Here is a 110,420-nt window from a genome sequence, read left to right as displayed (position 1 = left end):
AGGAAGGTCACTTCCCACCCCCGGGCGGCGAGCAGGCGTGCGGGCGCAAGGACGGCGGAGTGCTCGGTGCGGGTGGTAACGAGGTGGCCGGGCCGACCGTGGGCCTCCGCCCACGCCTGGGCCACCCCGAGGAGCACGTGGTTGTCCCCCTCGGTTCCTCCGCCGTTGGCGACCAGGGTGCGGGCGTCCACCCCCAGGGCGGCGGCGACGCGGGCGCGGCCCTCCTCCAGCCGCTCGCGGGCGGCCTGCCCCGCCGTGTGGACCGAGGCCGGATTGCCGGGCAGCGCGGCGGCCTGGGCAAAGGCGGTCAGGGCCTCCAGCGTCATGGGGTGGGTGGCGGCATAGTCGAGGTAGATCATGGTCGTGGGGTGTGGGTGGGGGCAAAGCACCCGGTCCGGGGGCCCACCCGTCAAGGTAGCGGGGGGTGGGCCGCCCGGACGTGGAGGAGACACGTTTCATGCCCCGCACCGTCTCGGCCGTCCTCAAGCGGACGAGCCCCGGCAGCGCGGGGCGTTCTCCTGCCGAATGAGGCTAACCTCCGAGTTCACCCTGGAGGAGCAGGGGTTCCGGAGGCTGAGATGATCCTTAGATCAGGTTGACTGAGAAAGCGTTGCGTTCCACACCCCACAGTCCCGGAACCCGACTCCCCGAGCTCTCAAAGCGTCTGGACCAGAATTGGCGTCGTGGTGGGTTGCGGGCTGCCGCCGGGGGGCTCGACGCTGACGGCGACCGTCGCGCCGGTGGCCAGGCCCGTCAACAGGAAGCCCTGACCCTCGAACAGGCCGAGGGAGACGGGGACGCCGCCCTGAATCTGCCACATCTGGTATATCCGCCCCGCCTCGGCGGGTTGCGCCAGGTACACGTACGCGCGGCCGTCCGGCAGGCGCACGAGTTGCCCGAGACGGTTGCCGTTCGCCTCCAGGGGCTGGGTCGTCGCGCCCGGCGTGCTCGCGTAGCGGCGCAGCGGATCGCCCTCGGGCCGCAGAACGAGCACGAGGGCGAGCGCCGCCGCGAGCCCCAGGGCGGCCAGGGGCAGCCAGGTTCGGTTCGGCCTGCGCCGGGTGACGGGGGGCGCTGCGGAGACGACCGGGGCAGCGGGTTCCGGCCGTTCCCGGACGAGGCGGGCCATCAGCCGCTCCTCGGCGCCGCCGGGCACGGGCTCCTGCGGCAGCGCCTCGGCCAGGGCGACGAGCGCTTCCTGGTCGGCGTCCACCTGGGCGCGCAGGGCGGGGTCAGCGTCCAGCGCGGCGCGGACGCGGGCCTCTTCCTCCGGGGGCAGGATTCCCAGGGCGTAGGCGGTGAGTTGGTCACGGTCGGGGCTCGTCACGGATGCTCACCTCCTTCCAGGGCGTCCGATGAGGGCGAAGGGTCGGGTTGGGCCGCGCCTCCCAGGTGCCTGCGCATTCGGTCCAGGGCGGCGCGCAGGCGGGATTTGACCGTTCCCACGGGCAGCCCGGTCAGGGTAGCGAGTTCCGAGTGAGAATGGCCCCGGAAGTACGCGAGTTCGACCAGTTCCCGCTGGGAGGGCTCCAGCACCTGCACGGCGCGACTTGCCAGGATGCGGTCGGTGGGGTCGGGCGCCGCCACGGGCGCGTCCCAGTCTTCGAGTTCGAGCGCCACGTCGGGCCGATCACGCAGTTCCTGGAGAAAGCGGTGGTGCGCAATGCTCACGAGCCAGGTCTTGACGCTCGCCCGGGTGGGATCGAAGCGGGCTGCGTGCCGCCAGGCGTTCATAAAGGCGTCTTGCACGCAGGATTCCACGTCGTCGCGTTGGCGCAGCATCCGGTGGCCGAGGGCGTAGAGCAGCCGTGCGTGGCGTCGGTGCAGTTCCCGCAGGGCGTCCTCGTGTCCACCCGCCATCGCCTGGATAAGGGCCTCGTCGGAGGCGTCGTCGGCAGGTGGGAAGACTAGGGTCATGGGGCCAGCCCAGCCTAACAGGGACGGAGGCAGGAGGTGTCCCCCCGGGACGGACGCCGGCTCGACTCAGGACCGGGGCGTGGGCCCGGACACGGGAACGGCGGCGTCCACCGTGACGGGGTTCCTGACCTCGGCGCTCGCGGCAGGCAGGGTGGGAGCGGGAGCGGGCACATCCGGCGTGGTGTCCAGACCCCGGCGCAACTCGTCGGTCACCGCGCCCGTGGACTTGCGGAACTCGCGCAGGCCCTGACCGATACTCTTGCCGAGTTCCGGCAGCTTGCGCGGTCCGAAGACGATCAGGGCCACCACGAGGATGATCAGCAGTTCAGGCGCACCGATATTGGGCATAGGTTTCTCCCTGGGGGCAACCGGCAGCGCCGGAGGAGGAGGGCGGAGGGAACGGGGGAGCGGGTGGACCACCGAGGCCCGTTCCCTTCTTCACCCGGCTATATGCGACTTCCCTCCGGTTCGGATTGCCGGGTCGCCTTTCTGAAGATTCGCTGAGCCCGGCGCTACACTGCCCGCCGTGACCGACCCGCCGCCCCTCCACCTCACCGCCACGCCAGGCCGTCTCGACGCCGTGCTCGCGGAGCTGACGGGTCAGAGCCGCTCGCAGGTCGCCGGGTGGATCGAAGGCGGGCATGTGCAGGTGCGCGGCGACGTGGCGCGCAAGGCCAGTCTCAAGTTGCGCGGGGGTGAGGCGCTGACGGTCCACCTCCCCCCTCCCCCGGACGCCACCGTGTCGCCCGAGGACGTGCCCCTCGACGTGCTGTACGAGGACGAGGCCATGATCGCCGTGAACAAGCCGCCCGGCATGGTGACCCACCCGGCGCCCGGCGTCTCAGGCGGCACCCTCGTCAATGCCCTGCTGGGCCGCATGAGCCTCCCCGAGCAGGAGGGCGCCCTGGGACCGGACGGCTACCGCCCCGGCATCGTCCACCGCCTCGACAAAGACACCAGCGGCGTGATCGTGGTCGCCAAGACCGTGCAGGCGCACGCGCGGCTGGCCGCCGCCTTCAAGGACCGCGACACCCACAAGACATACCTCGCCATCGCGGCGGGGACGTGGCGGGCCGAGGACCCCGTGCGGGTGGACGCGCCGATTGGCCGCCATCCCACCGCACGGCAGCGCATGGCGGTCGGCGGCGTGAGCCCCCGCGAGGCGCAGACCCTCTTCACCCCACTCGCCGCCCACGGGGACGGGCATGGGCGCACCCTCGCCCTCGTTCGGGCCCAGCCGCGCACGGGCCGTACCCACCAGATTCGCGTCCACCTCGCGCACCTGGGCAGTCCCATTCTGGGCGATCCGGTGTACGGGCGGGAAAGTCAGGCTATAGGGCGACACGCGCTGCACGCGCACTTCCTGACCCTTCCCCACCCTGTCACGGGCGAGGCGCTGAATCTGCATGCGCCTGTGCCCGACGACATGCTGAACGCCTGGGTGGCACTGGGGGGGACGGTTCCGGCGGACTTGGAGACGCCGCCCTCGTGAAACCTATATTCCTAACGCCTCCCGAAGGACAGCAGCGATAGGGAATTCTGTTCCTCCCCCAACCAATCCAGAGCGATCAAGCTTGATCCAAGAGTTGATCAGGAACCGAGTGGCCTCGTGCTCGCGCCGTGCGGCGATCAGGGACACAGCCCCTTCAATCAGGGAACGAGTTTGGACGCCGTCATGTAACGCGTCGTTCGCAGATTGCAGAAGTAGCTCGCCCGGGTAGTATTCCTGAGCCCACCCACTCGTCAAACCCGGCCTGGTGCTCGCGGTAGTTACGCGACGAATTCCGGCAGGTGGTCCGGGTCGGTGACCTCGATGCCCCAGTCCTGATGGAGCGCAGAGTAAGGCAAGCCGAGATCGGCGGCGGCCTGGCTCATGCGGGGGTTGAGCTTGGAAGGCATAGCTCGACGTTAGCACCGGCCTGCCAGGGTTGGTTTTCCCCGTGAAGCACGCCGCCTCCCCACTTGATTTTTCCAAGCGTACCGTGTACACTTTCTCTTCGTGCGCCGTCCGGGATGTGCCCGGCGGTTGGAAAGTGCCCCCACTTTCAGGACATGCTGGATGCCGAAGGCTTGGCGTTTGCTGGTCACTGGGGCTGTGCTTTCCCGAAAGGACCACAAATGAACTTTGATCAACTGATCGCGCCCGAACTCGCGGCGCGTCTCGCCGAGCGCGGCATCACCGAAGCCACCCCTATTCAGGTCGAGAGCCTGCCCCACGCGCTGGCGGGGAAAGACCTGATCGGTCGCGCCCGCACGGGCACGGGCAAGACGCTCGCCTACGCGCTTCCCATCATCCAGAACCTCGAACCCAGCCGCGAGCGGGGCCGCGCGCCGCGTGCCCTGGTGCTCGCGCCCACCCGCGAACTCGCCAAGCAGGTCGCCGAGGAGTTCGCCAAGAGCGGCGGTGACCTCGTGACCGCGACCGTGTACGGCGGCGCCGCCTACGGCCCGCAGGAGGGCGCGCTGCGCCGGGGCGTGGACGTGATCGTGGGCACCCCCGGGCGCCTGATCGACCACTTGGAGCGCGGCAACATCGACCTGAGCAAGGTCGAGTACGTTGTGCTCGACGAGGCCGACGAGATGTTGAGCGTGGGCTTCGCGGACGCCATCGAGACGATCCTTCAGGCGACTCCCGAGACCCGGCAGACCATGCTCTTCAGCGCCACGCTGAACGACGACATCCGCCGCATCTCGCGCAAGTACCTCAAAGACCCTGTCGTGGTGGACCTGGTGGGCGAGGGCAAGAGCCAGGCCGCCCAGAGCGTCGAGCACCTCAAGGTGAAGGTGGGCCGCACCCGCACCCGCGTGCTGGCCGACCTGCTCACCGTCTACAACCCCGAGAAGGCCATCGTCTTCACCCGCACCAAGCGCGAGGCGGACGAGCTGGCGAACGAGCTGATCCACCGAGGCATCGAGTCCGAGGCGCTGCACGGCGACCTGGCGCAGAGCCAGCGTGAGCGTGCGCTGGGTGCTTTCCGCGCGGGCCGGGTGGGCGTGCTCGTCGCCACTGACGTTGCCGCGCGTGGCCTCGACATCCCGGAAGTGGACCTCGTGGTGCAGTACCACCTGCCGCAGGACCACGAGAGCTACATCCACCGCTCGGGCCGCACCGGGCGCGCGGGCCGCACCGGCACCGCCATCGTGATGTACGGCGACCGCGACAGCCGCGAGATGCGGGGCCTGGAGTACCGCACGGGCGTGCAGTTCATCGAGCGTCCGCTGCCCACCCCCAGGGAAGTGCAGGCCGCCAGCGCCAAATCCGCCGCCGACCTCATCCGCAAGGTGGACCCCACGGTCGCCACGAGCTTCCAGGCGGAGGCCGAGCGCCTCTTCAGCGAACTCGGCCTGGAGGCGCTGACCCGGGCGCTGGCCAAGGTCAGCGGCGTGAGCGAGCCCGTCAAGGCCGCCAGCCTGCTGAGCGGTGAGGAGGGCCTGACCACCCTGATCCTGCACGGCGAGCGCCTGAGCGTGGCCCGCGCGGTGGCCCTGCTCGCGCGAAACAGCGACGTGGACACCCGCCGCCTGGGCCGGGTGCGCCAGTGGCGCGGCGGCGCGGTGGCCGACGTGCCCAGCGAGTACGTCGAGAAGCTTCTGGCCGCCTCCCCCCTGGAGGGCGAGATCGGCGTGGAAGTCGCCGAGGAACTTCCCGAGCTGTTCGAGGCCCCGACCCGCGAGGGCCGTCAGGGCGGCAACGGCGGCGGACGCGGCTACCGCGACGAGGGTGGCTACCGTGGCGGACGCCAGGGCGGCGGCTACGGCAACCGTGACGGCGGCCAGGGTGGCTACCAGGGCAACCGTGGCGGTCAGGGCCGCTGGAGCCGCGAGCGCGACGGCGGCAGTCAGGGCGGCGAGCGCCGCCGCGAGGACTTCGCCGACCGCGAGTTCGTGCCCGCCGGACGCTGAACGCGCTGAACCGAACCCATCATGAGCGCCCCTGCCCAAGTGGTGGGGGCGCTCCTCTTTGGGCGTGCAGCTTTTCAAGAGCTCGCCTTGACTTTCACCCCCCGTATCCTCCACACTTGTTACCGTAACGACTGAGGAGCATATGGGGCGACCGCCGAATCCACAGGCCAAAACCGATCTTTTGGGGCGAGCCGCCGCCTACGTGCTGGAGCACGGCCTCACGGACCTCAGCCTGCGGCCCCTCGCGGACGCCCTCGGGGTGAGTGCCCGCCTGCTGCTCTACCACTTCTGCTCGAAGGAACAGCTCGTCGTGGAGGTGCTGGGGGCCATCGCCGCACAGCAGCAGGTGGTCTTGGCCCAGGTGGACCCCGCCGCCGACCCGGATGAGCGGTTCGACGTGCTGTGGGCGCGGCTGACCTCGCCCGAACTCACGCCCTTCCTGCGCTCGCTCTTCGAGGTGGAACTTCACGCCATCGACGAAGACGGCCTGTATCGGCAGTTCGCGCAGGGTGCCCTCCACGCCTGGCTCGGGGTGGTGACCGCGCACTTGAAAGAGGAGGTCCCAGCGTCCAGCGCCAACTGGGTCCTCGCGGCGCTGACGGGGCTACTGATCGACCGCTTCTCGACCGGGGAGGAGAGGCGCACCGATGAGGCGTTTTGCGCGCTGAAGGGCGCGCTGCACGCAGGAGGTTTGTTATGACGACTGCCACCGTTTCACCGTCCCGTCCAGCCCTGCGCCTGCCCCTCCTCGTCGCCCTCGGGGTCGCGCTGTGGTTCCTGGCCGCGATGATGTTCCGCGTGCTGGGACCCTTCGTGCTCGTGCCGGGAAATGCGGCGCTTCCCCTCGTCTTCGCGCTATTCATTCCCGTCGCCTGGGCGTTCCTCCGGGTGGGTGTCACCCTCGGCGGCGCCGGGGGAAGCGCCATTCTGCCCGCTGCGGTGGTCATGTCCCTCACCGCCATGCTGCTCGACAGCCTCGCCCTGACGTTCTTTCCAGCCATCTACGGGCTGCCGCCCGCCCAGCTCTTCCTGGTCGCCACGTCGCTCCTGTGGGGTGTGGCCTGGATTTTGCTCATCGCCTTCGTGCAGGCCCGACGCGCTGGCTGAAAATCCACCTCCGCCCTGTTCCGAACGCCCGTTTGTTCCCTCTCCCGTACCGCTCGCCTCATCTAGACGCGCCTTGATCATCCGCCTGCTCACGCCGTAGGGTGAAGCCCATGAGCCGCATTCTCGTGGTGGTACTTCTTGGCGCCGGGGGTTGATGGCTGCTGAGCGCGAGCGCGTGCCACCCCCCGCCCCACGACCGGGCGGGGGTTTTCGTTGAGGAGAGGGTGCTGAACGGGCAAAGGAGACACCGGATATGGGGAACGGGGAACAACGCCGACACAGAGAGACCGCCCGGGGAGGGTCGTCATTTCGCGCCGCGCCGCCGAGAGGTCAGCGTGGCGCGCGTCTTCTGGAAGCACGATGGGCGGGAATCCCGAAGGGGACCGTAAGGAGGAACGCATGACGCAGACGGAATTGACGGGCGCCAAGGCCCTCTGGGCCACTCTCTCCGCCCACGGCATCACGACCGTGTTCGGCTACCCCGGCGGGGCGATCATGCCCGTTTACGACGCGCTGACCTTTTATCCCGAGGTGCGCCACGTCCTCGCGCGGCACGAGCAGGGCGCCATCCACGCGGCGGAGGGCTGGGCCAAGGCGACGGGCGAGATCGGCGTGTGCCTCGCCACCTCGGGACCCGGGGCGACCAACCTCGTCACCGGGCTCGCCGACGCGATGCTCGACTCGGTGCCCATCCTGGCGATCACGGGCAACGTCGCGCGGCACCTGATGGGCACGGACGCCTTTCAGGAGGCGGACATCACCGGGATCACCCTGCCCATCACCAAGCACAACTACGTGGTGCGGGACGTGGAGGAATTGCCGCGCGTGATCGCCGAGGCCATCCGCATCGCGCGCAGCGGTCGGCCCGGCCCGGTCCTCGTGGACATTCCCAAGGACATTCAGCTTGCCCCCTACCACGGTGAGATCACTGCGCCCCACGCCCGGCCCGAGATTCCAGCGCCGAAGCCGGAGGCCATCGAAAAGGCCCGCGAACTCCTCCAAGATGCGAAAAAGCCCGTCATCATGGTTGGCGGCGGCTCGCTCGACGCGGCGGCGGAGATCACCGCCCTCGCCCGCGCGTGGGACATTCCCGTCATCACGACCTTGATGGGGCTGGGCTCGTTCCCGTCGAGCGACCCCCTTTGGCTGGGGATGCCAGGGATGCACGGCTCGGTCGCGGCTAACCGCGCGATCAGTGAGGCGGACGTGCTGCTGGGCATCGGCCTGCGGTTCGACGACCGGGTGACGGGCCGGGTGAACGGCTTCGCGCCGAACGCCTCGATCATCCATGTGGACCTCGACGCCGCCGAGATCGGCAAGATCGTGCGGACGCATGTGCCGGTGCGCGGAGATGCGCGGGTGGCTGCCCAGATGCTTGCCGAGGGCGCCCAGAAGCTCGACCTTCCCGAGTGGCGGGAAAAGATCGCCGAGTGGAAGACCCGCACCCAGGAGCCCGACCACTGGGGCGCCGGGTACGCGGTGAAGGCCGTGGTGGACCGCCTGCGCCCCGACGACATCCTCTCCTCGGACGTGGGCCAGCACCAGATGCTCGCCGCACAGCTCGCCCGCTTCGAGCGGCCCCGGCGCTGGATCAACTCGGGCGGCCTGGGGACGATGGGCTTCGGCTTCCCGGCAGCGATTGGGGCGGGCATGGCCGAACCCGGCGTGCGCAGCATCGTCATCGCGGGGGACGGCGGCTTCCAGATGACGGCGCAGGAACTCGCCACGCTCAAGAAGTACGACGTGCGGAACGTCAAAATCTGCATCATCAACAACTCGTTCCTGGGGATGGTCCGCCAGTGGCAGGAACTCTTCCACGAGAAGCGGTACTCCGAGGTCTACCTGGGGGATTCCAACCCCGACTTCCTCAAACTGGCCGACGCCTACGGGGTGCCCGCCTACCGCGCCGACTGCGCCGAGGAGCTGCCCGAGGCCATCGACGCCTGGCTGAACGACCCCAAGAGTTCGCTGCTGGAGATCGTGGTGCCCAACGAGCACGGCGTCTTCCCGATGGTGCCCAGCGGGGCCAGCCTGAGCGAGATGATCGAGACCGAGCCGCCCCGCCCCACCCCCGGCATCGAGAAGAACACCGCCGCCGAGGAGGCCAAGAACGCATGACGGGCAATTTCGACCCCGGCCAGAAGGACCACCTCGTCTCCGCCCTCGTGCGCGACGAGCCGCGCGTGCTGACCCGCATCACGTCCCTCTTCGGGCGGCGCGGGTACAACATCAGGAGCCTCAGCGTGGGCTCCACCGAACACCCCGGCCTCAGCCGCATGACCTTCGTGGTGACGGGCGACCGGGGCGTGGTCGAGCAGGCGATGCGCCAGCTTGAGAAGCTGCACGACGTGGTGAAGATCATCGACCACAGCCTCGAAAAGTTCGTGGACCGCGAACTCGTGCTCGTGAAGGTCGCCATCACGCCCGAGAGCCGGGTGGAGGTCCGCCAGATCGCCGAGGACTTCCGCGCCCGCATCGTGGACGTGGGCCGCCACGCCCTGACCTTCGAGGTGACCGGCGACGAGGGCAAGATCACCGCCTTCATCGAGCAGATGCGCTCCTTCGGCATCATCGAGACGATGCGGACGGGGCGGGTGGCCCTCACGCGCGGCTCGAACGCGGACATTCCCAGCCACGTCTACCACGAGGGGGAGACGGAGACGCTGAGGCCCGTAGTGGAGGCCGCCGAGCCGCGGGAGACGAAGGCGGGAGGGGTGCCGAATCTGTTCTGAGTCGAAGGCGACCCCTCAGTCAGCTTCGCTGACGGCTCCCCTGGGAAGGGAGCCAAAAAGCACGGCTTGAAGAGCACTTCACAGCCTCCCTTTCAAGGGGAGGTGCCCCCGTAGGGGGCGGAGGGGTTGCACGCCGCCCACCCTCCCCTAGCCCACATTCCCCTCCACCTCACACTCTGTAGGAGAATCCCCCAATGGCTGCGAAAATGTACTAACCGCGAATAGGGATTGACTCGGAGCGCCAAGTGTGATTAGGCGGGGAGGTCAAAGAACTTGAGGTTGTGGGCGAGGACGAGGAGGGCGACCTTGAGCCGCAAGCTCGCCATCGTCTTGACCTGCCCCCACCGCAAGCCGGAACCCACCAGCACCGAGAACGCCGACTCGATGATCTTGCGGGCAGCCGCATATTCGTCTTTCCAACGAGGGTCAGGACGCTTGGCATTGCTTTTGGGTGGCGTCAGGTACGTGCCGGACTGATAGCCTTTGTCCCCAATCTGCTTCGGCCCACCGAAGGTGGGCCAGTCGCGGTTCATCACGCACCCGACGGTGAAGTCATGCTCGTTGGCGGGCCGGAGCACGTACTGGGCGATTTTGCCATTCAGGGTCGTCCAGGCATGCAGCTTGAACCCATACACCGGGCCGGAGGTACTGAAGCCGTGTCGTGCCCCCTTGAACTTGCAACGGGGAGCGCGCTTGAAGGTGCAGACTGGGAGGGGTTCGGAGTCCACGGCCACGAAGTCCAGTGCCTGGACTTCGACACTCGCGCCCTCGATCACAGGGGTCAAGCGTTCCAGCCGGGTACGGGCCTGGACCTCCGAAGGGTAATGGGGACAGTGGTTGAGTTTGAGCATCCTCCACCAGCCCCTGAAGTAGGGTGCTTTGTGAATCCGCTGCAATAGGGCCACCGCCACCAATTCGGCGTCACTGATCTTCTCGTGGGGGTGGACCAGCTTGGATGGCATCTGGGGGGTCAGCCAGACCGTCAGGCGTCGCAGGGCGTCGGGAATGGGGAGTAGACTGAGGTCGGGACGGCACATGAGCACCGTCCCTTTGCCATTTCTCCCCCCACCCTGTCAACCCCTATTCGCGGTTACTACGACCGCGACGTCTCCCTCTCCCCCATCGAGGACAAGCTGATCGCCATCATCGGCTACGGCTCGCAGGCGCACGCGCACGCGCAGAACCTGCGGGACAGCGGCCTGAAGGTGGTGGTCGGGCTGCGGGAAGGGTCGAGCAGCCGGGTCAAGGCCGAGCAGGCGGGCCTGCGCGTGACCAGCATCGAGGACGCGACGCGGGAGGCGGACGTGGTGATGCTGCTCATCCCCGACGAGACGCAACCGAAGGTCTACGAGGAGAGCATTGCCCCGAACCTCACGGACGGCAAGGCGCTCGCCTTCGGGCACGGCTTCAACATCCACTTCGGGCGCATCAAGCCGCCGCAGGGCGTGGACGTGTTCCTGGTCGCGCCCAAGGGACCCGGGCACATGCTGCGCCGCGTGTACGTGGACGGGGCGGGGATGCCCAGCATCTTCGCGGTGGGGCAGGACGCGAGCGGGGGGGCCCGTGAGGTCGCGCTGGCCTACGCCCGTGGCATCGGCGGCACCCGGGCGGGCGTGCTGGAGACGACCTTCAAGGAGGAGACGGAGACGGACCTCTTCGGGGAGCAGTCGGTGCTGTGCGGCGGCGTCACGCACTTGATCCAGGCGGGCTTCGAGACGCTGGTGGAGGCGGGCTATCAGCCAGAGATCGCCTACTTCGAGACATTGCACGAGGTCAAGCTGATCGTGGACCTGATCTACGAGAAGGGCTTCGAGGGGATGCGCCACTCCATCTCCAACACGGCCGAGTTCGGCGACTACGTGACCGGCCCGCGCATCATCACGGATCAGACGAAGGCCGAGATGAAAAACGTGCTGGGGGACATCCAGAGCGGCAAGTTCGCCGGGCAGTTCATTCAGGACGCCGAGAGCGGTTTCCCCTACATGAACGAGCAGCGCCGCAAGATGCGCGATCACCTGCTGGAGACGGTGGGCAAGGAGTTGCGGGGCAAGATGCCCTTCATCAACAAGCAGGCGCTGGAGGTGTAAGGAGCGGTCAGCTCTCAGCCGTCAGCGGTCAGCCTTTTCGGGGGGCTGGCCGCTTTCCCTTGCTCATTCCAACCGCCTTAGCATGTCCCCATGACCACGTTCACCCTGCGTCGGCAGGACGCCCTCGCCTGGAGCGGCGAGCACGAGTGGAGGAAAGGGCAGTCCTACGTGCGTGACCTCACCGGCCTGAGCGCGCGGCCGGAGGGGGCGGCGACCGTGCTGCGCGGGACGGCTTACGGGCAGGAGCCGTATGGGGTGCGGGCCACCGTGGAGGGCGGCGAGGTGGTTTCGGCCCGCTGTTCCTGCCCGGTAGGCGGCGGAGGACACTGCAAACACGTCGCGGCCCTGCTGGCGAGGGCAGTGGAGGACCGGGCGGCCTTCACCGCTCTCCCCGAACTCTCCGAGGTGCTGGAGGGCCTGAGCGTGCCCGAACTCCACCGCCTCATCCACCGGATGCTCGACCGCGCGCCGGAACTGGAGGCCCTCCTTCATGCCAGTTCCGCCCGCAGTGCCCGCACCGGCAGCGCCCGCGAGCGGATCGAGGCGGCCTTCGACGCGATTCGCCGCACCTACAACCCCGAGTGGGACCACGAGGGCGAGGGGCCGGACACCGAGGCAATTGACCTCGTGCTGGAGGGGGCGGACGCCCTGCTGGAGAACCTGGAGGCGCTGGACTCGGCGTGGGCGGCGCAGGTGCTCGACACCTACCTCGCCGTGCTGGACGAGGTGGAGGACACCTACGACGACGATTTCGACTGGGGGCTGGACGAGCTTCAGCGGCGGGCGCTGGTTGCCGTGGAACACCTGCTGGCGAGCGGCAAACTGGACGAGGAGGCCCGGGCCGAGGCGATAGAGGCGGTGCAGGCCGAGGTGGCGTCCGGGCGGGGCAACCTGGAGGACGAGGCGTTCGCGGAGTTCGTGGCGGCGCTGCGGGAGGAGGAGTGGCCGGGCTTTCTGGAGTTGCTGCGGGGCCTGATGAAGGGGGCGCGGTATGAGCACGAGCGGCAACAGTACGCGGGCATCCTCTACGGGCTGACCGCCGACAGCCTGAACGACGAGGAGGCCGAGGCCCTGCTGCGCGCGAGCGGCGACCTGGGCGAGTTGCTGGAGTTCCTGCTGGAACGCGGCCGGGCGGAGGACGCGCGGCGGGCCGTGCGGGAGGCGGGGCAGCGCGCCCATTTCCCCGAACTGGAACCCGTCTTCGCGGCCCGGGGTCAGCTTCCCCTCCTCGAAGACCTGGCGCGCGAGGCGCTGGCCCGCCCCGATGTTCGCCGCTGGCTCTTCGAGCGGTATGCGGCGACTGGACGAAAGAGGGAGGCACACGCCCTGGCCCGCGAGGAGGTGCTGGCGCGGCCCGGCGAGGCGTGGCTGACGGCGCAGAGGGAGGTCAGCCCGAACTGGGAGGCGGAGCGCGAGGGGATCGTCGGGCGCCTCTGGAAGCAGGAGGCGCACACCCTCACCCTGATGGGGCTGCTCCTGCGCGAGGGGCTGGCGGAAGACGCCCTGCGCCTCGCCGGGGAGCGGAAGAACGTCCCCGCCGCCCACCTCCTGACCCTCGCCGGGCAGCTCGACCCGGGGCGGGCCGTGCCCCTGATCGTGCGCGCCGCCCAGCTGCACATCGACGGGCGCAGCCGGGGCTCGTACCGCGAGGCCGCGCGAATTCTGGCCCGCCTGCCCGGGCTGGTCGGGCGCGAGGAGACGGCCGCCCAGGTTCGCGCCGTGGTGGCCCGGCAACCCCAGCTCCCGGCCCTGCGGGACGAGTTGCGGCAGGCGGGGCTGCTCTGAGCCTCCCCTCCGCCTGTGCCCGTGGGGACGGCTAGACTCTCAACCATGAGCGCAGCATGGGTGACGGCGGGTGAGTGACTCGGTGATCGCGGCCCTGCGGGCGGCGCTGGAGGCGAGTCCCGAGGACGCGGCCCTGCGCGAGCATCTGGTGCGGGTGCTGCTCGATGCCGGGCGGGGGCCCGAGGCGCTGCCGCTCGTGCGGGTGTGGCTGGCGTCGGACCCGACCCACCAGGGGGCCCTTGCCCTGGCAGTGCGAGCGGCGGACCTGGCGGGAGACAGCCAGGCGGCGGGGCAGTACCAGCTTCTCCTCAACGCACTCTACCAGTACGGGCAGGGGCAGGACGCTCCACCCCGGCGGCAGACCGCCTCCGCCGACGGCTGGAACGACGGCTCCGGCCAGCCCGAGGACGAGGACCTGACGGGAGCGCCCGCGCCCTCCCCCCAGGCCGGGCCGGGGCTGACGGACTTCGAGTCGCGCTGGCAGCCGGTGGCGGGTGACGTGACCCTGAAGGACGTGGTGGGCATGACGGCCCTCAAGGAGCGGCTGGACCGCTCGCTGCTGGGCCCGCTGCGTCACCCCCAACTCGCCGCTGTGTACGGGGGGCGGCGCGGCGGGGGGCTGCTGCTGTACGGCCCGCCGGGCTGCGGCAAGACCTTCGTGGCGCGGGCGGTGGCGGGCGAACTCGGGGCGCGCTTCCTGGAGGTCACCGTCGCGGACGTGCTCGACATGTGGCTGGGCAACGCCGAGCGCAACGTGCAGGGGGTGTTCGCGTCGGCGCGGCGGCACGCCCCCTGCGTCCTCTTCTTCGACGAGGTGGACGCCCTGGGGCGCGGGCGGCATGTGGACCGGGGCCGCTCGCACCACGTCACCCAGGTGCTGCTGCGCGAACTCGACGGCCTGGGCGAGCGTGACGGCGTGTTCGTCCTGGCGGCCACGAACGCCCCCTGGGACGTGGACATGGCGTTGCGGCGCCCGGGCCGCCTGGGGACGGCGGTGCTCGTGCCTCCGCCCGACACGGCGGCGCGGGCGGCGATGTTCGGGAGCTTCATGGCCGGGCGTCCGGTCGAGGGGCTGGACGCGGGGTGGCTGGCCCGGCAGACCGAGGGCTTTTCCGGGGCGGACGTGCGGGCGGTGTGCGAGGCGGCGACCGAGCGGGCGCTGGGCGAGGCGTACCGGACGGGCAGGGCGCGACCCGTCCGCATGGCCGACTTCCGCGAGGCGTTGCGGGAGGCGCGGCCCTCCACGGCCGAGTGGCTGGAGCACGCCCGCAACTATGTGGCCTACGCGAACGCGGGGGGGCAGTACGACGACCTGGCCGCCCTGCTGCGGGAACGGCGGCGGCTCTAGGTGCCCGCCAGGTGACCTCCGCAGAGTCCGCCTCCCCCCTGACGCGCTCTTCGGCCCTGCTGGAGCTGGGCCGCCCCCGCGAGGCGCTCGCCGTGTTGCGGGAGGCGCTGCTGCGGGACCCGGACGACCCCGCGCTCCTCGTGCGCGTGGTGGACCTGCTCGTGGACCTGAACGAGGGGCCGGAGGCGCTGCGGATGGCGCGGCGGGCAGTCGCCGCCGATCCCGGGTGGGCCTGGACGCAGGTCGTGCTGGCGCGGGCCTACCGCCGTCTGGGACAGCACGGCGAGGCGCTGGCGGCGGCGCGGGAGGCCCTGCGGCTGGAGCCCGACCTCCCCGCCGCCCACTTCGAGCGGGGGCTGAGCGCCCTGCTGCTGGCGGACACCACCCCGCCCCGGCGGCGCGACCCGGCGTGGCTGCCAGGAGCGCGGGAGAGCGCGGGCCAGTTGGAGGCCCTCTCGCCCGGCGACGGCGACGGCGCGGCCCTGCACGCCTACGCGAGCCTGCTGGGCGCCCGGCGGGACTGGGGGCAGTTCGACGCGGAGATCGCGCGGGCCCTCGCCCAGAATCCCGGGCACGCGCTGGCGCACAACCTGCGGCTGCTCGGCCTGGGGCGGCGGCGCGGCACGGCCGCCATCCCCGAGCTGCACGCCCGCCTCCGGGCCCACCCGGCGGACCCCTTCGCCCGCCGCTGGCTGCGGCAGCTCCTCACCGGGCGCGGGACCCCGTGGTCCAGGCTGGGAGGTCTGGCCTTCGCGGTGGCGCTCGGGTGGCTGACCCTCCGGGCGGGGGTGCGGCTGGGAGGTGTGGGCGCCCTCGGGACCCTGCTCGCCGGGCTGGGCCTGGGGTGGGGCTGGCGCTCGCTGCCCGTCCGGCTGCGTTACCGGGAGGCCTACCGCGCCGCGTACACCCTCCCCGAGCGGCAGGCCCGGGCCCGGGCCGCCCTGGTCGCGGGGCTGGTGGGGCTGGGCGGGCTGCTCCTCCTCGGGCTCTCCGCCTTCCCGCTCGCCTTCACGCCGGGGACGCTGGTCGGCCTCCCGCTGCTGGCGCTGGTGTCGGCGGCCGTCCTCGTGAGGTCCGTGCCCGCCTTCCTGAGCGGGGAGGGGGGGTTCTTCGGGCGGCGGGGAGAGGCCCCGCCCCGCCCCGGTGCCCTGCCGCGCGTGTGGGAGAAGGTAATTGTGTGGTTGAACCTCGCGGCGCTCGTCGTGTGCGCCCAGGTGCTCCTCCCCATCCTGGCGTCGGTCCTCTCTGACCTGTTCGCCCGCCCGGAGCCGGGGACCGGGATCACGGCGGCCCTCCTGCTCGCCTTGGTGGCGGTGCTGGCGGTGTTCGGCGCACGGTTCGTCCACGAGGCGATTCACGGCGAGAAGCCCCGCTGGCGGCGCTCGCCGCTCGACGGCCTCGCGGCGGGCGTGGCGGGGGCGGTGCTGCTGGGCGTCCTCGCGCAGGTGCCGGGCCTGCCCCGGGCGTGGCGGGAGGCGCATCCGACCGTGGCCTCCCCCGCCGGGCCGCTGCGGGCCTGGACGTACGGCGGCGCCCTCGCCTTCGCCGTGGGCTTCGCCCCGAACGAACCGCCCGGCGTGGCGCACCCCTGCGACCTCCCCGAGAACGCCCGCCTCGTCGTCGTCCGGGTTCCCGGGGGGAATGGGCGGTGGGCGCTGTCCAGCCCGGCGCGGCCCGCCCCCCACCCGGAAGTCACCCGGCTGAGCGCCTGCGTGCATCGGGTGGGCCTCCACCCCGACCCCCGGCTGCGGGTGTTTCCCCGGCTGCCGGGGCCACTGCGCCTGACGCCTTCGTAAAGCGGTTTAGACGTGGCCCCTTGCCCTGGGCGCCTGACTGTGAGTAGAGTGCCCTCCATGAACGTGTTCGGCCTGCTTCTTCTTGGCGTTCCTCCGGTGGAGTGAGCGGCGAGGAACCGTTGAACCCCCCGGAGGAACCGCCCTCCGGGGCTTTTTCTTTGTCCGCCCCTCTCATCCTTCAGGAGCCTGCCATGACCCAGCAACCCACCGACCTGCGGCGCATCCACATCTTCGACACCACCCTGCGTGACGGGGAGCAGTCACCGGGCGTGGCGCTGAACCACGCGCAGAAGCTGGAAATCGCGCACCAACTCGCCCGGCTGGGGGTGGACGTGATCGAGGCGGGGTTTCCCATCACCAGCGACGGGGACTTCGAGTGCGTCTCCCGGATCTCGCGCGAGGTGCGCGGCCCGGTGATCTGCGGGCTGGCGCGCACGGCGCGGGCGGACATCGAGCGGGCGGCGCGGGCGCTGGAGGCGGCGGCCCGGTCCCGCATCCACGTCTTCACCTCGGCCAGCACCATTCAGATCGAGCACATGCTGCGCAAGACGCCCGAGCAGGTCATCGAGTCGAGCGTGGGGGCCGTTCGCCTGGCACGGCAGTTCACCGACGACGTGGAGTTCAGCGGCCAGGACGTGATGCGGGCGGACTTCGATTTCGTGGTCCGGCTGTACCGCGCGGCCATCGAGGCGGGCGCGACCGTCATCAACATTCCCGACACCGTGGGGTACGGCACGCCGCAGGAGTACGGCGCCCTGATCGCGCGCGTACGCGACGAGATCGTGGGGGGACGGCCGGTGGAGATCAGCACGCACTGCCACGACGACCTGGGCATGGCGACCGCGAACGCGCTGGCGGCGGTCGAGAACGGGGCTACCCAGATCGAATGTACCGTCAACGGGATCGGGGAGCGCGCCGGGAACACCTCGCTGGAAGAGGTCGTGATGGCGATTCACACCCGCCGCGACCACTACCAGGCGCAGACCGGAATTCATACCCGCGAGATCAACCGGGTGTCGCGCCTGGTCTCGCGCCTGACCGGGATGCCCGTGCAGCCCAACAAGGCCATCGTGGGGGAAAATGCCTTCGCGCACGAGAGCGGGATTCATCAAGACGGCGTGCTCAAGCACAAGGAAACGTACGAGATCATGAACGCCGAACTCGTGGGGCGCGAGGCGGCGGTCATGGTCATGGGCAAGCACAGCGGGCGCGCTGCCTTCCGCAAGGCGCTGGCGGACCTGGGATACCTCACCGATGGGACGAACGACTTCGGCCTGAACGACGAGGCGCTGGGCGTGCTGTTCACCCGTTTCAAGGAACTCGCCGACCGCAAGGGCCAGATCTACGCCGACGACCTGCGTGCCCTGGTGGAGGCCGGGGCCGAGGTCGCGCAGACCTTCCACCTCGCCAGCCTGCAAGTCCTGAGCGGCACCCACGTCACGCCGACCGCGACCGTGCGGCTGGAAACCCCGGACGGCCTGCGCGAGGCGGCCTCGACCGGGGACGGCCCGGTGGCCGCCGCCATGAACGCGATCTCCCAGGCCACCGGCATCACGCCGGAGCTGGAGACGTACCGCCTGCAAAGCGTCACGCGCGGCAACGAGGCGCTGGGCGAGGTCAGCGCGGGCGTGCGCTTCGGCGGCCTCACCGTTATGGGCATCGGCCTGGCGACCGACGTGGTGGAGGCGAGTGCGCGGGCCTGGCTGCACGCCATCAATCAGATCGTCGCAGGCGTGGGCAAGAGCCGACTGGAGAGCGAGACGACGGTGTGAATGGTGGGGGAAACTCCGCCTTTTGCCCTTTTCAAGGGGCAGATATACCGGCCGGAACGGGATTCGACTCGGGTCTCCAGCCCGGAGCTTCGGGAGGAAGCGTGACCGTCTACATCATCGGCCTGATCGACGTGCAGGACCCCGAGGGTTACCCCACCTACTCGCGCCAAGTATCCGTGACCCTCGAACCTCACGGCGGCCAGTTCCTCGTGCGGGGCGGTCAGCCTGAGGCGCTGGAGGGCACGGCGCCGGAGCGGGTGGTGGTCCTCGCCTTTCCCTCCGCCGAGCACGCCCGCGCCTGGTACGAGTCCGAAGGGTACAGCCGCATCCGTCCCCTGCGGCAGGAGATGGCGACCGGCCAGCTCATCCTGGCCCACGGGGTAGACGCGCCTTCCTAAAGCCGCCAGACGAGCCGGCCGCTGGCGCGCATGAGGCAGAGCGCAAATGCTGGGGGAAACCCCCCCTTTTGTCTTTACAGTGTAAGGGTGTGGCGTTGGTTCAAGATAGGGCTGTTTCTGTTTTTCGCGGCGGCGCTCCTGTGGGATGGAATTTCGTTAGCGGGTCGGATTACAGCCTTACCGTCGTGGTACTTCGGCGCGTCTCTCGCTACGGCGTTCACGGCCTCCCTGGGACTCCAACTCGTGGAGCGAGTCCCCCCTCAACGACAACGGTGGAGACGTGTACTGCTGAGATGGGGCGGATTTGCCTTGGTGCTCATGTTTCTCAATGTCCCACACAAAGCATTGCAGCTCGACGAATATCCAGGCTTGGAGTTCGTAGGGCGCCTCGTCGCCTCCATATTCATTCCAACACTGATTTTGCTGGTCCTAATCGGCGTTGCGGCCCTGATGGGCGGGACAAGAGAATGACCCCTCTCCTTGAAATCGCCCTCCTCAACATCCGCCCCGGTCAGACCGAGGAGTTCGAGGCCGCCTTCGCTCAAGCCCAGCCCCTCATCTCCGGCATGAAGGGGTACGTTCGCCACGAGTTGCGGCGGTGTCTCGAAGACGACCACAGGTACGCCCTGCTCGTGTGGTGGGAGACGCTGGAGGACCACACGGTCGGCTTTCGGGGAAGTGCCCAGTACCAGGAGTGGCGCGCGCTGCTGCACCACTTCTACGACCCCTTCCCGACGGTGGAGCATTTCGTGGGGGTGCTGCCGTGAAGCTGCTCGGTCTGCTGGGGGGCATGAGCTGGACCTCGACGGCGGAGTATTACCGCCTGCTGAACGAGGAGGTGGCGCGGCGGTGCGACGGGCTGCACTCGGCGCGGGTGCTGCTGCACAGCGTCGATTTTGCCGAGATCGCCGCCCTGCAACGCGAGGGCCGCTGGGACGAGGCGGGCGAACTGCTGGCCCGGGCGGCGTGGGGGCTGGAGACGGCGGGCGCCGAGGCCGTCGTCCTGGCGACGAACACCATGCACAAGGTCGCGCCGCAGATCGAGGCGGCCCTGAACGTTCCCTTCCTGCATATCGTGGACGCCGTGGGGAGCGCCGTCCAGGCGGCGGGGCTGGGACGGGTCGGCCTCCTCGCCACCGCCTTCACGATGGAGCAGAGGTTCTACCACGACAGGCTGGCGGAGCGGCACGGGCTGGAGGTCATCGTCCCCGAGGCGGCCGAACGTGCCGAGGTCCACCGCATCATCTTCGACGAACTGTGCCGGAACGTGATCCGGGAGGAGTCGTGCGAGACCTATCGCCGGGTGATGGCCGGACTCGTGGGGCGCGGAGGGCCTGATCCTGGGCTGCACGGAGATCACGCTGCTTGTAGGGCCGGGCGACACGAGCGTGCCGGTGTTCGACACGACCGCGCTGCATGTGCAGGAGGCCGTGGCGTTCGTGCTGGACGGGTCGGCGTAGGACGGGGGCGGGCCACATCCCCCAGCGTGGGGCTTTCCTCCGCCCGGGTCTTTATTCAAACTTAATCATGGCTGAGACGACCCGCCTGGAACTCCTCGCGCCCGGAGAGAAGTACACGCTGCCCCTGCCCCCCTACAGCACACCTTGGCTGCTGGGCGAGACGCTGGGCGGCCATACCCGCATGGGCTTTCGTCACGGCACCCTGTACCTCTCCATGAAGACCGGCAAGACCTTCCCGGAGGACCTGACTCAGTACGACCACGACCGCGCGGCCGCGCTGGGGGTCCTGTTCGAGGGCGAGCCCGTGGCCGACTTCGGGCTGGAGTGAGCTTCGGGGAAGATGACTACCCGACGTCAGTGCAACTTCTGGAGCAGGACGACGGGAACCGTGTTCGTCTGCCACAGCGAGGCCAGGTAACCGTACCCGCCCGGCAACTCCCCCGGGTTCACCCCTTGTTCAGCGACAGCTGGCTCGATCAGGTGCGGCTGGACTTCCTCTTTCCAGAATGCGTAACAGGTCTGGAGCGGCACTCATTGCAAAGGCCTGCCTGCATCGGCGACCGCAAACCGCACCTGCCCCCGCCTCAGCAAGTCTTTGATGCTCCCGGCGCCCAGATCGTCCTGCCGGGAGTTGCTTAGGCCGCGCTCGTCCCACAACTCCTTAAGGGGAAAGCGCACAGGCTGTGGCCGCCACATCTCACGCACCCTGCCTGGGTCCGACCGACGCCCTGTCCTCTTCCCTGTCCCGGCTTCTGCCCCTCACTCCCACTCGATGGTGGCGGGCGGCTTGCCGGTGATGTCGTAAACCACGCGGTTGACCTCGTGGACCTGATTGACGATGCGGTTGCTCATCGTCGCCAGGAAGTCGTACGGGAGCCGCGCCCACTCGGCGGTCATGAAGTCGTCGGTGGTCACGGCACGCAGGGCGGCGGTGTACGAGTACGTGCGCCCGTCGCCCATCACCCCGACCGACTGGATCGGCGTCAGGATGGCGAGGGCCTGCGAGCAGCCGTCGTACAGGCCGAACTCGCGCAGCCCGGAGATGAAGATGTCGTCCACCCGCTTGAGGATATCCAGTTTCTCCTCAGTGATGGCGCCCAGGCAGCGGATCGCCAGGCCGGGCCCGGGGAAGGGGTGGCGCATCCGGATCTGGTCGGGAAGGCCGAGCAATTTGGCGATCTCCCGCACCTCGTCCTTGAAGAGGGTTCGGAAGGGCTCGACGAGCCTGAATTGAAGGTCATCGGGCAGGCCGCCGACGTTGTGGTGGCTCTTGATGTTCGCCGCGCCGGACTTGTCGGCCGACAGCCCCCCCGCCGACTCGATCACGTCCGGGTAGAGGGTGCCCTGGGCGAGGAAGTCGAAGGGGCCGTGCTCCCGCGCCTCGCGCTCGAAGGCCCGGATGAACTCGCGCCCGATGATCTTGCGCTTCTGCTCGGGGTCGGAGACGCCCTCCAGGTGGCCCAGAAACTCCTTTCGCGCGTCCACCGTGATCAGGTTGACGCCCAGGGGCTTCAAGGCCGCCTCCACCTGCTCCCGCTCGCCCAGGCGCAGCAGGCCGTGGTCGATGAAGACGGCGGTGAGGCGGTCGCCGATGGCCCGCGCGAGGAGAAGGCCGAGGGTGCTGGAGTCCACCCCCCCGCTGATGGCGAGGAGGACCCGCCCGCCCCCCACCTGCGCCCGGACCTCCTCCACGAGTTCGTCGACGATGTGCTGGGCGTTCCAGTCACGGTTCACGCCACAGATTTCGAGGAAGTTGGCGAGCAGTTGCCCGCCCTTGGGCGTGTGGACGACCTCGGGATGGAACTGCACCCCGTAACGCCGGGTGACCGGGTTCTCGATGGCGGCGACCGGCGTGTCCTCCGTCTCGGCGACGACCTCGTAGCCCTGGGGGAGCCGCGTCACCGAGTCGCTGTGGCTCATCCAGGCGATGAACTCGCCCTGAATTCCGGCAAAGAGTTGGCCGCCGTACCGGGTCAGGTCGGCCTTGCCGTACTCGCGCTTGCCGACCCGCCGCACGTCGCCGCCCGCCTCGTGGGCGAGGAACTGCATCCCGTAGCACACGCCCAGGATGGGGACGGGCAGGTCGAGGACCCCGGGGGCGGGGCGGGGCGACTGGGGGTCATACACGCTGTTCGGGCCGCCGGAGAGGACGATACCCCGGGGATCTTCCTGTGCGATGCGCTCCAGGCTTGAGCCGCCCGGAAGGATCACGCTGTACGCGCCGAGTTCCCGGAAGCGCCGGGTGATCAGGCGCGTGAACTGGCTGCCGAAGTCGAGGATGACGACGCTCACGGGCCCAATTCTCTCACGGGGGCGCCGGGGAGCGGAGACCGGGCTAGAAGGACCGCCTCAGAGGCCCCAGGTTACAGGCCGAGGTCGATGGCGATGGGCTGCGCGGTCGGGGCGGTGATGGTGACGGTGCTGGGGCTGTACCCCTCGGCGGCGACGCGCAGGGTGTAGGTGCCGGGGCCGGGGAGACGCACGGGGCCGGGCACGGTGCCGACCGCCGCTCCCGGGGACACGCCGGACCCCTCGGGGGCGGAGACGACGCTCAGCCGCACGGGCACACCTGCCCCGCCGCGCACGGTGAAGCGCACGTCGCAGCACGCCCCGGCCACCCGCGCCTGGGGGGAGCGGACGTCGGCGCGCGGGCCCCGGGCGGCGAGGAGCACCCACACGAGCGCCACGAGCAGGAGCAGGGCCGCGAGGGCGAGGGCGGGCCCCAGCCAGCGGGGCACGCTCCGGGAGCGGGGAGGCGCGCTCTGCCCGGTCCGGACCACCCGCCAGGAGTGGTCGTCCTCCCAGCCGATGCGGACGGGTTTGTCCACCACGCGCCGGGGGGTGGTCCCCCCGCTCGCGGCCGGGCGGGGGCGCCCCTCGGCCTGGTGGCGGATCGCGGCGGCGATGAGCGAGTCGGGCTCGGGGGGAAGGCCCGCCGTCTCGCGCAGGCTCTCGCGCAGGGACGCCAGGTCCTGCTGGTCGGCGGCCAGCGCCTCCAGGTCGGCCTCCCCCAGGTTGATGTCCACCAGGGGCGGCGGGGCCGCGACGACCTCACGGGCGGGAGAGGCGGTCAGGGCCGGGCGCTCGCCCCGCGCCGCCCCCTCCCGGGCGGGCCCCTCGCCGCCGGAGCCGAGCCGGACGACCCGGGGCACCTCGGGCGCCACGGGCTCGACCACGGGCGGGACGGCGGGCACCTGAACGGTGACCGGCTGGTCCACGGGCCCGGGTTCCGGTGAGGCGGGCGGCGGCCCGGTCTCGGGGCCAGCCCCCACCCCGGACGAGCGGCCGAGGTTCGGCAACCTCCAACTCCCCCGGCCCTTGCCCCCCTTGCGGCCGGGTGACCTGGGCTCGGGGGGCGACCCCTCGCCCGAGTCCGCCTCCCCCAGCACGATGGGGGTGCCGTCGTAGCCGGGATGATGGTCGGTGGAGGCGGGAGCCTCGGCGGGGGGGGTGGGCGGGGGCGCGGCGGACGGGCTCAGGCGGGCCAGGAGTTCGCGGGCGGAGAGGCTCTCGGAAGCGTCTTGCAGGGACCTCGGGATGCCGCCGAGCCGTTCCAGGGTCGCGGCGAGGTCGCGCAGGTCGTCCTGCGGCGTGTTGCCCCGGCCCCACGGCAGCCCAGCCCCGGCCAGCGCCACCCGGCCGTCCACGCTCCACAATTGGGCGGGCCCCACCCCGCCGTGGGTGAGGCCTGAGTCGTGCAGGGCGGCGAGTCCGGCGAGCGCCCCGCGCGCCGCGAGGAGGGGGTCGGAGGCGGGGACGGCATGGGGGGCCAGTTCGGTGGCGAGGTAGACGGTTTCGCCGTCCACGCCCGAGTCGGTGAAGGGAAGCAGGGCCGGGTCGTGGGGCAGTTCCGGAAGGATCACCACCCGGCTGAGCACGTGGAGCAGCACCGGCATTCCGGTGAGGCGGTCGGTGGCGCGGAAGGTCCGCACCTCACCCCCGGGCAGCTCGCCCGTCAGGTCACGTGCGGCGACGTAGGGGCCGATGGGCTTCACGCGGTCAAGTATACGGGCCGGGCCCCGGCTGCCCTCGCCGCCGCGCCCGCACGGTGAGGTGCTCCACCCCGCCCCCGCCCCGCCCGGGCGTATCGTGCCGGGTATGACGGACGACGCCCCGCACCCGCCGCCCACCGCGCACCACGAGGCCGCGCCGCGTTCCGTGCGGGTCGCGGTCCTCACCGTGAGCGACACGCGCACCCCGGAGACCGACACGAGCGGCGCCTACCTGCTTGATGAACTGCGCGCCGGGGGCCACGAGGTCACCGGCTACCGGATCGTGAGGGACGAGGCCGCCGACATCCACCTTGCCCTGGGAGAACTGATGCGGCAGGCCGTCGTCGTGATCTCCAGCGGCGGCACGGGCATCACCGGGAGGGACGTGACGATCCCGGTCGTGGAGTCCCTGCTCACCAAACCCATGCCGGGCTTCGGGGAACTCTTCCGGATGCTCTCCTACCGCGAGGTGGGCGGCGCGGCGATGCTCTCGCGGGCGGTGGGGGGCCTGGCGGGGGGCACCCTGCTCTTCGCCCTGCCCGGCAGCCTCAACGCGGTGAGGACCGCCTGGGAGGGCCTGCTGCGGGACGAACTCGGGCACCTCGCCTTCGAGGTCGCGCGGCACGGGCAGCCGGGAGGGGGCTGAGGCCGTGGGCGAGTGGCTGACCCTCGCGCCCATCTCGCGCCTGACGCTGCCCTACGCGCTGGCGCTGGGCCTGATCGCCGCCTACTGGCTGGGACGGGTGGCGGGCGAGACGCGGCGGCGGCGGGTCCCGCGCGCGGCGTGGTGGGGAGTGCCCGGCCTCGCCCTGCTGTGGCTGACCCCCCTCCTGGAGGTGCCCGCACTCTTCAGCCTGGGCGCGGCCCTGCTCCTGTTCGCTGAGTTCTGGCCGGGGGCCTTCCGGTACACCCGCGCCCGGCCCGGCCCGTCGTGGCCCCTCGCCCTGCTGCTGTCCGGCCTGACCCTGCTCGGATTGATCGCCGCGCGCGGGGGCACCGGGGTCTCGGTCGCCGCCGCGCTCGCCCTCCTGCTCGGGGGGGTGGGCGGGCTGCTCGCGGCCGGGCTCTTCCCGGCCGGGAGCCCCGCCCCGCGCCTCCCGGGCCTGGAGGTCCGCTTCGGGCGGGTGCGGCAGCCCGAGTGGCCCGATCTCAGCGTCACCCTGACGGGGGAGGGCGCGCGGCTGGTGAACGTGTCGAGCGGCCCGGTGCACCTGGCGGGCTGGTCCCCCTCGGGCGTCAACGCCTGGCTGCGCGTGCGCGACGAGGGCGGAGCGCCGCTCAACCGCCTCGCCGCCGGGCAGAGCGCCCTCCTGCCCCTCGGCGAGCGGGCGGGCGGCGTGCGCGTGTGGTACGTCCCCGAGGGCCGGGGTGGGCGGGCCGAGCCCCGGCTCTTCCGGGCCGACTGGACGCCGCCCGCCTACGCGGACTCGCGGGTGCTGAATTGAAGGGTGTAGAGGTGGGGAGAGAACCCAGCGCCTTTCCCTCCCCCTTGAGGGGGGAGGTGTAGGAGGGGGTGAGTAGCCGCCTCGTCCCCGGGCCAGCGGGAAGATGGGGCGGCCATCTTCCAAATTACGCCCGGGGGCGCTTGCGTTCACCCCCCGACTGACCTCCCGAGACTGGACCCCCTCCCCCGCCCCGGCGTATGGTGGAGCTTATCGTGAACCTCGCTTTCGACTGGGCGGCGCTCGCCGCGTTGACGGACACGCCCGGCACCGGGGGACGGCTGCGGCTCACGCCCGAGGACTTCCGCGTCGAGGAAGTACCCGCCTACGGGCTCTCGGGCGAGGGCGAGCACCTCTACCTCCACCTGGAGAAGACCGGGCACACGACCGCCCATGTGGTGCGCGAACTCTCGGCCCAGCTCGGCGTGCGCGACCGCGACGTGGGGGTGGCAGGGCTCAAGGACCGCCACGCCGTCACGACCCAGTGGGTCAGCGTGCCCGCACGGTTCGAGGAGCGGCTGAGCACCTTTGCGATGGACGGGGTGCGGGTGCTGGCGACGGGGCGGCACACGAACAAGCTGGGACTGGGCCACCTGCGGGGCAACCGCTTCGTGGTGCGGGTGCGGGAGGCGCCGGGCACGGCGGGAACGGCGGCGGCCACGCTCGCCCTCCTCGCCGCGCGGGGGGTGCCGAACTACTTCGGGCCGCAACGCTTCGGTTTGAAAGGCCTGAACGCGGAGGAGGGCCTGCGGGTGCTGCGCGGCGAGTCGAGGCTGCGCGACCCCCGCGTGCGGCGCTTCCTCACGACGAGCGTGCAGAGCCTGGTGTTCAACCGCTTCCTGAGCCTGCGCCTCGCGCGCGGCCTCTTCGACCGCCTCATTGCGGGCGACATGGCGAAGAAGCACGACACGGGCGGCGTCTTCCTCGTCGAGGACCCCGCCGCCGAGTCCCCCCGCGCCGAGCGGAGCGAGGTGAGCGCCACGGGCACCCTCTTCGGCAAGAAGGCGAAACCGCTGACGCTGGACGCAGGCGAGCTGGAACGCGAGGCGCTGTCCGCCTTCGGCCTGACCCCCGAGGTCTTCGCCTCGCGCCGGGGGGACCGCCGCCTGACCCGGGTGTTTCTGGAGGCGGCGGAGGTCCGGCCCGAGGAGGACGGCTTCGTGGTGGCCTTTACCCTCCCGAGGGGCAGCTTCGCCACGAGCGTCCTGCGCGAACTCATGAAGACCGACGTGGACGCGGCGGGCGGCGAGCCGGAGGACGGGGACGGGGAAACCGGGGAGGAGGGAGAGTGAGACGTGCGGGTCTCCTCGCCCTGCTCGCCGCCCTGGGGGTGGGGCTGGCGGCACGGGCGCACACGGCGGAGCTGGCGCTGCGCCCGGCCTTCGCGGGGGCGGTGCTGGAGGGCCGGATCACGGCGGCGGGGGCGGACGAACTGACCGGGGTGTGGAGCCCCCAGGGCCGCGCCCGGCTCCTGAGGTGCGCTCCGCGTTGCATGACCGTTTCCGCCATCCCCCTCCAGGGCACGCTGCTCGTCAACGGGGACACGCCGTACCGGGTGGCCCTGGGGGGCGACTTCCGGGCGGGCGGGCGCGTGAAGCTCACCCTGCAATTCAGGAGTACGGAGCTGTTGAACGTGGACGCCCCCGTCCGCCGCCCGTGAGCGGCGGGGAGGAGCGGGCGGCCTTCCTCGCCGCGAGCTACGGCACCCCGGGCGAGCGGTTCCGCCTGTCGGGAGAACGCGGCTCGGCTCCCTCCTGGGCGCGTGGGCGCTGGGCCGTCGTCACGGCCTGGAATCCGGGCGGGCGGAGGGCGGAGGATGAGGACAACGCGCGGGCGGGGGCGGACCTCCACGCCCGGGTCGTGACGGCGGGCCTCTCCCCCCTCCCGGCCATGAACGGCGAGGGCGAGTGGGAGGAGGAGGCGTTGATTCTCCCCGGCGCGACGCTGCGGCAAGCCGCCGGATGGGGCAGTGCCTTCGGGCAGGCCGCCGTGCTGTGGGGAGTGGGGGCGCGGGTCGCCCTGGTGTGGCTGGGGCCGCAGGGTCGGGTTGCCGGGGCCGAGCGGTTCTGGGCGCGGCGGCTCGCGTCCTCAGCGGGCGATCAGGGCGACCGCTGAGCCTCCACCTGCGGCTCCCGGGCCGTCTCGTGCTCCTCGGGCAGGGGGGGCAGGGGGACGGCGCGGGCATGGACCTCCAGCGGGGCCCCGGCGGGCAGGGCCGAGTCGTCCATGGCGGGGAGGTGGCGGGTGCTCAGTTCCGCGAAGGCGTGGGCGAGGGCGCGGTACTGGGTGACGAACTGCAGGTACTCGCCCCGGGCGGCGGCGAGGCGGGCCGTGAGGTCGGCGTGGCGCTCGCTGTAGGCGCGCTCCAGGTAGACGGTACGCTCGGCGTGGGCGCGGTCGCGCTCCAGGGTGAGGAGGTGGTGCTCGCGCTCCAGTTCGGCCCGCCTGTGCCGGAACTCGTCTTCCAGCTCGCTCAGTCGGGCGCGGTGGAGGGCCGTCAGCTCGGCGGCGCGGGCCTCCCCCTCGCGGTCGATGGCCTCGCGGCGGGCCTGGGCCTGCTCGATCAGGGACTCGCACTCGCGCCGGGCCCCCTCGCGCAGGTCGCGGCTCATGTTCTCGGCGGCGACGACCGCGCGGCGAATGGCGTCCTCGGCCTCGCGGCGGCTTTGCAGCTCGTCCTCCAGCGCGGCGAGGCGGTCATGGAGGGCCTGACGTTCCTTGAGGAGGCTTTCCAACCCGTCGGCCACCCGGCCCAGGAAGGCGCGGACGCTGGCCCGGTCGAGGCCCTGGAGGCGGCTGGGAAACTCCTGGTAGCGGACGTCGCGGGGACTCAGGCCGGGGTCGGCGGGGGCCGGGGGCGTCTTCGGGGCGGAGGCGTTCATGAACGGGGTCATGATGGACTCGCGGGTCATGAGAAGAGCCGGGTCCCCACCCGCACCAGCGTCGCCCCCGCCCGCACGGCCAGGGGATAGTCGCCACTCATTCCCATGCTGAGTTCACCCAGCCCGAGATCATGCGCCCGGCGGGCCGTGTCGGCGAAGACGCGCGTGACCGCCGCCTCGTCCCCCGTGTCGGGAGCCATCACCATCAGGCCGCGCACGGTCAGGCCGGTTGCCGCCACCCCCTCGTACACCGCGCGCAGGTTCTCCGGGGGGACCCCGTGCTTCTGCGGCTCGCCGTTGTGGAGTTGCAGCAGCACGTCGGGGGCGCGTCCCCACTTCGCGGCGGCGTCGGCGAGGGCCTGGGCCTGCCGCACGTCCTCCAGGGCGTGAATCAGGGTCACGGCCCGCATGTACTTGACCTTGTTGAGTTGCAACGGCCCGATGTAGTGCCACTCGATACCGGGCCACTCGATCTCGGGCCACTCGGTCCCCGTGAAGCCCACCGCCGCGAACTCGGCCACCTTGTCGCGCAACTCCTGGGCGCGGCCCTCGCCGAGCGGGAAGCCCCCGGGCTGAAGCCCCGCGTGGGCGAGCACGTGTTCCCGGATCGCCGCCAGCCCCTGCCCCTTCGTCACGGCGACGAGGCGCACGCTGCCGGGGGGGCGGTTTGATTCGGCCTCGGCCTCGCGCAGTCCGGCCAGGACCTCGGGCAGGCTCATCGGGGAGGGCTCGGGGGAGAATGGGGGGCGGGAGGCACGCCCGACATTGTGGGCTGGGGAGGGCTCGGGCTCAAGTCGGGCGTGCGGACCCGGCCAGGACGGCCCGGAGGTGGAGGGCGCGTCAAGTCCCCTTCACCTTTCTCAGCGCCCATGCGGGAAAGTTGAGGTTCCGTGTCCATCGGCGGCACTTTCGCGGGGGGAGCGCCACCACCCCGTGCCACACTAGGAGAAGCATGCGACACCCCCACACCCTCGCCCTCACCATTGTCCTCGCCGCTCCGGTCGCCGGGGCGCAGACCGCCGCCACCGTGCAGGACGTGGTGGTCAACGGCACCAACGATCTGCTCTCGAACTACGTCAAGGCGACCCTGAGCGTGCAGCCGGGGGCGGCGCTGTCCAGCGTGAACCTGCGCCTCGTCGAGCAGGACGTGCTCGCCACCGGGTACTTCAAGACCGCCACCGCCGACCTGCGGACGGTCGGCGGGCGCGACACGCTGGTGATCACCGTCACGCCCAACGCCACCATCGGAAAGGTGGACGTCTCGGGGCTGACGTTCCTGCCCGCCGAGGGCTTCAAGTCGAGCATCGCCGAACTGCTCAACATCGCGCCCGGCGCCACCCTGAACACCGGGCGGCTCGACCAGGCCAAAGAAGCCCTGGCGCAGAACTACCGCTCGGAGGGCTTTCCCTTCGTGCCGAGCATCAGCGCCCGCACGGAGACACAGCGCGACGGCACGGTGAACGTGACCTTCGTGGTGGACGAGACGGCGCCCGTGACCCGGGTCGAGGTCGAGGGCGTGACCCTGCTCCCCCGCGAGACGGTCACCAACCTCTTCCGCCCGATCTACGACGCCAAGCGGTTCACCGTGCCCGCGTACTACGCCGCCGTCGAGGGCCTGCAACGGGCCTATAGCGAGGCCGGGTACCTCCAGAGCGGCGTGAACACGGCGGCGACCAGCCTGGAAAACGGCGTCCTGCGGGTGCGCGTGGTCGAGGGCAAGGCGAGCGCCGTGAACCTCGACGCGCTGGGGCTGCCCGCCGGAACGGTCACGCCGACCCTCCAGACGCGGGCAGGGCAGCCGCTCCTGCTCTCGCGCCTCCAGGCGGACGTGCGAACGCTGTCCAATGCCACGGGCAAGCCGGTGGGCTTCGCGCTGCAACCCGACCCCCAGAACCCCGGGCAGGCCGCCGTGTACTTCGGGGCCGCCGAGGTGGCGACCGGGCCGGTGCGGACGGTCGCCTTCCGGGGCAACACCCGGGTGCCCACCGCCACCCTCGCCGCCGCCGTGAAGACGAAGGTGGGGGACGTGTACTCGCCCCAGCTCGCCCAGGAGGACTTCCTGGCGATCCGCGACGCCTACCGCAAGGCCGGGTACGAGGTCAGCACCCGGGACGCGATCACCTTCGAGAACGGCACCCTGACCTTCAACCTCCGCGAGGTGCGCCTCGCCGGGTATGAGTTGCAGTGGCAGGGCAACCACCGCACCCAGGACCGGGTGGTCCTGCGCGAGCTGCCCAAGCCGGGGGGCCTCTTCAACCTCAACGAGCTGCGCGCCGGGCTCGCCAACGTGAGCCGCCTGGGCTACGTGCAGGTCGTGGGCGAGAACGTCCGCAACGATCCCCAGAACCCCGAGAACGTGACCTACGTGCTCACGGTGGCGGAGGCCAACCAGGGCATCCCGGTGAGCCTGGCCCTGTCCTACGACAGCCTGACGGGTTTCGGCGGCGAGGCGTCCTACAGCAACCCGAACGTCTTCGGGCTGGGGCACAACGTCAGCGTGACGGCGGGCGCCCAGCAGAACGACGCGGGGCAGAACCTCGTCGGCAACGTCTCGTACACGATTCCCTGGCTGGATCTCAACTTCCTCGACTTCCGCCAGAACCGCACCAGCCTGACCACCTCGGTGGGCAGCTCGGTGGCGGGCAACAACCCGCTGTACGACACCTCGACCGGCACCAACGTCGATACCGGCCGTCAGTACACCGTGCGCACGAGCGGCTTCAGCGTGAGCGTGGGGCGCAACCTCACTCGCAACCTGGCCGGCTCGGTGGGCGTGGGCACGGCCTACCGCACCTACTTCCTCGAACCCCTCCAGAGCGGGGAGATGAGCGCCACCACCGACGAGCAGGCGCAGGCCCTCCTGACCCCTGCCACGCGCACGACCAGCCTGCGCACGGGACTGAACTACGACACGACCGACAACCCCGAGTTCCCCAGCCGGGGCGTGCGCGCGAGCACCGACCTGTCGTACAACTTCGGCGTCTCGGGGAACCGCTCGGTGGGCTGGACGGACATCGAGGCGGGCGTGAGCACCTACTTCGGGCTGGGCCGCACCCTCGACAAGGGCTTCGGCGTGCAGACCCGCCAGCAGACGATTGCCGTTCGGGCCAACGCGGGCACGATCAACGGCACCACCCCCAGCGGCACGGGCTACTACGTGGGCGGCGGCAGCACTCCGGTGGCGGCGCGGCAACTGCGCGGCCTGGAGAACAACCAGCTTTTCGGCACGAACTACGTCACCGCCAGCGCCGAGTACCGCTACGACTTCAACGTCACCAACTCCTTCACCCAGGGTGTCTACGGCGTTCTCTTCGCCGACGCGGGCGACGCCTGGAACGACAACGAGAGCCTCAGCCTGAACTACGGCTTCGGCGCGGGCGTGCAGCTCAACCTGGGATTCGGCGGGGCGCGGCTGCCCAGCCTGCGCTTCGACTACGGCTACAGCCCCCAGAACACCAGCAGCAAGTTCTACTTCCGCATCGGCAACTTCTGGTAAGTGGGAGCGGGAAAAGGGGGAGGCGGGCCTCGCGGGGCCTGTCTCTCTTTTTGGCTGACAAGCAGGCCACTTCTTCCGTTGGAGCGAAGTGCGGAACCCGACATCTCGCCCGGCACCCTGTCCATCTCTCTGCCCCACTGTGCCAAGCTTGAAGGGAGGAACCCGGATGACAACGGCCCCGATGATGCAAGGCGTTCAGAATCCCAAGATCATGTACCGGAGTGACCCGTTGCCCGACGCCATGCGAGAGCGCCTGCGCGCCCCGGGGTACGCCCCGCACGCGACCGACCTTCTGATGAAAAGGTTGCCCGTCGTGTATTCGGAGGGAGGCCTGATCGTCGAGTACCCGAATGGCAGGCGCATCAAGGTCAAGCGCCACAAGGAGTACGACGAGGCCGGGACGTTCCGACGTTACCGTTACGAGGTCGTCGAGGAACTCCCGCCCGCCGCTAGCTGATGCCCGTTCTCACCGTGGTCGCGGTGCCCAACGGCTCCGGCAACAGCACGTTCGTTCAGGCGATGAGGTTCAGGTCGATTGATCCCGACCGGCTGACCGCCGGGTACGGCGAGGGCTTTACGCCCGAGGCTAACCTGAGGGCCTCTCGTGAGACGCTGCGGCTCATGCAGGAACACCTCGAAGGGCAGCACAACTTCGTCGTCGAAACGACGCTGGCTGGGCGCCAGCCCCTCCGACTGTCTTCCTCCTCCACCCGCTACCATGCCCCGATGACCCACCACCGACTGATTCCCCGCGAGGGCTCCACATGGAAGGGCTGATGCTCGCGCGGGTGCTGCGGGACCTGTCAAAGCACCTCCCCGCCCGCACGCTGGGCTGGGCCTTCCCCGACGAGACGACCGCCGCGCTGCTGCTCGACGGCCTTGGAAACCTCGTGCTCTCGTACCGACCGCCGCAGCCCGTCGTCTTCCTGTCGCGCGAGCGGCTACGGGGCGAGCCGCACAACGGGTTCCAGCGGTACCTGGCGAACCGGGTGCGCGGGGACCTGTTGAAAGCCGAGCAGCTCAAGCTCGACCGGGTGTTCGCGCTGCACTTCGCGGGTGAGACGGGCTTCGTGGACCAGCCGCCCAACCGGCTCCTCTTCGAGGTCACGGGCCGCAACGCCAACCTCCTCGTGCTGGAGGCGGGCGGGGGTTTCGAGGGCCGGATCGTCCTCGCCGCCCGCGAGATCACCGGGAGCCGCAACCGCTTCCGCACCGTGCGGACGGGCGGGATTTACACGCCGCCGCCCCCCTACGAGAAGCTCGACCCGCGCACGGTGACCGAGGAGGACGCCCGCTCTCTCGCCTCCCTCCCCATCGGCAGGTGGCGGGATCGGGTGGACGGGCTGGGGCTGCTGCTCGGCGCCGAACTCGTCCGCCGCGCCGGACTCTCAGCGGACGAGGCGCCGGGGGACCACTGGCGGGAGGCGCTGGCGGCCCTGCGTTCCCTGGTGGAGGACCCCACCGTCAGCGAGGGGACGATGCGGGAGGGGGCGCGCGAGGCGGCGCGGGCGGAGAAGGCGGCCCAGCTTCGCAAAGCCCTGCGCGAGCCCCTGGAAAAGCGGCTCACCCTCGTCACCAACCAGCTCGCCGACGTGGCCCGCGCGGAGGCGGGGCTGGACAGCGCGGCACAGGACCGCACGGAGGCCGACCTGCTGATGGCCTACGCGCACACGGTGGAAGGCGGCGCCCCTTCCGCCCTGCTGCCCGCCTTCGACGGGAGCGGCGAGGTGCCCGTCTCGCTCGACCCGCAGCTTTCCGCCGTGCAGAACGCCGAGAAACGCTACGCCCGCGCCCGCCGCCGCGAGGAGGTGTACGAGCGGTTGGCGGGGCGCGAGCCTACCCTGCTCGCGGAGCTGGAGGAGGCCCGCGAACGCCTCGCGCAACTCGACGCGGCGAGCCTGGAGGAGTTGGAGGCGCTCTCGCAGACCCTTCAGGCCGAGCGGCCCGAGAAGAGCCCGTACGGCCTCCGCTTCACCACACCGGGCGGCTTCGAGGCGCTGGTGGGGCGCAACAACAAGGAGAACGCGACCCTGACGCACCGCGTCGGGCGCAGCCTCGACTACTGGTTCCACGCACAGGGCTACCCCGGCAGCCACGTCCTCGTGCGGACGGGGGGCAAGGACCTCGCCCTGCCCGACATCCTGTACGCCGCGCGCCTGGCTGCCACCCACTCCAAGGCGCGGGGGAGCAGCAACGTCCCGGTGGACTACACCCGGGTCAAGTTCGTGTGGCGGCCCAGGGGAGCCCCCGCCGGGCAGGTCCACTACACCGACCAGAAGACGGTCTTCGTGGACGGCACGCTGCCCGAGGAGAGCGCGGCGGCGGGGTGACCCGCCACATCAAGGCTCTGGTCACGACGAAGACGTGGCGGGCACGGAGACTCCCCGCCCGTGGAGCACATCATGTTCAGGGGCAGGGTTCACCGCGCGAACGTCACCCAGGCGGACCCCGACGATGTGGGGAGCGTGATCATCGCCGCCCACGGCAACTCCAGCGAGGAGGCCCGTACCCTGGAACCCCGCGTCGTCCTCGTGGACACGAAAAACCGGGGGCTCAACCTCTGACCCGCTTGAGCGAACGAAGCCGACACGGGAAACCCGCGCTCGTCAGGCTTCCCGTTGTCCTGTTCCCGGCAAGTGAGCACGACAGGGCCGGGCCCATGCTCTACCGCGCGGGCGTGACTCTCGACGTGATGCGGCGCGACGGACACACCGCTTTCCGAAACGGCCTGCACGGCGACGGCTGGCTGGAGAAGGGGGAGGTGACCCGCGACCCGGCCAGGCTGGACACGCTGGCGGCGACGCAGGCGGGGCAGATCGCGCGGGCCTTTCCGGGAGCGACCCTCGTCGTCGGGGCGAGCCAGTGCGGCGCGGTGCTCGCGGCCTTCGTCGCCCGGCACCTGGGATTGCCCGTCGCCTTTCTCAACGTGGAGGGGGAGGGGGCCTTCTTCCACCGGATGCACGTCCCGGAGCCGGGCGAGAGGGTGGTTCTCGCAGAAGACCTGATCTGCACGTGCCAGGACGCCCGCGTCCTCGTCCGCTCGCTGCGGGAGCGGGGGCACGAGGTCCTGGGGCTGAGCGCCTGGGCGGTGCGTGATGGGGCTGCCCTGCCGGAGGTGCCCGTGACTACCCTCGCCGCACATCCCTACCGAACTTTCGCGGCAGAAGCGTGCCGGTTGTGTGCGGGCGGAGAGGGATTGGCGTGGGGAGGCGTCCGGGAGTAGCCTCCCCTCATTCCTGCCCGATCAACAGCCCCAGCGGTTCGGCGAGACGACCGGCCAGCGCCGCATCTTCCTGGGCGAGTTCCCGAAGGAACAGGGCGGTGGTGGCCTCGAAGGCACGTTCCAGCTCGGCCTTCTCCAGTGAACGGACGAGGGTGGCGGCGAAAGGCCCGGTGACCTCCGGGGGCAGGTCGTCCAGGCCCCGGCCCTGGTGGGCGGGCAGTCCATGCTGCAGGCAGGCGAGCGACAGCACCTGAGCGCGCATCCCGCTTACCATGAGTTCGGCCTGCCACACCCGGCCGCGTTTCAGGCACGACCGGACGTGCCGGGCGTAGAGCCAGGCCCAGCCGATGAGGTCGCTGGCCGCCAGCGCGGGACCCGGGGGCCGCTCGACCGCCGTGCCGAACAGCAGGCGAAAGGCGGGGCCGGTCGCGCCGAACTCCCCCGGCGGCCAGAAGCTCAGGTCCACCTGCAAGGTGTCCGCGAGCAGGAAGACCCGGTAGCGGACCCGGCCCTGCCACACGGCGCCGTGCTCCCGGTACAGCCGCCCGGTCCACCGGGCGACGACCTCGCCCTCGTCGGCGTTCAGGGCGAGGCCGAGGGCGAGGTCGATGTCCGACCAGCGGTCCTCGCGCCCCAGGGCGGCCGAACCTGTCAGGGCGAGTCCGGTCACGTCGAGGTCGGCACGCGCTGCCCGGATCAGCGTTTCGCGCAGTTCGGCCCGCTCTTCGGGGGTAAAGACCAGCATGGTGAACTGTACCCGCCTCACACCCGGTCGTGTCTACCCCTCTCCCCCGCCGAAACGCGGCAGACTGGCCCCCATGCCCGCCGGACCCGCCGCCGACCCGCCGCACCCCCTCGCCGCGCCCCTCCTCGCCGGGGAGCGCCGCGCCCTCGCCAAAGCGATCACCCTCGCCGAGTCCACCCGGCCCGACCACGAGCGGGAGGCGCAGACGCTCCTCTCGCAGGTCCTGCCCCACGCGGGGCGCAGCGTCCGGGTGGGGCTGACGGGCGTGCCGGGCGTGGGCAAGTCCACATTCATCGAGGCGCTGGGCGTGCGGCTGGCGGACGCGGGGCACCGGGTCGCCGTGCTGGCGGTCGATCCCAGCAGCGTGCGGACGGGCGGCTCGATCATGGGAGACAAGACGCGGATGCCCGCCCTCACGGTGCACGAGGGCGCCTTCATCCGCCCGAGTCCCAGCGGCGGCACGCTGGGCGGGGTGGCGCGGCGCACGCGCGAGGCGATCACCCTCTGCGAGGCGGCGGGCTTCGACGTCCTGTTGGTGGAGACGGTGGGAGTCGGCCAGAGCGAGACGCAGGTGGCAGCGATGACGGACCTCTTCGTGCTGCTGACCCTGCCCAACGCGGGCGACGAACTCCAGGGCATCAAGCGCGGGATCATGGAACTCGCCGACCTGTGCGTGGTGAACAAGGCGGACACGAATCCGGCGGCGGCGAACCGTGCACAGCGGGAACTCTCGGCGGCGCTGCGGCTGCTGACTCCCCACGACGCGCCCTGGCGTCCCCGCGCCCTGCAAGCCTCCGCCCTGACCGGGGCCGGGTTGGACGAGGTGTGGGCGGCGGTGGAGGAGTACCGCTCGGACCCGGGGCGGGTGGAACGCCGCCGCCGGGAGCAGACGGGGGCGTGGTTCGAGGAGTTGCTGCGGGAGGCGGCGTGGCGCAAGTTTCGGGCCGGGGTGGACGCCGAGCGGCTGCGGGCGCTGCGGGCGGAGGTGCTGGCGGCCAGGCTGACCCCGGTGCAGGGGGTGCGGGAGTTGATGGGCGACAGGAAGGGATGAACTCGGTGCTGGTCGTCCTGATGGTCGGGCTGGGCGCCCTCGCCCAGGGGTCCACGGGGATGGGGTTCGGCCTCCTGTGCGCCCCGTTCCTGATCGGCAGCTATGGCCCGGCGGAAGGGGTGCGGCAGGTCGTCCTCCTGTCCCTGGTGCTCAACGCCGTCTTTCTGGGGAGCGAGGCCCGCTCTGCCCGGGGCCGTGACGCCCTGGGGTTGTTGCTGCCCGCTCTTCTCGTGGCGCCGCTCCTCACCCTCTGGCTGCGGCCACTCGACCCACGGGTCCTGCTGGTCGTCGCCGGTTCGCTGACGACCGGGAGTGCCGCCGTCCTCGCGCTGGGGTGGCAGCCATCCTGGCTGCGGGGTTGGGTGGGGGCCGTGGGAGCAGGCATCGTGAGCGCGGCTATGAACGTGGCCGGGGGGCTGGCCGGGCCCGCCGCCGCCCTGTACGCGGTGGGGGCGGGTTGGCCGACGGCGAGCGTGCGCCCCACCCTCCAGCTCTACGGCCTCGGGCTCAACATCGTCACGCTGCTGAGCCTGGGTCTGCCGCCCCTGTGCCCACCACTGCTGGCGGGGCTTGTCGGCGGCGTCCTCGCCGGTCTCCTGCTGGCCCGCCGCCTTCCGCAGAGATTGGTCAGACAGGCCATCCTGGCCCTCGCCGCGCTGGGAGGGGTGCTCGTCGTGCTGCGGGGCGTGGGGTGAACCCTGGCCCGGGAACGGAGGAGGGGCGCCCACCCCACGGCGGACGCCCCTCCTCCCCCTCCGGCCTTACTTGATGCTGCCGTTGAGCCCGTTGGGGTAGAAGCCGCCCTTGTGGGCCCCCGGGGCGAGGTAGACGATGTTGAGCACCTCGCGCGTGTTGCGGGCGTAGGCGATCCCGTTCGCGTCGGTGGGGGCGATGACGGCGCCCTGGTTGTTGCTCAGGCCCGCATCCTTGCCGCCGCCGACCTTGCCGCGCAGGTTGCTGATGGCCTGGACGACCTGCCCGACGTACAGGCCCGCCGCCGCGAGTTCCTGGCGCCTCATGTAAAGCGCCCCACGGATGGCGCCCGCGTGGTACGCCTCGGTGGCGAGGATGCCCGCCGCCGCCTGGAGGTACGCGGGGTTGGTGATCAGGGTGGCCGCCCCGTTGTACGCGGTCACGCCCACGTCCTCGAAGATGAAGGCCCCGTGCAGGAAGAACAGGTCGTTCGCGTAGGGGTTGAAGCCCTTGATCTTGCCCCCGCTGGCCGCCTGACCCGCCGCGTCGAAGGCCCCGGCGAGGTCGAGGACGGGGCGCGGCGCGGCGGCCTTGCCCAGGGCGCCGGACAGGAACTTGACGTGCTGAAGCTCGTCCTCGGCGATGTCGCGCACGAAGGCCTGGGTGTTGGAGTCCTTGAACTGCATCCCCATCATGGGGTCGAGCCCGGCGGGCAGGCGAATCTCGGCGCCTCCGCCGATGCGGCGCAGCTCCTGAAGGCGGCCCACGGCGGCGAGGTAGAAAGCCGCCTCCAGGTATTCGAGGTTCAGGGCGAAGTTCAGCACGTCCGCGTCGATGTTCTTCGCGGGGGCGGCGAGGGCGCCGGGGGCGCTCAGGCCGAAGGCGGCGGCCCCCAGGCCGAACTTGCCCAGGGTGCCCAGGGCGGAACGGCGGCTGACGGTGAGGTCGGTGGCGGGCTGGTCGGTGTGGTCGTGGCTCATACTTCCTCCGGTGAATGTCCGCTCGTGCGGGCAGGTTCACCGAGTTCTATGCGGGTCCGTGAGCCTTGGACTACCCGTCCCCCCGAAGATGACCGCCAACCCAACGCCAGATGAGAACGTGGTGGTCCTCGTGAAAGCGGCGCGGGCGGACGAGGGCCTGGGCAAGGGTGACCGGCCGCGCAGGCAGGAAGTCGGGGACGGGCCGCAGGTAGACGTGCGCGGTCGTTGGCGCGACGAGGGCGCGGGCGGGGTGGTCGATCACGACATCGGCGGGATATTCGGGCCGCTCGCCGGGTGGGAGGACACGCCCCGGCAGTTCCCACAGCCCGCGCCCGATAGGTCCGGTCCGGGTGTGGAGCCACACCTGCTCCCCCCGGACGTACAGCCAGCGTTCCTCGTGGAGCCCGGCGCCGGGGGGAAGGGACGCGCGGGCCGCCTCCACCGCCTCCCACTCGACCTGCAACCGTTTGAAGGCAGGGGTGAGGGCGAAGCGGGCGAGGAAGGCGCGCACGGGCTCGGGCACGCCCTCCGGCAGAGGCCGCCCGGTCAGGAACGTCGCGCGCAGGTCGGTCGCGTTGAGGCCGGGGACGGACGGGGTGAGAAGGCGCTCCCAGCCGGGGAACCAACGCAGGTAGGCCGTGCTCGCGTCCTTCTCGAAGCCGACGAGGGCGGGGGCCGGGTCACCCAGCACCTCGCGCGCCGCCTCCCGCACGTCCGCCGCCCAGGCGTCCGCGTTGAAGCGGTCGGCGAGGGGGCGGAGGAGGACGCGGCCCCGTTCCACTCCGGCCTCCCGCAGGGCGGCGCGGAACATCCCGGCCCGCTCCTCCGCCGTGAAGGGGTTGCGGACGGAGCGGGCGAGGTTCGCGCTGCCCAGCAGGACGAGTACGCGCGGGAACGCCTCCAGAGCGCCCAGCACCGTTCCCAGGTGCGCCCGGTGCGGCGGCTGGAAGCGGCCCACGTAGACCGCCGAGCGGGCGTAGCCCTCTTCCCCGCTCATCCCGCGTGGGCGCGCAGCGAGTCGGCCACCCGGTCGCGCAGGGCGGCCACGTCCCCGCCCAGGCTCACCCGATAGACGTGGGGGTTGAGCGGGCGGAGGGTCCCGGCAGGAAGGCGGCCCAGTTCCTCACGCGCCCGCGCCTGCACCTCGGGCAATGTCTCCGGGACCCCGGTGCGCCGCCCGCCCTCCATCACGACCTCGCGGGCGTCCTGCCAGGTCAGATCGTCCGGCAAACGGATGGAGCGCAGCGGGTTGGTGGGGTCGCTCACCCGCTCGCCCGCCCTCGGCTCGTCTCCCATGGTCAGCACGTCGAGGGCGAAGTGGCCGTCCTCGTCGGCGGCACGCCACACCCGTTTCGCTCCCGGCAGGCTCGACTTGGCGGGTTCGCCCGTGAGCTTCATCTTGGGCACGCCGTTCAGCGCCGCGAGCTTGTACACCCCGCCGAGCGCCCCGCCCCCCTCGCCGCCCGCCGTGACGAGCTGGGTCCCGACCCCGTACACGTCCACCCGCCCGCCCTCCGCGATGATGGAGGCGATGACGGATTCGGAGAGGTCGTTGCTCGCCACGATCCGCACGTCCCCGAAGCCCGCCGCGTCGAAGGCCGCCCGCACACTCCGCGACAGGTACGCGAGGTCGCCGCTGTCAAGTCGCACGCCCTTCAGTTCGTGTCCGGCGGCGCGCAGTTCGCGGGCGACGGTCAGGGCGTTCGGTAAACCGCTCCGCAGCGTGTCCACCGTGTCGAGAAGCAGGGTGGTGGCGTCCGGGTACAGCTCGGCATAGGCGCGGAAGGCCGCGAGTTCGTCGGGAAAGCTCTCCACCCAGGCGTGGGCGTGGGTGCCGGTGACGGGGATGCCGTAAAGCCGCCCCGCCTCCACGTTGCTCGTGCCGACCGCCCCTCCGACAAAGGCCGCGCGGGTGGCGCTGAGTGCCCCGTCCGGTCCCTGCGCGCGGCGGGCGCCGAACTCGACGACCTGGCCTCCATGCGGGCTCACTGACGCGGCGAGGACGCAGCGGGCCGCCTTCGTCGCCACGAGGGTCTGGAAGTTGAGGGTGTTCAGCAGCGCCGTCTCGACGAGTTGCGCCTCCCACAGCGGCGCGGTCACGGTCAGCAGCGGCTCGTGCGGGAAGACGGCCCGGCCCTCGCGGAAGGCGGTCACCCGGCCCGTGAAGCGCCAACCGCGCAGCGCCTCCAGAAAGTCGGGCGTGAAGAGCCCCAGCGACTCCAGGTAGGCGAGGTCGTCCCCCGAGAAGCACAGCCCCTCCAGTAGATCGAGGGCGGGTTCCAGCCCGGCCCACACCGCGTAGCCGCCGTGGAAAGGCAGTCTGCGGAAGTACAGGTCGAAGACCGCCTCCTGCGCGTGCACGCCGTGTGCGAAGTACCCCTGCATCATCGTGAGCTGGTAGAGGTCGGTGAACAGGGGCGAGGCGGTCATCCCACGGCCTCCGGGAGACGTTGCCCGCGCGTCTCGACCCCGATGGCCCACCCGCAGACGGCGGCGACGGCGAAGCACGCGGCGAAGAGGGTGAGCGCGACCGCGAGCTGCCCGGTCAGCAGAAGCGCCCCGACGCTGGGCGACAGGACGCCGGCGAGGCGGGCCATGCCGCTCACGAAGCCCATGCCCGTCGTTCTGAGCGGCGTCGGGAAGAGTTCAGGTGTGTACGCGTACAACGCCCCCCACGCGCCGAGCAGCGCGAAGGACAGCCCGGCGGAGGTCAGCAGCACGCCGTTCGCCGTGTCTGCCAGCAGGAAGAGGTACGCCCCCAGCGCACTCGCGGCGAGGTAGCCGACCAGGGTGGCGCGGCGGCCGACCTTTTCCACGAGGTAGGCGGCGAGGACGTAGCCCGGGATCTGCGCGAGGGCGAGGAGCAGGGAGGTGCGGTACACCGCCCCCAGGTCGAGCCCCTGCGCCCGCAGGTAGGAGGGCAGCCACGAGAAGATGCCATAGTAGCCCAGGCTCAGCCCGAACCAGATCAGGGCGAGCAAGGCGGTGCGGCGGCTCACCGCCCCACGAAACAGCGCGGCGGGCGTCACCCGGGGGGCGGGGGGAGGCACGGCCAGGGGCGCGTCGGGCAGGGCGGTCCGGTTCGACCTCGCCACCCGCTCCAGGGCCGCCCGCGCCGCCCCCTGCCGTCCCCGCGCGAGGAGAGAGCGGGGCGAGTCGGGGATGCCCAGCCGCGCGACGAGTCCCACCACCCCCGGCAGCGCGGCGAGGGCGAGGAGCCAGCGCCACGCCACGGCGGGCTCGAAGGCGGTGCTCAGCCCCCACGCGAGGGCGGCGACCGCGACCGTCCCCAGCGCCCAGAAGCTCTCCAGGTACACCAGAAAGCGGCCCCGCCACGCGGTCGGCACGAACTCCGCCATCATCGCGTAGTCCACCGGGAGCGTGCCCCCGATGGCGAAACCCGTGAGGAAGCGGGCGACGACGAGCCACGTCACCCCCGGGGCGAAGGCGCCCGCCAGGCCGAACACCACCCCCAGCGTCACGGTCGTCAGGAAGACGGTGCGGCGCCCCACGCGGTCGGCAAGCCAGCCCCAGAACACGGCGCCCACGAGCATCCCCGCGAAGGTGGCGGTCAGAAGGAGCGTCGCGGGGGCCGAGCCACGCCCCAGCCCAAACGCGGCGCTGATGCCGGGGAGGGCGAAGCTCATCAGCAAGACCTCCATCGCGTCCGCCGCCCAGGTCAGGCCGCAGATGGCGAGGAGGCGCCACTGGAAGGGGCCCAGGCCCAGCCGGTCGATGGCGTCGTCCACGGGCAGGGCGGCGGGCGGGGAAACGGTCTGAGTCATCGCCGGAAAGTCTAATACGGGGCCCCTTCCGGCCCGGGGAGGCATGAACTGCGGATGTAGAGTGGGAAACACGACCTCTGCGGCAGGCCGTCGGCGTCCGTTCACCACCCGACCCGTCCGGGGTGTCCTGCCCGGCAAGGAGACGACCATGCCGCTGCTTCGCGGCCCTGACGTACCGGGTTTCGTCCTCCCTCGAACGTTTCCCGGGGAGACCCGGCCCACCCGGGTGCTCGGACTCACCGGCCCGGTGCTGTACCACCGCATCCAGAACCGGGCGGTGCGCTCCTTCAGCTCGTTCTTCGACGGCGTGTGGTCGAGCCCGGTCGCCGGGGACCTGACGGACGGGGGCTTCGCCGGACTGTCCGTGGTGGGGTGGTTTCCCCTCGCCGGGTTCCCGTACTCCTGCGACATCCTGCGGGCCGAGCGCCCGGTGAACGTGCTGTACGAGTTCCGGGACGCGGGCGCCAAGAGTGGTTGGCTGGACACCTCCAACGAGCGTGTCGGCGAGGGGAAGGAGGACGTCCGGTAGGTCCGGCACGGCGCCTTCCGTGAAGGTTTTCGGTCTCACATTCCCCTCTCTGGCGCCCCCCGCTTTCTGTCACACTCCGGGGACGCGGCGCTCCTCCTTTCGGGGCGCACCCGGAGGCGAAACCATGAATTCACCCCTGCCCCTCGTGTCCCCGTCCCTCCTGCCCGGGAGGGGGCAGTCATGACGACCCTGGCCCTGCTCGGCGGCACGGGCCGCACGGGGAGACTCCTGATCGACCAGGCGCTCGTGCGCGGTCACCGCCTGCGGGTGCTCGCCCGGCGCCCGGAGGCCGTTCACCGCCAGGACGACCTCGTGACCGTCGTGCCCGGGGACGCCCGTGACCGCGAGGCCGTGGCCCGGCTCGTCCAGGGGGCGGACGTGGTGCTCAGCGCCCTGGGGCCGGTGCGGGGCGGGCCGCCCGACGTGATGACGCTCGCGGCGCGGCATCTGATCGAGGTGCTGCCCGAGCAGGGCATCCGCCGCCTGATCACGCTGACGGGGGCGGGCGTGCCCTTCGCCGGGGACCAGCCCAAGCCCGTCGATCACATCTTTCGCGTCGCGCTGCGGCTCCTCCAGCCCGACGTGCTGCAAGACTCCGTGGCGCACGCGACCCTGATCCGCGAGAGCGACCTCGACTGGACGGTCGTGCGGGTGCCGCGCCTCGGCGACGGGCCGGAAAAGCCGCTGCGGGTCGGGATGGTCGGGCAGATCGGCACCCAGATCACCCGCGCGAGCGTGTCCCGCTTCATGCTCGATCAGGTGGAGGGGCGCGAGTTCGTGCGGCAGGCGCCCGCCATCAGCAACTGACGTGCGGGCTGCCCGGCTCCACACCTTCGGCCCACCCGAGGTGCTGAGGACCGAGGAGGTGCCCTGGCCCTTCCCCGAGGGGGACGAGGTGCTGATCCGGGTGCGCGCGTCGAGTGTCAATGGCACCGACCTGCGGCTGCGCGGGGGCGGGCTGGGCCCCCTCGGGAGGCTGCAACTGCCGCTCACGCCGGGCTTCGACGTGGCGGGCGAGGTCGCCGCGTGCGGCCCGGCGGTTACCGCCTTTCGCCCCGGCGAGCGGGTCTACGCCGTCGTCGGCCACGGGGGCGGCGGGGCGGCGGAGTACGTGACGGTCCGGCAGTCCCGGGTGGCCGTCGCCCCCCAGAGCGTGCCGCTGGCCCAGGCGGCGGCGGTGCCCCTCGCCGGGCTCACCGCCTTGCAGGCGCTGCGGGGGGTAGGGAGGCTGCGCGCCGGGGAGCGGGTCCTGGTGTACGGGGCGGCGGGGGGCATCGGCTCCTTCGCGGTGCGTCTCGCGCGGCTCTTCGGCGCCCACGTCACGGGGGTGGCCCGCGCCGCCAAGCTCGACTTCGTGCGGAACCTCGGGGCCCACGAGGCCCTCGCCACCGGGGAGGCCGACCTGGGCGGGCGGAGCGGGCGGTGGGACCTCATCCTCGACACGCCGCCCGCCCTGACCTTCACGCGGGTGGAGGCGGCCCTGACGCCGGGGGGGAGGCTGGTAAGCACCAAGCCCTTTCCCGGTTCCCCCGCCGAGGTGCGTGCCTTCCTGCGCCGCCCCGGGCCCCGCTTCGCCCCGGTGCGGACGGCGGAACGCGGGCTCGACCTCGCCCTGCTCACCCGGCTGATCGACTCCGGCGAGCTGCGGGTGCCCCTCGACCGCACCTTCCTATTGGAGGAGATTCGCGCGGCCCACGCTTACGCCGAGGGACCCGAGGTGCGCGGCAAGGTGGTCGTGACGGTGGATTAAAGCCCGCCTGGGACCGGGCAGTTTACACTCCCGCCATGCCCGCCGACCCTGCCCTCCGCGACCACATCATCCGCGAACTGCACGTTCAGCCCGACATCGACCCCGCCGCCGAGGTCGAGCGCCGGGTGAGCTTTCTGGTGAACTACCTGGGGCAGACTCCGGCCAGGGGCTTCGTGCTGGGGATCAGCGGCGGCCAGGACAGCACCCTGGCGGGGCGGCTGTGTCAACTCGCCGCCGAGCGGGTGCGGGACCAGGGCGGCGACTGCACCTTCATCGCCATGCGGCTGCCGTACGGGGTGCAGGCGGACGAGGTGGACGCCCAGACCGCCCTGGCCTTCATCGGCCCCGACCGGAGCCTCTCCGTGAACATCAAGGGGGCGGCGGACGCGAGCGCGCAGGCGGCCCACGACGCGCTGGGAGAGCCCCTGCGCGACTTCGTGCGGGGGAACATCAAGGCGCGCGAGCGGATGATCGCCCAGTACGCGGTCGCCGGGCAGGAGAACCTTCTTGTCGTGGGCACCGACCACGCCGCCGAGGCGGTGACGGGCTTTTTCACCAAGTACGGCGACGGCGGGGTGGACCTCATGCCCCTGACTGGACTCACGAAGCGGCAGGGGGCGAGGCTCCTCGAACACCTCGGCGCCCCGGAGAGCACCTGGCGCAAGGTGCCCACCGCCGACCTGGAGGACGACCGCCCCGGCCTCCCCGACGAGGTGGCGCTGGGCCTGACCTACCGCCGGATCGACGACTACCTGGAGGGCCGCGACGTGCCGGGCGAGGTGGCCGAGCGGGTAGAAAAGCTGTTCCTGGCGACGCGGCACAAGCGGTTGCTACCCGTCTCGCCCTTCGACGAGGTGCCCGGGAACGCGGGGCTGCCGCGCCCGCCCAGGTAGCGGGGGCTCAGGACGGCCCTTCCCTCCCGGGGGTGACGCTGCCCCCCTCGTTGAACTCCGCCTCCGCCGCCTGCTTGATGGGGTTTTTCTGGGTAAGGGGCGTTTCGACACTCGCCCCCGGAACCGCCCGGTCCCCGGTGCTGGGTCCCGGCAGGAAGCGGTTACTCAGGGCGAGCAGGTCGGCGGTGAGTTGGGGAGCGAGGGCCTGGGCGTAACGCATCAGCAGGGCGGGGCCGCCGATCATCGCCTCGGCGTCGCCGCGCACGAGGGCGTTCACGATACGGCGGGCGGCGACAGTGGTGTCCAGGGACAGGACGGGCAGGTTGTCGAGGGTGGCGAAGAGGGTGTATTCCTTCTTCACCTGGCCCTTGACGAGGGCGTGGCGGGGGCTTCCGGTTTGCATCAGCCAGGGGTGAACGGTGGTCACCCCCACACCCTCGCGGGCGAGTTCGGCGCGCAGGGCCTGCCCGAGCCCGGTGACGGCGAATTTGCTGAAGGAGTACGGGGCGAGGTGCGGCACAGCCACCTTTCCGCCGATGGACGACACGATGAGCACCCGCCCCCGCGAGGCGCGCAGCAGGGGCAGGGCGGCCCGCGTGAGGCGCAGGGGCGCGAAGGCGTTGATCTCCATGATCTCGCGGAAGTCCTCTTCCGTCATGTTCTCCAGCGGGCCCACCTGAATCAACCCCGCCACGTTCGCCAGCACGTCGAGGCCGCCGTACACCCGGGCGGTCTCCTCGACGGCGCGCTCGATGTCGGCCGCCACCGTCAGGTCACCCGTCACGGTGTGGACGGTGGCGCCCCGGTCCCGCAGATCGGCGGCGGCGCGCCCCAGCTCGGCGGCGCTGCGGGCCATCAGGACCACCCGGGCGCCGTGCGCCGTGAACTCGCGGGCAAGCGCCAGCCCCAGACCGCGCGACCCGCCGGAAATCAGCACGCGCTTGCCGCTGAGGTTGTAGGGCGTCGCCAGCGCCCGGCGGGCGGCGAGCAGCCCCAGCCCGGCGGCGAGCAGCAGACGTTTGGGAGGTCGCAGGGGGGAACGTCGGCTCATGTCCCTGAGTCTGCCGTTCCCGGGGCGACCGTCCCCTTAGAGTGAAGGCATGACCAACGCCGAGCCTGCCCCCGAGTCCACCCAGGGCCGCACTCTCTTCGAGCGCATCATCGCCCGCGAGATTCCCAGCGACGTGGTGTACGAGGACGACCATTACATCGCTATCCGCGACATCGCCCCCAAGGCGCCCATCCACCTCCTCGTGATTCCCAAGAAGGTCACGGCCCGGGTGGACGAAATCACCGGTCCCGCCGAGATGGGCGAGTTGTGGCTCACGGCGGTCAAGGTCGCCCGCCAGCACGCGCCCGACTACCGCCTCGTCGTGAACTGCGGGCCCGGCGGCGGGCAGGTTGTTTTCCACACCCACGTCCACATCCTCGCCGGGTGGGAAAGCGGGCCGGAGGGCGACGTTCTGTGAGCGGTGGGAAGTTCGATGCGGTTCTATTCGACCTCGACGGCGTGCTGGTGGACAGCGAGGCGCTGGCGAACGCGGTCTGGACCCAGGCGCTGGCCGAACACGGGCTGCGGCTCGACCCGGAGGCCCTTCTGGCGCGGGCGGTGGGCGGCACCCACGAGGCGCTGTTCGACTGGCTGCGCGCCGAGCACGGCTGGGAGCGTCCGGGCACCTTCATCCCGCTCCTGGACGAGCGCCTCGCCGCCGCCTTCCAGACCACCCCCGCCATCGAGGGTGCGGCGGATACCCTGCGGGCGCTGGGGGCGTCGGGCCTCCCCTTCGCGGTGGCGAGCAACAGCCAGCGGGGCCGCCTGCACCTCAAGCTCGCGGCGGCGGGCCTGGCCGAGCTGGTGGGCGAGCACGCCTACGATCCGGCGCACGTCGGCGGGCGCGGCAAACCCCTCCCCGACCTGTACCTGCACGCGGCGTCGGCCCTGGGTGTTGATCCCACCCGCTGCCTCGTCGTCGAGGACAGCGTGACGGGCCTGCGGGCGGGCGTGGCGGCGGGGGCGACCGTGTGGGGCCTGCTCGCGGGCGGACACGCGCACCCCGACGGGGCGAGGGCGCTGCTGGACGCGGGCGCCGCGCGGGTGCTGTTCACCCACGCCGAGTTGCGGGAGGCGCTGGGCCTGACGACACCCCCCTGAACCGAGGGGAAGCAGCCCTTCCCCTTGACTTCAAACTCTATATATGTAGAAATAAGACATGGCCCGCTCCCCCAACTCCAGCCCGCACACGCGTGCCGTCCTTGCCGCCCTGCTCTCCGCGCACCCCGGCCCCAGCTACGGCTACGACCTGAGCCGGGCGACGGGGCTGAAAAGCGGGACGCTCTACCCGATCCTCCAGCGGCTGCACGCGCAGGGCTATCTGGAGGCGGAGTGGGAGGACTCGCCGCATTCGGGCAAACCGCCCCGGCACGTCTACACGCTGACCCAGGAGGGACTGAGGCTGGCGCGGGAGAAATCGGAGCGGGCACCAGCCGCACCCCGGAAAGGAGCCCTGCTATGAGGCCCGAGGACTGGAGGAAGGGGATGGAGAACGAGGCGGCGAGCGTGGAGGATGCGGGGTGGGCGTCGGATATCCGGCGGACCCTGCGCCGGGCCAGAGTAACCTCCCTGCTCTCGCAGGGCCTCCTCTCCCTGACCGCCGCACTGGCCCTGGCCGCCTGCTGGCTGGCCGTGCTGGTCCTGATCTCCCGGGCGGCCTGGCACATCGACACCAACCCGCTGGGCACCTGGAGTCTGGTGAATCCGGTTCGCTTCGACCTGCTGTTCCTGGGCCTCCTGACTGGCACCGGACTCGCGCTGGGGTGGTTGCGTGTGAGGCTCTGGCTGGGGACAGTCATCCTGACGCTCACTCCGCTCTGGATTTGGGTGCTGAGTGTTCTCGTGCGTTCGGAGGGGGTCTGGCATGAACCCGACGGTACGTTGACGAACAGCCCCAGCTACGACTTCGCGACCTACGCCTTCACCACCGGTAGCCTGATCTTCTCGCTGGGGTGTCTCGTGGTGGGGCTGCTCAGCATCACGGCAGGGACCCGTCTCCGCCACCGTAAAATAACCCCATGACGGACGCCGCCCCCCAGGCCATGAGCGAGGCCGAGTACCTGCGTTCCGAGCGCGAGAGTCCCTACAAGCGGGAGTACGTGGGGGGCTTTGTGTACCCGCTGCACGCCCAGGCGGGGGCGAGCGGGGAGCACGGTTTGATCAGCACCCGCATCATCGGTCACCTCTTCCCAGACGCCGACCGACTGGGCTGCCGCCTCTACCAGTCCGATATGAAGCTCTATATCCACGCCACGGCGAGCTACTTCTACCCCGACGTGATGCTGGTATGCGGCCAGGAGAAGCCTGATCGTTACTTCGAAACGTCCCCCTGCCTGCTGGTCGAAGTCCTCTCGGGCAGCACGGCGCACAACGACCGCCGCCACAAGCACGCCGTCTACACGGCCATTCCCACCCTCCAGACCTACCTCATCGTGTCGCAGGACGAGCGGTACGTCGTGGAGTACCAGCGCGGTGAGGAAGGTTGGCCCATGCGCGAGCACCGGGGGGAGGGGCGGGTGGACGTGCCCTGCCTGGGCCGCTCGCTGAGCCTGGACGAGATGTACCGGGGCGTGCTGTAAATTGCACGGATGGTCGCGCCCGTGCACTTCAGGCACGGCCGCCGTGCTTGTAGACGCTCCACAGAAGGTAGGTCTTGATGCCGGTCATCCTGGTACTGATGTTCCTGGCCTGCGTGGTTGCGGCGTTCTACGGAGCGCTCAAAATTTGGGGGGCGACGATGGGCTCGGGGGAGGATGGTTTCTGGTGGTTTATCCTCATTCCCGTCGCCCTCCTCTTAGGGCTGCTATGCCTCATCGCGGCCATCGTCATGCTCAGGCGCGCGTCAAGGGGCGAATGAGGCGGAGGAAACAAGAGCTAAAGGAGCCGTCGTGCTGAGGATTTAGGATTGCACGGGAATAAGCCTGCCCCATTTTGTAATCCAGACTGAACCTCTCACAGCAGCCTCCCTCGGCCCGCCGAAGGGGGGGCACACTCTTGCGGCACCAGATCGTCCGGTGGGCTGCGGCCCGACGCCGTTGTCTGTCATCCTGGGGCCACACGTTCACGCCCCGTGCTGGTCCAGGCACTCGTCCCGGAAGCGCCCGCTCAGCGGTTCGGTATATGCGTTCTAGCTGGGTCTTCCTGAGTCGGTAAGGTGCCGCTCAATGCCATGCTGATGTGCGGAGGCGTTCAGGGCGCGACTGGTAAATCCCCGGTTTCCTCACACCACCGGCAGTTCGATCATCCCGCCCGGGAGTTCGCCCTCGACCCGGCCCTCCATGTGCGCGGTCACGGCCAGTCCAGTCGGGGTCTGCGCCAGTCCCCCCTCCGCCGTCTCCCGCAGTTCGGCGGGCATCAGGCGGCCCACCGAGGCCATCGCCATGACCACCTCGTCGGGCGGGATGAAGGATTCGAGCTGCGCCAGCGCCAGTTGCGCCGCGCTGACGGCGTGGACGGCGAAAAAGGCGTTGCGGCTGACACAGGGAACCTCGACGTAGCCGCCCACGGGGTCGCACACGAGGCCGATGGTGTTCATCAGGGCGAGGGACGCGGCGTGGACGCAGGCGCGGGGGCTGCCGCCGAGGAGTTCGGTGACGGCGGCGGCGGCCATCGCGGCGCTCGACCCGATCTCGGCCTGACAGCCGCCTGCCGCGCCCGAGATGAACATGCGCTTGCTGATCGCCTTCCCCACCCCCGCCGCCAGGATCAGCGGGTCCACCAGCCGCTCGTCGGGAAGGCCGAGGTGGTCGGCCACGCCGAGGAGCGCCCCCGGGATGGTGCCCGCGCTTCCCGCCGTGGGCGCGGCGACGATGCGGCCCATGCGGGCGTTCTCCTCGTTCACGGCCATCGCGTAGGCCTGCACCCGCTTGAGAAGGGACGCCCCCAGCACGTCGGGCGCGTCCCACAGCCCCTTCGCGTTCCAGCCCACCATCCCCGTGATGCTCTTCGCGTCGGTTTTGAGGCCGCGTTCAATGGAGGCGCGCATCTCGCCGATGCGGCGGGCCATCTCGGCGCAGACGGCCCCCGGGTCCAGCCCGGTCTCCGCACAGTCCTGGGCCAGCACCCAGGCGGAGGCGGGGGCGGGGGCGTTCATCAGGTCTTCGAGGGTGGTCATGGGTGGGGCTCCTGGCGGCTTGGGGAGGAGGTCGAGGAGTCTGGAAGTCGAGGGGCCGAGGAAGGGGACGGAGTTTCGGGTTCTTGACGCCTGGACCCCTCGACTCCCCGACCGCTCGCGCCTCAGCCGTCCATCAACTTGGGCAGCGGCCGGACCCAGTTCATGTCGGGCCAGCGGTTCAGGAAGGCGAGGGCTTCCGGGCTCAGCGGCGCGTCGAGTTCGATGGCGAGGAGGGCCTGCCCGCCCCGCGCCTCCCGGGTACAGGTCAGGGTGGCGATGTTCACCCCGTCGGCGGCGACCGTGCTGGCGATGCGGGCGATCATGCCCACGGCGTCGGCGTAGCGCAGGAGCAGGGTGGGGCTCGCACCGCTGAGATTCACCCCCAGCCCCTGCACCTCGGTCACGCGGATCACCCCGCCGCCCGTGGAGCTGCCCTGCACCGTCACTGCCTGCTCTGCACCGTGCAGGTCGATGTGCGCGGTGTTGGGGTGAACGTCGCCCAGGTCCACGTCACGGAACTCGACGGTCAATCCCGCCGCCTCGGCCTCCAGCGAGGCGCGGGGCAGCCGGGGGTCGTCGGGCCGGTAACCCAGCAGCCCCGCCACCAGCGCGAGGTGGGTGCCGTGGCCGCGCCCCGTCTTGGCGAAACTCGCGTGCAGGCCGATCACCGCGCGGTGGGGTGGTTCGCCGAGCAGGTGGTGGGCCACCAGGCCCAGGCGGCACGCGCCCGCCGTGTGGCTGCTGCTCGGCCCGATCATCACGGGGCCGATCATGTCAAGCAGGGACATGCCCCCAGTATAGGGAGGCGTCTAGGCAAATGTCCGGGGCGGAGGGACGGGGGCGCCGGGCCGGTTATGCTCGGCCATGTCCCCCGAATCCCGGCTCCGCGACCTTGGGCTGATCCTGCCGCCGCCGGTGCGGCTCCCGCCGGGGGTGGTGCTGCCCTTTGCGATGGTGCGGGTGGTGGGCGACCGGGCGCTGATCTCGGGGCACGGGCCGCAGGGCCCAGAGGGCTCCCTCGCCCCGCCCTTCGGCAAGGTCGGCGCCGAGGTGAGCCCGGCGCAGGCGCAGGAGGCCGCGCGGCGGGTGGCCCTCTCCGTGCTGGGAAGCCTGAGGCGCGAACTGGGCGACCTCGGCCGGGTGGCGGCGTGGGTGCGGGTGTTCGGGATGGTAAACGCGGCGCCCGGCTTCACCGAGTTGCCCGCAGTGATCAACGGCTTCTCCGACCTGATCTTGGAGGTCTTCGGCCCGGAAGTCGGCGCGCACGCCCGCTCGGCGGTGGGGATGGCCGAGTTGCCCTGGAGCATCCCGGTGGAGGTGGAGGCCGAGGTGTGGCTGCGGCCCACGTAAGCACGCCTGATGTGCAATAGGGAAGACACCGACTGGGCTGTAAGTTGTTCTCCCCCTTGCGGGGGACTGGCACAGCTCCGCAGGAGAGGGCCGGGGAGGGGGGTGACGAGCGCAGCTCGTCCTTGTGTGGAACGTTAAAAAGCGCCTTCCGCCCAATTTCTCATCCCGCATCAAGCGTTGAGCGGGGGACAGGGGCTCAGTTTCCTCCCACCGCCGCCCGCAGCGCCCGTCCGCTCGGCCCGGCCTGCCCCAGCGCGGCGCGGGCGAGGGGCAGGCGCACCGGGTTCGGCGCCTGGGCGAACAATCTCAGCATTGTTCGGGCGAGGGCCCCGGCCCCCGTGCGCGGCGCGAGGAAGGCGTGCCACTCGGGCGCGGGCAGGCGGAAGAAGGCGGCGAAGAAGGCGGGCAACGCGTCTCCCGGCAGGGCGAGCAGGGCGTCCACCCCGAGGAGGGCGACCTCGCGGGCGGCGCGGCGCCCCTGGGGCCAGAGGGCATGCCACCCAGCCTGAACCGAGCAGACGGGACCTCGCCTGTCCAACGCCGATGCGACTGCCCGCGCGACAACGGGAGCGTCGGCCAGCGCCCCTGCCACCTGGAAGCCGCTCACCGGGTGGACGAGCCCCGCCGCCGCCCCGAAGGCGAGGACGGGACCGGGCGCGGGCGCGGCGGTGTTCATAGGAAAGGACACCCACTCGGTGCTCTCGATCTCCCAGGGCGGCGTTCCCTGCGCGGCGAGGCGGGCATGGAGGCGGCGTTCGAGCAACTCGCGCGTCAATCCCGGACGGGCGATCAGGCTCGTCTCCTCGGCGAGGTAGAGGTCGCCGCCGAGGTGCATGGTGTAGAGGAAGGTGGGCGCGGCGCGCACCCCGCCAGGCGGGAGATGGCCCGCGCGGTAGTCCATCCAGGAGACCCCACCGGAAGGACCGGGAGGGCGGTCGAAGTGGGCGACGATCCCGAACGCGGTCTGGAGGGCCACGCCGACCGGGTGGGTGGGCCCGTTCAACCCGCCGAGGTGCCCCCCCGCGTCCACCACCAGCCGGGCCCGCCACCGCTCGCCGCCCGCGCCCCGGACCTCCCACTCCTTCCCCGCCCGCTCGGCGTGCGCCACCGTCCCGACCGTCCAGGCCAGGCCCGACCCCGCCCGCGCGAGCAGCGTCTCCAGCAGGCGGGCGTTGTCGAACAGGGCGTAGGGGCGCAGCAGCGGCGTGGGCTCCTCATCCGTGTAGGCCCGCACGTCCGTCCACACCTGGGCGAGGGCGGGGCGGACGGGACCGGGAACCTCGTCCAGCCACGCGCCGTAGGTGGCGGGAAAGGGACGCGGCGGGTGGGGGGCGACGAGCCGCACGCCCAGACCGCACGCGGCGAGTTCGGCGGCGAGACCCAGCCCGGCCGGGCCGCCGCCGATCACCAGCGCGTCCGTGAGGTCCGTGTGCGGGGCCATCCGGGCAGATTAACGCGACCGGGGGAACCGCGAGTGTGGGGATTCCCGCCGGGAATGAGCCTGACCGCCGGGTAAGTCCCGTGTCAAGCCACCCTCAAGTCCGACTGTGCCCGTCACGCCCGAGTCCGTCCACCTCAGCCGCTAGCCTGCCCCCATGACTCGCCGCTCCGCCCGCGCCCTCTCCCGGCGCCGGACCTTCGCCCTCGCCACGCTCGCCGTGACCCTCACCGCGTCCCTGACCGCCTGTTCGAGGGTGGACGTGCAGCAGACCCTCAACCGCGCCGTGAACCTCGCCGGGCTGACCGTCGCCACCGACCAGCGGTACGGGCCCAACGCGCGCAACACCCTCGACGTGTACGCCCCCAGGAACGCGCGGAACGCGCCCGTCGTGCTCTTCATCCACGGCGGCTCGTGGCAGAACGGCGACAAGTCCGGGCACCGCTTCGTGGGCGAGAGCCTGGCGCGGGCCGGGTACGTGACCGGCGTGATGAATTACCGCCTCGCGCCGCAAAACCGCTACCCCGCCTTCGTGCAGGACGCCGCCTCGGCCCTTCGGTGGCTGCGCGACAACGCCAAGACCTTCGGGGGCAACCCGGATGTTCTCTTCGTGACCGGGCATTCGGCGGGGGCCTTCAACGCGGTCGAGGCGGTGGACAACGAGCGCTGGCTGCGCGAGGCGGGCGTGCCCATCCGCGCCGTGCGGGGCGTGATCGGCATCGCAGGGCCGTACTCCTACGACTTCCGGCAGTTCCAGAGCCGGGTAGCCTTTCCCGAGAACAGCACCCCCGATCAGGTGATGCCCGACCGCCACGTCCGCCGGGACGCCCCGCCGCACCTCCTGCTCGTCGCGGCGAACGACCGGACCGTCTACCCCCAGAACGCGCTGAACCTGGAAGCGGCGCTCAAGGCCGCCGGGGTGCCGGTCACCCGCACGGTGCTCCCAGGCCTCAACCACATCACCATCGCCGCCGCCATCGCCCGGCCGCTGACGTTCCTGGGGGGGACGAGGCAGGCGATGATCGAGTTCATCGAAAGACACAAGTAAGGTGGGTTCGCCTAGAAGTTGAAAGGTACGTGAATTACGCAAGCGCCCGGTGGCCCTCCTGCTTCTTAACGTGGGCGTGATCTGCGGGTTGCTTTGGTTGTTGAGCCTGAGCGATATCGCCAAGATACGGGGGGAGGTAGGAACTCCCTCCAACGTCGTTCCTGTCATCAACATGCGGCTTTTGAACTGGCCCTGCCGTGGAAGGAGCAGCGCCTACCTCGTCGACCACCGTGGGGGAACCGCGTAGTTCTGTACCCGTTGGTGAGTGGTACGGCGCCGAAGCCCCTGACCGCAACGCTTCAGGTCGAGACAGCCGCCGCCTGGGGCACCAACTGCCGCCAGCTCTGCACGTTCCCCACCTGCACCGTCACGAAGCGTTCCAGTGCCTGCCACAGCGCAGGCCGCTCGTCCCCCGGCACCGGAGCTTCCATGCTCACCCGGACGCTCCGCCGCACCACGTTCCGCAGGAAGTCGAGGCTGGCCTGCGGGTAGGCGGGCAGGCTGGCGCACGCCCAACACAGGAGTTGCCCGCCCAGGGGATCGGGGTGCTCGGGGTGCGGGGCACCACAACGGGCGCAGCGGGCCGTCTGCTGTACGAAGCCCGCCAACCCCAATAGCTTGTAGCTCATCACCAGGGCCACCCACTCGGGGTCGGGCTGATGCGAGATGCCGCGCAGCGCCCCCGCGAACAGCTCGAAGGCCTGCTCTGAAAATTCGCCCTCCTGAAATAGGGCGTCGGCGAGTTCGGCCATCAGGTGCGCGAAGGCGTACCGCCCGGGCTCGGCGAGGCGGGGCAGGGCGCCCTCCAGCACCGCCTGCTGCACGGTCGCCAGGTCGGCCTGCGGCGTCTGGTACACCTGCACGCCGACGTGGTGGAAGAGGTTCAGGCGGCTCGCCAGCGGACCCCGCACCCCGCCCCGGGCGATGGCCTTGACCTTCCCCTGGGGGGTGAGCAGCGTGACGATGATGTCCCCGGCGGGCGTCACGCGCCGACGGATCACGATGCCGCTGCGGTTGGTGCTGCGTGACCTCACAGGGACAGTCTAGCCAAGAAGCCGGGTGACGTTCTGTTTATGGCGAACCTTCTCCCGGACCCCGGACTGGGACACCCAGGGCCCGCTCTACCGCTTCCCTGGCCCGAGATGGCGGCGGGAGACTGCACGGCGGAACTCAACGACCACGGAAAGAGCCGAACCACCTCCTGCTCGTAAGCACCATCACGCACACCTTCCAGTCGCACCGAACCGGAAGGCTCCAGGGTCGCTCGCCAGGGATAGCCCCAGCCTGACGAGAGCTGAGCCGCCGCACCCCGACGAACAAAGAGCTGGCAGGTCCCATACCCGTACACCCGGCGTCCCAGGTGCGCGACCCGCCGCTGAACACAAGCCACTGCCCCCGGCGCATCTTTGGCCCGGAACTGCCCACGCAGCGCCGTATCGTTCCGCCGGGAGAAGAGCGGAGCGGCTGGTGAGCAGCCGACCGCCCGGAGCAGGCCACCGCAGAGAATGAGGCGTCGCACGGCACAGAGGATGCAGAGCATCATAGGGCCGCCGGGGGAAAGTTCCCCCTCCGCAAAAGGTGGACGGGACGTGCTCCTGTCTTCGCCCCCCTGCGTCAGGTCCTCCACGTTCGGGCCTGCACCTGCCCTTTAAACTGCCTTCCATGAGTGACACCCCACCGAAGAGGCACAGCGCCCGCGACGTGCTGCGGGAACTCTTCCCGCAGTCGTACCGCGAACTGTTCGGCGAGGAGCCGCAATCGGGTGCCCCCACCCTGGGACTCTACCCGGTCGCGGACGGCCGCCTCGCCCTCGTGCACGGCGAACAGCTCGCCGAGTTCACCCCCCTGGAGCCCAAGGGCCGCAACGTCCTGCACTGCGACCTGTGCCACTACACCCGCTCGCGCAGCGAAGCCTCCCTCTACCGGGTGGTCGTCGCCGCCCGCCGCACCCGCTACGTCACCCTCTGCCTGGGCACCGAGGGCTGCCAGAAACGCGCCGGACGCCGGGGTCTGGAGAAGCTAGCCGACCGCATCTTCCCCATCGAACCCGTGTACGCGGACTGAGGGGTGGGCCCAGGGCGACCCGGCGCCCCGCCCGAGCGTGAGGTGTGGCGCGAGTGCCCGCGCTGCCGCCATCCCATGACGCGCTGGGCCTCGCTTGCGCGTCACCCCGAGCGTCCCTGGCTGATCTGGGACCCGGACCGCTGGTTGCTGCCCGTGCCGTGGGAGGGCGTGGCACTGCTGGTCGCCCTCGGCATGGTGGCGCCGGGCGTGGTGTGGCTGCTGTTGGGCGGCAGACGGTCGTCTTCCATCGTGATCGCCGCCGGGTTCGTCTGGGCACTGGTTTCCGCCCGGCTCACCTTCTTGTGGCGCAGGCACCTGCGTCGACAACGGGCCAGGCAGGCGCGCAGTAACGACTGGGTCTGCGCCGCCTGCCTATACACCGAGGCGAGCACCTGACCCTCCCATGACAATCGGCTGAAGGAACGGGGAAGAGACCCCGGCCCGCCTCCCCCTACCCTGTCCCCGTGGAGACCTTCTGGGCGGAGTTGCGGCTGATGCAGGGCCTGATCGCCGCCTTCGTGTTGAGCGGGTTGATCGGCTGGGAGCGCGAGCGGCGCAACATCAGCGTGGGACTGCGCACCCATATCCTCGTCGGGGTGAGCGCGGCCCTCTTCGTCGTGCTCGCCGACACCCTGATCTACCGCTTCGCCGACGACGCCCCGCAGGTCCGCTTCGATCTGGTGGGCGTCCTCGGGGCGGTGGTCAGCGGCGTGAGCTTTCTCGGCGCGGGCGCGATCTTCTCCGACCGGCGCGGTGAGGGCACCAAGGGTCTGACCACGGCGGCGGGCCTCCTCGCCACGGCGGGCGTCGGGGTGGCGTGCGGATTGCACCTCTACGTGCTGGCGACCGGGGCGACCCTGCTCTTCCTCTTCACCCTGGGCTGGCTGGGCCCCCTCTTGGGCGAGAGGGTCAGGGCCCGTCAGGACGCGGAGGACAGGTAGGGCACCTCTCCGCACTGCCCCTGGATTTCTAGCGGATATTGTATACAATATACATAATGACCTCCTTTGAGCGACCCACCCTGGTACGAGACGGCGTGTACGGCCACCTGCGCCGGGCCGTGCTCGACGGCGAGATCGCGCCGGGGGAGCGGCTGGGAGAGGTGGAGCTGGGTGAGCGGCTGGGGGTGAGCCGCACGCCGATCCGCGAGGCGCTGGCGCGGCTGACGCAGGACGGCCTGCTGGTCGCGGAGGCGAACAAGGGGGTGCGCGTCCGCACGGTGAGCGCGCGGGAGGCGCGGGACACCTACGTGGTGCGCGAGGAACTCGACGGGCTGGCCGCCGCTCTCGCCGCGCAGGCGCACACGCCCGCCGATGCCGTCTCGCTGCGAGCGGCGCTGGAGGCCCTGAACGCGGCGCGGGGGGCCGACTACCGCGAGCAGACGCGGCTCGACCTCGCCTTTCACCAGGCGGTGACGCTCGCCGCGCACAACGCCGCCCTGGCCGACCTGGCGCGGGGGCTCTCGGTGCGGGTGACCCTGATCAAGCACCAGACGCGGACGTACAACGCGCACCCCGAGACCGGGGAGCAGCACGCCGCGATCCTGAAGGCGATTCTCGCCCGCGACGCGCCCGCCGCCCGGGAGGCCGCCCGGCACCACGTCCGCACCTTCGCCGCCCTCGTGCTGCACCAACTCGGAGACCACCCATGATCGACCAGCTCTACCGCAAGGCCGTCCTCACCGTCTCGGGCCAGAAGCCGATTGAAACCCTCGTCCGCTCGCGCGGGTGGGGGGTCGCCCAGCGTTTCGTGGCGGGCGAGGACGCGCAGTCGGCCCTCCGCGCCGTCAAGGAACTGGAGAAGGACGGCATCCTCGGCAACCTCGACCTCCTCGGCGAGTTCGTCACGTCCCCGGACACGGCGAACGAGTTCGCGGGCAGGGTCCTGAGCCTCCTCGACGACGCGCACGCTGCCAGACTAAAACCCTACGTCAGCGTCAAGCTCTCCAGCGTCGGGCAGGGGATGACGGTGGAGGGCGAGGACCTGGGCCTGGCGAACGCCCGGCGCATCGTCGCCAGGGCGAAAGGTTACGGCGGCTTCGTGTGCCTGGACATGGAGGACCACCCCCGGGTGGACCAGACCCTCGCCCAGTTCCGCACGCTCGTGGGCGAGTTTGGGAACGCGCACGTCGGCACGGTGCTCCAGAGCTACCTCTACCGCACCGAGGGCGACTGGGCGAGCCTTCAGGATTTGGAGCCCAACCTCCGCATCGTGAAGGGCGCGTACCTCGAACCGGAGACGGTGGCGATGCCGGACAAGGCGGACGTGGACGCGGCGTACCGGCGGCTGGTGTACGCGCAGATGAAGGCCGGAAGCTACGTCAACGTCGCCACCCACGACGAGGGGCTGATTGCGGACGTGGAGCATTTCGCGCTCGCGCACGGCATCTCGCGGGACGCCTTCGAGTTCCAGATGCTGTACGGGGTGCGGCGGGACCTCCAGAAGGACCTCGCCGCCCGGGGCTACCGGGTGCGGGCGTACATCCCCTACGGGCGCGACTGGTACCCCTACTTCTCGCGCCGCATTGCCGAGCGGCCCGCCAACGTGATGTTCGTGCTGCGCGGAATGTTCAAAGGCTAAGGGTAGGCTGGGGGTATGGACCTGATCGGGGTGACGGGTGTGCCGGGCAACGTGGGCACGCCGCTGGTGGCAGAACTGCTCGCGCGGGGGGCCCGGGTGCGGGTCCTGGCCCGCCGCCCCGATCACGCCCGCCGGGTGCTGGAAGACGTGCTCGGCGAGGGGGCGCCGGGGGGGCTGGAGTTCGGCCGTCTGGAGTTCGGCAACCGCCGCACGTACGTGGCGGCCTTCCGGGGGGTGCGGCGCCTCTTCGTGACCCGGCCCCCGCAACTGTCCCAGGTGGGGCGCGACATGGTGCCCGCCCTCGACGTGGCGCTGGGGGCGGGCGTGGAGCACATGGCCCTGCTCTCCCTCCAGGGGGCCGAGCGGCTACGCTTCGTGCCGCACGCGCAGCTTGAGCGGTACCTGGAGGAGAGCGGAGCCGGGTACACCTTCCTGCGCCCCTCCTTCTTCATGCAGAACCTGACGACCACCCACCTGCCCGAGTTGCGGCGGGGCGAAATCTACGTCCCCGCCGGGGGGGGCCGCACGAGCTTCGTGGACGTGCGCGACGTGGCGGAGGCGGGAGCCGTGGTGCTCACTGAGGACGGGCACGCGGGCCGCGCCTACGAGTTGACCGGCTCCGAGGCGCTGACCTACGGGGAGGTGGCGGCGCGGTTCACGGCGGCGACCGGGCGCGAGATTCGCTACGCCGACCCCAGCCCGCTCGCCTTCTTCCGCCACATGCGGGCGCGCGGGGTCGCCACCGGCCAGATCGTCGTGATGGAGGCGATCTACGCGACCGCCCGGCTGGGGATCGCGGGGCGGGTCACGCCGGACCTCGCCCGGTTGCTGGGCCGGGCCCCGCGCACCGTGGACGACTTCGCCCGGGACAACGCCGCCCTCATTCGCGGGGAGGGGGCGTGACGTTCCCCGACCCCGGCCACGTCAACGGCTTCTACCTGCGGCAGTTCTTCGGCATGACCGAATGGGCGGCGGGCGGGCACGATCACCCGCTGGAGTACGTGGACCCCCGCACCCCCGAGGGGCTGGACACCATCGCGGCTCTGCTGACCCCCCACCTCGACGCCCTCGGCGAGGCGCAGGAGGCCGCCCTGGCTCGCACCTGGGCCTACGCCCTAGCCGAGTTCGACGACCGCGACCTCGCGTGGTTCCTGCTCGGGAGCCTCCCCTTCGCGCCTCCCCACCCCCGCGCCTTTCTCGCCGAACTCGCCGGGCGCCTCTTCCCGGCGGGCCTTCCCGCCCATGACCCCTACGCGAGGCGGCTCGACCGCCCCGAGGACTCGCTCTTCGACCTCGTGCCGCCGCCCGAACCCCGCACCTGACCCCCGCAAAGGACACCACCCATGCTCAAAATTCAGGACTACCGCCCCCAGCCCTTCACCGACTTCACCCGCCCCGAGAATGTCGAGGCGTACCAGGCCGCGCTGAACAAGGTCCGTGCCGAACTCCTCGGCAAGCACTACCCCCTCGTGATCGACGGCGAGCGGGTGGACACCCCAGGGAGGTTGACCTCCACCAACCCCTGCGACACCTGCGAGGTGGTGGGGACGACGGCGAAGGCCACGGTCGAGGACGCCGAACGTGCTCTGCAAGGCGCCTGGAAGGCCTTCGAGACGTGGAAGCGGTGGGAGCCCGACGCCCGCGCCCGCATCCTGCTCAAGGCCGCCGCGATCCTGGGGCGCCGCCGCCTGGAAGCCTGCGCCCTGATGAGCCTGGAGGTCGGCAAGAACTACGCCGAGGCCGACGTGGAGGTTGCGGAGGCCATCGACTTCCTGGAGTACTATGCCCGCTCTGCCATGAAGTACGCGGGTTTCGGCGCCGCCGAGACGACGTGGTACGAGGGCGAGGAGAACGGGATGCTGTACCTGCCGCTGGGCGTCGGGGTCTCGATCTCCCCGTGGAACTTCCCCTGCGCGATCTTCGCGGGGATGCTCGCCGCGCCCATCGTGGCGGGGAACTGCGTGATCGCCAAGCCCGCCGAGGACTCGGGGATGATCGCGGGCTTCGTGGTGGACATCCTGATGGAAGCCGGGCTCCCCGCCGGGGTCCTCCAATTCCTCCCCGGCGTGGGCGAGGAGGTCGGCGAGTACCTCGTCACGCACGCGAGGACGCGCTTCATCACCTTCACGGGCTCGCGCGGGGTGGGCCTGCACATCAACGAGGTCGCGGCGAAGGTCCAGCCGGGCCAGAGGTGGATCAAGAAGGTGATCCTCGAACTCGGCGGCAAGGACGCGATGATCGTGGACGAGACCGCCGACCTCGACGTGGCGGTGACGGCAGCGGTCCAGGGCGCCTTCGGCTTCAACGGCCAGAAGTGCTCGGCGATGAGCCGCCTGATCGTGGTGGACGAGGTGTACGACCGGGTGGTGAATGCTTTTGTGGAGCGGGCGGGGGCGCTGAAGGTCGGCACGGGTGAGGAGAACGCCCAGGTCACTGCCGTGGTGAACGACGAGGCCTTCGACAAGATCGGCAAGTACCTGGAGATCGGCAAGGGCGAGGCCCAGCTTCTCCTCGGCGGGGAGGCGCCCGGCCAGAACGGTGGAAAGCGGGGCTATTACGTCCAGCCGACTATTTTCGGGGACGTGTCGCCGCAGGCCCGCATTGCCCAGGAGGAAATCTTCGGGCCGGTCGTGAGCATCCTGCGCGCCCGTGACTGGGAGCACGCGCTGGAGATCGCCAACTCCACCCAGTACGGCCTGACGGGCGGTGTGTGCAGCAATGACCGCGAGCGGCTGGAGCAGGCGCGGCAGGAGTTCGAAGTCGGCAACCTGTACTTCAACCGCAAGATCACCGGGGCCATCGTGGGTGTGCAACCTTTTGGCGGCTACAACATGAGCGGCACCGACTCCAAGGCGGGCGGGCCGGACTACCTGGCGAACTTCCTTCAGCTCAAGGCCGTCACCGAACGCTGGTAAGGCGGGCCGGGCGGGAGATGCGGGCACACGAAGGAAACGCCCTCCACCAGAGAGGGCGTTTTCGCATAGAAGTTAATGATGACGGTGCTGTAAGAAGGCGGTGGGTAGGGTGACGTTCGTATGGACCCGGCCGCCCTGCCTTTACTCACCGTAGTAAGCTGGACCGCCGATCATCACCGGCAGCGTTCGTCCACCCGGAGTGTCCAGCCGTTCGACTTGGGGACGCGGCGGCAGGGGCTTGGGCTGGAGTTGGGGGCGGGGTGTAGGGCGGCTCATATCTTACTCTCCGTAGTACTTCGGGCCACCGTCGGCCGTCGCTGTCGTAGGGTGGCCCTCTCCGTAGTACTTTGGGCCTCCAGCACTCGCCAGAGAACCCCCAGCGATAAACAGGGCGAACACCAGCGCGACAACTTTGCGGCCACCTGCAATCTTCATGCCGTTAATCTAGGCGTCAGAATGTACAGAGAAGGGGATCACGGGTGACAGATGGAGAGGCGCTGTTCGAGGCGGGGCAATTTCAAGCCGTCGTCACACACCTGGAGGGCAAAGCCCGGACGGGGAGGGAAGCTACCCTGCTCGGGATTGCCCTCATCCGTGTGGGCCGCCTGGAGGACGCCGAGATCGCCCTGACGCGCGCCGCTGTCCACGGGGAACAGGAAGGGCAAGTCGAACTCGGCAATGTGTTACGCCTGCTCGGACGTTTTGAGGAAGCGGTTACCCATTTTGAGGCTATCTCCAGAGACCTGGCAGGTGAATTACAAATGCGGGCGCTCCGCTGGTGGGGCGTTGCGGAGTTCAAAGCAGGACATACTGAGGACGGGCTGAGACGGGTAGAACGTGCATGGCACGGCTACCTGGCGCTTGGGAATGACGAATTGAGCGCCCGCGTGACGCTCTCCCTGGCACAGATGTATCACGAAACGGGGAACGACAAGCGTGCCAAGGCGCTCCTCAACGAAGCCCTCCATGTGCTGCCGACAGGTCCGTACCCTAGCCCCCGCGTCGGAACCTTGAAGCTCCTTCTTGAAATTCACATGGCGCACGGCGAGTTCGCCGAGGCGCGTGAGGCTCTGAACGAGGCCAAACGCGCCCTTCAGGGTACGGAGGCACCCCTGCTCTCCGCCCTCCTCCTGGGGAGTGAGGCGGAACTTTGCCGCCTCACCGGCAACACCCGCACCTACGCCTTCGTGCTGGAAGAACTGTACCCCCTGGCCGAACGGCTCGGGGACCGCGAGTTGCGGCTGTGGACCGTCTCGCGCCTCGCCGAGCACTACAGCCTGCACGGGCAGCACGGCAGGGCGGTGGACGTGTTGCTGGGCTACGGCACGATGCCCGAGGAGTGGCCCGCCGAGCTGGTGGCGACGCGCGGGGTGATCGAGCGGCGGCGGGGCGATCTGCTCGCGGCGCAGGAGAGCCTTGCTCAGGCCGCCGCCATGTTCCGCGCGGCGGGGCGGGTGCCGGAACTCTGCCGGGTGCAACTGCACTACGCCGCCACCTGCCTGCGGGCCGGGGAGGATGCAGAGAAAACGGTCGTCCCCGCGCTCAGCGAGGCGATCACACAACTGCTGCGGCTGCGGCAACTCACCGAGTTGGGGCCCGACTTCGAGGAACTCAGCGAGCTGATGCACTTCGCGCTGCTCGAACCCGACACCGCGCCGCTGATGGAACCCCTGCTCGACCGGCTGGCGCACCTGGCGGGCACCGCCCGGCTCCCCGAGGACGGGGCGATCCGGGTCTCGGTCAAGACGCTGGGGCAGATGGCGGTGTTCAAGGACGGGGCGGAGGTGTCCTTTACCCGCAAGGGCTGCGTGCCGCTGCTGGTGTACCTGACCCTCACCCCCGGCCGGACGCGGGTGGAGATGCAGCTCGACCTGTGGCCGGACAAGGACCCCACGACCGGCGGGGCCTACGTCCGCCAGTGCCTCAAGGAGCTGCGCGACCGGCTGGGACACGAGCTGATCCACTTCCAGGGGCCGCACCACGCGCCGTGCTACCGCCTGGGCCGGTTCGTGGAGGTGGACCTCGACATCCATCACTTCCGGGAGGCGGTCGAGCGTCAGGAGACGGCGCGGGCGCTCGCGCTCTACCGGGGCGAGTTCCTGCCGGACGCGGACTCCTGCGACTGGATCGAGACCAAGCGTGAATCCCTCCTGCTGGCCCTCACGTACGAGCTGTGCGCCCAGATGACGCGGGCCCGGAACGAGGGCGACCATCGCCGGGTGGTGCTGCTCGCCAACCAGTACCTGCGGATCGACCCCCTCGACCGCGAGGTGATGGAGGCGCGGGTGGCCTCCGCCCGCCTGGTCGCCTCGCCCCACGAGCTGGCGCGGTACATGGCCGAACTCAACCGCTTCCTCTACAACTGAGGAAGCTATTCGTACCCCCTCACGCCTTGGATGCGTGAGGGGCCTTTTCATTTGGACCGTGGTCAAAGAGGTCTAGACAAAGCGTGAGCGAGAGGTGAAGCCCGCTCTAGCATCCCGCCCAGACCCATTCCAGTTCAGGTCCACATGACCCGGTTTCCGCTCCTCCCGGCGCGGTTTTCCTCCCCGTTTCGGCCCACTCACGGAGGCTCCCATGAAGCACACCCGCACGCTGCTCGCCGCGACCCTCGCCCTCACGCTCGCCGCCTGCGGACAGCAGGGGCAGGTGAGCGCGCCCACGGCAGGCACGCCGAACCCGACCGCCACGAGCGAGGGTGCGTACCTCGTGGGCTTCAAGGAAAACGGCCTGGGGGCGCAGAGCCTGAGCGCCCAGGACCTCGCGGCGCAGGCCCAGCTTCAGGCGCAGGCGATCACGGCGGCGGGGGGCCAGCTCACGAGCCAGTGGGCGGAGATCAGCGCCGCCGCCGCGCGGCTCTCGCCGGGGGCGCTCGCCCGCCTCCAGGGCAATCCCCTGGTGGAGTACGTGGAGCCCGACCTCGTGCGCCACGCGCTGGGGCGCCGGAGCGGAGGCACGGACGCGGGGGCGGGCACGCTGACGGCCCAGGCCCAGAAGGTCAGGGCCCAGGCGGTCTACACGGCCAGCGGCGAGTCCACCTGGGGCGACAACGCGCTGCGGGTCCCCAGCCTGCGGACGAGCAACTACACCGGGGCGGGCGTCGCGGTGTGCATCGGGGACACGGGGATCGACGGCAACCACCCCGAGTTCGCTCGCAAGCTGAGGGGCTTCAAGAACTTCGTGACGACGGAGGCGAACCGGGGCGACCCGTACGCGCTCAACGACGTGTCGCACCACGGCACCCACGTCGCGGGCACCGTGTTCGCCCAGTACGGGTCGGGCACGGGGGCGACCGGGCAGCAGCCGGGCATGGACGCGAACGGCGTGGGCGGGGTGGCGAGCGGGGTGAACCTCTACATGGCGCGCGTGCTCGGGGACGATGGCTCGGGGTCGTCGAGCGGCATCATCAACGGGGTGAACTGGTGCGCCGCGCAGCTCAGGAGCCAGGGCGGCACCGAGAACAAGGTGGTCATCAGCCTGTCCCTCGGCGGGGGCCGCGCCAGCCAGACCGAGCAGCGGGCGTACACGAACGTCTACAACAAGGGCGTCCTGACCATCGCCGCGACCGGGAACGACGGGGCCGCCGTCTCCTACCCCGCCGCGTACACCAACGTCGTCGGGGTAGGCGCCATCGACGACAACCAGGCCAGGGCGGACTTCTCCAACTTCGGCACCCAGGTCGATCTGGTGGGCCCCGGCGTCCACGTGCTCAGCAGCGTGCCCCTGGGGCAGGGCACCCGCGCCTCGGCGAGCGGGGGCGGGGTGACCTTCGCGGACGTGCAGGCCGCCGACCTCAGCGGCAGGGGCACCTTCAGCGGCACCATCGTGGCGGCGGGGGGCACGAACAACGAGTTCTGCGGAACCACGACGCGGAACGCGGCCCTGAGCGGAAACATCGCCCTGATCTCGCGCGGCACCTGCTCCTTCGAGGAAAAGACCGCCAACGCCGTCGCCAGCGGGGCCAGGGCCGTCATGATCTACAACAACACGCTGGGTTCCCTCGGCATGAGCCTGACGAACACCTACAGCGTCCCCGTCGTGGGCCTCACCCAGGCGGACGGGCAGAGCCTCCTCGCCAAGGTTCCCACCACGGGCACCGTCAGCGTGACGGGCGCGGACTACGAGTACTTCGACGGCACGAGCATGGCGACCCCGCACGTCAGCGCCGCCGCCGCCGTTGTCTGGGCCGCCAAGCCGAGCCTCACCAACGCGCAACTTCTGAGCCTGCTGACGAGCACCGCGAAAGACCTCGGCGCGGCGGGCAAGGACAACGACTTCGGGTACGGGTTGGTGGACCCGGTGAGGGCGATCACCGGGCAGTAAGAGCAGGCGGGAAAGGGCCGCTCCCAAGGGTGGGGGCGGCTTTTTCGCGGTTCACAGGCTCCCCTCCCCTATCAGCCGGTCCACGATCATCGCGCCGCCCAGAATGGCCGGAAGGCCCCCGCCAGGATGAACGCCTGTGCCCACCTGCCACAGCTGGGGCGCAGGGTGGTAAGGCTGGGGGTGCAGCGGCCCCCCGCGCCACACGGGAAGAGCCGCGCCGTAGATCGCGCCGCCCGGATGACCCCCCGCCGCGTAGTGGGCCGGGGGCAGGGCCACCACGTCCCGGGCGGAGGCGAGCAGGCCGGGCACGCCGAGGGTGCGCAGGGCCCTCGCCACCTGCGCGCGGACCCAGGGGTGGTCAGGCTGGAGGTCCCGGGCGGTCGCGGGCGCGGTAAGGAGCACGGCCAGTCGCGGCCCGTTCGCGTGGACGAGGGCCAGGGTGTCCGGCAGCAGGGCCCCGGCCCGCATGGCGGCGCGGAAGGGGCCGAAGTCGGCGGGAGGCAGGACGGACGTGGCGGGAAGCGGCGCGGGCTCCGGCAGCGCGGCATACAGGGCCACCCCGCTCACCGTGCGGCGTGAGACCGGCGAGCGGGCCGGTCGTCCGGTCAGGACGGCGAGACGGGCGGGGTCGAGGGCGCTGACAAGCAGGTCGTGCCGCCGGACCTCTCCCCCCTTCAGGGTGAGGGTCGCCGTCTGCGGGTCCACGCGGACGACCTCTGCCCCCTCCAGCACCCGCACCCCGCGCGCCGCCCCCAGGCCCAGCAAGGTGTCCAGCAGCGCCCCCATCCCGCGTGCCGGTCGGGACACGTCCCCGGCGATCAGCGCGGGCAGCAGGGCGTAGAGGGCGGGCGCGTCCACCGGGGCCAGACCCGCATTCAGGGCGTGGGTGCGAACCGCGTGGGCGAGGGCGGGGGGCAACTGGCGGGCGCGCACCCACCCTTCGGCCGTGAGATGTCCGCCCGTCGCACGGAGGAGGGCTGCACTCGCCCGCCGAAAAACAGGGTCGATCAGGCGTGGCGGCGTGGTGAGCAGCGTCTCGACGTGGGAGGCGAGCCCACGGGCGGGGGCGCAGTATGCCTCCCAGGCGGCATGAAGCGGGTGATCCGCCGGAACGGGCAGCGGCACGGCCCCGAACGGCGTGTGATGCACCCCCAACCCCCCGGGCAGCGGGCGCAGGTCGAGGGGGTCGGCCTCCCCCAGACGCGCCAGGAAGGCCCGCCACACCCCTGGAAGGGTGAAGAGGCTCGGCCCGGTGTCGAAACTCTGCTCGCCCACCGTGACCCGCCGCAGCTTCCCCCCCGCCCGGTCCCGCTCGTACACGGTGACCGCGTGCCCCCGGTGCGCCAGCAACGCGGCGAGCGCGAGCCCGGCGAGCCCGCCGCCGAGGAGACCGACGGAACGTGACTGCGAGGAGAGGGAACCTGGCTGACGGCTGACCGCTGACCGCTGACCGCTCACGGCCACGGCCCGCGCGCGAGCAGGTACACCAGCCCCACCCCCGCCACCGTCCCCACAATCCAGGGCGTGACGATGCTCAGGGGGTAGAGCCGGGCCGCGCGCTCCGGGGTGGGCTCGCGGAGCAGGGCGAGCGCCATCCCGCCGCACACGGCCCACAGGGCGGCGGCGGTCAGGCGGCTGACGGGCCACAGCAGCAGCCCCGCGAGCACGAACCACCCCAGGGCGTAGCGCGCGGTGCCGGGCACCCCGAGGACGGTGGCGACCGTGCGCGTCCCCGCGAGGCGGTCGGCGGGCACGTCCTGGGCGGCGTCGAAGGCGTGCTTGCCCACCGAGTAGGCCATCAGGGCAGCGAGGGGCAGCCACGGCACGGGGGCGCCGAGCACCAGGGCGGGCAGCGCGAGGGGCAGCGCGTAGGCGACGTTGCTCAGGCCGTCGAGAAAGGGACGGCCCTTCAGGCGCAGGGGCGGCACGCTGTACAGGGCGAAGAGGGCCGCCGTCACGAGCAGCAGCCCGCTCGCCGCCGGGAGCAGCAGGAGCGCGAGGACGGACAGGAACGGCACGTTCACCGCCAGCACCGCGACGAGAAGCGGCCCGCCCTCCCCGGCGGTCAGCCGCGCGCCCTGCCAGCCGCCCTTGCGGGGGGAGACGGCGTCCTCCTCGCGGTCGGCGAGGTCGTTCAGACCGTAGATGAGCAGGTTGAAAGGCAGGGTGAGGTAGACGAGCAGCGCGAGGACGCCGGGGTGGAGGGTGTACAGGTGCCCGGTCAGCCACACACCCGTGACGAGCGTGCCGACGGTGTTGACCCACAGCGCCGGGCGGGACACGGCGAGGAGGCGGCGCAGGGGCAGTCGGGCGGGGACGGTCAGGGTGCGCATGGGCGGGGTCCGGTGGGGTGCTGCCAGGGGGCGGCCCGGGGCCGGGCGCTTCCGCCGCATTGTAGAGGGGGCGGGGCAGGCCGCGCCGGGACAAAGGGTGCCCTGCCGCCGTCTTTCCCGCGCGGCCAGTAAACGCGACCGCTAACAATCCTTACGGTCTCGCGAGGGGCTTCGTGGCGAAATGGGAGCCAGATGGAAGGCTCCTCCACGCCCCCGGGCACGGCCACGGACACCACGGCGATGTTCACCGCGTCGGAGGTGGAGTCGCGGGTCGGTGTGCCCGCCGCCACGCTGCGGCAGTGGGAGCGGCGCTACGGCTTTCCCTCCCCGGCGCGGAGCGCCAGTGGGTACCGCCTGTACTCCCCCCACGACCTCGCCCTGATAGAGGTGATGCAGTCGCACCTGCGCGCCGGGGTCCCGGCGGGCCGCGCGGCGCAGCTCACCCTGGCGAGCGCGGGCCCCGAGGGGGCGGCGGGAGAGCCCGTGGTCAGGGAGTCCACCGCTTCCCACCTCCCCGTGGGCGCCCTGGCCCCGGCGCTGCTGGAGGCGCTGGCCGGCGGCAACCTGACCCAGGCGGGCCGGGTGCTTGCCCAGGCGCACGCGCACCTTCCCCTGGAGGACGTGTTGACGGGGGTGGTGAGCCCGGCCCTCGCCGAGATCGGCAGGCTGTGGGAGCGGGGCGACATCACGGTCGCGCACGAGCACCGGGCGAGCGCCTTCCTGCGGGCGCGGCTGGAGGCGCTGCTCGACGCGGCGGGGGTGGAGGGCGAGTTCGGCCCCCGGGTGATCGCCGCCTGCGCGCCGGGCGAGCAGCACGAACTGGGCCTGATGATGATCTCGCTCGTGCTGCGGCGCCGGGGCGTGCAGACCGAGTACCTGGGCGCGAACATGCCGCTGGGCGACCTCATGGTGTATGCCCGGCAGCGGCGGGCCGACGCGGTGCTCATCGCCCTGAACGGCGACTGGGCGCTCGGCCCGACCCGTGCCCAGCGGCGCGACCTCGACGGGCTGGAGGTGCCCGTCTTCTACGGGGGAGCCCTGCTCAACGCCCACCCCGACCTCGCCGCCGAGCTGGGCGGGCGCTACGCGGGCCCCGACGTGGTGCGGGCCGCCGACCTCATCACGGCGCATCTGCACGCCGTACGGGCGGGGGGAGCCTGACGTGGCCCAGAAGCTGCGTTACCAGCGCGGGCAGTACGTGTACCGTCAGGGCGAGGGCGGGGGGAACCTCTTCCGCGCCGACACCGGCCTGGTGCGGCTGGTGCAGCTCACGCCGCGCGGGCGCACGCTGACGGTGCGGCACGTCCTCCCCGGCGACTACTTCGGCGAGGACATCCTGAACGGGCACACCCACCCCCAGGGCGCCGAGGCGCTGACCAACGCGACGATCACGACCTTCGACCCCACCGAACTCGACGAGCGGACGCTGCTCGACGTGGCGCGCAACCTCGGCGAGCAGCTTCAGCGCACGATCACGCACGAGGTCCACCTGCAAAGCGGCGATCTGCGGGTGCGGGTGGTGCGTTACCTCCTCGAACTCGCGGATACGCCGCTGGGCGCGGAGGACACGGAAGACCGCCTGTACGTGCGCGCCACCCACGAACTGCTCGCCGAGGGCTCGGGCAGCACCCGCGAGAGCGTGAGCAAGGTCATCACCGAGCTGCGCGACGCAGGGCTGATCGAGACGGGCTACCGCCACATCACCCTGCTGCGGCTGGGAGAGTTGCGCGAGATCGCCGCGCGGGCGTCCCAGCCGAACGGAGAGGAGAAGGAGTAAGGCATGAGGATCCTCGTCACGGGAGCCACAGGTTTTGTCGGCGGGGCGGTCGTGAGCGAACTCGCCCTGCGGGGGCACACCGTCCTCGCGGGGTCAAGGCGCGGGACGGACCTGCCGAACGCGCAGGGCGTCACGCTCGACGTGACCGATCCGGCCCAGGTGATGCGCGTGTTCGGCGAGGCGAACTCCGAGGCCGTCATCCACCTCGTCGGTATTATCCATGAGACGGGGGCGCAGACCTTCGAGCGCGTGCATTTCGAGGGCACCCGCAACGTGCTGGCGGCTACCCCGCGCGGCGCCCGTTATGTGCAGATGAGCGCGCTGGGCGCCCGCGAGGACAGCGGCAGCCGCTACTCCAGCACCAAGGGCCGCGCCGAACGTCTGGTGCGCGAGAGCGGTCTGCCCTTCACGGTCTTCCGGCCCAGTCTGATCTTCGGGCCCGGGGACGACTTCTTCGGGCGGGTGCTGCGTGAACTCGTGAGCACGGCGCCTATTGTCCCGCAGATCGGCGACGGCAAGTTTCCCTTCCGGCCCGTCAGCGTGGAGGACGTGGCGCGGGCCTTCGCGGGGGCGCTGGAGCAGCCGGAGACGGTGGGGCAGACGTACGACCTCACCGGCCCCGAGGAGTTCACCTTCCGGCAACTGCTCGAACTCGAACTCTCGGCGCTGGGCAAGAAAAAGCCCATCGTCCCCGTGCCGCTCGCGCTGATGGACCTCGCCGTGCCCGCGATGCAAGTTCTGCCCAAGCCGCCCATCACCCGCGACCAGTACGCGATGCTCAAGGAGGGCAACACCGCGCCCAACGAGCCCGCGCGGACGGTGTTCGACCTGCCGATGCTGAGATTGCAGGACAAGTTGCCGGGGATCGTGGGGAAGGCATAGGGTCGCCTTACCGAGCGTCCACCGCCGCCAGCATCCACAGGCCCTCCTCGCTGACCGATGGCACACAGAAGGTCCTCCCGCCGCAGCCGGGGTCGCGGTTGGGATTGTCGGGGAGGCTGGGGGTGAGGGCACCCCTGACGTTGAGGGACGGCACGTTCGCCCCCTCGCCCGCCGGAAGAGCGTTGAGCAGCGTCACGCCGTCCAGGGGCGTTCCCGTCGCGGAGAGTCGGTAGCGAACGCCCTGCGCGGTCTTCGTCTTGAGGGCGAAGAGGAGGCCGAGGTACGGGCGGCGCAGTTGGTTTCCCCAGTCGTCCCTCGCGCGCATCCAGGGGGTCAGGACCATGTTGACGTTGGGGCGAGTGTCCACCACGGCCATATGTGTGGCCCCGTCGTAGGTCAACGTGAAGCCCCGGTGCCCTTCCAGCAGACTCCGCAATTCTACGAAGCCCGCTCCCCGGGAAGGAATCAGCCTCTCCCCCACACGCACGCCCCCGGCCTCCGCCTTGCAGGTCAGGCCGAGCAGGTCGCAGGCCGGAGCGAAGGGCACGACCACCCGCGCGTCTCGTATTCGCGGCGCCCCACCCCGGGCATCCACCCAATGCAGGGAGCCGAAGCGCACGACGACCTGGGTTGAAGGTGAAGTTTGGGCGGCGGCCCCGCACGAGAGGGCCGCCGCCAACAGAACAGCCTGTTTGCGCGTCATCCGGCGCCACCTTACCCCCCCAGCCTCAGCACGCTCTGATTCCCCCGCAGCACGAACACGAGCACCCCCGCCTCGGCGAGCACCCCGGCCCGGCGCTCCAACTCGCGCACCGTGTCGGGCGCCCCAACCCACTGGCGCCTCGGTGTCTCCCCGGGTTCAAGGTAGAAGCCCTCGGGGACGGCGACGATCACCACGCGGGAGGCGGTGGCGCGGGCGCGCAGGGCCTGTTCGACGAGGGCGGAACCCGCTCGCTGGGTCAGGACGATCAGGTTGCCCCCGGCGTGGATGGGCGGGATGACGGGCGGCTCCATGTCGGGCGCGGCCCCGGCGAGGCGGCGCAGGGCGGCCCGCAGCGTTTCGGGCGTGCGCCCGGTCGGCGTGGCCCCCGCACTCGTGGCGACGCTGGCGGGGAGGTCGAGGGCCAGGGCCTCCTGCACGAGGCTGGTGCCCAGCCGCACGGCGCTGTCCACGTACACCCCGGGGCCGTTCAGGTCGAGGAAGACGGTGACGCTGCTCGCCGCCGTCCGGTCGAGTTCGCGGACGGTGAGGTCCCCCGTGCGCGCCGAGAGCCGCCAGTTGACGCGGCCCGGGGGATCACCGGGCACGTAGGGTCGCGCGCCCCGCAGGCTGATGGGGTCCTCCAGCCCCAGGGTGCGGGATAAGGTGCCCTCGCTGAGCAGGGGGCGCAACAGGTCGGGCAGAATCAGGCCGTGGGTGCCGGGGTAGACCTCCAGCCGGGCGGGGACGTTGAGCGGAGCAGAGTGCCAGAAGAGCCCCAGCGGATCGGCCCAGCGCAGCGTGCCTCCCTCCCAGGCGTACTCGCCCCGCCGGTTGAGGGTGAGGGTGGTGGTCCGCTCGGTGACGCTGCGCCCGACCGTCAGACCGCCCACCGAGAACGCCTCGCCCGCGACGACAGTGAGCGGTGTGGGGTCCTCCACGACCACCCGCAGAGGCCAGCGCGCCTCGACCTCCACCCGGACGCGGTAGGGAAGGCGGCTGCCCTCGAAGCCCTGCCCCGGAAACTCGCGGGTGAGGGCAACGCGGGGCGCCCTGCGAGAGACCAGGAAGGCGACGAGTAACACCCCCAGCACGGCGGCCAGGACCAGGAGGAGGGCGGGGAGGTTCAGAGGATCCGCCCCACGGGTTCGGCGGGCACGGGTTCCTGACGCAGCACGTCGGCGACGATCTCCTCGGCCCGGACTCCTGCCAGCCGCGCCTCCACGCGCAGGCTCAGGCGGTGGGCGAGCACGCCGGGGGCGGCGGCCTTCACGTCGTCGGGGAGCACGAAGTCCCGCCCCGAGAGCGCCGCGAGGGCCTGGGCCACCCCTTGCAGGGCGAGGCTGGCGCGCGGACCTCCACCTAAAGCCACCTGTCCGTGCGCGCGGGTGCGGGCGCTCAGGGCCGCCGCGTAGCGCCGCAGGTCGTCCGAGACGCGTACCCGGCGGACTACTCCCTGAGCCGCGAGCAGATCGGCGGGCGTGGCGACGGCGCCGAGCGTCTCGATGGGATGGTCCCCCTGCAAGCGGGCGAGCATCCGCACCTCCTCCTCCAGCGTGGGGTAACCGACCGAGAGCTTGAGGAGGAAGCGGTCGAGTTGCGCCTCCGGCAGGCGGTACGTCCCCTCGTGCTCGACCGGGTTCTGGGTGGCGACCACCACAAAGGGCTTTGGAAGGACGTGGGTGACGCCCGACTCGGTGACCTGCCCCTCCCCCATCGCCTCCAGCAGGGCGGACTGGGTTTTGGGCGTGGCGCGGTTGATCTCGTCGGCGAGGAGGAGGCCGGTGAAGATCGGGCCGGGCACGAACTCGAACTCGCCCCGGGCGGGGCGGTACACACTGACGCCCGTCACGTCGCTCGGCAGCAGGTCAGGGGTGAACTGCACCCGGCGGAAGCCCAGCCCCAAGGACACGGCGAGCGCCCGCGCGAGCATCGTCTTGCCGGTGCCGGGGGCGTCCTCCAGCAGGAGATGACCGCCTGCCAGAATCCCCGCCAGCGCGAGCCGGGTCACGTCCTCCTTGCCGACGAGGACCCGCGCCACGTTGTCGAGGATGCGGCGGGCGAAGGGTTGGACCGGGGAGCCTGCTTCGTTCGTCATGGGGTTCCGCCTTCTGTCGTTGCTTGGATTGAACGGGCACCTGCCGCGAGTTCGACGATTCGGCACGCGGCCTCCTCGGCGGCGTCCGCGTCCTCGTTCGTCACGCGGCCCCCATAGCGCACGGGCGCGTAGGCGGCGACGAGCAGGCCCAGCGGCCCGCCGAGGTCCGGCAGGGCGAGCGCGGCCCGGTTCGCGTGTTCGGCGGGGGTCTCGGAGCCCGCGCGGCCCAGGCCGACCCTGGAGAGCGCCGTCAGGGCCGCCCGGTACGCGGCGCGGACGCGGTGGGTCGCCGCCTCGTCGGGGAGGGGGGGCGTGTCGGGAGGCCGGGGGGAAGCGTCCTCGTCCCCTTCGGTCGGAGGCCGGAAGCGCAGGGCGAACCAGAAGACCACCCCCGCCAACCCCACGAACACGGCGAAGACGAGCAGGCTCAACCACCACAACCAGCTCTCACCCGTGGGAGACGCCGGGACACCCTGCGCCTGTGCCGCATCGCCGCCCGGAGAGGAAGCCGGACCACCCGGAGCACCGGGAAGGAGGCCGCCCCCGTCCCCCAGCCGCGCCGCCAGCCCCAGCGCGACCACGAACGCCGCCGTGAGGAGCAATCCCAGGAGCGCCGCGATCTCCCACCACTGAAAGCGCAGGGGACCGGCCCGCACGCGCCCACCCATCCGCCACATCGCGAAGGCGAGGGAGAGCAGGAAGAGCACGCCGCCGAGGAGCACGAGGTCGGGACCCGGCACCGGCTGGGAGACACGCGCCAGCGGCGCAGGTCTGGGGCGGGCCGCCTGGGGAAGGGCGCCTTGCGCCTGGGGCGGTGGGACGCTCTGCCGCTGCTGGGCGGTCGTTGGAGGAAGGGGCGAGGTCGTCTTCCCCGGTCCGCCTCCCCCCGGCAGGGCAAGGGCGAGCAGACCCACCAGCGCCGCCGCCAGCAGGCTCACCCCGAGCACCCGAACCTCCCCCCGACCGCCGCCCAGCCGCGGATGGGGGCGTTCCTCCGCGCCGGGGGCACCCAGCAGGACCAGGGGCAGCGCGAGCACGCCCAGCGCCAGCAAGGCGGGGGACAACTGGCCGAGCAGGGGGCCGAGCAGCAGGAGCGCCGCAAGAGAGGCCGCTCCCCGACCCGTCCTCCCCGCTTCCAGTTCCGACAGCGCCAGGGAGATCAGGGCCACGCCGCCCAGGACGGTCAGGAAGAGCCGGGTAAACGCCAGCGCCCCCTCCGGCCCGAACATGTCGGGCAACAGGGGCAACAACCCGACGCTGCCCCCCAGCAGGAGAAGGGGCACCCGCACCGTCCGCGCGTCCCCCTCCCGCCGGGTCAGGGCGAGGGCGAGCGAGAAGCCCAGCACCGCCCACCACGGCAGCCACGCGGCCCCGACGAGCGGCGCGAGGACGAGCAGGGTCGAGCGGTCGGCCCACCAGGGGGTGCGGGGGATGGGGGTGGAGGCGGGCGCGGTCTCGATGGGTCAGGCTAGCGTGCCCGGGAGGGCGGCGGGACGACCTGGGGCACACAACGTAGGGCCCCCACCACACGGGCGGGGGCCTCCGGGTTCTTCCCGGCTCAGTCGAGGAAGTCGCGCAGCTTGCGGGTGCGGCTCTCGTGGTACTTGAGCTTGCGCAGGGCCTTGTTCTCGATCTGGCGGATGCGCTCGCGGGTCACGTTGAAGCGCTGGCCGACCTCTTCGAGCGTGTGCTCGCGGCCGTCCACCAGCCCCTTGCGGAACTTCAGGACCAGGGCCTCGCGCTCGGTGAGCTTGGAGAGGGCCTTTTCCAGTTCCTCGCTCAGCAGGGTCTTGGCGGCGTTGTCCACCGGGGAGTCGAGGTTCTCGTCGGGGATGAAGTCGCCGTAGAAGGAGTCCTTTTCGTCGCCGATGGGGGTTTCCAGCGAGACGGGCTCCTGGGAGACCTTCTGCACCTCCTCGACCTTGGCGGCGTCCCAGCCCGGGCCCATCGCCTCGGCGATCTCCTCGTAGGTGGCCTCGCGCGAGAGTTCCTGCTGAAGCTGGCGGGCGGTGCGGGTGAGCTTGTTGATCGTCTCGACCATGTGCACCGGGATGCGGATGGTCCGGGCCTGGTCGGCGATGGCGCGGTTGATCGCCTGCCGGATCCACCACGTCGCGTACGTCGAGAACTTGTAGCGGCGGCGGTACTCGAACTTCTCGACCGCGCGGATCAGGCCCTGGTTGCCCTCCTGAATCAGGTCGAGGAAGCCCAGCCCGCGCCCGGTGTACTTCTTGGCGATGCTCACCACGAGGCGCAGGTTGGCCTCGATCAGCCCCTGGCGGGCGGCGGCCCCGTCCTCGGTCTGGCGCATCAGGCGGCGGCGGGCCCGGTCCTCAAAGTCGGGCTCCTCCTCCAGCGTCTTGCGGGCCTCCTCGCCCTCCTCGATGCGGCGGGCGAGCGCGATCTCCTCCTCCAGGGTCAGCAGGGGCACCCGGCCGATCTCGTGAAGGTACTGGCGCACCGGGTCGTTGGAGACGGCGCGCGGCATATCGTCGAAGTACCGCTCCTCCTCGTCCGCTCCCTCGGCGGCGGCCCCGGGGGCGGCGACCTCGTCCCCCTCCTCGATGTCCTCGTCCTCGTCGTCGAGGTCCTGCACCTCGATGTTCTGGGCGGCCAGGAAGAGTTGCAGGTCCTCGAAGGCTTCGGCGCTCTCGGGATCGAGGCCGTTCGCCTCCAGCGCGACCGAGAGGGCGGCGGCGATCTCCTCGCTGGAGAGCACCCCCGCCGCGCGGCCCGCCTTGAGGAGTTCCTGAATGCTGGGGTGCGCGTAGTACGGCTTCTCGGCGGGGCCGCCCTTGGCGGCGGGCTTGGCGGGCGCCGTGGCCTTGCCCGCCGCCTTCTTGCCGGGGGTGGCCTTCGCGGCGGGCGCCACGTCGTCGGCGGGAGCGGCCTCGCCTGCGGGCCCGTCCTCCTGAGTGGCGGCCAGGGGGTCGGCTGGCAGCGCCGCCTTCTTCGCGGCGGCCTTGGCCTTGGGGGCCGCCTTGCCCACCGGGGCGGGGGTCACCTGGGGCCCGGCTTCGGCGGTCACGGGGGGCTGGACGTTCTCGGCGGACGCGTCGTCGGTCATGGGGTCGGCGTCCATCGGGGAGGGGGGCGCGTTGACCTTGCTGCGGGCGCGGGCGCGGGTGGGTTCTGCCATGCGTGCTCCTGTGGCTCTTGAGTACGAACTGCTCAGTGCGGATGGCACGGAGGCCGGGGCCGGAACGCGTCAGTCTAGCAAACACCCCTCCGGAATTCGGACCTGCCTCACCTTCCCGCGCGGGCCGGGACGGGGGAAACAACAGTACGCGCCTCCCGCCCCCAAAGTTCCCGCTTACCCCGCCCGCGTCGTCGTGAGGACCTTGAAGCCCCCCTCCCGCACGAGTTCGCGCACCTCCCCCACGGCGCGCAGGGGTGTCTCGTACGGCAGCGGCTCGTTGGCGACGAGGTACAGGGTCCCGCCCGGCCTCAACCGCCGCCTGGCCGCCGCGATGAACTCGCGCGCCACGTCGAGCACCACCCCCCGCCCGACATGGAAGGGCGGGTTGGTGAGGATCGCGTCGAAGGTACGCTCCCCCAGCTCCGCGTCCACGTCGCTGTGGACCACCTCGCCGGGGAGGCCGTTCTCGCTCAAAGTGGCCGCCGCGCTGCGGACGCTCTGGAGGTCGCCGTCCACCAGCGTGACCTCCGCCCCCCGCGAGGCCGCCCACGCCCCGATCAGCCCGGTGCCGCACCCCAGGTCGAGGACCCGCTTCCCGGCGAGGTCGAGCCCCTCCAGCGCCCCGAGGAGGATCGCGGTCGCCTTGTCGGGCCGCCCGGCGCTGAACACGCCCGGGAGGCCGACCACCCGCACGCCGAAGCCCTCCCAGCGTTCGGGCTCGGGGTAAGCGGGGGTGGGGCCGGGGCGCCGCACGAGCCGGGCGACGCGCATCCCCTCGTCGCGCGCAATCGTCTCCCCCGTCCCGAAGGCCTTGCCCGCCGCGCGCACGTACCGGTCATAGCCCTTGTCGCGGTCCCCGGCGAGGTAGAGCGTGCCGCCGGGGGGGGTGCAGGCATGCGCCCAGGCGACCTGGGCGAGGGCGCAGGCATTCCCTCGGTCCCCCGCGAGGACGAGGGCCACCGTCTTCGCCCGCTCGGGCCAGCGTTCCTTCAGGTCGTCCCCCGGCACGGCGGCGAGGGGATCGAGGCCCGCCGCCCGCAGCACGCTCAGGGCCGGGGCCGAGCCCTCCACCGCGCGCAGGGTCACGCCCGGGAGAGCGGCGAGGAGGCCCCCCATCGCCGTCAGGTCGAGCACGTCACCGCGCACCCGGTCCTTGCGCATCGTGGTCGCCAGGAGCGCCTGGGCCGCGTCCACCTCGGGGCATCCGCGCACCCCCGGCTTGGTCAGGACGTGCAGGCCCTCCAGCCGCCCCGGGAGGAGGGCGGGGCGCACGTCGAAGTACGTTCCAGCCTCCGCCTGGGGGGACGGGGTCCTGTCACCCCCGCTCGCCGGACGCTGGAACCTGATCTTCTGCCGCTTGCCTCCCGTCACCTTGGCACCGTCACCCCTCACCGTCTATCACAGGGCGCCGGGAAAGGCCCACCCCTCCAGCTCGGGAGGCGGTCGATGAAGGCCCCCTGACGAAACCCGCATGTGAACTGACCAACGGGTCCGTAACGTGAGGGCGTTCCACAATTCAAACCGACCGGGTGAAGTCGGCGATGGCGCCCCGCTCCAAAGGCGGGGCTTATTGCTGCCCCCGCCTGCTACCCTGCCCTCCATGCCCGCCCCTGCCGTCACCCCCGACTGGTCCTTCGAGCGCGAGCACTGGCGCAGGGGATATTTCCGGGTCGCCGGGGTGGACGAGGCGGGGCGGGGCGCTTGGGCCGGGCCCGTCACGGTCGCGGCGGTCATCCTGCCTGGGGCGGCGGCAGAGTTGCCCTTCCGGGACAGCAAACAGCTTTCGGCGAACGAACGAACGGCCCTGGCGACAGAGGTTCGGCGGGTGGCGCTGGCCTGGGCCGTCGAGCACGCCTGGCCGGAGGAGATCGACCGGCTGAACATCCTGGGGGCCACGCACGCCGCCGCCCACCGGGCGCTCGCGCGGCTCGACCCACCGCCCCAGGCCCTGATCACCGACTACCTGCGCCTGAGCACGCCCCTCCCCCTGCTCTGGCCCCCCCGCGCCGACGCCCTGAGCTACACCGTGGCCGCCGCGAGCCTCCTCGCCAAGACGGAGCGGGACAGGCTGATGACCGAGCTGGACGCCGAGTACCCCGGTCACGGCTTCGCGGCGCACAAGGGATATGGGGCCCCCGCCCACCGCGCGGCTCTGGAACGGCTGGGGGTGACGCCCCTGCACCGCCGCAGCTTCGCGCCGGTCGCCCGCCTGCTCGTGGGAGAGGCGGCCACCGGGACTTGAGCCGCCCTTTATCCTCGTCGCACGCCACGGTGACTTGTCTCACATCCCGCAGAGTTGGGGCACCCCGCATTCCACAGTGAACCCGTCCACGCGGAAGGGCCGCCGTGCGCCGGGCCGGGGGTATTCCGCGCATGTCCCGCCGGGGACCTGAGTGGCAAAGGAGAGTCGCCCGATGCAAAACCGCAACCTCGCCAACCTGCTGACCCTCGCCGGACTCGCCTCGATCCTGGGGTCCATCGTGATCTGGTTCACTCAGGGCGGGCAGGGCACCAACCACGAGGAACGCTCCCACGGCGAACGCTTCGGCATCTTCGTGGGCCTGTGGGCGCCCACCTTCTTCATCCTCGCCAACCGCTACCACGCCGCCGCGCTCGAAGAAGGCCGCTGAGGTCTGTGTCTTCCCCCGCCTCCTCCCCGGGGGCGGGCTTTTCATGCCCCGGGCGGCGGGCGTTCCAGCCCAAGCTGCACCTGCGCCGGGCGAAACCCCACCCGCTCGTACAGCCGCTGCGCGTGGTACTCGGGGTCGGCGACGATCACGAGGGTCCGGGCGGCGAGGTAGTCCCTGGCCCACTCCCCCGCGAAGTGGACGAGGTTCCCGGCGAGTCCCCGGCTCCGCGCCTCCGGGTGGGTCTCGACGTTCTGGTAGCGGGCTACGCCCCCGCCCGCGTCGTACACGCCGAGGCCCGCGAGCATCCGCCCGTCCTCGAAAGCCCCGAGGTAGGCCCCATGCCCGGCCTCGCCAGCGGCGCGCAGGCCTTCCAGCCTGCGGGCGGCGAACTCGCGGTAGCCCGCCTCCTCGCGGGGGTGCGTCTCGGCGGCGTTGACGCCCAGACGCAGGTCGAGCGCGGCCTCCCAGTCAGCATCCGAGGTCAGGGGGCGGAGGACAACGTCGATCCGGGGCGGCGCGGGCGCGGTGGTGCGGGGCGTGGTCAGCACGGTGTCGCGGTAGAGCCTGAACCCCGCCGCTTCCCATTCATCCGCCGCCCCGATCTCGCCCTCCGCCGTGTCCACGCCCAGGGCGACGTGCTGCGCGTCCGGGTGGGCTTCCCGAAAGCGGGCGAGCCACTCCCCCAGACTGCCGGGACCGGGAAGCTCGTGCAGCAGCAAGAAGTTGCCCCACCAGAAGGTCGGGTTAGCGGGGGTGCGAACCACCGTGTAGGTGCCGCGCTCCTCCAACTGGGTCCCCATCCGCACGCGCAGGGCGAGGTCGGTGCGGAAGCCCAGGGCCCGGGGAGTTCTGGGGGGGAGCGTCATAGAGAGCAGCCTAGAACACCCGTCAGGCGAACCGAAATCCGCCGGATTGCTCAGGACCGGCGGATGAGGGCCGAGACGGCACCCGGAGCGACCTCCGACGCGGCTCGTCCTATTTGCCCCTTTCGCCCCCCGCTACACTGCTCGTGTGAACGTTCGGAACTTCTCCATCATCGCCCACGTGGACCACGGCAAGTCCACGCTCGCCGACCGTATCCTGGAGCGGCTGGGCGCGATGGGCGAGCGCGACAGGCGCGACCAGACGCTCGACACGCTCGAACTGGAGCGCGAGCGCGGTATCACCATCAAATCCACCCCCGTGCGGTTGACGTACAAGCGTGAGAACGGCGAGGAGTACACCTTCAACCTGATCGACACGCCGGGTCACGTGGACTTCAACTACGAGGTCTCCCGCTCGCTCGCCGCGTGCGAGGGCGTGCTGCTCCTCGTGGACGCCTCGCAGGGCGTGGAGGCGCAGACCATCGTCAACGCCTACCTCGCCATCGACAACAACCTGGAGATCGTCCCGGTCGTCAACAAGATCGACCTGCCCGCCGCCGACCCGGAAGGTGCGGCCAAGGAACTGGAGGACGTGATCGGCATTCCCGCCGGGGACGCCGTGTTCGCCTCCGGCAAGACCGGGCAGGGGGTGGACGACCTGCTGGAGGCCATCGTCGAGCGCATCCCGGCGCCCCCCGGTGACCCGCAGGCGCCCCTCAAGGCGCTGATCTTCGACTCCTTCTACGACGCGTACCAGGGCGTGATCCTCTTCGTGCGGGTGCTGGAGGGGACCCTGAGCCCCAAGCAGCCCATCATGCTCTTCAACTCGGGCAAGACCTTCGAGGTGGACAAGGTGGGCACCTTCACACCGGGCCTCGTCGTGGGCGAGTCGCTCCCGGCGGGCTCGGTCGGCTGGGTCGCGGCGGGCATCAAGGACATCCACGACGCGCAGGTGGGCGACACGGTGACGCAGAAGGACCGCCCCACCCCCGAGCCCTTCCCCGGCTTCAAGCCCGCGCAGCCGGTCGTATTCTCGGGCCTCTACCCCACCGACACCGAGGACTACCGCCGTCTGCGCGAGGCGCTGGAAAGGCTCAAGCTCAACGACGCGGCCTTCAATTTCGAGCCCGAGACCTCCGAGGCGCTGGGCTTCGGGTTCCGCTGCGGCTTCCTGGGCCTCCTCCACGCCGAGATCATTCAGGAGCGGCTGGAGCGCGAGTACGACCTCGACCTGATCGCCACCGCGCCCGCCGTGGTGTACCGGGTCACGCTGACGAACGGCACCGTCTTCGAGACGCAGAACCCCGCCGAGTTCCCGACCCGCGACCGTATCACGACCGTCGAGGAACCATATATCAAGCTCTCGGTGATGCTCCCCGAGGAGTACGTCGGCCCAGTGATGCAGCTTCTGCAAGAACGCCGGGGCTCGATGGTCACCATGAACTACGTCGGCAAGCGGGTGGAGCTGATCTACGAGGTGCCTTTCGCCGAAATCCTCTACGACTTCCACGACCGCCTCAAGTCCATCTCGCGCGGCTACGCCAGCATGGACTACGAGCAGATCGGCTACCGCGAGGGAGAGCTGCGCAAGGTGGACATCCTCGTGAACAACGAGGTGGTGGACGCGCTGGCCGTCATCGTCCACGAGGACAAGGCGTATTCTCTCGGCCGCAAGATCGTGGACAAGATGGCGGAGGTGATCCCGAGACAGATGTTCCCGGTGCCCGTGCAGGCGACCATCGGCGGCAAGATCATCGCCCGCGCGACGGTGAAGGCGTACCGCAAGGACGTGCTCGCCAAGTGCTACGGCGGCGACATCTCCCGCAAGAAGAAGCTGCTGGAAAAGCAGAAGAAGGGCCGCGCCCGCATGAAGCAGATCGGCACGGTAGAGGTGCCGCAGGAGGCCTTCCTGGCGGTGCTGAGCACGGAGGAGTGAGGGAAAGCGGGACGAAGAGGGGGCCCCGGCGCGTGCTGGGGCCCCTTCGTTTCTGGGGCACTGCGGGGAGCCCCGGGCCACCACGAGAGTTCGGGTTGTGTTGGACGCGCTTACCGCTCGCCGTCCACGCGGCCGCGCTGCAAAACCCGCTCGATGAACCCGGCTTTGTGCGCCGTGTACTCGTCGCGCAGTTCGGCGTCCTCGCGCAAGGCATCGCGGAAGACGAGGTAAGCCCGCCAATGAGGATGACTGATCGGCAGCAGGTGGAAGTAGTGCGTACGCGCCTCGTCGCCGCCCTTCGCGAAGAAGGCTTCGCCGTTGCCCACCCGGTCACCCATGAAGGTGTAGCCGATCCCGGCGAGAGGTTCGACGCACAGCGCCGTCGCGCCCGCGTCACGCACGGCAACGGCGAGGTCGAGGATCGGTTTGGCGATCAGGCCGGGAACGCTCGTGCTGCCGACGTGTTGGATATCGGTGGCGAGCGGCCCGAGGGCGTGTTGCACACGAACGTGTTCCTCGTCGAACAGCGCCGGGTAGTCGGGCGAGGAGGGCCGGAGTTCGACGGTACCGCGCTTGAGGCCGAGCGTCATGCCGCGAGTGTAGAGTTCAGGCCCGAGACCTCCTTCAGTTCGTGGACCGCCCTGCGCGCAGACCCATCCGGCACCAGCGTGTCGCCCCGCATGAACCAGGTAAGCGACGTGGTCTTTTCCTGCACGCTCCGGGCGTCGCGGGCCAGGCATCCCTCCTCGTCGGCGAAGGTCAGGCGGTACTGCCGGAGTTGCACGGTGAGGTCCGCACGCCCGTCGCCGTCCACATCCCGCCGGGACCAGTCCCCGAGCCACGCGAAGTTCACCGCGTCCTGCGTTTTCTGGCAATTCAGGTTCCGCGTCGGCAGCAGCGGCTTTCTGTACGTCCGCTTTCCACCTACAGCGACAAAATCGAGGCTCAAGCCGGGGCCGGGCAGGAAGATCGTGTTGCCCCGGCAGGCGAGCACGTCCCGCCCGTCCACACCACGCAATTTCAGGCACTCGCGCGGCGTGATCCCGGGCGTCCGGTGAACCACGTTCCAGCGGTTGCCCAGGCGGCGAAAGAGGGTCACGCCCTCGCAACGGTCGCTCTCGGCGGCACACTGAGTCACGAGGGCCTCGCGGGCGTTCGCCTTTGCGAAGCTGCCGTACACGACCAGCGTGGACACGAGCCTGTCGTAGAACACGAGGGAACCGACCGTTCGTGGCGTGCAGGTGGACCCCGGCCGGGCCGCGCAGTACGCCTGCGCGAAGACCCGCTGCTCGTGGGGGTCGGGAACGCGGCTGTCCACCTCTCCGGGGCCGGCAGGTTCTCGCCAGGAGGTGCCGGAGGCGAGGGCTTGACCGGCGGCGACGCCGAGGAGGGCAAGGACAAGGACTGGTCTGCAGGACATGGGGCTCCGGGACAAAGGTAGCCTTGGGGCGTGACGACGGGCTGATCCGGCAGCGGTCGCCACGACAAGCGGAGGGCGCGGGTTGTTCGCCCTCGCGGGACGGCGTTCTCAGCAGGGGTCGGCGAGGTACTGGTACTCCCGGCCCACGGTCCAGTTGCCGCTGGCGATGTCGCACCCGGTACGGGTGGGGTCACGCCCGCGCAGGCCGAAGACATCCCCCTGAATCAGCGCCACATGGAGGTGGACGCCAGTCGAGACGCCCGTGTTGCCGACCGTGCCGAGGGGCTGGCCCTCGTACAACGCCTTTCCGGCGGCCATGCCGTAGGTGCCCGGGCTGCCGGTGACGAGGTGGCAGTAGTACGTGTCGGCGGTCGTCGTGGTGTGGTCGACCACGACGTACACGCCGCACCCGCTGGAGTAGACGTTCTTGACCACCCCGCTGGCGATGGAGCGGGCGGCCATCGTCGTGCCCTGCGGGCGGGGCGCGAAGTCGAGGCCCAGGCCCCAGGAGCTTCCGCCCGCGTACCCCGAGCCGTGGAAGGACTGGCTGAGCGCCACGGTCCCGGCAATCGGAAGGCGCCCGACGACCCCGAGGTCCTGCACCTTGAACGGTCTCTCGACGGCCTCAGACAGGCGGGGGGTGCGTCCCGGCGTCTCCACGAGGCGCCCCTGTGAGTCGAAGCTCGGGGAGGGGAGGCCTCCCGTGCCCCGGATGGGAACCTTGACGAGGGAGGGGCCCGCGCCTTGCGCCCCCACTCGGCTCGTCAGGTTCATGAGGTACAGCGCGTTGGTGTGGGTGATGGTGCCCAACCCCTCGTCGTACCGGATGGTGTAGCCCCGGAAGGCGAGCTGGCGACCGTCGGGGGAAACCGTCAGCGTCTTGCCCTCCGCCTCCGTCAGCCCGTGTTCGAGGGCTGTCTGGCGGGTCAGGATCGGCGTCGCCGCCCCGCTTTCCGTGTCGATGGCATATAGGGTCCAGTCCCCGCCCGCGTTGACCACGGTGTAGGCGGTGCGCCCATCGGGTGAGAATGCGCCGCCGTCCGCGTAGAACGACTCGCCGAACCGGGCGGGCGGCGTGAGCAGGCGGGAGGCTCCCGTCTGCCTGTCTTGCAGGTAGAGGCGACCATCGGGAACCCGCGCCCGGTCCTGCCCTATCAGGGTGCTGCCCGAAACCAGATGGGCCCGTGGAGTCTCCGCGAAGACGTAGTACGGCGTGAGGGCTTCCCGGCCGGGCTGTTGAACGCTGGCGTCGTGTTCCACAGTCGATTGGGCAGGCGGCAGCGGTCCGCAGGCAGCGAGCGCGGCGGTGAGGGTGAACACGACAGGCGGGATGAACGCACGGCGCATGAGGAGGCTCCTTGCGGGGAAAAGGTGTGGATTGTTCCCGGACGCCTTTAAGGTAGCTTCATCTTTGCTGACGCACCGCGAGGTTTTCGACACCTCCGCCCGCCAGATGCCGAACGACCTCGAGCATCGGGCGGCCTTCCTGTGGGCACCATCTTTGAGAGCAGCCTTCAGGGCTCCTCGCGGAAGGGCGAGGCGGATTCCCAGCCTCCCCGCCCACGGGGCCAGGCGGGCGTTAAGCCTCCCTAAGCCCCGTTGCCGCCCACCACCCCGCCCGAGTCCCTAGCGTGTGGGAGAGCCTTCATCCTCTTCCACCCGAAAGGACCCTCCCATGACCCAGTCCCCCGCCCTCGACGCCGTGCGTCCCCCCGCTCCCCCCGTCTCGACCTTCGGCGGCACCCAGGTCCTGCGCCCCGACGTGGTGCGGGTACGGCTGCCGATGGTGAACGTCTACCTGCTGGGCCAGCCGGGGGAGCCGTGGGTGCTGGTGGACGCGGGCATGGTGGGAACCGCCGGGCTGATCCGCGCGGCGGCGGAGCGTCATCACCGGGGGCGGGCGCCCGAGGCCATTGTCCTGACCCACGGGCACCTCGACCACATCGGGGCGCTGCACGAGCTGCTCCGCGAGTGGCAGGTGCCGGTGTACGCCCACCCGCTGGAACTGCCCTATCTCACGGGCGAGCACCCCTACCCCTTCCCCGATCCCACGGTGGGCGGCGTGATGAGCGCGCTGTCCCCGGCCTTCGTCCCCGGGCCCTTCGACTTCCGGCCCCACGTCCAGGCGCTCCCGGGGGACGGCTCGGTTCCCCACCTTCCCGGCTGGCGCTGGCTCCACACGCCGGGGCACACGGTCGGACACGTGTCGCTCTGGCGGGAGAACGACCGTGCGCTGGTCGTGGGGGACGCCTTCGTGACCACCAAGCAGGAGACGGTGACGGGGGCGCTGGCCTCGAAGCCCACCATCGTCCACGGCCCGCCCGCGTACTACACGCCCAACTGGGACGCGGCGCGCGACTCCATGCGGACGCTGGCGAACCTCGACCCCGACCTTGCCGCGACCGGGCACGGGCACCCCATGTTCGGGCCGGAGATGGCAATAGAGCTTCACCGACTCGCCCGCAACTTCGACGAGGCGGTGCGGCCCGTGCGGGGTTGGTACCTGGACCACCCGGTGCCCATCACCCGGCCGAGCGGCACGTCGTCGGCCCCCGACTCACGCGGAAGGCTGCTGCTGTACGCCCTGGCGGGGGCCGGGCTGGTGCTGCTGCTGCGGCGTTCGAGCCGCTGACGGAGGAAGGACGCGGCTCCCGGGTGGGCCGCGTTCGTCTTGTGGGGGCGCCTTTACCCCCGTCAGGGGCAGAGGGTTGAGGGGGTTGACAAGGGCGCACCTGACCACTCCGTCCGTGAGGGTTCTGTCAGAGTTCACTCCCTACACTCCGGGACGTGAGCACAGGTCAGCTTTCCGCGCGAATCCCCCGGACCGCCCCGGCGCGGTCACCGGGGACACTGCGCACCCAGTTCACGCTGGTGATCTTCCTGCTGGCGTTCCTGCCGAACCTGGTGCTCACCCTCAGCGCGCGGCCCGACCTGCCCTCCGGCACACTGCTGGCCTGGATGGCTCTCGTGGCGGCGCCCTGCGGCCTGGTCGGCTACCTCCTGAGCGGCGCCCTCCTGCGCCCGCTCAGCCGCCTGGAGGCGGAGGTGCAGCGGGGCGACTTCGCGCGGCCCCACCGCGACGACCCCGCCGAGATCCGCGCGCTGCGGGACGCTTTCGCGGAGTTGCTGGACCGGCTGGGCACCGAGCAGGGCCGCAGAGGCGCCTTCATGGCGACCCTCGTCCACGACCTCAAGACGCCCCTGATCGCCACCGGGCACCTCACCCGCACCATGACCGAGCACGCCCTCACCGACGCCGAGCGGCGCGAGGTGGGTGAACACCTCCTCGCCGAGAACGCGCGGCTCCTCGCCCTCGTCGGCCAGATGGCGGACGCGCACCGCTACGAGCGCGAGGACGTGCGGGTGCAGGCCCGGCCCACCCCGCTCCGTCCGGTGCTCGACGGGGTGGCCCGTCGCCTCCTGTCCCGGGCGCAGTCGCGCGGCCTCTGCCTCACGGTCAGCGGGACGGGCACCGCCCACGCCGACGCGGGCGCCCTGGAGCGGGCCGTCACCAACCTCGCCGACAACGCCCTGCGCTACGCCCGCACCCGGGTGGAACTCGCCGTCACCCCGGCCGGGGTGGAGGTGCGCGATGACGGCCCCGGCCTGAGCGCACCCCTGACCGAACTCGCGCAGCCCTTCAACGCGCAACCCGTCACCATCGCCGGGCAGCAGTACACCGCCGGGACCGCCGGGCTGGGCCTCTTTATCGCCCGGCGGGTCGCGGAGGCGCACGGCGGCTCCCTGACCTACGACCGCGTCCCCCTGCCGCTGGGCCCCGAACCCACCGACCTCCCCGAGCGTGACGAGCCCCGTCACGACGTTCCCGACACCGTCCACTCGACCCTCACCCTGCACCTGCCGGAGGTAACGCCATGAGACTCGTGATTGCCGATGACCACCCCCTCTTCCGCATGGGCCTGAAGTACGCGCTGCTGCACCAGGGCTTCGACGTGGTGGCCGAGGCCGCCGACGGCCTGCGCGCCCTGGAGGCCTGCCGCACGTGGCAGCCCGACGCCGCCCTGCTCGACGTGAAGATGCCCGGCATGACCGGCATCGAGGTCTGCGACCGCCTGCGCCAGACCAACCCGCAGGTCGTCAGCGTCCTGATCACCACCTTCGCCGAGCCCGCCATCGTGCAGGCCGCCCGCGCCGCCGGGGCTCGCGGCTACGTCAGCAAGGAGTCCGACCCCGAAAGCCTCGCCCGCCAACTGCGCGACATCGTGGCGCACCCCGAGGTAGACCGCCTGCCCCACGTGGACGTGCCGCGCCTGACCCCCCGCGAGTCGGACGTGCTGCCGCTGCTCGCCCAGGGTTACAGCAACAAGGAGATCGCCAAGAACCTGCGAGTCAGCCCCGACACCATCAAGGACCACCTCGCCCGCCTGTACGCCAAGCTGGAGGCCCGCGACCGGACGGAAGCGGTGAGCCGCGCACGCAGCATCGGGCTGCTGCATTGAGGGGCGAGAGCGTTGAGGAGGACGGGGGGCGGCCAGCGGGCTTGCCCCCTCACTCTATTGGATTGGGCAGTGCCCGGCAGTTCCTCTCAGGGTGCCAGAAGGGTCACACCCAGCCGCCCAAAATCCGCGTCGAAGGTCGCCACGCTCATGCCCCCACGTCGCGCAAGTTCGGCCAGGTAAGCGTCGGCGAAATCGACGTTGTGGCGGGCCATGCTGGTCAGCGCGTCGCCGACCACCCCCTCCTGCCCCGTGGTCACCCCACCCAGGGCCATAACCTGTTGCAGAGCGCTGGCAATGACCGGGAGGGGATGTTTATAGAAAGACTTCAACACCCACACGCACTCTGCGACCGTCAGCGGGGTCAGGATCAGACGCACTTCTCCGCGCTCGGCCCGCTCGAACAACATCCGGGCACGGTCGGCAAGGGGCTTGGGATCACCCGTCAGGTATCGCAGCAAGATGTTGGCATCGAGCAGGGCGGCGGACACCGGGGCAGTCGGGGTGCGCATCAGCGAAGGCGGTGCTTCCGGGCGAGTGCTTCGGCGACGGCAGCACGTTCCGCTTCTTCGCCCTCGTACGCGACGGCACCGCGCAGGATGCCCTGAAGGGACGCGGCACGCGGTTTACGGACGACCCGGGCATGAAAGCCGTCCTCCGTCGCCTCGATGACAAGCTGATCACCCTGCTCCAGCCCCAGGGCGGTTCGAACCTCCTGCGGAATGGTAATTCGTCCCTTACTGGTTAAGGTTGTCCTTGCCATCTCGGCTCTCCTTACTGCCAAGGATAGCAAGACCGGGCTAGTGGATAACCACAGACATAGCTAGGCCTAATTTTGGGACGGATATTGGCGGCTTAATTTCACTCGTGCCTTGTCTGTATTGAATTGCCAGCTCACCTTAACTGACCGAGCATTTCGATCCGCTTCCCAGGCTTTGACTTCATTGTTGAGTTCCTCAAAGGTTGCCAACCGTCTTCTCAAGCACTGTCGCTCCAAAACTGACCATTCCATTTCCGCCATGTTCAACCAGGAAGCGTGCTTCGGCGTGTAGACCCATTCAAACCGCCTCTTCAAGGCGTTTGCTTCGTCGGGCGGGAGGTGCTGGTACAACGAGGACGGCGTGTGCGTGGACAGTTGGTCCAGCACCAGGCGAATTGTCTTCGCCTCGGGGTAGCGCAAGTGGAGAGCCTGCATTTGTGCCACGAACTCCTCGCTGCTGCGACGTTCGGTCACGGTGACTGTCCGCTGCCCGGTCAAGGGTTCAAAAGCAATGAAGAGATTGGCCGTTCCACAACGCCTGTACTCGTAGTCCACCCGTGCCGGGTGTCCCGGCACGGGTGGAAGCGGTTCAGTGATGTGCGCCAACAATTGATAGGACTTCTCGTCGAAGCAGACCACGGGGTACAGTGGATCATACGGCTCAGCGTACGTGTCCAGCACCTCTTCCATGCGCCAGACGAAATCAGCGCCGACTTTGGCGATGCACCAACTCTGGACTTGCCAGGGCTTCAAGTCGTTTTTTTCAGTGTTCGCCGGATCGTCTCATCACTGATGCTTTCCACTACGCCCAGCGTCACCAAACGATCTGCAAGGAGTTGCATGGTCCACTTGGCTTGCCCATCTGGACCTCCTGAACAGGCTTCTGCAATCAGGATTGCTGTCTCCTTAGGACCCAGTTTTGACGGCGGTTTCGGACGAGCCTTCTCGTACAAGGCGGCTTGCAGCCCACCTTGGGTGTATTTCTTCCGAATGCTGGCGACCGTCAAATGACTGATGTCCAGCCGCTCGGCCACGTCATCATCCTTCAACTGTTGGTCAGCCAGAAGCAAGAGACGTGCGCGGGTCATGACCCGCGCACTGATCACGCCCTTTCGCGTCATGTCGGTAAGTTGACGACGCTCCTCATCGCTGAGCGTCACGACAAACTGCTTCCGCCGTCCCATACCCTCATCTTAGACCTTCTCTTGTCCGTGGTCGACCACTAGGGTCTTAACAGCAGCGGGACTCGAATATTGTTTTCCCGCCGTTCGTAGTACAGCTAGCCTATGCGTTCCTCGTCACGCCAGGCCCCCTGTACCCTCTCCCCATGACCACCTCCTCCCCCTTTCGGCTCTCCCGGCGTGCCCTGAGCCTCAAGCCCTCCTCCACGGTGGCGGTCTCGTCCCGGGCGCTGGAGCTTCGCCGGGCGGGTGTGGACGTGATCAGCATGAGCGTGGGCGAGCCCGACTTCGACACGCCGCCCCACATCAAGGCCGCCGCCGTACGGGCCATCGAGGAGGGGAAGACGAAGTACACCGCCGTGAGCGGCGTGGCCGAACTGCGCGAGGCGATCAGCGCCAAGTTCGCCCGTGAGAACGGCCTGACTTATGCCCCCGACGCCGTGACCGTCACGAGCGGGGGCAAACAGGCCCTCTTCAACGCCTTTTTCGCGCTGCTGAACCTGGGGGACGAGGTGCTGATCCCCGCGCCGTACTGGGTGAGCTACCCGGAGATGGTCGCGCTGACGGGGGCGGTGCCCGTCGCCGTGCCCACGACCCCGGAGTCCGGCTTCCTGCTCGACCCGGGGGAGGTAGAGGCGCGGGTGACTCCCCGCACCCGCATGATCATTCTGAACAGCCCCGGCAACCCGACGGGGGCCGTGTTCCCGCCGAGCGTGCTGGAGGCGGTCGCGCGGATCGCGCAGCGGCACGACCTCATGATCGTGACGGACGAGATGTACGAGCATCTGGTGTACGACGCCACGCAAATCAGCATCGGGCGGTACGCGCCGGAGCACACGCTGACGGTAAACGGGGCGAGCAAGGCGTACGCGATGACGGGGTGGCGCATCGGCTACGCGGGCGGGCCGAAGAGCGTGATCACGGCGATGAACGCCATCCAGTCGCAGAGCACGAGCAACGCGAGCAGCGTCTCGCAGTACGCTGCCCTCGCCGCCCTGACCCAATACGAGGAGACGGCGCGGTTCATCGAGATGGCGCGGCAGGCCTACCGCGAGCGGCGGGACCGGATCGTGGCCGGGCTGAACACGCTGGGCCTCCCGACCCCCACACCCCAGGGCGCCTTCTACGTGATGACGGACACCAGCCGGATTCACCCCGACGAACTGGAAGCCGCCCGCATCCTCCTCGACGAGGCGCGCGTCGCCGTGGTGCCGGGGACCGACTTCGCCGCGCCGGGGCAGGTGCGCCTGAGCTACGCGACGGGCATGGAGCAGATCGAGGAGGTGCTGCGCCGGGTGGGTGAGGTGATGGGCTGAACAAGTATGGGAACTCGACTCACTTTTCCGCCGTACCTTGAAGCATGACGAATGCTGAGGGCAGCTACAGCCTCCGAGACTTCCTGGCCCAGACCGCCGAGCGCGACAATCCCGGCGACGTGTTCGAGCTGGAGAGCAGCAAGATGCTCGAAGTGAAGGTGAACGGGCGCATCTGGAGCAAGCTCGGCGCGATGGTGGCCTACAAGGGCAACCTGAGCTTCAAGCGCGAGGGCACCCTGGAGGGCGGGCTGATGAAGGCCCTCAAACGTGCGGTGAGCCAGGAGATGAGTCCCCTCGCCAAGATCGAGGGCCGGGGGGTGGCGTACCTCGCCGACCAGGGCAAGGAGATCACCGTCCTGCGTCTGGCGGGCGACAGCCTGAACGTGAACGGCAACGACCTCCTCGCCTTCGAGGACAGCGTGAACTACGACATCACCATCCAGCGCCGAGCGGCGGGGATGGCGGCGGGCGGACTTTTCAGCGTGCGGCTTCAGGGAAGCGGCCTCGTCGCCATCCTCAGCCACGGCAAGCCGCTGACCCTGCGGGTGACGAACAGCGAGCCTATATTTACCGACCCCAACGCGACGGTCGCCTGGAGCGGCAACCTCCAGCCCCAGTTGCGGATGGACGCCTCCCTACGCTCCATCTTCGGGCGCGGCGGCGGCGAGACGTACCAGATGGTCTTCCAGGGCGACGGCTTCGTGGTCGTACAGCCCTACGAGGAGTTCGAGCAGGGCCTGGGCGGCGACGAGAGCCACGGCGGCGGAGGCGTCGGGCGGGCTTTGGGGGATCTGTTTGACTGAGACGAGGTCAGTGGGAAGTGGTGAGTGGTGAGTGGGAGGCAACTGCCACGATCCACTCACCCAGGCACTACACTCCCCCGGATGAATCTGGTCGTCATGGCAACGGGAGGCACGGGGGGCCACATCTACCCGGCGGTCGCCACCGCACGAGAGCTGATGGCGCGCGGGCACGAGGCGCTGATCCTCGGGCAGCGGGGCGGGATGGAGGAGCGGGTGGCGCGGGAGCAGGGCCTGGGCTTTCAGGGGGTGGAGGCCGGGAAGCTCGCCCGCAGCGGGCAGGGGCGCCCCGACCCCCGCGAACTCCTCCGGGCCGCGCGGGGACTGAGGGAGGCGCGTTCCTTCCTGCGGGAGAAGCGGCCCGGCGCCGTCGTGGGCTTCGGCGGCTTCGCCAGCCTGCCCGGCGTGCTGGGGGCGCAGAGCCTGGGCCTCCCCACCGTCCTGCACGAGCAGAACGCGCGCCTGGGCCTGACCCAGCGGCTCGCGGCGGGGCGGGCGCGGGCGGTCGGCACGGCCTACCCGCGCGTGATCGGCCTGCCAGGGCGCAAGGCCACCCTGGTCGGGATGCCCGTGCGGGAGGAGCGGCTGCCCCGGTCGGAGGCGCTGGCGAGGCTGGGCCTCCAGGAGGGACCGCTGACGATCCTCGTGATGGGCGGCTCGCAGGGGTCGTTGGCGCTCAACGGCGCCGTGCCAGACACGCTACGGCACGTCCTGGGGGTGGAGGGCCTGCTGCCGGAGGGCGGCGCCGTGCAGGTGATCCACTCTACCGGGCCGCGCTGGCTCTCCGACGTGGTGCCGCGCGTGCGCGACCTGCCGTGGTATCAGCCGGTGGGCTTCGTGGACGCGGTGGCGGCGTGGTCGGCGGCGGACCTGGCGATCACCCGGGCGGGCACGGGCACGCTCGCGGAGGCAGCCTTCCACGGGGTGCCGCTCGTGATGGTGCCGCTGCCCGAGTCGGCAGAGAACCATCAGCTTCACAACGCCCTCAGCGTGCAGGAGGCGGGGGCGGGGCGGGTGGTCGAACAGGCGAGGTTGGAGGAGGCGCTGGGCGGGGCGGTGCTAGAGTGTGCCTCGCCAGACAAGCGCGCCGCGATGCGGGAGGCAGCCCTCGCGCGCTCCCCGGCGGGCGCGGCGGGGCGCTTCGCCGACCTCGTGGAGCGGTTCTTGCATTGAAATCTCGTTTTCTGGTTTTCCAGGTTTGTGACGCTCTTCCCGGACCCTCACCATGACTGACTCCCCCCCTTTCCCCTCCGCCGCTCCCGCCGACCCGCCCTCTCCCCCACCTTCCCACTATCACCTGATGGGCATCGGTGGCATCGGAGTAAGCGCCTTCGCGCGGCTGCTCGCGGCACGCGGGGTGCGGGTCAGCGGCTGCGACGCGTCCTCCTCCGAACTCACCGAGCAACTGGAGCGGGAGGGCATTCCGGTCGCGGTCGGGCACAGCCCCACTCATGTGAGCGGCGTGGACGTGCTGATCGCGTCGGAGGCGGTGCCCAAGGATCACCCCGAACTCGTGGCGGCGCGGGCGGCGGGGGTGGAGGTCCGTCCACGCATGAGCCTGCTGGACGAACTGTTGCGGGCGGGGCCCTCGGTCGGGGTGATCGGCACCCACGGCAAGACCACGACGACCTCGATGATCGCCGTCGCCATGCAGGGGGCGGGGCTCGACCCGGCGGCCTTCGTGGGCGGCATCGTGCCCGAGTTCGGCAGCAACGCGCGGATGGGTCATGGGCCCTTCGTCGCCGAGGTGGACGAGTCCGACCGGGGATTCGGGAACCTTCAGTGCGAGACCGCCGTGTTCACGAACGCGGAGGACGACCACGTCGGCGGCAACCAGGCGACCTATTGGGAGACGGTCGAGGAGCAGCACGCGGCCTTCGCCCGGTTCGTGGGGCACGCCCGCCAGGTGCTCTACTGCGCCGACTGGCCGGGATTGAATGGGCTTTGCGCCGGGGCAGCCGAGCGGCTGAGCTACGGGCAGGCGGGGGGGGCCGACTACCGCGCCGTGGACCTCCACCCGGACGCGGAGGGAACGACCTTTACGGTGGAGTACCGGGGCGAGGTGCTGGGCGAGGCACGGGTGTCGCTGCCCGGCACCCACAACGTTCTCAACGCCCTCGCCGCGCTGGCCGTGACCCACCTGTACGGGGGCGACTTCGGGAAGGCGGCGGCGGCGCTGGCCTCCTTCCGGGGACCGGGGCGGCGCTGGCAGCGGGTGGGGCAGCTCAACGGGGCGCTGGTGATCGACGACTACGCGCATAACGCCACCAAGGTCGCGGCGGCGGTGCAGGCGGCGCGGCAGACCGGGCGGCGGGTGCGGGTGGTCTTCCAGCCCCACCGTTACCTCCGCACCCAGCAGTCCTGGCCCCGCCTCGCCGACGCGCTGATGGGGGCGGACGAGGTGCTGATCCTCGATATCGCGGCGGCGTCCGAACAACCCATCCCCGGCATCCACGCCACGCTCGTCAGCGACCGGATGGCGCAGGGTGGGCACGGGGGCGTGCGTTACCTCCCCGACCGCGCCGAGGTCGTCCGTTACCTGCGCGAGACGGCCTCGGGTGGGGACATCATCGTGACGATGGGCGCCGGGGACGTGTGGAAGCTCTCGCGGGAACTCGCGGGGGTGGGGGCGTGACCCTCACCCAGCCCAGCCGCACGGGTGCCCGCGTCGAGCGGCTGCCCCTCGCCCGCTTCACGACCCTGGGGGTGGGCGGCGAGGCCGAGGTGTGGTTCGTCTCGGACCACGACCAGCTCGCCGAGGCGATGGAGGCCCCCTACCGCATTCTGGGCGGCGGCAGCAACCTCGTGATCGCCGACGAGGGGGTGCCCGAGCGGGTCATCCGCCTGACGGGGCCCTTCGCGGAGACCGACCTGACGCCCGACCCGGGGCTGAGCGACGGGGAAACCGTGGTGACGGGTTGGGTGGGCGGCGGCGTCCCCCTCCCCGGCCTGATCCGCAGGCTCCAGAAGCTCGGCCTCTCGAACCTGGAGGGCACGGTCGGCATCCCCGCGCAGGTCGGCGGCGCCGTGTGGATGAACGCGGGCACGCGCTACGGCGAGACGTTCGACGGGCTGCACACGCTGGAGATCGTGACGCCGGGGAGCAGGCGGCAGGTCACGCCGGACGACCTCGACTGGGGTTACCGGGCGAGCGGCATCCCCAGAAACCACATCGTCGCGCGGGTGCGGCTCAAGCTGCGCCGCAGCACCCCGGAAGAGGTGCAGGCGAGGATGGAGTTCGCCGACTCCGCACGCAAGGGCCAGCCCAAGATGAAGACGCCGGGCTGCGCCTTCAAGAACCCGGGGGGCGTGTCGGCGGGCAGGCTGATCGACGAGGCGGGGCTGAAGGGCACGCGGGTCGGGAACGCGATGATCGCGCCCGAGCACGCCAACTTCATCGTAAACCTGGGGGGAGCGAACAGCGCGGACGTCCACGCGCTGCTCGGGATCATCCGAGAGCGGGTGGGCGTGCCGCTGGAACTGGAGTACGAGCTGTGGCCGGAAGAGGGCTGAGCCGGGTGGAAGGAACGCGCGGGCCGGGGCAGTCGTGCCCTTCGACCGGCAGGGGCGCATGCGCACGCAGGACCCGGGCCGTTTCGGTGGCAGGATAGACTCCGTGATCGACTCCGATCCCCGTTTCCGTAACCGCCGTGTCCCTCCTGGCCCGGCGGCAGAAGCCGCCCCCCCACCTCCTCCCCAGGAGTCCGCCCCCGTCTCCGCCTTCGGGGCCCGGGAGCGGGCCCGTCGGCGCCGCCGCCTGTGGGCCAGCCTCGCCCTCGTGCTGGTCGTCGGCGCCCTCGTTGGCCTCTGGTTCGCCCTGCCCGTCCGCACGGTGACGGTCAGCGGCAACGCCCGGATGAGCGAGGCGCGGGTGCGGGAACTCGCGGGCCTGACCCCCGGCTTCTCGTGGGCGTACTACGGCACGTGGCGGGCGCGGGGCCTGGGGGCGAGCCCCTGGGTGCAGACGGCGCAGGTGACCCGCCGCTTCCCGGACACGGTCGAGATTCACCTGACCGAGCGGGTGCCCTTCGCCCGCTGGCAGAGGCCGGACGGCGGGGTCGTGGCGGTCGCGGAGGACGGAACGGTGCTGCCTGGAGCCGGGGACGTCTCGCGGCTCCCCCTGCTGGGGGGGTGGGGGCCGGACCGGCTGGAGGACGCCCTGTTCGTCGCCCGGTCACTGGGGCGTTACAATGTTCAGTCGGTTGCATACACGCCGTCCGGCGTCACGGCCAAAACCGCTGGCGGGACGGTGTGGAGCGGCGACCCCAACACCCTGCTGAAATATGCTGGGGCCATAGCGAAGTACCCCGGCAAGCAAATTCACATCTACCCCTGGGGGGTGAGCGTCCAGGAATGAAGGACAACCCGATCATCGTGGGGCTGGACATCGGCACCACCAAAATCACCACCGTCATCGGCGAGGTCGCGCCGAACGGCACTGTGGACATCATCGGCGAGGGCACCGTGGCGAGCGAGGGCATGAAGCGCGGCTCGGTCGTCAACCTGGAGCGGGCCACCCACGCCATCCGCCAGTCCGTGCAGATCGCCGAGCGGGTGAGCGGCGTGCGGGTGGGGAGCGTCTTCGTGTCCGTCGCCGGGAATCACGCCAAGGCGATCACCAGCCACGGCCTCGCCGCGATCCGCCGTAACCAGGAGATCACCCAGGCCGACGTGGACCGCGCCATCGAGAACGCCCGCGCGGTGCCCCTCGACCCCAACCTCGAAATCCTGCACACCCTGCCGCAGGAGTACGTCGTGGACGGCCAGGAAGGCATCAAGAGTCCGGTCGGGATGCACGGGGTGCGGCTGGAGGTCGATGTCCACATCGTCGCCGGGACCGCCGGGCCGCTGCTCAACCTGCGGCGCTGCGTGCAGGAGGCGGGCGTCCGGGTCGAGGGCTTCGTCCTCCAGGCGCTCGCCTCGGGCCTCGCCACGCTGGAGGCCGCCGAGCAGGCACATACGGTCATCGTGATCGACCTGGGCGGCGGGACGACCGACGTGAGCGTCTTCAAGCGCGGCAACCTGGCCCACTCGGCGTGCATCCCCATCGGGGGCGAGCACGTCACCGCCGACCTCTCGCAGATCCTCAAGCTGCCCACCGAGGAGGCCGAGAACGTCAAGCGCAAGTACGGGGCCGCCATCCCCGAACTCGCCGACCCCGACCTGACGCTGGAGATCACCACTGCGTCGGGAAGCACCCACGCGATCAGCGCCTTCGAGCTGTCGAGGATCATCAAGCCCCGCCTCGCCGAGATCTTCGGGATGGTCCGCGACGAGATCGACCAGGCGCTCGGGCCGGTGGAACTCGTCGCGCAGGGGGTGGTGCTCACGGGAGGGGCGAGCCTGCTGCGGGGCACGACCGAACTCGCCCGCGACCGCTTCCGGCTGCCGGTGCGGCTGGGGCGCCCGCGCGGGATCGGGGGCCTGACCGACATCGTGAGCGGGCCCGCGCACTCGGCGGGGGTCGGCCTCGTGTTGTACGGGATCGGGCAGGACGGGAAGGTGCCGACCTCCGTCTTCCAGGAGGAGGCCAAGCCCACGGCCCCCACGCCCGCCGCGCCGAATACCCAGAAGGGTGAGGTGGCGACCTCGACCGCCGTGGTCACCCCGGCGCCTCCCAAGAAGGAGAAGGCCAAGCCCAAGGAGGGCGCGAGCCTGATGGACCGGCTGCGCAACGTCTTCAAAGACTGGATGTGACGCCCAGTTCGGGGTCCCGGCCCGGCCTCCGCCCCGCCCAAGCTCGGCGGCGGGCAGGGCGGGCGGGGCTGCGTTACACTACTGCGCGTGCAAGCGGCGCCCGGGAGGGGAGGGCCGCACCTAAGGAGACATGATGCAAGCGGCCAGAATTCGGGTGATTGGCTTGGGCGGGGCGGGCAACAACGCCGTGAACCGCATGATTGAATCGGGACTCGAAGGCGTCGAGTTCATCGCCGGGAACACCGACGCGCAGGTGCTCGCCAAGAGCCACGCCGAGGTGCGGATTCAACTCGGCGACCGCCTGACGCGTGGCCTGGGAGCGGGTGCGGACCCCGACGTGGGCGAGAAGGCCGCCATCGAGGACCGCGAGCGCATCAAGGAGTACCTCGACGGTACCGACATGCTCTTCATCACGGCGGGGATGGGCGGCGGCACCGGCACGGGCAGTGCCCCCGTCGTCGCCGAGATCGCCCGCGAGATGGGCATCCTGACGGTCGCCATCGTGACCCGGCCCTTCAAGTTCGAGGGGCCCAAGCGGCTGCGGGTGGCGGAGGACGGCATCGGCAAGCTCTCCGAGCGGGTGGACGGCATGATCGTGGTGAACAACGAGAAGTTGCTCACCGCCGTGGACAAGAAGGTGTCCTTCCGCGAGGCCTTCCTGATCGCCGACCGGGTGCTGTACTACGGGGTCAAGGGCATCAGCGACGTGATCAACGTCGAGGGCATGATCAACCTCGACTTCGCCGACGTGCGCAACCTCCTCGCCAACTCGGGCACGGTCCTGATGGGCATCGGGGCCGGGCGCGGCGAGAAGGTCTCGGAGGAGGCGGCGATGAGCGCCATCCACTCGCCGCTGCTGGAGCGCGGCATCGAGGGGGCCCGCCGCATCCTGGTGAACGTGACGGGCGGCTACGACCTGAGCATGACGGACGCCAACGAGATCGTCGAGAAGATCCGGCAGGCGACCGGCTTCGAGGACCCCGACATCCTCTTCGGCATCACGCCCGACGAGGCGGCGGGGGACGAGGTGCGCGTGACCGTGATCGCCACCGGCTTCAACGAGGCGCCCTTCCCGGCGGGGTTGGGATTGGGCACCGGCCACGGGCGCGGCACGAGCATCGACACCATCGTGCGGCCCGTACGCGGCCAGGCGGCGAGCAGCTACGACCCCAAGGACTACGACATCCCCGCCTTCCTGCGCAACGTCGGGCGGGACTGAACAGGGGTTAGCCGTTAAAGGAAAGGGGCCGGGGCGGGATGCCTGCGGCCCCTTTTCTTCCTCTGCCCTCGGGGTCGTTCGCGCACGTCCGCTCAGTTGGGATGCTTTGAGGAACAAGCCCTCAACTTGTCCGGCTGCTGCGGTCACATGTCAGGAACGGAGTTCGAGTCGCACCGTCACCTCATCGCCCTCTTCGAGGTGTTCTGCCTTTCGCACACTCGCCTTGACGGGCACGAGGTAGCGGCCTTCTTTTGGAAACAAGGACGTCCTGTACTCCGTTTCGCCGATCCATACGTTGACCGGAAGCATTCCCCAGCCGTACGTGACGAACTTCGACGCGGCTTGCAGCACGGCGCACTCTTCTGCCGGAACGGTGACGAAGTACCAAGGAGCCGGGCCAACCCAGTGCCAAAGCTCACCGCTGAACTCAAGCCTGATCACCTGTAGCGTCCACTCCTCCGTCAGAAATCAGGCCCCAGAAATCTTCGGACGCCAGCGAGTTGCGGCCCGGGGATACGCCGACCTCCTGACGTCCCAAGGCTAATGGCAGTTGCCGTCAGTTCCTGACGTGTTCGGCAGCCCCCGGGAAATCGGGAAGAGGCCTCCCCTCAGACGCTCAGCGTCTTCGCGCAGCGGTAGAGGTCGCGGTTCACGTCCTTGCGCTTCTCCCAGGTCTCCGGGAGAGGCGTGAAGCCGATTTCGCCGTTCTGCCGCCCCACCATCACGTCGCTGTGTCCGTCCATCAGGGCGTAGACGGCAGCCTCGCCCAGGCGGCTCGCCAGCACCCGGTCGCTGCTGACGGGCGTGCCGCCGCGCTGGATGTGGCCCAGGATGCTGACCCGCGTCTCCAGGCCGGTGCCCGCCTCGATGGCTTGAGCGACGCCCAGCGCCCCGCCGGGAAAGCCCTCCGCCACGATGATGATGGAGCTGGCCTTGCCCTTCGACACGCTCTCCTGCACGATCTCGACGATGCCGTCTACCGGCTTGGGATCTTCGGGGATAAAGACTTCCTCGGCGCCCCCCGCCACCGCCACGTCGAGCGCGATGTGCCCGGCGTGGCGGCCCATCACCTCGATCACGAAGATGCGCTCGTGCGAGGCGCCGGTGTCGCGCAGCTTGTCCACCGCGTCGAGCGCGGTCTCGACCGCCGTGAAGTAGCCGATGGTGTGGTCGGTGCCGTACAGGTCGTTGTCGATGGTGCCGGGCAGGCCGACCACCGGAATCCCGTGTTCCTGCTGGAGGAAGTGCCCGCCGTGAAAACTGCCGTCGCCGCCGATCACGATCAACCCGTCCACCCCCCAGTCGCGCAGGTATTGCGCGCCGCGTGCCCGGCCCTCCGGGGTGCGCCAGGTGTGCGAGCGTGCGGTCAGGAGGATAGTGCCGCCGCGCTGGATGATGTTCGCCACGTCGCGCGCCCCGATCAGGCGCATATCCCCCCGGTGCAGGCCGGAAAAGCCCCGCCGCACCCCCACGACCTCGATGCCGTGGTGGGTCGCCGTGCGCACCACCGCGCGAATCGCCGCGTTCATGCCCGGCGCGTCCCCCCCGCTGGTGAGGACGGCGACGCGCCTGACGCCCCTGGGATTGGGGTGGTCGAGGACGGGGGCGATGTTGGTCTCGTTCTGGCTGGCTTCGTTGGGGCTGGTCTCGGTCACGGAACTCCTCGGGGAAGGTGTGGGGGCGTCAGGCGCCTTGCGTCACCCGCAGGGCCAGGGCGTAAGCGTCATTCTTACGCAAACCCCGGGCGATGAGCAATTCCCGGATGTCTCGGGCGCTCCTGCCCTCGGCGGCCCAGCCCCGCGCCAGGGCCGTATGGTCGGGCACCTCCTCACCGGGGGCCGCCTCCCCCGCCGGGCGCCCCGCCACGACGACCACGATCTCCCCGCGCACCTCCCCCGCAAAGTGGGAGGCGAGGCCCTCCAGCGTTCCGCGCGCCGTCTCCTCGAAGCGTTTGGAGAGTTCACGGGTCACGCTCGCCTGCCGCGTGGGGCCGCACACCTCCGCAAGGTCGTTCAGGGTGTCGGTGAGGCGGTGCGGGCTCTCGTACAGCACGGTCGTCTCGGCTCGGGCGGCGACGGCGGCGAGGCGTTCGCGGCGCTCCCTGCCGGAGCGGGGCAGGAAGCCCTCGAAGGTGAAACGGGCGTTCGGGAGACCGGACAGGACCAGGGCGGGGACGAAGGCCGTGGGACCGGGCAGCACCTCGACCGGGATACCTGCCGTGATGGCCGCCCGCACGAGTTCCGCGCCCGGGTCGCTGATCCCCGGCGTGCCCGCGTCGGTCACGTAGGCAAGGCGGGGGTGTTCTTCCAGCACGGCGGGAGCCCGGTACATGGTGTGGGCGTCGAGCCGCACGAGGGGTTTGCTCACCCCCAGATGCGTGAGGAGCGCCCCGGTGCGCCGCGTGTCCTCGCAGGCCACGGCGTCCGCGCCGCGCAGCACCTCCACCGCCCGGAGGGTGATGTCCCCGAGGTTGCCCACCGGGGTCGGCACGAGCCAGACGTGGGGGGCGGGAGCCTCGGCGGTCACGGGGGGCCACCGGGAGTCGCCAGCGGCCAGTCGCCAGTCGCCAGGAGGAACCGCTGACGGCTGACGGCTGACGGCTGCCCGCTCCTAATCATTCCCCCCGTCGCCCACCCCGCCTACCAGCGCCGCCTCGGCGACCAGGCCGGGGGTCGGCTTGAGGCGCACCCGTACCTTGCGGGGGCGTTTGAGGGCGCTGGTGATGCGCGCCCGCAGCAACTCCGCCTCACCGACGGTGACGGTGACGACCGTGCCTTCCGGCAGCCTCGTTCCGATCAGGACGACCACGCCGTCCTCCACGATGCCCTTGTACGCCCTCATGCTTCTCTCCCCTGCGCGCGGCGCTGACGCCGCTCCGCGTTCGACAAGGCTTCTCTCAAGGCCACGATCTCCCCCTCCCGCGCACCACCCAGCCGCGCGTACCGGTCGATCACCTCCGCCGCCTCCCGCCGCCGGTCGAGCCGCAGCAGGACCATGCCGAGGTGTTCCCCCTGCACAAAATACGCCCGGGGATTGTCCGGCTCCGCCGCGACCTGCGCCCGCGCCCGCGCCAGCCGCTCCAGCGTGACCGCGTGGCGGCCCACCTGCCAGCGCACGAGGTAGGCCGCGAGCGCGAAGGTCAGCAGCGCCCCGAGCGCCGAGGCCGTGTAGACCTCCGGCACGCCGAGTTGCGCGCCCAGGCGCACCGTCAGCGGAAAACAGAACGCCAGCACGACGAGCACGGCCAGGGTCGCCGCGTAGTTCAAGGTTCCTCCCGGTGGGGGGGGACACGCGACCGGAAGCCCATGGCGCCAGTGTAGCGGGAGGGCCAGGCAGGCGACCTTGATCTCTCGTTGCCTGTGCCCACGCCCTATCCTGCCCCCCATGCGCCTGCACCTGATCACCGTCGGCGACCCCCGTCTCGCCTACGCCCGCGCCGGGTGGGACGAGTACGAGCGGCGGCTGCGGCGCTACCACAAGGTGCAGGTCACCCGCGTCGCGGGCAAGACACGGACGCAGGAGTCGGAGGCCGTGGCCCGGGCGGCGGGCCGCGCCCCCCTGGTCCTCCTCGACCCGCGCGGGCGTCAGTTCACGAGCGAGGGCCTGAGCGCCTACCTCGACGCTCAGGCCCTCGGCGGCATCGGGGAACTCGCCTTCGTGGTCGGGGGCCCGGAGGGGCACACCGACGAATTGCGCGCCTCGGCCCACGGGCTCTGGAGCCTGTCCCAGCTCACCCTGCCGCACGACCTGGCGATGGTGGTGATGGCGGAGGCGCTCTACCGCGCGGCGACGATCAGCGCGGGGGAGCCGTACCACCGGGGGGGGTAAGTGGGAAGTGGTCAGTGGTGAGTGGGAAAAGATCGAGTCCACACCCCAGTGACCACGAACCACTTCCCTCCTCAGAACCTCAGCAGCAGCCCCGCCCGGTACACGTTCCGCGAGCCGAAGTTCCCCTCCGCGAAGCCCGAGAAGGGGCCCGGCAGACCGAAGCGGGCGCCGACGGTGGTCTGGAAGGACGCGCCGCCCCCGCCCAGCGGCAGCCCCACCCCCAGCCCGGCGTACGGCCGCAGCAGGAGCAGGTTCACGCTGAGCAGCGCGTCCGCGCCGACCCGGGTCTCGCCCCCGCTGGTCAACCCCCGGTCGAAGGTGCCGCGCAGTTCCGTCTGGACCGGGCCGAAGCCCGCCACCCGGCTGTAGGCCCCGACATGCAGCCCCAGGTTCCCGATCCCCGCCTGCACCCCGAACTGCTCCGCCCCCGCCACTCCCGCCGAGAGGGCCACCAGCGCCACCACCGTCTTCAGTCGTCGCATGCGCCTAGTGTGGTCACGCGTGAGGCTCGGTGCATGAGAGGCGAGGAGCAGGGCCTGGAGGGAAAAGGAGAGTGGGAGACGACGACGCACCTCCCACTCCTCCCCCCTCGCCCCGGACTACACGCCCCGCACCTCGAAGTGCAGCCCCAGCGCCTGCGTCTCGGGGTTCGGGTCGTGGCCCGCCACGAGGGCATACCCGGCGTTTTCACGCGTCAGCCACGCGTCCATCACACGCTTCAGGTCGTCCAGGGTCACCCGCAGCAGACGGGCCTTGTACTCCTCCTGCACCTCGGGGGTGTATCCGGCCTGGTCGCCGTAGAATCGCAGGCGTCCCACGGTGTCCGGGCTCGTCAGGGGGTCGAGGGTCTTGCTCGCCGACAAGATCGCCTCGGTGAGTTCGCGCTCGTCCAGCAGTGCCGTGTCGAGGAAGGCGCGGGCGTCCCGGAAGACCTCGAAGGTGCGGGTGATGTGGGGGTCGCGGTAGCTCGACATGGTGAACACGCCGCCCCGCGCGTCGAAGCCCGCTCCGCCGCCGTACGCGCCGCCCTTCTCGCGGATTTCCTTGAGGAGGTACTCGCTTCTCAGGAGACGCGAGAGGACGAGCAGCGCCGGGCTGTCGGGGTGGGTGTACGGCACCGTGCGGAAGGCGACCGCGTTGAAGGCGACCGGCGAGTCCGCCGTGCGCGTCTGGGGCCCGCCAGCGAGGAGCCGGGGCGCGGGGTGGCCGACCGGGGCGTCCCCCCCGAACTCCCCTGTGACCGGCGCCACGTCGAGCCCGAGATCGTCGGCGGTCGCGGTGAGGCACAGCAGCGGCTTTCCGGCGAGGATCAGGTTACGGAGGCGGGCGAAGCGTTCCAGCAGCGCGTCCACCCCGTCCCCCTCCACGATCTCCTTGAGGGTGGCGAGGGCGGTCAAGCCGCTCAGGCGCTCCTCGATGCTCCCGGCGGGGCTGACCTGCGCGCTTGCGAGACGTTCGGCGTAGGCGCTGCCCGCGTTCACCACGCTCGCCTTGAGCCCGGCGAGGCGCTGCCTGAGAAGCTGCGTCAGCCGCTCGCGGTCAAACTCGGGGGCGGCGATCACGTCGTGGAGGACGAGGGCGAGCGCGTCCCCGTTGCGGGCGAGCGCCTTGCCGCTGAAGGTCAGCGAGAGGCGCAGGTCGTCGAGGCTGTCCGGCTTGCCGCCCACCCCCACGCTCGCGCTCACGCCGCCCGTGACGGCCTCGATGCGCCGCGCGAGGGCCACGTAATCCTGGCCCGCCGCCCCGCTGCGGGTGACCGCGAAGGCGTACAGGGGCAGGGTGTCCAGCAGGTCGCCCGGCAACTCGGGCAGGCGCACCTGCACGTCGAGGTAGGTCAGGCCCCCGGTGGGCTGGGGCACGCGGCCCACCAGCGCACGACCCTCTTCCTCGGTCGTGTACGGCGGTCGGGCGACGGTCGGCGGCACGTCCCCGAGGCCGAGGGTGGGCAGCACGTCGGGGTCACTCTCCTGCGCCTGGAGGGACTGGAGTTGCAGGCTCTCGCGGACGATGCGGGCGCGGTCCTCGTCGGTGAAGCCCGCGCTCAGCCGCTCGACGAGTTCGCGCTCGGCCTGCTCGGTGCGCGCGGCGAGGTCGGGGTCGGGCGCGAGGACGAGGGTCACCCGGTGGGGGTTGTCGAGGAGGTCTTTCTGAATCATCCGCTCGAACACGGGCCCCTGGGCGAGGTCGGTCCGCAGGCTCTCCAGCTCGGCGTCCAGCCGCAGGCCCGTCACCGGGTCGCCGCCGTACAGCCACGGGCCGAGGAGCCGGAACATGACTTGCAGGCCGTAGGGGGTCCCGGCGTTCGACACCTCCCGCTGCCCGATCTCGAACTGGTGCAGGCTGCTCTCGATGAGTTCGGGGTCGATGCCGCCCTGTGCGATGGCCGCGAGCGTGTCGAGGACGAGGGCCTGGACCTCGCCCGCCTTCCCAGCACCGACTCCCTTGAGGCCGACCGCGAAGGCACCCTCCCGGAAGTTGTCGCGGTAGCCGGAGAGGTCGGCGAGGGCGCTCCCCAGCCCCGACTCGATCAGGGGCCGGGTCAGGGGCGCCGCCGGGTTGCCGAGCAGCACGTCCGAGAGCACGCTCCAGCGCAGGTTGAGGTCAGCGTCGGTCGAGTGCCCGAGCTTCCAGGCCACGCTGACCTGGCCGCCGCGCTCCACGTCGGTGCCGGGGTAGGTCACGTCCACCCGGCGCGGCCCCTCGAACGCGGGCTGGTCGGGGATGCTCACGTCGAGGGTCTGGGGTGTGAAGCGCGACATGACGTGCGTCTCGATCTCGCCCAGCACCCGTTTCAAATCCACCCGCCCGTAGGTGTAGAAAAAGGCGTTGCTGGGGTGGTAGTGCGCGGCGTGGAAGGCGCGCAGGCCATCGTAGGTGAGGCCCGGGATGGCTGAAGGCGAGCCGCCGGAGTTGTTCGCGTAGGTGAGGTCGGGGTAGAGCGCCTTGCCGAACGCGCGGTACATCACCGCGCCGGGGCTCGCCATCGCGCCCTTCATCTCGTTGTAGACGACGCCCTGGAGCCTCAGCGGCGTGCTCGGGTCGTCGGGCGTCTCGAACTCGAAGCGGTGGCCGTCCTGGCGGAAGCTCTCGTAACGCAGCAGGGGAAAGAAGGTGGCGTCGAGGTAGACCGAGAGGAGGTTGTAGAAGTCCTGCTCGTTGCGGGTGGAGAAGGGGTAGGTCGTCCAGTCGCTCGCCGTCATCGCGTTCATGAAGGTGTTCAGCGAGCGCGGGATCATGGCGAAGAAGGGGTCGGGCACCGGGTAACGCTGCGAACCCATCAGCACGACGTGTTCGAGGATGTGCGCCACGCCGGTCGAGTCCTTCGGCACGGTCGGGAAGGTCACCCCGAAGGCGAGGTTGTCGTCGTCGCGGGCGACATGGGCGTGGCGGGCACCGAGGTCATGCCGCAGGAGCACGAGGGTGCCCTGCATCTCGGGCAAGCTTTCCACCCGCTCCACCGTGTAGCGCCCCAGCCGCTCGCCGGGAGCGGGGAGGGCGGGCAAGGTTTCGGTTGTCATGGAGGGAAGTCTAGCGCCGGGGCGCCACACGCCACAGCGCACTTGACACGAAGGAGGGGGCCCCCCACCCTCCGCCCCCTCCGGGTTCTCCGGGAGGCTCATGAAAGGTCGCTAGACTAGCTGCCATGCGACCGTTCGCCCTCCGCCGGGCCCTGCCCTTGTGCGCGCTGCTGACGAGTGGGGTGCTGCTCGCCGCCTGCGGCAGCACGACCTCGACCTCGACAGGCACCACCGGCACGTCGAGCACGAGCGACCCCCTGTATTTCACGACGACGAGCCTGCCCGTCGCGTACCTCGCCGAAATTTACGACGCGCCCGTGGGCGTGGCGGGTGGGGCGGGGCCGTACGCGCTGCGGGTGGGCTCGGGGACGCTGCCCCCCGGCCTCACCCTGCGCGGCGGGCGCCTGAGCGGCACGCCCACGAAGACGGGAACGTACACCTTCGCGGTGGAGGCGTCGGACGCCAACCTCAGCACCAAGGTCCAGTCCTACACCCTGAACATCGGCGAGCTGCCGCCGCTGGCCCTCAAGCCCCAGCTTCCCAGCGGGGAGATTCGCGGCGAGACGCGCATCCCGCTCAACATCACCGCGCCCCGCACCATCCGGGCCGCGCGGATGACCTGGGACCTCCCCGAGGGCGTGGCCGTCACCCGCGTGCAACCCGCTGAGGGGAGCGGCGTGCTGTTCTGGAAGCAGGCGGGGCGCACCCTGACGGTGGACGTGGGCTTCAAGACCGTGCCGCGTAGCGGCGCCCGTGTAGCGCTCGTGAGCGTCAGGCCGCCCAAAGCCGTCACCCTCGACGCGGGCCGCTTCGCCTTCGAGGCGCGCGACGGCACGGGCAAGGTGCTCGCCACCTCGGGCGCGGCGACCCCGGCTCCCGTCACCACGCCTGCTCCGGGCACGCCCGGCACCACCGCACCACCCGCACCCACCCCGACCGGAACGCAGACCGCCCCGGGTACCTCGACGACGACGAGCCCCGGCACCTCCCAGAACGGGGGCCAACCGTGAGGCGTGCTCTGACCCTGCTCGCTGCCCTCGCGCTGGGGGCTGCTCCCCTGGGTGCCCACGCGACGACCGCCCCCACCCTGACCCTGACCCAACAGGCGAGGAAGGCGGACGTGATCGTGCGCGCCACCCTCGGCACGCCGACGAACGTGACCGAGGGCGAGGCAATCTGGACCGTCTACCCCCTGACCGTGACCGAGACGGTGGCCGGGGACCCCGCCACCCTGCCGCAGCGGGAGGGCAGACCCGTGCTGTACGTCCTTCAGGGCCTGGAGGACCTGCCGGAACTGCGCGCCGGTCAGGAGGCCTTCCTGCTGCTCTACAGCCGAAGGATGGACAATCCCGTCGTGGGCTTCGCACAGGGCGTCTACCCGGTTGTGAACGGAAGGGTCACGCGCCCGGGCGACTCGACGGGCGCACGCGCCACGACCGCGTCCGGCCCCGCCACTCCGTCCGGTTCTGCGACGACGACCACGCCGGGGGCCCCGACTTCCACAACTCCCGGCACGGCGACCTCTCCCCCGGCGCCCGGCACCACGCCCCCCACGACCACTCCCGGTTCCGACGCGGCGACGGCCACCGCCAATCCCGCTGCGGGCAGCACCCCGGCCCCCGGTTCCGGCACGACAACGACGACAACCACGGCGCCGGGCACCACAGGCTCCACGACCACCTCCGGCGCGGGCGCGACCAACGCCACCCCGGCCACCAGCAGCGCCCCGGCTTCCGGCTCCACAACCTCCACGCCCGCTTCCGGTGCGGCCACTTCCACCTCCACCCCTGGCAACGCCGCACCCGCCACGGCAACCCCGACTCCCGTGAACGACCCGAACGCCATCCCCAGCGATCCTGCCCGCTTCCGTGACGCCCTGCGCGCCGCCCGGGAGGGAAGATGAGACGCGCGCTGTTTCTGGCCCTCGCCCTCGCCGCCGGGGGGGTGCAGGCCGCCACCGTCAAGCTGAGGCCCCAGGGCGCCGAACTGACCAAAGCCGTGCAGGACGCCCTCGCGGCGCTGGGGACACGGGAGCTACCCGTCACGCTCGATTCCAGCGGCGGCCCCCTCCTGACCGTGGGCGGCAGCGGCCCGACCGCCGCCGTGCCCTTCAACCCGGACGTGGTCGCCCGCACCGTGACCGTGCGGGGCGAGCGGCGCATCGAACTGAACCCGCAGGGACCGCTGCCCCTCGCGCAGGCCATCCGCTCGGCCCTCACCGACGAGCTGGGGCTGACGGCGTGGACGCCCGACGCCGCCCGCACCCGCTTGAGCGGCGCCGACCTCAACGGTGACGGGAAGATCGACCTCACCGACCTCGCCCTCTTGATGAACAACTACGGCAAGACGGGCGCGACGGTAGGCGACCTGAACCAGGACCGCCGGGTGGACGACGCGGACTTGCGGCTCTTCGCGGCGCAGTACAAGCCTTGACCGAGGAGAGAGGGTTCGAGGAGGTGCTGGAAGGTCGCCTCTTGCGTCACAGGGCGGGGGTGGGCTCTGGCCGTCAAGGTCAGGCAAGGATCGGGAGAACTTCGTGTGGGCGACGGCTTGAGCATCACGAGACCCGGCATTTCACCGGAGGCTTGCCGCATCGCTGGTTATCCCCAGCACCCACGAAGATTTTCTCTGGACCGAGAACCCTCCCTGGCCTTTCTCGTTCGTGACTGGACCTCCGACACTCCCCCTGAAGAGTGTGTGGGTGCAACCGTCTCCCTCGCACCAGAGCCCATCCCCTGACCCTTCCCCCTGCTACCCTTCCCCCATGACGAGGGACGAGCCACGGCAAGGCTGGGAGGAGCAGGACACCATCGACCTCCAGGACTTCCTCAAGCTGCGCGGGCTGGTGGAGACGGGCGGCGAGGCGAAGTTCCGGGTACAGGGCGGCGAGGTGCGGCTCAACGGCGTGATCGAGACGCGGCGGCGCAAGAAGCTGCGGCGCGGCGACATCGTGGAGTACGCGGGCGAGCGCGTGCGGGTGGACTGGTGACGGCGGGGGAGGCGCACGCGCGGGCGCTCACCGACTTCCGGCGCCGCAAGGACGAGCATTTCGCCTCGGGGCGCGGGCCGATTCCTGAGGCAGAGCTGGCGAGCTTTCGGGGCCTGAGCTACTACCCGCCCGACCCGGCCTGGGCCCTCACCGTTCCGGTCGAGCGGGCGGACGGGGCGGAGGTCACGCTGGGCACGAACACGGGCGAGACGCGCATGATGGCCCGCT

At 70.8% G+C, this 110,420-nt stretch carries 115 protein-coding genes (2 of these 115 running past the window's edge); 73 read left to right on the top strand and 42 right to left on the bottom strand.

Annotation, left to right across the window (positions count from 1 at the left end; genetic code table 11):
* The 4 genes from DAETH_RS04120 to DAETH_RS04105 all read right to left on the bottom strand — a co-directional run.
* Positions 1-359, bottom strand: the 5' portion of a protein-coding gene (locus tag DAETH_RS04120) for a cysteine desulfurase family protein (protein ID WP_264776656.1). Its footprint begins 775 nt before the window's first position; only the first 359 of its 1,134 coding nucleotides appear in the window; the start codon lies at positions 357-359; its stop codon lies beyond the left edge, outside the window.
* 296 nt (positions 360-655) lie between these two features.
* On the bottom strand, positions 656-1,327 hold the full coding sequence (locus DAETH_RS04115; RefSeq protein ID WP_264776655.1) for an anti-sigma factor: 672 nt from the start codon (positions 1,325-1,327) through the stop codon (positions 656-658).
* Complete coding sequence (locus DAETH_RS04110; protein WP_264776654.1) at positions 1,324-1,917, bottom strand: RNA polymerase sigma factor; 594 nt, start codon at positions 1,915-1,917, stop codon at positions 1,324-1,326. The genes DAETH_RS04115 and DAETH_RS04110 overlap by 4 nt, the downstream gene beginning before the upstream one ends.
* 66 nt (positions 1,918-1,983) lie before the next feature.
* Complete coding sequence (locus tag DAETH_RS04105) at positions 1,984-2,265, bottom strand: Sec-independent protein translocase subunit TatA/TatB (RefSeq protein WP_264776653.1); 282 nt, start codon at positions 2,263-2,265, stop codon at positions 1,984-1,986.
* A 178-nt stretch (positions 2,266-2,443) separates the two neighbouring features.
* On the opposite strand from DAETH_RS04105, the gene DAETH_RS04100 reads away from it, so the two are divergent.
* The gene (locus tag DAETH_RS04100; RefSeq protein WP_264776652.1) at positions 2,444-3,409 is read left to right on the top strand and encodes an RluA family pseudouridine synthase; all 966 of its coding nucleotides are present in this window, start codon (positions 2,444-2,446) and stop codon (positions 3,407-3,409) included.
* Positions 3,410-3,687: 278 nt separating this feature from the next.
* On the opposite strand, the gene DAETH_RS04095 is transcribed toward DAETH_RS04100, so the two are convergent.
* A complete protein-coding gene (locus tag DAETH_RS04095) occupies positions 3,688-3,816 on the bottom strand; it encodes a hypothetical protein (protein WP_264776651.1) in 129 nt (42 codons plus the stop codon).
* Between the two features lie 219 nt (positions 3,817-4,035).
* Between DAETH_RS04095 and DAETH_RS04090 the strand changes: the two genes are divergently transcribed.
* The 5 genes from DAETH_RS04090 to ilvN all read left to right on the top strand — a co-directional run bounded on the left by DAETH_RS04090 (position 4,036) and on the right by ilvN (position 9,659).
* Positions 4,036-5,820 carry a DEAD/DEAH box RNA helicase gene (locus tag DAETH_RS04090; protein WP_264776650.1) on the top strand — a complete coding sequence of 595 codons (1,785 nt, stop codon included), beginning with the start codon at positions 4,036-4,038 and terminating at the stop codon, positions 5,818-5,820.
* Positions 5,821-5,962: 142 nt separating this feature from the next.
* On the top strand, positions 5,963-6,520 hold the full coding sequence (locus DAETH_RS04085; protein WP_264776649.1) for a TetR/AcrR family transcriptional regulator: 558 nt from the start codon (positions 5,963-5,965) through the stop codon (positions 6,518-6,520).
* On the top strand, positions 6,517-6,927 hold the full coding sequence (locus DAETH_RS04080) for a DUF5367 domain-containing protein (protein ID WP_264776648.1): 411 nt from the start codon (positions 6,517-6,519) through the stop codon (positions 6,925-6,927). The genes DAETH_RS04085 and DAETH_RS04080 overlap by 4 nt, the downstream gene beginning before the upstream one ends.
* A 399-nt stretch (positions 6,928-7,326) precedes the next feature.
* Positions 7,327-9,045: a biosynthetic-type acetolactate synthase large subunit gene (gene ilvB / locus DAETH_RS04075; protein WP_264776647.1), complete on the top strand. Its 1,719-nt coding sequence runs from the start codon at positions 7,327-7,329 to the stop codon at positions 9,043-9,045.
* Positions 9,042-9,659, top strand: coding sequence for an acetolactate synthase small subunit (gene ilvN / locus DAETH_RS04070; RefSeq protein WP_264776646.1), 618 nt, complete (start codon positions 9,042-9,044; stop codon positions 9,657-9,659). Before ilvB ends, ilvN begins: the two co-directional genes overlap by 4 nt.
* A 251-nt stretch (positions 9,660-9,910) precedes the next feature.
* Here ilvN and DAETH_RS04065 read toward each other — a convergent pair whose 3' ends face one another.
* Entirely contained in the window at positions 9,911-10,696 is a 786-nt protein-coding gene (locus DAETH_RS04065; protein WP_264774389.1) for an IS982 family transposase, read from the bottom strand.
* Positions 10,697-10,741: 45 nt separating this feature from the next.
* On the opposite strand from DAETH_RS04065, the gene ilvC reads away from it, so the two are divergent.
* From ilvC to DAETH_RS04020, 9 genes are all read left to right on the top strand, one after another.
* Positions 10,742-11,746, top strand: a complete 1,005-nt coding sequence (gene ilvC / locus DAETH_RS04060; RefSeq protein WP_264777389.1) for a ketol-acid reductoisomerase — start codon at positions 10,742-10,744, stop codon at positions 11,744-11,746.
* 90 nt (positions 11,747-11,836) lie between these two features.
* Positions 11,837-13,531 (top strand): SWIM zinc finger family protein, encoded by a 1,695-nt coding sequence (locus DAETH_RS04055; protein ID WP_264776645.1) that lies wholly within the window; start codon positions 11,837-11,839, stop codon positions 13,529-13,531.
* Positions 13,532-13,601: 70 nt separating this feature from the next.
* A complete protein-coding gene (locus tag DAETH_RS04050; protein ID WP_264776644.1) occupies positions 13,602-14,879 on the top strand; it encodes an AAA family ATPase in 1,278 nt (425 codons plus the stop codon).
* Positions 14,880-14,890: 11 nt separating this feature from the next.
* Complete coding sequence (locus DAETH_RS04045; RefSeq protein WP_264776643.1) at positions 14,891-16,675, top strand: CHAT domain-containing protein; 1,785 nt, start codon at positions 14,891-14,893, stop codon at positions 16,673-16,675.
* Between the two features lie 191 nt (positions 16,676-16,866).
* The gene (locus tag DAETH_RS04040; protein WP_264776642.1) at positions 16,867-18,447 is read left to right on the top strand and encodes a 2-isopropylmalate synthase; all 1,581 of its coding nucleotides are present in this window, start codon (positions 16,867-16,869) and stop codon (positions 18,445-18,447) included.
* Between the two features lie 101 nt (positions 18,448-18,548).
* Entirely contained in the window at positions 18,549-18,845 is a 297-nt protein-coding gene (locus DAETH_RS04035) for a DUF1330 domain-containing protein (protein WP_264776641.1), read from the top strand.
* A 467-nt stretch (positions 18,846-19,312) separates the two neighbouring features.
* Positions 19,313-19,612, top strand: coding sequence for an antibiotic biosynthesis monooxygenase family protein (locus tag DAETH_RS04030; protein WP_264776640.1), 300 nt, complete (start codon positions 19,313-19,315; stop codon positions 19,610-19,612).
* Complete coding sequence (locus DAETH_RS04025; RefSeq protein ID WP_264776639.1) at positions 19,609-20,370, top strand: aspartate/glutamate racemase family protein; 762 nt, start codon at positions 19,609-19,611, stop codon at positions 20,368-20,370. The genes DAETH_RS04030 and DAETH_RS04025 overlap by 4 nt, the downstream gene beginning before the upstream one ends.
* Before the next feature lie 2 nt (positions 20,371-20,372).
* Positions 20,373-20,633: a hypothetical protein gene (locus DAETH_RS04020; RefSeq protein WP_264776638.1), complete on the top strand. Its 261-nt coding sequence runs from the start codon at positions 20,373-20,375 to the stop codon at positions 20,631-20,633.
* A 431-nt stretch (positions 20,634-21,064) separates the two neighbouring features.
* Here DAETH_RS04020 and guaA read toward each other — a convergent pair whose 3' ends face one another.
* Positions 21,065-22,597, bottom strand: coding sequence for a glutamine-hydrolyzing GMP synthase (gene guaA, locus DAETH_RS04015; RefSeq protein WP_264776637.1), 1,533 nt, complete (start codon positions 22,595-22,597; stop codon positions 21,065-21,067).
* A gap of 71 nt (positions 22,598-22,668) precedes the next feature.
* Positions 22,669-24,300: a peptidase associated/transthyretin-like domain-containing protein gene (locus tag DAETH_RS04010; protein WP_264776636.1), complete on the bottom strand. Its 1,632-nt coding sequence runs from the start codon at positions 24,298-24,300 to the stop codon at positions 22,669-22,671.
* A 103-nt stretch (positions 24,301-24,403) separates the two neighbouring features.
* On the opposite strand from DAETH_RS04010, the gene DAETH_RS04005 reads away from it, so the two are divergent.
* From DAETH_RS04005 to DAETH_RS03985, 5 genes are all read left to right on the top strand, one after another.
* The gene (locus tag DAETH_RS04005; protein ID WP_264776635.1) at positions 24,404-24,943 is read left to right on the top strand and encodes a MogA/MoaB family molybdenum cofactor biosynthesis protein; all 540 of its coding nucleotides are present in this window, start codon (positions 24,404-24,406) and stop codon (positions 24,941-24,943) included.
* Between the two features lie 4 nt (positions 24,944-24,947).
* Positions 24,948-25,742, top strand: coding sequence for a hypothetical protein (locus DAETH_RS04000; protein ID WP_264776634.1), 795 nt, complete (start codon positions 24,948-24,950; stop codon positions 25,740-25,742).
* A 197-nt stretch (positions 25,743-25,939) separates the two neighbouring features.
* A complete protein-coding gene (gene truD, locus DAETH_RS03995) occupies positions 25,940-27,031 on the top strand; it encodes a tRNA pseudouridine(13) synthase TruD (protein ID WP_264776633.1) in 1,092 nt (363 codons plus the stop codon).
* On the top strand, positions 27,028-27,399 hold the full coding sequence (locus tag DAETH_RS03990; protein WP_264776632.1) for a hypothetical protein: 372 nt from the start codon (positions 27,028-27,030) through the stop codon (positions 27,397-27,399). The genes truD and DAETH_RS03990 overlap by 4 nt, the downstream gene beginning before the upstream one ends.
* Positions 27,396-27,854 (top strand): DUF3293 domain-containing protein, encoded by a 459-nt coding sequence (locus DAETH_RS03985; protein ID WP_264776631.1) that lies wholly within the window; start codon positions 27,396-27,398, stop codon positions 27,852-27,854. Before DAETH_RS03990 ends, DAETH_RS03985 begins: the two co-directional genes overlap by 4 nt.
* Here the strand turns inward: DAETH_RS03985 and DAETH_RS03980 are convergent.
* Both DAETH_RS03980 and DAETH_RS03975 read right to left on the bottom strand, forming a co-directional pair.
* Positions 27,839-28,651, bottom strand: coding sequence for a DivIVA domain-containing protein (locus tag DAETH_RS03980; RefSeq protein WP_264776630.1), 813 nt, complete (start codon positions 28,649-28,651; stop codon positions 27,839-27,841). The two genes, DAETH_RS03985 and DAETH_RS03980, sit on opposite strands and share 16 nt — an antisense overlap.
* Positions 28,648-29,340, bottom strand: coding sequence for a YggS family pyridoxal phosphate enzyme (locus tag DAETH_RS03975; RefSeq protein ID WP_264776629.1), 693 nt, complete (start codon positions 29,338-29,340; stop codon positions 28,648-28,650). Before DAETH_RS03975 ends, DAETH_RS03980 begins: the two co-directional genes overlap by 4 nt.
* Positions 29,341-29,573: 233 nt before the next feature.
* Between DAETH_RS03975 and DAETH_RS03970 the strand changes: the two genes are divergently transcribed.
* The 6 genes from DAETH_RS03970 to DAETH_RS03945 all read left to right on the top strand — a co-directional run bounded on the left by DAETH_RS03970 (position 29,574) and on the right by DAETH_RS03945 (position 35,340).
* The gene (locus DAETH_RS03970) at positions 29,574-32,117 is read left to right on the top strand and encodes a BamA/OMP85 family outer membrane protein (protein WP_264776628.1); all 2,544 of its coding nucleotides are present in this window, start codon (positions 29,574-29,576) and stop codon (positions 32,115-32,117) included.
* A 166-nt stretch (positions 32,118-32,283) separates the two neighbouring features.
* On the top strand, positions 32,284-32,574 hold the full coding sequence (locus tag DAETH_RS03965; protein WP_264776627.1) for a hypothetical protein: 291 nt from the start codon (positions 32,284-32,286) through the stop codon (positions 32,572-32,574).
* On the top strand, positions 32,574-32,894 hold the full coding sequence (locus tag DAETH_RS03960) for a hypothetical protein (protein WP_264776626.1): 321 nt from the start codon (positions 32,574-32,576) through the stop codon (positions 32,892-32,894). The genes DAETH_RS03965 and DAETH_RS03960 overlap by 1 nt, the downstream gene beginning before the upstream one ends.
* Complete coding sequence (locus DAETH_RS03955) at positions 32,882-34,447, top strand: Rqc2 family fibronectin-binding protein (protein ID WP_264776625.1); 1,566 nt, start codon at positions 32,882-32,884, stop codon at positions 34,445-34,447. Before DAETH_RS03960 ends, DAETH_RS03955 begins: the two co-directional genes overlap by 13 nt.
* Positions 34,448-34,519: 72 nt before the next feature.
* Positions 34,520-34,681 carry an aspartate 1-decarboxylase gene (locus DAETH_RS03950; protein WP_264777458.1) on the top strand — a complete coding sequence of 54 codons (162 nt, stop codon included), beginning with the start codon at positions 34,520-34,522 and terminating at the stop codon, positions 34,679-34,681.
* A gap of 95 nt (positions 34,682-34,776) precedes the next feature.
* On the top strand, positions 34,777-35,340 hold the full coding sequence (locus tag DAETH_RS03945) for a type I phosphoribosyltransferase (RefSeq protein WP_264776624.1): 564 nt from the start codon (positions 34,777-34,779) through the stop codon (positions 35,338-35,340).
* Positions 35,341-35,347: 7 nt separating this feature from the next.
* Here DAETH_RS03945 and DAETH_RS03940 read toward each other — a convergent pair whose 3' ends face one another.
* A complete protein-coding gene (locus DAETH_RS03940) occupies positions 35,348-36,085 on the bottom strand; it encodes a hypothetical protein (RefSeq protein ID WP_264776623.1) in 738 nt (245 codons plus the stop codon).
* A 73-nt stretch (positions 36,086-36,158) separates the two neighbouring features.
* On the opposite strand from DAETH_RS03940, the gene meaB reads away from it, so the two are divergent.
* Both meaB and DAETH_RS03930 read left to right on the top strand, forming a co-directional pair.
* Entirely contained in the window at positions 36,159-37,136 is a 978-nt protein-coding gene (gene meaB, locus DAETH_RS03935) for a methylmalonyl Co-A mutase-associated GTPase MeaB (protein ID WP_264776622.1), read from the top strand.
* Positions 37,133-37,831: a TSUP family transporter gene (locus DAETH_RS03930; RefSeq protein ID WP_264776621.1), complete on the top strand. Its 699-nt coding sequence runs from the start codon at positions 37,133-37,135 to the stop codon at positions 37,829-37,831. The genes meaB and DAETH_RS03930 overlap by 4 nt, the downstream gene beginning before the upstream one ends.
* Before the next feature lie 66 nt (positions 37,832-37,897).
* Here DAETH_RS03930 and DAETH_RS03925 read toward each other — a convergent pair whose 3' ends face one another.
* From DAETH_RS03925 to DAETH_RS03910, 4 genes are all read right to left on the bottom strand, one after another.
* Positions 37,898-38,809: a ferritin-like domain-containing protein gene (locus tag DAETH_RS03925; protein ID WP_264776620.1), complete on the bottom strand. Its 912-nt coding sequence runs from the start codon at positions 38,807-38,809 to the stop codon at positions 37,898-37,900.
* 70 nt (positions 38,810-38,879) lie between these two features.
* The gene (locus DAETH_RS03920; protein WP_264776619.1) at positions 38,880-39,806 is read right to left on the bottom strand and encodes an adenylyltransferase/cytidyltransferase family protein; all 927 of its coding nucleotides are present in this window, start codon (positions 39,804-39,806) and stop codon (positions 38,880-38,882) included.
* Entirely contained in the window at positions 39,803-41,239 is a 1,437-nt protein-coding gene (locus DAETH_RS03915; RefSeq protein ID WP_264776618.1) for a nicotinate phosphoribosyltransferase, read from the bottom strand. The genes DAETH_RS03920 and DAETH_RS03915 overlap by 4 nt, the downstream gene beginning before the upstream one ends.
* On the bottom strand, positions 41,236-42,594 hold the full coding sequence (locus DAETH_RS03910; protein ID WP_264776617.1) for an MFS transporter: 1,359 nt from the start codon (positions 42,592-42,594) through the stop codon (positions 41,236-41,238). Before DAETH_RS03910 ends, DAETH_RS03915 begins: the two co-directional genes overlap by 4 nt.
* A gap of 148 nt (positions 42,595-42,742) precedes the next feature.
* Between DAETH_RS03910 and DAETH_RS03905 the strand changes: the two genes are divergently transcribed.
* The 4 genes from DAETH_RS03905 to nadE all read left to right on the top strand — a co-directional run bounded on the left by DAETH_RS03905 (position 42,743) and on the right by nadE (position 45,766).
* Positions 42,743-43,123 (top strand): hypothetical protein, encoded by a 381-nt coding sequence (locus DAETH_RS03905; protein ID WP_264776616.1) that lies wholly within the window; start codon positions 42,743-42,745, stop codon positions 43,121-43,123.
* A gap of 180 nt (positions 43,124-43,303) precedes the next feature.
* Positions 43,304-43,930 carry an NAD(P)-dependent oxidoreductase gene (locus tag DAETH_RS03900; protein WP_264776615.1) on the top strand — a complete coding sequence of 209 codons (627 nt, stop codon included), beginning with the start codon at positions 43,304-43,306 and terminating at the stop codon, positions 43,928-43,930.
* Between the two features lies 1 nt (position 43,931).
* Entirely contained in the window at positions 43,932-44,873 is a 942-nt protein-coding gene (locus tag DAETH_RS03895) for an NADP-dependent oxidoreductase (protein ID WP_264776614.1), read from the top strand.
* A gap of 35 nt (positions 44,874-44,908) precedes the next feature.
* Positions 44,909-45,766 (top strand): ammonia-dependent NAD(+) synthetase, encoded by an 858-nt coding sequence (nadE, locus tag DAETH_RS03890; protein WP_264776613.1) that lies wholly within the window; start codon positions 44,909-44,911, stop codon positions 45,764-45,766.
* 7 nt (positions 45,767-45,773) lie between these two features.
* Here nadE and DAETH_RS03885 read toward each other — a convergent pair whose 3' ends face one another.
* Positions 45,774-46,799, bottom strand: coding sequence for an SDR family NAD(P)-dependent oxidoreductase (locus DAETH_RS03885; RefSeq protein WP_264777388.1), 1,026 nt, complete (start codon positions 46,797-46,799; stop codon positions 45,774-45,776).
* A 67-nt stretch (positions 46,800-46,866) separates the two neighbouring features.
* Here DAETH_RS03885 and DAETH_RS03880 point away from each other — a divergent pair, with 67 nt between their 5' ends.
* The 6 genes from DAETH_RS03880 (at position 46,867) to DAETH_RS03855 (ending at position 49,674) form a co-directional block, all read left to right on the top strand.
* Positions 46,867-47,235 (top strand): histidine triad nucleotide-binding protein, encoded by a 369-nt coding sequence (locus DAETH_RS03880; protein WP_264776612.1) that lies wholly within the window; start codon positions 46,867-46,869, stop codon positions 47,233-47,235.
* Positions 47,232-47,918 (top strand): HAD family hydrolase, encoded by a 687-nt coding sequence (locus DAETH_RS03875; RefSeq protein WP_264776611.1) that lies wholly within the window; start codon positions 47,232-47,234, stop codon positions 47,916-47,918. The genes DAETH_RS03880 and DAETH_RS03875 overlap by 4 nt, the downstream gene beginning before the upstream one ends.
* Before the next feature lie 58 nt (positions 47,919-47,976).
* Entirely contained in the window at positions 47,977-48,279 is a 303-nt protein-coding gene (locus tag DAETH_RS03870; protein WP_264776610.1) for a PadR family transcriptional regulator, read from the top strand.
* Positions 48,276-48,839 (top strand): hypothetical protein, encoded by a 564-nt coding sequence (locus DAETH_RS03865; protein ID WP_264776609.1) that lies wholly within the window; start codon positions 48,276-48,278, stop codon positions 48,837-48,839. Before DAETH_RS03870 ends, DAETH_RS03865 begins: the two co-directional genes overlap by 4 nt.
* Complete coding sequence (locus tag DAETH_RS03860) at positions 48,836-49,396, top strand: Uma2 family endonuclease (protein WP_264776608.1); 561 nt, start codon at positions 48,836-48,838, stop codon at positions 49,394-49,396. The genes DAETH_RS03865 and DAETH_RS03860 overlap by 4 nt, the downstream gene beginning before the upstream one ends.
* 77 nt (positions 49,397-49,473) lie before the next feature.
* Positions 49,474-49,674, top strand: a complete 201-nt coding sequence (locus DAETH_RS03855; RefSeq protein WP_264776607.1) for a hypothetical protein — start codon at positions 49,474-49,476, stop codon at positions 49,672-49,674.
* A 363-nt stretch (positions 49,675-50,037) separates the two neighbouring features.
* Here DAETH_RS03855 and DAETH_RS03850 read toward each other — a convergent pair whose 3' ends face one another.
* Together DAETH_RS03850 and sdaAB are read right to left on the bottom strand one after the other, a co-directional pair.
* On the bottom strand, positions 50,038-50,931 hold the full coding sequence (locus DAETH_RS03850) for an L-serine ammonia-lyase, iron-sulfur-dependent, subunit beta (RefSeq protein ID WP_264776606.1): 894 nt from the start codon (positions 50,929-50,931) through the stop codon (positions 50,038-50,040).
* A 122-nt stretch (positions 50,932-51,053) separates the two neighbouring features.
* Positions 51,054-51,719 carry an L-serine ammonia-lyase, iron-sulfur-dependent subunit beta gene (sdaAB, locus tag DAETH_RS03845; protein WP_264776605.1) on the bottom strand — a complete coding sequence of 222 codons (666 nt, stop codon included), beginning with the start codon at positions 51,717-51,719 and terminating at the stop codon, positions 51,054-51,056.
* 76 nt (positions 51,720-51,795) lie between these two features.
* Between sdaAB and DAETH_RS03840 the strand changes: the two genes are divergently transcribed.
* Positions 51,796-52,281 (top strand): RidA family protein, encoded by a 486-nt coding sequence (locus DAETH_RS03840; RefSeq protein ID WP_264776604.1) that lies wholly within the window; start codon positions 51,796-51,798, stop codon positions 52,279-52,281.
* A 196-nt stretch (positions 52,282-52,477) separates the two neighbouring features.
* Here DAETH_RS03840 and DAETH_RS03835 read toward each other — a convergent pair whose 3' ends face one another.
* On the bottom strand, positions 52,478-53,722 hold the full coding sequence (locus DAETH_RS03835; protein WP_264776603.1) for a lycopene cyclase family protein: 1,245 nt from the start codon (positions 53,720-53,722) through the stop codon (positions 52,478-52,480).
* 154 nt (positions 53,723-53,876) lie between these two features.
* On the opposite strand from DAETH_RS03835, the gene DAETH_RS03830 reads away from it, so the two are divergent.
* Positions 53,877-54,767 (top strand): alpha/beta hydrolase, encoded by an 891-nt coding sequence (locus DAETH_RS03830; RefSeq protein WP_264776602.1) that lies wholly within the window; start codon positions 53,877-53,879, stop codon positions 54,765-54,767.
* Between the two features lie 299 nt (positions 54,768-55,066).
* Here DAETH_RS03830 and recO read toward each other — a convergent pair whose 3' ends face one another.
* The gene (gene recO, locus DAETH_RS03825) at positions 55,067-55,801 is read right to left on the bottom strand and encodes a DNA repair protein RecO (protein WP_264776601.1); all 735 of its coding nucleotides are present in this window, start codon (positions 55,799-55,801) and stop codon (positions 55,067-55,069) included.
* Positions 55,802-56,429: 628 nt separating this feature from the next.
* Between recO and DAETH_RS03820 the strand changes: the two genes are divergently transcribed.
* The 10 genes from DAETH_RS03820 to DAETH_RS03775 all read left to right on the top strand — a co-directional run bounded on the left by DAETH_RS03820 (position 56,430) and on the right by DAETH_RS03775 (position 66,649).
* Positions 56,430-56,831, top strand: coding sequence for a hypothetical protein (locus DAETH_RS03820; RefSeq protein ID WP_264776600.1), 402 nt, complete (start codon positions 56,430-56,432; stop codon positions 56,829-56,831).
* Positions 56,832-56,834: 3 nt separating this feature from the next.
* A complete protein-coding gene (locus tag DAETH_RS03815) occupies positions 56,835-57,227 on the top strand; it encodes a hypothetical protein (RefSeq protein WP_264776599.1) in 393 nt (130 codons plus the stop codon).
* Between the two features lie 68 nt (positions 57,228-57,295).
* Positions 57,296-57,772, top strand: coding sequence for an MgtC/SapB family protein (locus tag DAETH_RS03810; RefSeq protein ID WP_264776598.1), 477 nt, complete (start codon positions 57,296-57,298; stop codon positions 57,770-57,772).
* 56 nt (positions 57,773-57,828) lie between these two features.
* Positions 57,829-58,482 (top strand): GntR family transcriptional regulator, encoded by a 654-nt coding sequence (locus DAETH_RS03805; protein WP_264776597.1) that lies wholly within the window; start codon positions 57,829-57,831, stop codon positions 58,480-58,482.
* Positions 58,479-59,411: a proline dehydrogenase gene (locus DAETH_RS03800; RefSeq protein WP_264776596.1), complete on the top strand. Its 933-nt coding sequence runs from the start codon at positions 58,479-58,481 to the stop codon at positions 59,409-59,411. The genes DAETH_RS03805 and DAETH_RS03800 overlap by 4 nt, the downstream gene beginning before the upstream one ends.
* 15 nt (positions 59,412-59,426) lie before the next feature.
* Complete coding sequence (locus DAETH_RS03795) at positions 59,427-60,314, top strand: SDR family oxidoreductase (RefSeq protein ID WP_264776595.1); 888 nt, start codon at positions 59,427-59,429, stop codon at positions 60,312-60,314.
* Complete coding sequence (locus DAETH_RS03790) at positions 60,311-60,733, top strand: hypothetical protein (protein WP_264776594.1); 423 nt, start codon at positions 60,311-60,313, stop codon at positions 60,731-60,733. The genes DAETH_RS03795 and DAETH_RS03790 overlap by 4 nt, the downstream gene beginning before the upstream one ends.
* 21 nt (positions 60,734-60,754) lie before the next feature.
* The gene (pruA, locus tag DAETH_RS03785) at positions 60,755-62,326 is read left to right on the top strand and encodes an L-glutamate gamma-semialdehyde dehydrogenase (protein WP_264776593.1); all 1,572 of its coding nucleotides are present in this window, start codon (positions 60,755-60,757) and stop codon (positions 62,324-62,326) included.
* Positions 62,327-62,805: 479 nt separating this feature from the next.
* On the top strand, positions 62,806-64,692 hold the full coding sequence (locus DAETH_RS03780; RefSeq protein WP_264776592.1) for an SARP family transcriptional regulator: 1,887 nt from the start codon (positions 62,806-62,808) through the stop codon (positions 64,690-64,692).
* 211 nt (positions 64,693-64,903) lie between these two features.
* Positions 64,904-66,649: a S8 family serine peptidase gene (locus DAETH_RS03775; RefSeq protein ID WP_264776591.1), complete on the top strand. Its 1,746-nt coding sequence runs from the start codon at positions 64,904-64,906 to the stop codon at positions 66,647-66,649.
* A gap of 51 nt (positions 66,650-66,700) precedes the next feature.
* Here DAETH_RS03775 and DAETH_RS03770 read toward each other — a convergent pair whose 3' ends face one another.
* Complete coding sequence (locus DAETH_RS03770) at positions 66,701-68,107, bottom strand: phytoene desaturase family protein (protein ID WP_264776590.1); 1,407 nt, start codon at positions 68,105-68,107, stop codon at positions 66,701-66,703.
* Positions 68,104-68,982: a UbiA family prenyltransferase gene (locus DAETH_RS03765; RefSeq protein ID WP_264776589.1), complete on the bottom strand. Its 879-nt coding sequence runs from the start codon at positions 68,980-68,982 to the stop codon at positions 68,104-68,106. Before DAETH_RS03765 ends, DAETH_RS03770 begins: the two co-directional genes overlap by 4 nt.
* Before the next feature lie 192 nt (positions 68,983-69,174).
* Here DAETH_RS03765 and DAETH_RS03760 point away from each other — a divergent pair, with 192 nt between their 5' ends.
* Genes DAETH_RS03760 through DAETH_RS03750 form a run of 3 tightly spaced genes read left to right on the top strand, consistent with a single transcriptional unit; the run spans position 69,175 to position 71,641 of the window.
* On the top strand, positions 69,175-70,143 hold the full coding sequence (locus DAETH_RS03760) for a MerR family transcriptional regulator (RefSeq protein WP_264776588.1): 969 nt from the start codon (positions 69,175-69,177) through the stop codon (positions 70,141-70,143).
* Position 70,144: 1 nt separating this feature from the next.
* Positions 70,145-70,759, top strand: coding sequence for a helix-turn-helix domain-containing protein (locus DAETH_RS03755; RefSeq protein ID WP_264776587.1), 615 nt, complete (start codon positions 70,145-70,147; stop codon positions 70,757-70,759).
* 3 nt (positions 70,760-70,762) lie between these two features.
* Positions 70,763-71,641, top strand: a complete 879-nt coding sequence (locus DAETH_RS03750; RefSeq protein ID WP_264776586.1) for a complex I NDUFA9 subunit family protein — start codon at positions 70,763-70,765, stop codon at positions 71,639-71,641.
* Between the two features lie 7 nt (positions 71,642-71,648).
* Here DAETH_RS03750 and DAETH_RS03745 read toward each other — a convergent pair whose 3' ends face one another.
* The 6 genes from DAETH_RS03745 to DAETH_RS03720 all read right to left on the bottom strand — a co-directional run bounded on the left by DAETH_RS03745 (position 71,649) and on the right by DAETH_RS03720 (position 78,949).
* On the bottom strand, positions 71,649-72,344 hold the full coding sequence (locus DAETH_RS03745) for a hypothetical protein (protein WP_264776585.1): 696 nt from the start codon (positions 72,342-72,344) through the stop codon (positions 71,649-71,651).
* 11 nt (positions 72,345-72,355) lie between these two features.
* Positions 72,356-73,435 carry a DUF58 domain-containing protein gene (locus DAETH_RS03740; protein ID WP_264776584.1) on the bottom strand — a complete coding sequence of 360 codons (1,080 nt, stop codon included), beginning with the start codon at positions 73,433-73,435 and terminating at the stop codon, positions 72,356-72,358.
* A 32-nt stretch (positions 73,436-73,467) separates the two neighbouring features.
* Entirely contained in the window at positions 73,468-74,439 is a 972-nt protein-coding gene (locus tag DAETH_RS03735) for an AAA family ATPase (RefSeq protein ID WP_264776583.1), read from the bottom strand.
* Positions 74,436-75,785 (bottom strand): DUF4129 domain-containing protein, encoded by a 1,350-nt coding sequence (locus DAETH_RS03730; protein ID WP_264776582.1) that lies wholly within the window; start codon positions 75,783-75,785, stop codon positions 74,436-74,438. Before DAETH_RS03730 ends, DAETH_RS03735 begins: the two co-directional genes overlap by 4 nt.
* A gap of 212 nt (positions 75,786-75,997) precedes the next feature.
* Positions 75,998-77,158 (bottom strand): RNA polymerase sigma factor RpoD, encoded by a 1,161-nt coding sequence (gene rpoD / locus DAETH_RS03725; RefSeq protein WP_406585102.1) that lies wholly within the window; start codon positions 77,156-77,158, stop codon positions 75,998-76,000.
* Positions 77,159-77,752: 594 nt separating this feature from the next.
* Entirely contained in the window at positions 77,753-78,949 is a 1,197-nt protein-coding gene (locus DAETH_RS03720) for a class I SAM-dependent methyltransferase (protein WP_264776580.1), read from the bottom strand.
* 229 nt (positions 78,950-79,178) lie between these two features.
* Between DAETH_RS03720 and DAETH_RS03715 the strand changes: the two genes are divergently transcribed.
* Together DAETH_RS03715 and DAETH_RS03710 are read left to right on the top strand one after the other, a co-directional pair.
* Positions 79,179-79,820, top strand: a complete 642-nt coding sequence (locus tag DAETH_RS03715) for a ribonuclease HII (RefSeq protein WP_264776579.1) — start codon at positions 79,179-79,181, stop codon at positions 79,818-79,820.
* 172 nt (positions 79,821-79,992) lie between these two features.
* Positions 79,993-80,208 carry a hypothetical protein gene (locus DAETH_RS03710; protein WP_264776578.1) on the top strand — a complete coding sequence of 72 codons (216 nt, stop codon included), beginning with the start codon at positions 79,993-79,995 and terminating at the stop codon, positions 80,206-80,208.
* Between the two features lie 41 nt (positions 80,209-80,249).
* On the opposite strand, the gene DAETH_RS03705 is transcribed toward DAETH_RS03710, so the two are convergent.
* Entirely contained in the window at positions 80,250-81,074 is an 825-nt protein-coding gene (locus tag DAETH_RS03705; protein ID WP_264776577.1) for a GNAT family N-acetyltransferase, read from the bottom strand.
* A 145-nt stretch (positions 81,075-81,219) separates the two neighbouring features.
* Here DAETH_RS03705 and lepA point away from each other — a divergent pair, with 145 nt between their 5' ends.
* Positions 81,220-83,007 (top strand): translation elongation factor 4, encoded by a 1,788-nt coding sequence (gene lepA, locus DAETH_RS03700; RefSeq protein ID WP_264776576.1) that lies wholly within the window; start codon positions 81,220-81,222, stop codon positions 83,005-83,007.
* A 110-nt stretch (positions 83,008-83,117) separates the two neighbouring features.
* On the opposite strand, the gene DAETH_RS03695 is transcribed toward lepA, so the two are convergent.
* The 3 genes from DAETH_RS03695 to DAETH_RS03685 form a co-directional block, all read right to left on the bottom strand.
* The gene (locus DAETH_RS03695) at positions 83,118-83,597 is read right to left on the bottom strand and encodes a GrpB family protein (protein WP_264776575.1); all 480 of its coding nucleotides are present in this window, start codon (positions 83,595-83,597) and stop codon (positions 83,118-83,120) included.
* On the bottom strand, positions 83,594-84,427 hold the full coding sequence (locus tag DAETH_RS03690; RefSeq protein ID WP_264776574.1) for a hypothetical protein: 834 nt from the start codon (positions 84,425-84,427) through the stop codon (positions 83,594-83,596). The genes DAETH_RS03695 and DAETH_RS03690 overlap by 4 nt, the downstream gene beginning before the upstream one ends.
* A gap of 108 nt (positions 84,428-84,535) precedes the next feature.
* On the bottom strand, positions 84,536-85,774 hold the full coding sequence (locus DAETH_RS03685; RefSeq protein ID WP_264776573.1) for a M23 family metallopeptidase: 1,239 nt from the start codon (positions 85,772-85,774) through the stop codon (positions 84,536-84,538).
* A gap of 328 nt (positions 85,775-86,102) precedes the next feature.
* On the opposite strand from DAETH_RS03685, the gene DAETH_RS03680 reads away from it, so the two are divergent.
* From DAETH_RS03680 to DAETH_RS03670, 3 genes are all read left to right on the top strand, one after another.
* A complete protein-coding gene (locus tag DAETH_RS03680) occupies positions 86,103-87,059 on the top strand; it encodes an MBL fold metallo-hydrolase (protein ID WP_264776572.1) in 957 nt (318 codons plus the stop codon).
* Positions 87,060-87,214: 155 nt separating this feature from the next.
* A complete protein-coding gene (locus tag DAETH_RS03675) occupies positions 87,215-88,306 on the top strand; it encodes a sensor histidine kinase (RefSeq protein ID WP_264776571.1) in 1,092 nt (363 codons plus the stop codon).
* Positions 88,303-88,887, top strand: a complete 585-nt coding sequence (locus DAETH_RS03670; RefSeq protein WP_264776570.1) for a response regulator transcription factor — start codon at positions 88,303-88,305, stop codon at positions 88,885-88,887. Before DAETH_RS03675 ends, DAETH_RS03670 begins: the two co-directional genes overlap by 4 nt.
* A gap of 86 nt (positions 88,888-88,973) precedes the next feature.
* Here the strand turns inward: DAETH_RS03670 and DAETH_RS03665 are convergent, their stop codons facing one another.
* From DAETH_RS03665 to DAETH_RS03655, 3 genes are all read right to left on the bottom strand, one after another.
* Complete coding sequence (locus DAETH_RS03665) at positions 88,974-89,396, bottom strand: PIN domain-containing protein (RefSeq protein ID WP_264776569.1); 423 nt, start codon at positions 89,394-89,396, stop codon at positions 88,974-88,976.
* A complete protein-coding gene (locus DAETH_RS03660) occupies positions 89,396-89,647 on the bottom strand; it encodes an AbrB/MazE/SpoVT family DNA-binding domain-containing protein (RefSeq protein ID WP_264776568.1) in 252 nt (83 codons plus the stop codon). Before DAETH_RS03660 ends, DAETH_RS03665 begins: the two co-directional genes overlap by 1 nt.
* Positions 89,648-89,713: 66 nt before the next feature.
* A protein-coding gene (locus DAETH_RS03655) for an IS630 family transposase (RefSeq protein ID WP_264775521.1) occupies positions 89,714-90,828 on the bottom strand; the annotation gives its coding sequence in 2 pieces (ribosomal slippage) (positions 89,714-90,411 and positions 90,411-90,828; 1,116 coding nt in all).
* A 143-nt stretch (positions 90,829-90,971) separates the two neighbouring features.
* On the opposite strand from DAETH_RS03655, the gene DAETH_RS03650 reads away from it, so the two are divergent.
* The 8 genes from DAETH_RS03650 (at position 90,972) to ftsZ (ending at position 99,857) form a co-directional block, all read left to right on the top strand.
* Positions 90,972-92,141, top strand: coding sequence for a pyridoxal phosphate-dependent aminotransferase (locus tag DAETH_RS03650; protein ID WP_264776567.1), 1,170 nt, complete (start codon positions 90,972-90,974; stop codon positions 92,139-92,141).
* Positions 92,142-92,185: 44 nt separating this feature from the next.
* Positions 92,186-92,944 carry an AIM24 family protein gene (locus DAETH_RS03645; RefSeq protein ID WP_264776566.1) on the top strand — a complete coding sequence of 253 codons (759 nt, stop codon included), beginning with the start codon at positions 92,186-92,188 and terminating at the stop codon, positions 92,942-92,944.
* An 81-nt stretch (positions 92,945-93,025) separates the two neighbouring features.
* A complete protein-coding gene (murG, locus tag DAETH_RS03640; RefSeq protein ID WP_264776565.1) occupies positions 93,026-94,114 on the top strand; it encodes an undecaprenyldiphospho-muramoylpentapeptide beta-N-acetylglucosaminyltransferase in 1,089 nt (362 codons plus the stop codon).
* 52 nt (positions 94,115-94,166) lie between these two features.
* Positions 94,167-95,576 carry a UDP-N-acetylmuramate--L-alanine ligase gene (gene murC / locus DAETH_RS03635; RefSeq protein ID WP_264776564.1) on the top strand — a complete coding sequence of 470 codons (1,410 nt, stop codon included), beginning with the start codon at positions 94,167-94,169 and terminating at the stop codon, positions 95,574-95,576.
* Complete coding sequence (locus DAETH_RS03630) at positions 95,573-96,454, top strand: UDP-N-acetylmuramate dehydrogenase (protein WP_264776563.1); 882 nt, start codon at positions 95,573-95,575, stop codon at positions 96,452-96,454. Before murC ends, DAETH_RS03630 begins: the two co-directional genes overlap by 4 nt.
* A gap of 103 nt (positions 96,455-96,557) precedes the next feature.
* The gene (locus DAETH_RS03625; RefSeq protein WP_264776562.1) at positions 96,558-97,298 is read left to right on the top strand and encodes a cell division protein FtsQ/DivIB; all 741 of its coding nucleotides are present in this window, start codon (positions 96,558-96,560) and stop codon (positions 97,296-97,298) included.
* Positions 97,295-98,638: a cell division protein FtsA gene (ftsA, locus tag DAETH_RS03620; protein WP_264776561.1), complete on the top strand. Its 1,344-nt coding sequence runs from the start codon at positions 97,295-97,297 to the stop codon at positions 98,636-98,638. The genes DAETH_RS03625 and ftsA overlap by 4 nt, the downstream gene beginning before the upstream one ends.
* Positions 98,639-98,771: 133 nt before the next feature.
* Positions 98,772-99,857 carry a cell division protein FtsZ gene (gene ftsZ / locus DAETH_RS03615; protein ID WP_264777387.1) on the top strand — a complete coding sequence of 362 codons (1,086 nt, stop codon included), beginning with the start codon at positions 98,772-98,774 and terminating at the stop codon, positions 99,855-99,857.
* Between the two features lie 150 nt (positions 99,858-100,007).
* Here ftsZ and DAETH_RS03610 read toward each other — a convergent pair whose 3' ends face one another.
* The 5 genes from DAETH_RS03610 to DAETH_RS03590 all read right to left on the bottom strand — a co-directional run bounded on the left by DAETH_RS03610 (position 100,008) and on the right by DAETH_RS03590 (position 103,123).
* Positions 100,008-100,298, bottom strand: coding sequence for a DUF1905 domain-containing protein (locus DAETH_RS03610; RefSeq protein WP_264776560.1), 291 nt, complete (start codon positions 100,296-100,298; stop codon positions 100,008-100,010).
* Positions 100,299-100,465: 167 nt separating this feature from the next.
* A complete protein-coding gene (gene pfkA, locus DAETH_RS03605) occupies positions 100,466-101,467 on the bottom strand; it encodes a 6-phosphofructokinase (protein WP_264777386.1) in 1,002 nt (333 codons plus the stop codon).
* A gap of 73 nt (positions 101,468-101,540) precedes the next feature.
* Positions 101,541-102,383: a 16S rRNA (cytidine(1402)-2'-O)-methyltransferase gene (gene rsmI / locus DAETH_RS03600; RefSeq protein ID WP_264776559.1), complete on the bottom strand. Its 843-nt coding sequence runs from the start codon at positions 102,381-102,383 to the stop codon at positions 101,541-101,543.
* 84 nt (positions 102,384-102,467) lie between these two features.
* Complete coding sequence (locus tag DAETH_RS03595; protein ID WP_264776558.1) at positions 102,468-102,698, bottom strand: hypothetical protein; 231 nt, start codon at positions 102,696-102,698, stop codon at positions 102,468-102,470.
* Positions 102,695-103,123 carry a hypothetical protein gene (locus DAETH_RS03590; protein WP_264776557.1) on the bottom strand — a complete coding sequence of 143 codons (429 nt, stop codon included), beginning with the start codon at positions 103,121-103,123 and terminating at the stop codon, positions 102,695-102,697. The genes DAETH_RS03595 and DAETH_RS03590 overlap by 4 nt, the downstream gene beginning before the upstream one ends.
* Before the next feature lie 118 nt (positions 103,124-103,241).
* On the opposite strand from DAETH_RS03590, the gene DAETH_RS03585 reads away from it, so the two are divergent.
* On the top strand, positions 103,242-103,685 hold the full coding sequence (locus DAETH_RS03585; RefSeq protein ID WP_264776556.1) for a 23S rRNA (pseudouridine(1915)-N(3))-methyltransferase RlmH: 444 nt from the start codon (positions 103,242-103,244) through the stop codon (positions 103,683-103,685).
* A 71-nt stretch (positions 103,686-103,756) separates the two neighbouring features.
* On the opposite strand, the gene DAETH_RS03580 is transcribed toward DAETH_RS03585, so the two are convergent.
* Positions 103,757-104,167 (bottom strand): hypothetical protein, encoded by a 411-nt coding sequence (locus DAETH_RS03580; RefSeq protein WP_264776555.1) that lies wholly within the window; start codon positions 104,165-104,167, stop codon positions 103,757-103,759.
* A gap of 117 nt (positions 104,168-104,284) precedes the next feature.
* A complete protein-coding gene (locus tag DAETH_RS03575) occupies positions 104,285-107,203 on the bottom strand; it encodes an insulinase family protein (protein ID WP_264776554.1) in 2,919 nt (972 codons plus the stop codon).
* Between the two features lie 125 nt (positions 107,204-107,328).
* Here DAETH_RS03575 and DAETH_RS03570 point away from each other — a divergent pair, with 125 nt between their 5' ends.
* From DAETH_RS03570 to DAETH_RS03550, 5 genes are all read left to right on the top strand, one after another.
* A complete protein-coding gene (locus DAETH_RS03570) occupies positions 107,329-108,213 on the top strand; it encodes an Ig domain-containing protein (RefSeq protein ID WP_264776553.1) in 885 nt (294 codons plus the stop codon).
* On the top strand, positions 108,210-109,106 hold the full coding sequence (locus DAETH_RS03565) for a hypothetical protein (protein WP_264776552.1): 897 nt from the start codon (positions 108,210-108,212) through the stop codon (positions 109,104-109,106). The genes DAETH_RS03570 and DAETH_RS03565 overlap by 4 nt, the downstream gene beginning before the upstream one ends.
* Positions 109,103-109,636, top strand: coding sequence for a hypothetical protein (locus tag DAETH_RS03560; protein ID WP_264776551.1), 534 nt, complete (start codon positions 109,103-109,105; stop codon positions 109,634-109,636). The genes DAETH_RS03565 and DAETH_RS03560 overlap by 4 nt, the downstream gene beginning before the upstream one ends.
* Before the next feature lie 331 nt (positions 109,637-109,967).
* Positions 109,968-110,192 carry an RNA-binding S4 domain-containing protein gene (locus DAETH_RS03555; protein WP_264776550.1) on the top strand — a complete coding sequence of 75 codons (225 nt, stop codon included), beginning with the start codon at positions 109,968-109,970 and terminating at the stop codon, positions 110,190-110,192.
* On the top strand, positions 110,186-110,420 hold the 5' end (the start) of the coding sequence (locus tag DAETH_RS03550) for a DUF1684 domain-containing protein (RefSeq protein ID WP_264777385.1). It continues 326 nt past the right edge of the window; the window shows 235 of its 561 coding nt (coding positions 1-235); its start codon is at positions 110,186-110,188; its stop codon lies beyond the right edge, outside the window. Before DAETH_RS03555 ends, DAETH_RS03550 begins: the two co-directional genes overlap by 7 nt.

It is taken from the genome of Deinococcus aetherius, assembly GCF_025997855.1.
Taxonomy (GTDB): Bacteria; Deinococcota; Deinococci; order Deinococcales; family Deinococcaceae; genus Deinococcus; species Deinococcus aetherius.
The sequence above is the reverse complement of the archived record's forward strand: the minus strand, read 5'-3'. Positions and strand labels throughout refer to the sequence as shown.

Bases quoted from the DNA above. Each gene is read 5' to 3' on its own strand.
- DAETH_RS04110 (WP_264776654.1), bottom strand. From the start codon at position 1,917: ATGACCCTAGTCTTCCCACCTGCCGACGACGCCTCCGACGAGGCCCTT.
- DAETH_RS04105 (WP_264776653.1), bottom strand. From the start codon at position 2,265: ATGCCCAATATCGGTGCGCCTGAACTGCTGATCATCCTCGTGGTGGCC.
- DAETH_RS04095 (WP_264776651.1), bottom strand. From the start codon at position 3,816: ATGCCTTCCAAGCTCAACCCCCGCATGAGCCAGGCCGCCGCCGATCTC.
- DAETH_RS04090 (WP_264776650.1), top strand. From the start codon at position 4,036: ATGAACTTTGATCAACTGATCGCGCCCGAACTCGCGGCGCGTCTCGCC.
- DAETH_RS04085 (WP_264776649.1), top strand. From the start codon at position 5,963: ATGGGGCGACCGCCGAATCCACAGGCCAAAACCGATCTTTTGGGGCGA.
- DAETH_RS04080 (WP_264776648.1), top strand. From the start codon at position 6,517: ATGACGACTGCCACCGTTTCACCGTCCCGTCCAGCCCTGCGCCTGCCC.
- ilvB (WP_264776647.1), top strand. From the start codon at position 7,327: ATGACGCAGACGGAATTGACGGGCGCCAAGGCCCTCTGGGCCACTCTC.
- ilvN (WP_264776646.1), top strand. From the start codon at position 9,042: ATGACGGGCAATTTCGACCCCGGCCAGAAGGACCACCTCGTCTCCGCC.
- DAETH_RS04065 (WP_264774389.1), bottom strand. From the start codon at position 10,696: ATGTGCCGTCCCGACCTCAGTCTACTCCCCATTCCCGACGCCCTGCGA.
- DAETH_RS04055 (WP_264776645.1), top strand. From the start codon at position 11,837: ATGACCACGTTCACCCTGCGTCGGCAGGACGCCCTCGCCTGGAGCGGC.
- DAETH_RS04040 (WP_264776642.1), top strand. From the start codon at position 16,867: ATGACCCAGCAACCCACCGACCTGCGGCGCATCCACATCTTCGACACC.
- DAETH_RS04030 (WP_264776640.1), top strand. From the start codon at position 19,313: ATGACCCCTCTCCTTGAAATCGCCCTCCTCAACATCCGCCCCGGTCAG.
- DAETH_RS04020 (WP_264776638.1), top strand. From the start codon at position 20,373: ATGGCTGAGACGACCCGCCTGGAACTCCTCGCGCCCGGAGAGAAGTAC.
- DAETH_RS04005 (WP_264776635.1), top strand. From the start codon at position 24,404: ATGACGGACGACGCCCCGCACCCGCCGCCCACCGCGCACCACGAGGCC.
- truD (WP_264776633.1), top strand. From the start codon at position 25,940: ATGGTGGAGCTTATCGTGAACCTCGCTTTCGACTGGGCGGCGCTCGCC.
- DAETH_RS03980 (WP_264776630.1), bottom strand. From the start codon at position 28,651: ATGACCCGCGAGTCCATCATGACCCCGTTCATGAACGCCTCCGCCCCG.
- DAETH_RS03975 (WP_264776629.1), bottom strand. From the start codon at position 29,340: ATGAGCCTGCCCGAGGTCCTGGCCGGACTGCGCGAGGCCGAGGCCGAA.
- DAETH_RS03970 (WP_264776628.1), top strand. From the start codon at position 29,574: ATGCGACACCCCCACACCCTCGCCCTCACCATTGTCCTCGCCGCTCCG.
- DAETH_RS03965 (WP_264776627.1), top strand. From the start codon at position 32,284: ATGACAACGGCCCCGATGATGCAAGGCGTTCAGAATCCCAAGATCATG.
- DAETH_RS03960 (WP_264776626.1), top strand. From the start codon at position 32,574: ATGCCCGTTCTCACCGTGGTCGCGGTGCCCAACGGCTCCGGCAACAGC.
- DAETH_RS03955 (WP_264776625.1), top strand. From the start codon at position 32,882: ATGGAAGGGCTGATGCTCGCGCGGGTGCTGCGGGACCTGTCAAAGCAC.
- DAETH_RS03950 (WP_264777458.1), top strand. From the start codon at position 34,520: ATGTTCAGGGGCAGGGTTCACCGCGCGAACGTCACCCAGGCGGACCCC.
- DAETH_RS03945 (WP_264776624.1), top strand. From the start codon at position 34,777: ATGCTCTACCGCGCGGGCGTGACTCTCGACGTGATGCGGCGCGACGGA.
- DAETH_RS03940 (WP_264776623.1), bottom strand. From the start codon at position 36,085: ATGCTGGTCTTTACCCCCGAAGAGCGGGCCGAACTGCGCGAAACGCTG.
- meaB (WP_264776622.1), top strand. From the start codon at position 36,159: ATGCCCGCCGGACCCGCCGCCGACCCGCCGCACCCCCTCGCCGCGCCC.
- DAETH_RS03930 (WP_264776621.1), top strand. From the start codon at position 37,133: ATGAACTCGGTGCTGGTCGTCCTGATGGTCGGGCTGGGCGCCCTCGCC.
- DAETH_RS03925 (WP_264776620.1), bottom strand. From the start codon at position 38,809: ATGAGCCACGACCACACCGACCAGCCCGCCACCGACCTCACCGTCAGC.
- DAETH_RS03920 (WP_264776619.1), bottom strand. From the start codon at position 39,806: ATGAGCGGGGAAGAGGGCTACGCCCGCTCGGCGGTCTACGTGGGCCGC.
- DAETH_RS03915 (WP_264776618.1), bottom strand. From the start codon at position 41,239: ATGACCGCCTCGCCCCTGTTCACCGACCTCTACCAGCTCACGATGATG.
- DAETH_RS03910 (WP_264776617.1), bottom strand. From the start codon at position 42,594: ATGACTCAGACCGTTTCCCCGCCCGCCGCCCTGCCCGTGGACGACGCC.
- DAETH_RS03905 (WP_264776616.1), top strand. From the start codon at position 42,743: ATGCCGCTGCTTCGCGGCCCTGACGTACCGGGTTTCGTCCTCCCTCGA.
- DAETH_RS03900 (WP_264776615.1), top strand. From the start codon at position 43,304: ATGACGACCCTGGCCCTGCTCGGCGGCACGGGCCGCACGGGGAGACTC.
- nadE (WP_264776613.1), top strand. From the start codon at position 44,909: ATGCCCGCCGACCCTGCCCTCCGCGACCACATCATCCGCGAACTGCAC.
- DAETH_RS03880 (WP_264776612.1), top strand. From the start codon at position 46,867: ATGACCAACGCCGAGCCTGCCCCCGAGTCCACCCAGGGCCGCACTCTC.
- DAETH_RS03870 (WP_264776610.1), top strand. From the start codon at position 47,977: ATGGCCCGCTCCCCCAACTCCAGCCCGCACACGCGTGCCGTCCTTGCC.
- DAETH_RS03865 (WP_264776609.1), top strand. From the start codon at position 48,276: ATGAGGCCCGAGGACTGGAGGAAGGGGATGGAGAACGAGGCGGCGAGC.
- DAETH_RS03860 (WP_264776608.1), top strand. From the start codon at position 48,836: ATGACGGACGCCGCCCCCCAGGCCATGAGCGAGGCCGAGTACCTGCGT.
- DAETH_RS03855 (WP_264776607.1), top strand. From the start codon at position 49,474: ATGCCGGTCATCCTGGTACTGATGTTCCTGGCCTGCGTGGTTGCGGCG.
- DAETH_RS03850 (WP_264776606.1), bottom strand. From the start codon at position 50,931: ATGACCACCCTCGAAGACCTGATGAACGCCCCCGCCCCCGCCTCCGCC.
- sdaAB (WP_264776605.1), bottom strand. From the start codon at position 51,719: ATGTCCCTGCTTGACATGATCGGCCCCGTGATGATCGGGCCGAGCAGC.
- DAETH_RS03840 (WP_264776604.1), top strand. From the start codon at position 51,796: ATGTCCCCCGAATCCCGGCTCCGCGACCTTGGGCTGATCCTGCCGCCG.
- DAETH_RS03835 (WP_264776603.1), bottom strand. From the start codon at position 53,722: ATGGCCCCGCACACGGACCTCACGGACGCGCTGGTGATCGGCGGCGGC.
- DAETH_RS03830 (WP_264776602.1), top strand. From the start codon at position 53,877: ATGACTCGCCGCTCCGCCCGCGCCCTCTCCCGGCGCCGGACCTTCGCC.
- DAETH_RS03820 (WP_264776600.1), top strand. From the start codon at position 56,430: ATGAGTGACACCCCACCGAAGAGGCACAGCGCCCGCGACGTGCTGCGG.
- DAETH_RS03805 (WP_264776597.1), top strand. From the start codon at position 57,829: ATGACCTCCTTTGAGCGACCCACCCTGGTACGAGACGGCGTGTACGGC.
- DAETH_RS03800 (WP_264776596.1), top strand. From the start codon at position 58,479: ATGATCGACCAGCTCTACCGCAAGGCCGTCCTCACCGTCTCGGGCCAG.
- DAETH_RS03795 (WP_264776595.1), top strand. From the start codon at position 59,427: ATGGACCTGATCGGGGTGACGGGTGTGCCGGGCAACGTGGGCACGCCG.
- pruA (WP_264776593.1), top strand. From the start codon at position 60,755: ATGCTCAAAATTCAGGACTACCGCCCCCAGCCCTTCACCGACTTCACC.
- DAETH_RS03775 (WP_264776591.1), top strand. From the start codon at position 64,904: ATGAAGCACACCCGCACGCTGCTCGCCGCGACCCTCGCCCTCACGCTC.
- DAETH_RS03765 (WP_264776589.1), bottom strand. From the start codon at position 68,982: ATGCGCACCCTGACCGTCCCCGCCCGACTGCCCCTGCGCCGCCTCCTC.
- DAETH_RS03760 (WP_264776588.1), top strand. From the start codon at position 69,175: ATGGAAGGCTCCTCCACGCCCCCGGGCACGGCCACGGACACCACGGCG.
- DAETH_RS03750 (WP_264776586.1), top strand. From the start codon at position 70,763: ATGAGGATCCTCGTCACGGGAGCCACAGGTTTTGTCGGCGGGGCGGTC.
- DAETH_RS03745 (WP_264776585.1), bottom strand. From the start codon at position 72,344: ATGACGCGCAAACAGGCTGTTCTGTTGGCGGCGGCCCTCTCGTGCGGG.
- DAETH_RS03735 (WP_264776583.1), bottom strand. From the start codon at position 74,439: ATGACGAACGAAGCAGGCTCCCCGGTCCAACCCTTCGCCCGCCGCATC.
- DAETH_RS03715 (WP_264776579.1), top strand. From the start codon at position 79,179: ATGCCCGCCCCTGCCGTCACCCCCGACTGGTCCTTCGAGCGCGAGCAC.
- DAETH_RS03710 (WP_264776578.1), top strand. From the start codon at position 79,993: ATGCAAAACCGCAACCTCGCCAACCTGCTGACCCTCGCCGGACTCGCC.
- DAETH_RS03705 (WP_264776577.1), bottom strand. From the start codon at position 81,074: ATGACGCTCCCCCCCAGAACTCCCCGGGCCCTGGGCTTCCGCACCGAC.
- DAETH_RS03695 (WP_264776575.1), bottom strand. From the start codon at position 83,597: ATGACGCTCGGCCTCAAGCGCGGTACCGTCGAACTCCGGCCCTCCTCG.
- DAETH_RS03690 (WP_264776574.1), bottom strand. From the start codon at position 84,427: ATGTCCTGCAGACCAGTCCTTGTCCTTGCCCTCCTCGGCGTCGCCGCC.
- DAETH_RS03685 (WP_264776573.1), bottom strand. From the start codon at position 85,774: ATGCGCCGTGCGTTCATCCCGCCTGTCGTGTTCACCCTCACCGCCGCG.
- DAETH_RS03680 (WP_264776572.1), top strand. From the start codon at position 86,103: ATGACCCAGTCCCCCGCCCTCGACGCCGTGCGTCCCCCCGCTCCCCCC.
- DAETH_RS03670 (WP_264776570.1), top strand. From the start codon at position 88,303: ATGAGACTCGTGATTGCCGATGACCACCCCCTCTTCCGCATGGGCCTG.
- DAETH_RS03665 (WP_264776569.1), bottom strand. From the start codon at position 89,396: ATGCGCACCCCGACTGCCCCGGTGTCCGCCGCCCTGCTCGATGCCAAC.
- DAETH_RS03660 (WP_264776568.1), bottom strand. From the start codon at position 89,647: ATGGCAAGGACAACCTTAACCAGTAAGGGACGAATTACCATTCCGCAG.
- DAETH_RS03650 (WP_264776567.1), top strand. From the start codon at position 90,972: ATGACCACCTCCTCCCCCTTTCGGCTCTCCCGGCGTGCCCTGAGCCTC.
- DAETH_RS03645 (WP_264776566.1), top strand. From the start codon at position 92,186: ATGACGAATGCTGAGGGCAGCTACAGCCTCCGAGACTTCCTGGCCCAG.
- murG (WP_264776565.1), top strand. From the start codon at position 93,026: ATGAATCTGGTCGTCATGGCAACGGGAGGCACGGGGGGCCACATCTAC.
- murC (WP_264776564.1), top strand. From the start codon at position 94,167: ATGACTGACTCCCCCCCTTTCCCCTCCGCCGCTCCCGCCGACCCGCCC.
- ftsA (WP_264776561.1), top strand. From the start codon at position 97,295: ATGAAGGACAACCCGATCATCGTGGGGCTGGACATCGGCACCACCAAA.
- ftsZ (WP_264777387.1), top strand. From the start codon at position 98,772: ATGCAAGCGGCCAGAATTCGGGTGATTGGCTTGGGCGGGGCGGGCAAC.
- DAETH_RS03595 (WP_264776558.1), bottom strand. From the start codon at position 102,698: ATGAGGGCGTACAAGGGCATCGTGGAGGACGGCGTGGTCGTCCTGATC.
- DAETH_RS03585 (WP_264776556.1), top strand. From the start codon at position 103,242: ATGCGCCTGCACCTGATCACCGTCGGCGACCCCCGTCTCGCCTACGCC.
- DAETH_RS03580 (WP_264776555.1), bottom strand. From the start codon at position 104,167: ATGCGACGACTGAAGACGGTGGTGGCGCTGGTGGCCCTCTCGGCGGGA.
- DAETH_RS03575 (WP_264776554.1), bottom strand. From the start codon at position 107,203: ATGACAACCGAAACCTTGCCCGCCCTCCCCGCTCCCGGCGAGCGGCTG.
- DAETH_RS03570 (WP_264776553.1), top strand. From the start codon at position 107,329: ATGCGACCGTTCGCCCTCCGCCGGGCCCTGCCCTTGTGCGCGCTGCTG.
- DAETH_RS03560 (WP_264776551.1), top strand. From the start codon at position 109,103: ATGAGACGCGCGCTGTTTCTGGCCCTCGCCCTCGCCGCCGGGGGGGTG.
- DAETH_RS03555 (WP_264776550.1), top strand. From the start codon at position 109,968: ATGACGAGGGACGAGCCACGGCAAGGCTGGGAGGAGCAGGACACCATC.